Annotated in this window: 109 protein-coding genes, 4 tRNA genes and 1 other RNA gene; 41 read left to right on the top strand and 73 right to left on the bottom strand. The window is 50.6% G+C overall.

Features of this window, described 5'->3' with window-relative positions; translation table 11 throughout:
* Positions 1-615: 615 nt before the first annotated feature.
* Positions 616-3,483, top strand: coding sequence for an Rne/Rng family ribonuclease (locus KDM89_RS12905; RefSeq protein WP_212688330.1), 2,868 nt, complete (start codon positions 616-618; stop codon positions 3,481-3,483).
* Between the two features lie 132 nt (positions 3,484-3,615).
* On the opposite strand, the gene KDM89_RS12900 is transcribed toward KDM89_RS12905, so the two are convergent.
* Complete coding sequence (locus tag KDM89_RS12900) at positions 3,616-4,947, bottom strand: DUF3422 family protein (protein WP_212688329.1); 1,332 nt, start codon at positions 4,945-4,947, stop codon at positions 3,616-3,618.
* Positions 4,948-4,953: 6 nt separating this feature from the next.
* Positions 4,954-5,511 carry a transcription elongation factor GreB gene (gene greB / locus KDM89_RS12895; RefSeq protein WP_212688328.1) on the bottom strand — a complete coding sequence of 186 codons (558 nt, stop codon included), beginning with the start codon at positions 5,509-5,511 and terminating at the stop codon, positions 4,954-4,956.
* A 191-nt stretch (positions 5,512-5,702) separates the two neighbouring features.
* Here greB and KDM89_RS12890 point away from each other — a divergent pair, with 191 nt between their 5' ends.
* Both KDM89_RS12890 and KDM89_RS12885 read left to right on the top strand, forming a co-directional pair.
* Complete coding sequence (locus KDM89_RS12890) at positions 5,703-6,350, top strand: response regulator (RefSeq protein ID WP_212688327.1); 648 nt, start codon at positions 5,703-5,705, stop codon at positions 6,348-6,350.
* Positions 6,351-6,453: 103 nt separating this feature from the next.
* Positions 6,454-8,085 carry a GGDEF domain-containing protein gene (locus tag KDM89_RS12885; RefSeq protein WP_212688326.1) on the top strand — a complete coding sequence of 544 codons (1,632 nt, stop codon included), beginning with the start codon at positions 6,454-6,456 and terminating at the stop codon, positions 8,083-8,085.
* Positions 8,086-8,403: 318 nt separating this feature from the next.
* Here KDM89_RS12885 and KDM89_RS12880 read toward each other — a convergent pair whose 3' ends face one another.
* The 8 genes from KDM89_RS12880 to KDM89_RS12845 are packed head-to-tail and all read right to left on the bottom strand — an operon-like array spanning position 8,404 to position 16,420.
* Positions 8,404-9,117, bottom strand: coding sequence for a hypothetical protein (locus KDM89_RS12880; RefSeq protein WP_230427845.1), 714 nt, complete (start codon positions 9,115-9,117; stop codon positions 8,404-8,406).
* Positions 9,066-9,893: an NAD-dependent epimerase/dehydratase family protein gene (locus KDM89_RS12875; protein ID WP_212688325.1), complete on the bottom strand. Its 828-nt coding sequence runs from the start codon at positions 9,891-9,893 to the stop codon at positions 9,066-9,068. The genes KDM89_RS12880 and KDM89_RS12875 overlap by 52 nt, the downstream gene beginning before the upstream one ends.
* Positions 9,894-9,945: 52 nt before the next feature.
* Positions 9,946-10,434 carry an acyltransferase gene (locus KDM89_RS12870; protein WP_212688324.1) on the bottom strand — a complete coding sequence of 163 codons (489 nt, stop codon included), beginning with the start codon at positions 10,432-10,434 and terminating at the stop codon, positions 9,946-9,948.
* A 9-nt stretch (positions 10,435-10,443) separates the two neighbouring features.
* A complete protein-coding gene (locus KDM89_RS12865) occupies positions 10,444-11,670 on the bottom strand; it encodes a class I SAM-dependent methyltransferase (RefSeq protein ID WP_212688323.1) in 1,227 nt (408 codons plus the stop codon).
* A complete protein-coding gene (locus KDM89_RS12860) occupies positions 11,651-12,232 on the bottom strand; it encodes a dTDP-4-dehydrorhamnose 3,5-epimerase family protein (RefSeq protein ID WP_212688322.1) in 582 nt (193 codons plus the stop codon). The genes KDM89_RS12865 and KDM89_RS12860 overlap by 20 nt, the downstream gene beginning before the upstream one ends.
* 11 nt (positions 12,233-12,243) lie before the next feature.
* Positions 12,244-13,326 carry a CDP-glucose 4,6-dehydratase gene (gene rfbG / locus KDM89_RS12855; RefSeq protein ID WP_212688321.1) on the bottom strand — a complete coding sequence of 361 codons (1,083 nt, stop codon included), beginning with the start codon at positions 13,324-13,326 and terminating at the stop codon, positions 12,244-12,246.
* Positions 13,311-14,081: a glucose-1-phosphate cytidylyltransferase gene (rfbF, locus tag KDM89_RS12850; RefSeq protein ID WP_212688320.1), complete on the bottom strand. Its 771-nt coding sequence runs from the start codon at positions 14,079-14,081 to the stop codon at positions 13,311-13,313. The genes rfbG and rfbF overlap by 16 nt, the downstream gene beginning before the upstream one ends.
* The gene (locus KDM89_RS12845) at positions 14,078-16,420 is read right to left on the bottom strand and encodes a tetratricopeptide repeat protein (RefSeq protein WP_212688319.1); all 2,343 of its coding nucleotides are present in this window, start codon (positions 16,418-16,420) and stop codon (positions 14,078-14,080) included. Before KDM89_RS12845 ends, rfbF begins: the two co-directional genes overlap by 4 nt.
* Positions 16,421-16,629: 209 nt before the next feature.
* Between KDM89_RS12845 and KDM89_RS12840 the strand changes: the two genes are divergently transcribed.
* From KDM89_RS12840 to KDM89_RS12805, 8 genes are all read left to right on the top strand, one after another.
* Positions 16,630-18,438 (top strand): flagellin N-terminal helical domain-containing protein, encoded by a 1,809-nt coding sequence (locus KDM89_RS12840; RefSeq protein ID WP_212688318.1) that lies wholly within the window; start codon positions 16,630-16,632, stop codon positions 18,436-18,438.
* A 73-nt stretch (positions 18,439-18,511) separates the two neighbouring features.
* On the top strand, positions 18,512-18,883 hold the full coding sequence (locus tag KDM89_RS12835; RefSeq protein ID WP_212688317.1) for a flagellar protein FlaG: 372 nt from the start codon (positions 18,512-18,514) through the stop codon (positions 18,881-18,883).
* A 95-nt stretch (positions 18,884-18,978) separates the two neighbouring features.
* The gene (fliD, locus tag KDM89_RS12830; protein WP_212688316.1) at positions 18,979-21,006 is read left to right on the top strand and encodes a flagellar filament capping protein FliD; all 2,028 of its coding nucleotides are present in this window, start codon (positions 18,979-18,981) and stop codon (positions 21,004-21,006) included.
* A gap of 29 nt (positions 21,007-21,035) precedes the next feature.
* Complete coding sequence (gene fliS / locus KDM89_RS12825; RefSeq protein ID WP_212688315.1) at positions 21,036-21,476, top strand: flagellar export chaperone FliS; 441 nt, start codon at positions 21,036-21,038, stop codon at positions 21,474-21,476.
* 2 nt (positions 21,477-21,478) lie between these two features.
* Positions 21,479-21,805 carry a flagellar protein FliT gene (locus tag KDM89_RS12820; protein WP_230427844.1) on the top strand — a complete coding sequence of 109 codons (327 nt, stop codon included), beginning with the start codon at positions 21,479-21,481 and terminating at the stop codon, positions 21,803-21,805.
* A 1-nt stretch (position 21,806) separates the two neighbouring features.
* On the top strand, positions 21,807-22,835 hold the full coding sequence (gene fliK, locus KDM89_RS12815) for a flagellar hook-length control protein FliK (protein ID WP_212688314.1): 1,029 nt from the start codon (positions 21,807-21,809) through the stop codon (positions 22,833-22,835).
* Positions 22,832-23,155, top strand: coding sequence for an EscU/YscU/HrcU family type III secretion system export apparatus switch protein (locus KDM89_RS12810; protein ID WP_212688313.1), 324 nt, complete (start codon positions 22,832-22,834; stop codon positions 23,153-23,155). The genes fliK and KDM89_RS12810 overlap by 4 nt, the downstream gene beginning before the upstream one ends.
* 17 nt (positions 23,156-23,172) lie before the next feature.
* The gene (locus tag KDM89_RS12805; RefSeq protein WP_230427843.1) at positions 23,173-23,925 is read left to right on the top strand and encodes a flagellar brake protein; all 753 of its coding nucleotides are present in this window, start codon (positions 23,173-23,175) and stop codon (positions 23,923-23,925) included.
* 5 nt (positions 23,926-23,930) lie between these two features.
* Here KDM89_RS12805 and fliE read toward each other — a convergent pair whose 3' ends face one another.
* Positions 23,931-24,281 (bottom strand): flagellar hook-basal body complex protein FliE, encoded by a 351-nt coding sequence (fliE, locus tag KDM89_RS12800; RefSeq protein ID WP_212688311.1) that lies wholly within the window; start codon positions 24,279-24,281, stop codon positions 23,931-23,933.
* 257 nt (positions 24,282-24,538) lie between these two features.
* On the opposite strand from fliE, the gene fliF reads away from it, so the two are divergent.
* The 14 genes from fliF to KDM89_RS12730 all read left to right on the top strand — a co-directional run bounded on the left by fliF (position 24,539) and on the right by KDM89_RS12730 (position 37,571).
* A complete protein-coding gene (fliF, locus tag KDM89_RS12795; protein WP_438947521.1) occupies positions 24,539-26,323 on the top strand; it encodes a flagellar basal-body MS-ring/collar protein FliF in 1,785 nt (594 codons plus the stop codon).
* Positions 26,316-27,311 carry a flagellar motor switch protein FliG gene (fliG, locus tag KDM89_RS12790; protein WP_212688310.1) on the top strand — a complete coding sequence of 332 codons (996 nt, stop codon included), beginning with the start codon at positions 26,316-26,318 and terminating at the stop codon, positions 27,309-27,311. The genes fliF and fliG overlap by 8 nt, the downstream gene beginning before the upstream one ends.
* The gene (locus KDM89_RS12785; RefSeq protein ID WP_212688309.1) at positions 27,304-28,038 is read left to right on the top strand and encodes a FliH/SctL family protein; all 735 of its coding nucleotides are present in this window, start codon (positions 27,304-27,306) and stop codon (positions 28,036-28,038) included. Before fliG ends, KDM89_RS12785 begins: the two co-directional genes overlap by 8 nt.
* Positions 28,035-29,414 (top strand): flagellar protein export ATPase FliI, encoded by a 1,380-nt coding sequence (gene fliI, locus KDM89_RS12780; RefSeq protein WP_212688308.1) that lies wholly within the window; start codon positions 28,035-28,037, stop codon positions 29,412-29,414. The genes KDM89_RS12785 and fliI overlap by 4 nt, the downstream gene beginning before the upstream one ends.
* A 32-nt stretch (positions 29,415-29,446) precedes the next feature.
* On the top strand, positions 29,447-29,896 hold the full coding sequence (gene fliJ / locus KDM89_RS12775; protein WP_212688307.1) for a flagellar export protein FliJ: 450 nt from the start codon (positions 29,447-29,449) through the stop codon (positions 29,894-29,896).
* Between the two features lie 904 nt (positions 29,897-30,800).
* Positions 30,801-31,604 (top strand): flagellar hook-length control protein FliK, encoded by an 804-nt coding sequence (locus KDM89_RS12770; RefSeq protein ID WP_212688306.1) that lies wholly within the window; start codon positions 30,801-30,803, stop codon positions 31,602-31,604.
* A gap of 200 nt (positions 31,605-31,804) precedes the next feature.
* A complete protein-coding gene (gene fliL / locus KDM89_RS12765) occupies positions 31,805-32,314 on the top strand; it encodes a flagellar basal body-associated protein FliL (RefSeq protein WP_212688305.1) in 510 nt (169 codons plus the stop codon).
* Positions 32,315-32,317: 3 nt separating this feature from the next.
* Positions 32,318-33,319 carry a flagellar motor switch protein FliM gene (gene fliM / locus KDM89_RS12760; RefSeq protein WP_212688304.1) on the top strand — a complete coding sequence of 334 codons (1,002 nt, stop codon included), beginning with the start codon at positions 32,318-32,320 and terminating at the stop codon, positions 33,317-33,319.
* On the top strand, positions 33,312-33,743 hold the full coding sequence (gene fliN / locus KDM89_RS12755) for a flagellar motor switch protein FliN (RefSeq protein ID WP_212688303.1): 432 nt from the start codon (positions 33,312-33,314) through the stop codon (positions 33,741-33,743). The genes fliM and fliN overlap by 8 nt, the downstream gene beginning before the upstream one ends.
* The gene (gene fliO / locus KDM89_RS12750) at positions 33,740-34,177 is read left to right on the top strand and encodes a flagellar biosynthetic protein FliO (RefSeq protein ID WP_212688302.1); all 438 of its coding nucleotides are present in this window, start codon (positions 33,740-33,742) and stop codon (positions 34,175-34,177) included. The genes fliN and fliO overlap by 4 nt, the downstream gene beginning before the upstream one ends.
* Entirely contained in the window at positions 34,174-34,926 is a 753-nt protein-coding gene (gene fliP, locus KDM89_RS12745) for a flagellar type III secretion system pore protein FliP (RefSeq protein ID WP_438947520.1), read from the top strand. The genes fliO and fliP overlap by 4 nt, the downstream gene beginning before the upstream one ends.
* A gap of 8 nt (positions 34,927-34,934) precedes the next feature.
* Positions 34,935-35,204: a flagellar biosynthesis protein FliQ gene (fliQ, locus tag KDM89_RS12740; RefSeq protein ID WP_212688301.1), complete on the top strand. Its 270-nt coding sequence runs from the start codon at positions 34,935-34,937 to the stop codon at positions 35,202-35,204.
* Positions 35,205-35,210: 6 nt separating this feature from the next.
* Positions 35,211-36,020: a flagellar biosynthetic protein FliR gene (gene fliR / locus KDM89_RS12735; RefSeq protein WP_212688300.1), complete on the top strand. Its 810-nt coding sequence runs from the start codon at positions 35,211-35,213 to the stop codon at positions 36,018-36,020.
* 12 nt (positions 36,021-36,032) lie between these two features.
* Complete coding sequence (locus KDM89_RS12730; protein ID WP_212688299.1) at positions 36,033-37,571, top strand: NAD(P)H-hydrate dehydratase; 1,539 nt, start codon at positions 36,033-36,035, stop codon at positions 37,569-37,571.
* A 239-nt stretch (positions 37,572-37,810) separates the two neighbouring features.
* On the opposite strand, the gene cysE is transcribed toward KDM89_RS12730, so the two are convergent.
* The 3 genes from cysE to rnr form a co-directional block, all read right to left on the bottom strand.
* Positions 37,811-38,557: a serine O-acetyltransferase gene (cysE, locus tag KDM89_RS12725; RefSeq protein WP_212688405.1), complete on the bottom strand. Its 747-nt coding sequence runs from the start codon at positions 38,555-38,557 to the stop codon at positions 37,811-37,813.
* An 82-nt stretch (positions 38,558-38,639) separates the two neighbouring features.
* Positions 38,640-39,371 carry a 23S rRNA (guanosine(2251)-2'-O)-methyltransferase RlmB gene (rlmB, locus tag KDM89_RS12720; RefSeq protein WP_212688298.1) on the bottom strand — a complete coding sequence of 244 codons (732 nt, stop codon included), beginning with the start codon at positions 39,369-39,371 and terminating at the stop codon, positions 38,640-38,642.
* A 53-nt stretch (positions 39,372-39,424) separates the two neighbouring features.
* Positions 39,425-41,896: a ribonuclease R gene (gene rnr / locus KDM89_RS12715; RefSeq protein WP_212688297.1), complete on the bottom strand. Its 2,472-nt coding sequence runs from the start codon at positions 41,894-41,896 to the stop codon at positions 39,425-39,427.
* Positions 41,897-42,186: 290 nt separating this feature from the next.
* Between rnr and KDM89_RS12710 the strand changes: the two genes are divergently transcribed.
* From KDM89_RS12710 to KDM89_RS12690, 5 genes are all read left to right on the top strand, one after another.
* Positions 42,187-42,271 (top strand) — tRNA-Leu (locus KDM89_RS12710).
* 186 nt (positions 42,272-42,457) lie between these two features.
* A tRNA-Leu gene (locus tag KDM89_RS12705) sits at positions 42,458-42,542 on the top strand.
* Positions 42,543-42,728: 186 nt separating this feature from the next.
* Positions 42,729-42,813 (top strand) — tRNA-Leu (locus tag KDM89_RS12700).
* Between the two features lie 185 nt (positions 42,814-42,998).
* Positions 42,999-43,083, top strand: a tRNA-Leu gene (locus KDM89_RS12695).
* A gap of 123 nt (positions 43,084-43,206) precedes the next feature.
* Positions 43,207-43,458 carry a hypothetical protein gene (locus KDM89_RS12690; protein WP_212688296.1) on the top strand — a complete coding sequence of 84 codons (252 nt, stop codon included), beginning with the start codon at positions 43,207-43,209 and terminating at the stop codon, positions 43,456-43,458.
* 112 nt (positions 43,459-43,570) lie between these two features.
* Here KDM89_RS12690 and KDM89_RS12685 read toward each other — a convergent pair whose 3' ends face one another.
* The 37 genes from KDM89_RS12685 to KDM89_RS12505 all read right to left on the bottom strand — a co-directional run bounded on the left by KDM89_RS12685 (position 43,571) and on the right by KDM89_RS12505 (position 80,683).
* Positions 43,571-44,110, bottom strand: coding sequence for a phosphoribosyltransferase (locus tag KDM89_RS12685; RefSeq protein ID WP_189358042.1), 540 nt, complete (start codon positions 44,108-44,110; stop codon positions 43,571-43,573).
* Between the two features lie 27 nt (positions 44,111-44,137).
* Positions 44,138-45,451 carry an adenylosuccinate synthase gene (locus tag KDM89_RS12680; RefSeq protein WP_212688295.1) on the bottom strand — a complete coding sequence of 438 codons (1,314 nt, stop codon included), beginning with the start codon at positions 45,449-45,451 and terminating at the stop codon, positions 44,138-44,140.
* Between the two features lie 3 nt (positions 45,452-45,454).
* Complete coding sequence (locus tag KDM89_RS12675) at positions 45,455-46,606, bottom strand: ATP phosphoribosyltransferase regulatory subunit (protein ID WP_212688294.1); 1,152 nt, start codon at positions 46,604-46,606, stop codon at positions 45,455-45,457.
* A gap of 84 nt (positions 46,607-46,690) precedes the next feature.
* Positions 46,691-47,581, bottom strand: a complete 891-nt coding sequence (gene hflC, locus KDM89_RS12670) for a protease modulator HflC (protein ID WP_212688293.1) — start codon at positions 47,579-47,581, stop codon at positions 46,691-46,693.
* Positions 47,581-48,831, bottom strand: a complete 1,251-nt coding sequence (gene hflK, locus KDM89_RS12665; RefSeq protein ID WP_212688292.1) for an FtsH protease activity modulator HflK — start codon at positions 48,829-48,831, stop codon at positions 47,581-47,583. Before hflK ends, hflC begins: the two co-directional genes overlap by 1 nt.
* Before the next feature lie 23 nt (positions 48,832-48,854).
* Entirely contained in the window at positions 48,855-49,982 is a 1,128-nt protein-coding gene (gene hflX / locus KDM89_RS12660; protein ID WP_212688291.1) for a GTPase HflX, read from the bottom strand.
* 36 nt (positions 49,983-50,018) lie between these two features.
* A complete protein-coding gene (gene hfq, locus KDM89_RS12655; protein WP_212688290.1) occupies positions 50,019-50,255 on the bottom strand; it encodes an RNA chaperone Hfq in 237 nt (78 codons plus the stop codon).
* Positions 50,256-50,354: 99 nt separating this feature from the next.
* Positions 50,355-51,704 carry a ribosome biogenesis GTPase Der gene (gene der, locus KDM89_RS12650; protein WP_212688289.1) on the bottom strand — a complete coding sequence of 450 codons (1,350 nt, stop codon included), beginning with the start codon at positions 51,702-51,704 and terminating at the stop codon, positions 50,355-50,357.
* Between the two features lie 17 nt (positions 51,705-51,721).
* Positions 51,722-52,867: an outer membrane protein assembly factor BamB gene (gene bamB, locus KDM89_RS12645; protein ID WP_212688288.1), complete on the bottom strand. Its 1,146-nt coding sequence runs from the start codon at positions 52,865-52,867 to the stop codon at positions 51,722-51,724.
* Positions 52,868-52,880: 13 nt separating this feature from the next.
* Positions 52,881-53,525: a YfgM family protein gene (locus KDM89_RS12640; protein ID WP_212688287.1), complete on the bottom strand. Its 645-nt coding sequence runs from the start codon at positions 53,523-53,525 to the stop codon at positions 52,881-52,883.
* A gap of 11 nt (positions 53,526-53,536) precedes the next feature.
* The gene (gene hisS / locus KDM89_RS12635; protein ID WP_212688286.1) at positions 53,537-54,886 is read right to left on the bottom strand and encodes a histidine--tRNA ligase; all 1,350 of its coding nucleotides are present in this window, start codon (positions 54,884-54,886) and stop codon (positions 53,537-53,539) included.
* A gap of 15 nt (positions 54,887-54,901) precedes the next feature.
* Positions 54,902-56,161, bottom strand: a complete 1,260-nt coding sequence (ispG, locus tag KDM89_RS12630; protein ID WP_212688285.1) for a flavodoxin-dependent (E)-4-hydroxy-3-methylbut-2-enyl-diphosphate synthase — start codon at positions 56,159-56,161, stop codon at positions 54,902-54,904.
* A complete protein-coding gene (locus tag KDM89_RS12625) occupies positions 56,158-57,081 on the bottom strand; it encodes a helix-turn-helix domain-containing protein (protein WP_212688284.1) in 924 nt (307 codons plus the stop codon). The genes ispG and KDM89_RS12625 overlap by 4 nt, the downstream gene beginning before the upstream one ends.
* A complete protein-coding gene (pilW, locus tag KDM89_RS12620) occupies positions 57,074-57,880 on the bottom strand; it encodes a type IV pilus biogenesis/stability protein PilW (protein ID WP_212688283.1) in 807 nt (268 codons plus the stop codon). Before pilW ends, KDM89_RS12625 begins: the two co-directional genes overlap by 8 nt.
* Positions 57,877-59,034 carry a dual-specificity RNA methyltransferase RlmN gene (rlmN, locus tag KDM89_RS12615; protein WP_212688282.1) on the bottom strand — a complete coding sequence of 386 codons (1,158 nt, stop codon included), beginning with the start codon at positions 59,032-59,034 and terminating at the stop codon, positions 57,877-57,879. The genes pilW and rlmN overlap by 4 nt, the downstream gene beginning before the upstream one ends.
* 77 nt (positions 59,035-59,111) lie before the next feature.
* Entirely contained in the window at positions 59,112-59,537 is a 426-nt protein-coding gene (gene ndk, locus KDM89_RS12610) for a nucleoside-diphosphate kinase (protein ID WP_212688281.1), read from the bottom strand.
* A gap of 119 nt (positions 59,538-59,656) precedes the next feature.
* The gene (gene rlmD, locus KDM89_RS12605; protein WP_212688280.1) at positions 59,657-60,988 is read right to left on the bottom strand and encodes a 23S rRNA (uracil(1939)-C(5))-methyltransferase RlmD; all 1,332 of its coding nucleotides are present in this window, start codon (positions 60,986-60,988) and stop codon (positions 59,657-59,659) included.
* Positions 60,989-61,082: 94 nt separating this feature from the next.
* The gene (gene rpoS, locus KDM89_RS12600) at positions 61,083-62,114 is read right to left on the bottom strand and encodes an RNA polymerase sigma factor RpoS (protein WP_438947519.1); all 1,032 of its coding nucleotides are present in this window, start codon (positions 62,112-62,114) and stop codon (positions 61,083-61,085) included.
* 123 nt (positions 62,115-62,237) lie between these two features.
* The gene (locus KDM89_RS12595; RefSeq protein ID WP_230427842.1) at positions 62,238-63,233 is read right to left on the bottom strand and encodes a peptidoglycan DD-metalloendopeptidase family protein; all 996 of its coding nucleotides are present in this window, start codon (positions 63,231-63,233) and stop codon (positions 62,238-62,240) included.
* Between the two features lie 30 nt (positions 63,234-63,263).
* Positions 63,264-64,082, bottom strand: a complete 819-nt coding sequence (locus KDM89_RS12590) for a protein-L-isoaspartate(D-aspartate) O-methyltransferase (protein ID WP_212688279.1) — start codon at positions 64,080-64,082, stop codon at positions 63,264-63,266.
* The gene (gene surE / locus KDM89_RS12585) at positions 64,079-64,816 is read right to left on the bottom strand and encodes a 5'/3'-nucleotidase SurE (RefSeq protein ID WP_212688278.1); all 738 of its coding nucleotides are present in this window, start codon (positions 64,814-64,816) and stop codon (positions 64,079-64,081) included. Before surE ends, KDM89_RS12590 begins: the two co-directional genes overlap by 4 nt.
* 52 nt (positions 64,817-64,868) lie before the next feature.
* The gene (locus KDM89_RS12580) at positions 64,869-66,098 is read right to left on the bottom strand and encodes an HD-GYP domain-containing protein (protein WP_212688277.1); all 1,230 of its coding nucleotides are present in this window, start codon (positions 66,096-66,098) and stop codon (positions 64,869-64,871) included.
* 107 nt (positions 66,099-66,205) lie between these two features.
* Positions 66,206-66,994, bottom strand: a complete 789-nt coding sequence (locus KDM89_RS12575; protein ID WP_212688276.1) for a uracil-DNA glycosylase family protein — start codon at positions 66,992-66,994, stop codon at positions 66,206-66,208.
* Positions 66,995-67,582, bottom strand: a complete 588-nt coding sequence (locus tag KDM89_RS12570) for a type II secretion system protein N (RefSeq protein ID WP_212688275.1) — start codon at positions 67,580-67,582, stop codon at positions 66,995-66,997.
* 11 nt (positions 67,583-67,593) lie between these two features.
* Complete coding sequence (gene gspF / locus KDM89_RS12565) at positions 67,594-68,811, bottom strand: type II secretion system inner membrane protein GspF (protein ID WP_212688274.1); 1,218 nt, start codon at positions 68,809-68,811, stop codon at positions 67,594-67,596.
* A gap of 3 nt (positions 68,812-68,814) precedes the next feature.
* Positions 68,815-70,245 (bottom strand): type II secretion system ATPase GspE, encoded by a 1,431-nt coding sequence (gene gspE / locus KDM89_RS12560; protein ID WP_212688273.1) that lies wholly within the window; start codon positions 70,243-70,245, stop codon positions 68,815-68,817.
* On the bottom strand, positions 70,245-72,425 hold the full coding sequence (gene gspD, locus KDM89_RS12555; RefSeq protein WP_230427841.1) for a type II secretion system secretin GspD: 2,181 nt from the start codon (positions 72,423-72,425) through the stop codon (positions 70,245-70,247). The genes gspE and gspD overlap by 1 nt, the downstream gene beginning before the upstream one ends.
* Positions 72,426-72,430: 5 nt before the next feature.
* Positions 72,431-73,213 carry a type II secretion system protein N gene (gene gspN / locus KDM89_RS12550; protein WP_212688272.1) on the bottom strand — a complete coding sequence of 261 codons (783 nt, stop codon included), beginning with the start codon at positions 73,211-73,213 and terminating at the stop codon, positions 72,431-72,433.
* The gene (gspM, locus tag KDM89_RS12545; RefSeq protein ID WP_212688271.1) at positions 73,213-73,716 is read right to left on the bottom strand and encodes a type II secretion system protein GspM; all 504 of its coding nucleotides are present in this window, start codon (positions 73,714-73,716) and stop codon (positions 73,213-73,215) included. The genes gspN and gspM overlap by 1 nt, the downstream gene beginning before the upstream one ends.
* Complete coding sequence (gene gspL, locus KDM89_RS12540; protein WP_230427840.1) at positions 73,713-74,972, bottom strand: type II secretion system protein GspL; 1,260 nt, start codon at positions 74,970-74,972, stop codon at positions 73,713-73,715. The genes gspM and gspL overlap by 4 nt, the downstream gene beginning before the upstream one ends.
* Before the next feature lie 8 nt (positions 74,973-74,980).
* Positions 74,981-75,985 carry a type II secretion system minor pseudopilin GspK gene (gene gspK, locus KDM89_RS12535; protein WP_212688269.1) on the bottom strand — a complete coding sequence of 335 codons (1,005 nt, stop codon included), beginning with the start codon at positions 75,983-75,985 and terminating at the stop codon, positions 74,981-74,983.
* On the bottom strand, positions 75,982-76,656 hold the full coding sequence (locus KDM89_RS12530; protein ID WP_212688268.1) for a PulJ/GspJ family protein: 675 nt from the start codon (positions 76,654-76,656) through the stop codon (positions 75,982-75,984). The genes gspK and KDM89_RS12530 overlap by 4 nt, the downstream gene beginning before the upstream one ends.
* Positions 76,646-77,038 (bottom strand): type II secretion system minor pseudopilin GspI, encoded by a 393-nt coding sequence (gspI, locus tag KDM89_RS12525; protein WP_212688267.1) that lies wholly within the window; start codon positions 77,036-77,038, stop codon positions 76,646-76,648. The genes KDM89_RS12530 and gspI overlap by 11 nt, the downstream gene beginning before the upstream one ends.
* The gene (gene gspH / locus KDM89_RS12520) at positions 77,025-77,492 is read right to left on the bottom strand and encodes a type II secretion system minor pseudopilin GspH (protein ID WP_329604664.1); all 468 of its coding nucleotides are present in this window, start codon (positions 77,490-77,492) and stop codon (positions 77,025-77,027) included. Before gspH ends, gspI begins: the two co-directional genes overlap by 14 nt.
* A 28-nt stretch (positions 77,493-77,520) precedes the next feature.
* Positions 77,521-77,970, bottom strand: a complete 450-nt coding sequence (gspG, locus tag KDM89_RS12515; RefSeq protein WP_212688266.1) for a type II secretion system major pseudopilin GspG — start codon at positions 77,968-77,970, stop codon at positions 77,521-77,523.
* 178 nt (positions 77,971-78,148) lie between these two features.
* Positions 78,149-80,413, bottom strand: a complete 2,265-nt coding sequence (locus KDM89_RS12510; RefSeq protein WP_212688265.1) for a xanthine dehydrogenase family protein molybdopterin-binding subunit — start codon at positions 80,411-80,413, stop codon at positions 78,149-78,151.
* A 69-nt stretch (positions 80,414-80,482) separates the two neighbouring features.
* Complete coding sequence (locus KDM89_RS12505) at positions 80,483-80,683, bottom strand: DUF1289 domain-containing protein (protein WP_189358074.1); 201 nt, start codon at positions 80,681-80,683, stop codon at positions 80,483-80,485.
* 338 nt (positions 80,684-81,021) lie between these two features.
* On the opposite strand from KDM89_RS12505, the gene KDM89_RS12500 reads away from it, so the two are divergent.
* The gene (locus KDM89_RS12500) at positions 81,022-81,624 is read left to right on the top strand and encodes a MarC family protein (RefSeq protein ID WP_189358075.1); all 603 of its coding nucleotides are present in this window, start codon (positions 81,022-81,024) and stop codon (positions 81,622-81,624) included.
* A gap of 333 nt (positions 81,625-81,957) precedes the next feature.
* On the opposite strand, the gene KDM89_RS12495 is transcribed toward KDM89_RS12500, so the two are convergent.
* From KDM89_RS12495 to ubiD, 9 genes are all read right to left on the bottom strand, one after another.
* Positions 81,958-83,196: a CaiB/BaiF CoA transferase family protein gene (locus KDM89_RS12495; protein ID WP_212688264.1), complete on the bottom strand. Its 1,239-nt coding sequence runs from the start codon at positions 83,194-83,196 to the stop codon at positions 81,958-81,960.
* 6 nt (positions 83,197-83,202) lie between these two features.
* The gene (locus KDM89_RS12490; RefSeq protein ID WP_212688263.1) at positions 83,203-83,853 is read right to left on the bottom strand and encodes an HD domain-containing protein; all 651 of its coding nucleotides are present in this window, start codon (positions 83,851-83,853) and stop codon (positions 83,203-83,205) included.
* Positions 83,854-83,855: 2 nt separating this feature from the next.
* The gene (gene recR, locus KDM89_RS12485; protein WP_212688262.1) at positions 83,856-84,455 is read right to left on the bottom strand and encodes a recombination mediator RecR; all 600 of its coding nucleotides are present in this window, start codon (positions 84,453-84,455) and stop codon (positions 83,856-83,858) included.
* Positions 84,455-84,781: a YbaB/EbfC family nucleoid-associated protein gene (locus tag KDM89_RS12480; protein ID WP_189358079.1), complete on the bottom strand. Its 327-nt coding sequence runs from the start codon at positions 84,779-84,781 to the stop codon at positions 84,455-84,457. The genes recR and KDM89_RS12480 overlap by 1 nt, the downstream gene beginning before the upstream one ends.
* Positions 84,782-84,803: 22 nt before the next feature.
* A complete protein-coding gene (locus KDM89_RS12475; protein ID WP_212688261.1) occupies positions 84,804-87,074 on the bottom strand; it encodes a DNA polymerase III subunit gamma/tau in 2,271 nt (756 codons plus the stop codon).
* Positions 87,075-87,147: 73 nt separating this feature from the next.
* The gene (locus KDM89_RS22510; protein ID WP_230427839.1) at positions 87,148-87,993 is read right to left on the bottom strand and encodes a potassium channel family protein; all 846 of its coding nucleotides are present in this window, start codon (positions 87,991-87,993) and stop codon (positions 87,148-87,150) included.
* A gap of 255 nt (positions 87,994-88,248) precedes the next feature.
* Complete coding sequence (locus KDM89_RS12465; RefSeq protein WP_230427838.1) at positions 88,249-88,707, bottom strand: cache domain-containing protein; 459 nt, start codon at positions 88,705-88,707, stop codon at positions 88,249-88,251.
* A 190-nt stretch (positions 88,708-88,897) separates the two neighbouring features.
* An RNA gene (gene ffs, locus KDM89_RS12460) (signal recognition particle sRNA small type) lies at positions 88,898-88,996 on the bottom strand.
* A 52-nt stretch (positions 88,997-89,048) separates the two neighbouring features.
* A complete protein-coding gene (gene ubiD, locus KDM89_RS12455; protein ID WP_212688398.1) occupies positions 89,049-90,533 on the bottom strand; it encodes a 4-hydroxy-3-polyprenylbenzoate decarboxylase in 1,485 nt (494 codons plus the stop codon).
* 482 nt (positions 90,534-91,015) lie between these two features.
* Here ubiD and KDM89_RS12450 point away from each other — a divergent pair, with 482 nt between their 5' ends.
* Positions 91,016-91,951 carry a lytic transglycosylase domain-containing protein gene (locus KDM89_RS12450; RefSeq protein WP_329604663.1) on the top strand — a complete coding sequence of 312 codons (936 nt, stop codon included), beginning with the start codon at positions 91,016-91,018 and terminating at the stop codon, positions 91,949-91,951.
* Positions 91,952-92,103: 152 nt separating this feature from the next.
* Here the strand turns inward: KDM89_RS12450 and KDM89_RS12445 are convergent, their stop codons facing one another.
* The 5 genes from KDM89_RS12445 to KDM89_RS12425 all read right to left on the bottom strand — a co-directional run bounded on the left by KDM89_RS12445 (position 92,104) and on the right by KDM89_RS12425 (position 96,560).
* Positions 92,104-93,273 carry a pyridoxal phosphate-dependent aminotransferase gene (locus KDM89_RS12445; RefSeq protein ID WP_230427837.1) on the bottom strand — a complete coding sequence of 390 codons (1,170 nt, stop codon included), beginning with the start codon at positions 93,271-93,273 and terminating at the stop codon, positions 92,104-92,106.
* Between the two features lie 74 nt (positions 93,274-93,347).
* Entirely contained in the window at positions 93,348-93,815 is a 468-nt protein-coding gene (gene nusB / locus KDM89_RS12440; RefSeq protein WP_212688260.1) for a transcription antitermination factor NusB, read from the bottom strand.
* Between the two features lie 28 nt (positions 93,816-93,843).
* Positions 93,844-94,341 (bottom strand): 6,7-dimethyl-8-ribityllumazine synthase, encoded by a 498-nt coding sequence (ribH, locus tag KDM89_RS12435; RefSeq protein ID WP_212688259.1) that lies wholly within the window; start codon positions 94,339-94,341, stop codon positions 93,844-93,846.
* An 84-nt stretch (positions 94,342-94,425) separates the two neighbouring features.
* A complete protein-coding gene (gene ribBA, locus KDM89_RS12430) occupies positions 94,426-95,541 on the bottom strand; it encodes a bifunctional 3,4-dihydroxy-2-butanone-4-phosphate synthase/GTP cyclohydrolase II (RefSeq protein ID WP_212688258.1) in 1,116 nt (371 codons plus the stop codon).
* Positions 95,542-95,666: 125 nt separating this feature from the next.
* Positions 95,667-96,560, bottom strand: a complete 894-nt coding sequence (locus tag KDM89_RS12425; RefSeq protein WP_230427836.1) for a PhzF family phenazine biosynthesis protein — start codon at positions 96,558-96,560, stop codon at positions 95,667-95,669.
* Positions 96,561-96,753: 193 nt separating this feature from the next.
* Between KDM89_RS12425 and KDM89_RS12420 the strand changes: the two genes are divergently transcribed.
* On the top strand, positions 96,754-97,671 hold the full coding sequence (locus tag KDM89_RS12420) for an EamA family transporter (RefSeq protein WP_212688257.1): 918 nt from the start codon (positions 96,754-96,756) through the stop codon (positions 97,669-97,671).
* 212 nt (positions 97,672-97,883) lie between these two features.
* On the opposite strand, the gene KDM89_RS12415 is transcribed toward KDM89_RS12420, so the two are convergent.
* Complete coding sequence (locus KDM89_RS12415; protein ID WP_212688256.1) at positions 97,884-98,285, bottom strand: VOC family protein; 402 nt, start codon at positions 98,283-98,285, stop codon at positions 97,884-97,886.
* 770 nt (positions 98,286-99,055) lie between these two features.
* The gene (gene thrC, locus KDM89_RS12410) at positions 99,056-100,516 is read right to left on the bottom strand and encodes a threonine synthase (protein WP_212688255.1); all 1,461 of its coding nucleotides are present in this window, start codon (positions 100,514-100,516) and stop codon (positions 99,056-99,058) included.
* A gap of 515 nt (positions 100,517-101,031) precedes the next feature.
* Between thrC and KDM89_RS12405 the strand changes: the two genes are divergently transcribed.
* Positions 101,032-101,838: a type IV pili methyl-accepting chemotaxis transducer N-terminal domain-containing protein gene (locus tag KDM89_RS12405; protein ID WP_212688254.1), complete on the top strand. Its 807-nt coding sequence runs from the start codon at positions 101,032-101,034 to the stop codon at positions 101,836-101,838.
* Positions 101,839-102,297: 459 nt separating this feature from the next.
* Here KDM89_RS12405 and fdhD read toward each other — a convergent pair whose 3' ends face one another.
* From fdhD to KDM89_RS12385, 4 genes are read right to left on the bottom strand one after another with little or no spacing between them, the layout of a single operon-like run.
* The gene (fdhD, locus tag KDM89_RS12400; protein WP_329604662.1) at positions 102,298-103,155 is read right to left on the bottom strand and encodes a formate dehydrogenase accessory sulfurtransferase FdhD; all 858 of its coding nucleotides are present in this window, start codon (positions 103,153-103,155) and stop codon (positions 102,298-102,300) included.
* A complete protein-coding gene (locus KDM89_RS12395) occupies positions 103,152-103,418 on the bottom strand; it encodes a hypothetical protein (RefSeq protein WP_212688253.1) in 267 nt (88 codons plus the stop codon). Before KDM89_RS12395 ends, fdhD begins: the two co-directional genes overlap by 4 nt.
* Positions 103,419-103,434: 16 nt before the next feature.
* On the bottom strand, positions 103,435-105,741 hold the full coding sequence (locus KDM89_RS12390; protein WP_212688252.1) for an FdhF/YdeP family oxidoreductase: 2,307 nt from the start codon (positions 105,739-105,741) through the stop codon (positions 103,435-103,437).
* Between the two features lie 25 nt (positions 105,742-105,766).
* Entirely contained in the window at positions 105,767-106,339 is a 573-nt protein-coding gene (locus tag KDM89_RS12385; RefSeq protein WP_212688251.1) for a helix-turn-helix domain-containing protein, read from the bottom strand.
* 148 nt (positions 106,340-106,487) lie between these two features.
* On the opposite strand from KDM89_RS12385, the gene kbl reads away from it, so the two are divergent.
* The 3 genes from kbl to KDM89_RS12370 are packed head-to-tail and all read left to right on the top strand — an operon-like array spanning position 106,488 to position 110,132.
* Positions 106,488-107,693, top strand: a complete 1,206-nt coding sequence (kbl, locus tag KDM89_RS12380) for a glycine C-acetyltransferase (protein WP_212688250.1) — start codon at positions 106,488-106,490, stop codon at positions 107,691-107,693.
* 44 nt (positions 107,694-107,737) lie between these two features.
* Entirely contained in the window at positions 107,738-108,709 is a 972-nt protein-coding gene (locus KDM89_RS12375; RefSeq protein WP_212688249.1) for an NAD-dependent epimerase/dehydratase family protein, read from the top strand.
* A 43-nt stretch (positions 108,710-108,752) separates the two neighbouring features.
* Positions 108,753-110,132 carry an L-serine ammonia-lyase gene (locus tag KDM89_RS12370; protein ID WP_212688248.1) on the top strand — a complete coding sequence of 460 codons (1,380 nt, stop codon included), beginning with the start codon at positions 108,753-108,755 and terminating at the stop codon, positions 110,130-110,132.
* Positions 110,133-110,156: 24 nt separating this feature from the next.
* Here the strand turns inward: KDM89_RS12370 and KDM89_RS12365 are convergent, their stop codons facing one another.
* Positions 110,157-111,944 (bottom strand): hypothetical protein, encoded by a 1,788-nt coding sequence (locus KDM89_RS12365; RefSeq protein ID WP_212688247.1) that lies wholly within the window; start codon positions 111,942-111,944, stop codon positions 110,157-110,159.
* A 267-nt stretch (positions 111,945-112,211) separates the two neighbouring features.
* Between KDM89_RS12365 and KDM89_RS12360 the strand changes: the two genes are divergently transcribed.
* Together KDM89_RS12360 and KDM89_RS12355 are read left to right on the top strand one after the other, a co-directional pair.
* Positions 112,212-112,496, top strand: coding sequence for a hypothetical protein (locus tag KDM89_RS12360; RefSeq protein WP_212688246.1), 285 nt, complete (start codon positions 112,212-112,214; stop codon positions 112,494-112,496).
* A gap of 80 nt (positions 112,497-112,576) precedes the next feature.
* On the top strand, positions 112,577-112,897 hold the full coding sequence (locus tag KDM89_RS12355) for a hypothetical protein (protein ID WP_212688245.1): 321 nt from the start codon (positions 112,577-112,579) through the stop codon (positions 112,895-112,897).
* Positions 112,898-112,930: 33 nt separating this feature from the next.
* Here KDM89_RS12355 and KDM89_RS12350 read toward each other — a convergent pair whose 3' ends face one another.
* Positions 112,931-113,377 carry an Lrp/AsnC family transcriptional regulator gene (locus KDM89_RS12350; protein WP_189358103.1) on the bottom strand — a complete coding sequence of 149 codons (447 nt, stop codon included), beginning with the start codon at positions 113,375-113,377 and terminating at the stop codon, positions 112,931-112,933.
* Between the two features lie 138 nt (positions 113,378-113,515).
* Here KDM89_RS12350 and KDM89_RS12345 point away from each other — a divergent pair, with 138 nt between their 5' ends.
* Together KDM89_RS12345 and KDM89_RS12340 are read left to right on the top strand one after the other, a co-directional pair.
* Positions 113,516-114,607, top strand: coding sequence for a saccharopine dehydrogenase family protein (locus KDM89_RS12345; protein ID WP_212688244.1), 1,092 nt, complete (start codon positions 113,516-113,518; stop codon positions 114,605-114,607).
* Between the two features lie 78 nt (positions 114,608-114,685).
* Positions 114,686-115,343, top strand: a 658-nt coding sequence (locus KDM89_RS12340) for an aldehyde dehydrogenase family protein (RefSeq protein ID WP_212688243.1), incomplete at its 3' end; no start/stop codon positions are given.

The raw sequence follows: 115,343 nt of genomic DNA, 5'->3' as shown, positions 1-115,343 counted from the left end.
ATTTTCGCCTGAGATACTTCAGGCCGTGTAATAGAAATAAACAGCTATTTTACACAGGGGCGGGCCAGACAGCCTCGTCCGTTTGAAAATTAAGCGAAAAGTAAGTACGCAGCATGCCTGTGGCCGCCGTGGTCTTGACCGGTTGTCACTTCCGGGTGAAGTCCGGGCATGCGGGCGACGAGTAGCGTAGTGAGAGGATTTTTCGGATCAGCTATTGCCCTTTGCAGGCTGGTACGAATTGATTAGTTAGCTAGTACAGTAGGCGATTTAGCCAGAAACAATACAAGAAGATTGCCTGGCATCAAGTTGCTCATCGCCTGGCGCACCGTGCTCAGATAAAGTAGCAGCGTGTTGCGCGGGGGACGTGTGCACTCGACCTCGAAGATGTTACTAATAGGTTAATCATTTGCGCCCCGCGCAAAAGAAGACCGGTTGCAATGCCGCTGTTTCAGCTTTTGCTGACAGCGCATGTACCTTTCTTTTTGCGGGCAAGCTGCCCGACAGTCCCTCCGGTCTTTACTCTGATCCCCGTGTACTTTGATAGTTAATGTTATCCGCCTCGGAACCTGAGGCCATAACAATAAGAGATGACCACCAGGTCACGGAGTCAAATACATGAAAAGAATGTTGTTTAACGCAACCCAGCAAGAAGAGCTGCGCGTTGCGATTGTCAACGGGCAAAAACTCATTGACATCGATATCGAGACCGCCGGTCGCGAATTACGCAAATCCAACATCTACAAAGGGGTTATCACCCGCATCGAACCATCCCTTGAAGCCTGTTTCGTCAACTACGGCGAAGAACGTCACGGCTTCCTCCCGTTTAAAGAAGTTGCCCGTTCCTATTTCCGCGAAGGCGTGGATGTCCGCAATACCAATATCAAAGAGGCATTGCGCGAAGGTCAGGAAATCATGGTGCAGGTTGAAAAAGAAGAGCGCGGCAATAAAGGTGCCGCACTGACTTCTTTTATCTCACTGGCTGGCCGCTATCTGGTCCTGATGCCAAACAATCCGCGCGGTGGTGGTGTTTCCCGCCGTGTTGAAGGTGAAGATCGTCAGGAACTGCGTGAAACCATGGATAAACTGGACTTACCGTCCGGCATGTCTGTGATTGCACGTACTGCCGGCATCGGCCGTAACGTGGATGAACTGCAATGGGATCTGGACTATCTGCTGCAATTGTGGCGCGCGATTGAAGGTGCGGGCAAAGCTGCGCCGGGCGCATTCCTGATTTATCAGGAATCGTCTCTGGTCATCCGCGCTATCCGCGACTATTTCCAGCCGGATATCGGTGAAATTCTGATCGACACGGACGACATTTACGACCAGGCTCAGCAGTTTATGAGTCACGTAATGCCGGACATGGTGCACCGCGTGAAGCGTTACAGCGATGACGTGCCGCTGTTCTCCCGCTTCCAGATCGAACATCAGATCGAAACTGCCTACAGCCGCACCGTGCCGCTGCCAAGTGGCGGCGCGATCGTCATCGACCATACAGAAGCACTGGTTTCTGTGGACGTGAACTCGGCACGTGCAACCCGTGGCGGCGACATCGAAACCACCGCACTGAATACCAACCTGGAAGCTGCCGAAGAGGTAGCGCGTCAGCTCCGTCTGCGCGATCTGGGCGGTTTGATCGTGATCGACTTCATCGACATGGAAAACCCGAAAAATCAGCGCGAAGTGGAACAACGCCTGAAAGATGCACTGCGCTACGACCGCGCCCGTGTACAAATGGGTAAAATTTCCCGCTTTGGCCTGATGGAATTATCGCGTCAGCGCCTGCGCCCTTCTCTGTCTGAAGGCAGTCATGTGACCTGCCCGCGTTGTAATGGCACCGGCCATATCCGCGACACTGAATCTTCTGCATTGCAAGTCCTGCGCATTATTCAGGAAGAAGCAATGAAGGAAAATTCTGCAGCGATCCATGTTCAGGTACCGGTTGATGTTGCAGCCTTCCTGCTGAACGAAAAACGCGGCGAGATTCTGAAAATTGAAACACGCCATCGCGTGATTGTGATCCTGATCCCTAACAAGCATCTGGAAACACCACATTACAAACTCGATCGTCTGAAGCACGATGATCCTCGCCTGGAAGATCATCAGGCCAGCTACACAATGGCCGAGCAGGCTGACACCGATATCGGCTACGCAAAACGCCAGAAGGAAGAAGCAAAACCGCGTCAGGAAGCTGTGGTGAAAAGCATCACGCCTGAGACAGCACCGATTGTTGAGCGCAAAGAAACACCTGCGCCAGCACCGGCGGCAGCTGCACCTGCGCCTGCTCCGGTTGGTTTCTTTGGCAAACTGTTTGGCTTCCTGTTCGGCAAATCAGAATCTGCACCGGCCGCGAATGCACCGGAAGTAACTGAAGAGAAAATTGCCGAGCGTGACCGTAACCGCAACGCCCGCCAGTCTCAGCAACAGCGTAACCGTAATCGCCGTGGCCGAGACCGTGACGAGCGCGAAGAGCGCCCGGCAGGTCGTCCTGAAAAGGAAAAAGCGGAAAAAGCTGACAGTAACAAGCAGCAAGGTGCAGACAATGCACGTCAGCAACAAAAACCGCAAAAACCTGCACGCGAGGAACGGGAAAACCGCGAACCACGTGAGCAGCGTGAGCCGAAAGAAGCCCGCGAGCCACGCGAACAACGTGAACCTCGTGAGCAACAGGAAACCCGTCGCGAACGTGCACAACGCCTGCGTGAAGAGAAGAAAGAAGCACTGCTGACATCCGATATCAAAGCGGATGAAACTGCTCTGGCTCCTTTGCAAACGCACGAAGATCCTGTTCCGGTTGAGGTAATGCCTGCGACACCGGGTGCGCAAAATGAGCCTGGCGAAGAAGGTGGCGAAGAACGCCGCCGTCGCCGTCGCCGTGGCGGTCGTAACCGTAACCGTCGTGACCGCGAAAATGGCGACACAAGCGATCTGAGCGAAAGCAATGAAAGCGGTGATGACCTGTCCGTCGCTGAAACTGGCGCGCCAGTGGAAGTCAGTGCTCCGGTAACGATCACGGAACAGTTTGCCAGCCCGGTCACTCCGGTTGCAGTTGAAGCTCCGGCAGCAGAAATGATCTCTGCACCGGTGGTTGAAGCACCGGCTGTTACCGACGTACCTGCGGCGGCCGCACCGGCTGCAGAGGCAGCGATAACAGTCGTTGAAGTCAGCGCACCAATCGAAATCGTTGCGCCGGTTGCTGTTGAGACAACGGCTGCTGCAACGGAAGCAGCGCAGGCACCGGCTGTTGCAACTGAACCTGTTGCACCTGCTGAGCCGGTTCAGGCGTATCAAATGCCGCTGGCAGCACTGGAATCGATGCTGGCTGCGGTTGGCCTGGTCATGGTATCCACAGATCCGGAAAAATGGCGTGTTGCGCAGGAAGAAGCTGCTCGTCGTCCAGTACCGGTCCGCGTTCCGCGTGAACGTAAACCTGCTGTCGTACTGGATGTAGGCCCGCTGATTCAGGTCGAAACCCGTCGCTGATCTGTCCTGTTCAGGAGAGCATCAAATCTCACGCCCTCCTGACCTGAACTGTACTGCAGTACGTAATAAAAAATCCGGGTATCAACCCGGATTTTTTATTCCTGCCTGACTATCAGGTAGCGCAAATAGCATTCAGTGTAATTTCTGATGCAGTTTCTGAATTCCGCGCCATACCAGAAATCCAGTCACCGGTAAGGCAATGCCTGTCAGCAAATCCGTGTTCAATGGTAAGCCTGCAGCCTTAAGCCCCTTAGCAACATAGGAAATCAGACCCACCGCGTAATAAGTAATCGCGGCGACCGATAATCCTTCAACCGCCTGTTGCAAACGCAATTGCTGCGCTGCTCTCGCATTCATACTTTGCAGGATCTGACGATTTTGCTGTTCCTGCACGATACCGACCCGGGTACGTAACAGATCATTGGTTTGCGCAATCCTTGCCGCCAGCGCTTCCTGCCTGCGCACGATCGATTCACATGTTTGCATCGCAGGTGCCAGACGCCGCTCCATAAATTCTGCGATGGTCGGCAAACCGTCAATGCGCGACTCACGTAACTCCGCGATCCGCGCCTTTACCAATTGAAAATAGGCTCTGGAAGCTGCAAAGCGGTAACTGTTGTCCACTGCCAGCTTTTCCATTCTGGAAGCCAGTGCAGTCAGTTGATGCAGAATTTGCTGTTCGAGCTCAGTGTTTTGCACCTGACTCTGATCCAGTGCCGGCATCGACGCCACCAGACTGGTCAGCTCTGTTTCCATCTGATTCAGTACCGGGCCGGATTGCTGTGCCAGCGGCAATCCAAGCAACGCCATCATGCGGTAAGTATCGATTTCCAGTATGCGCTGCACCATGCGTCCGGCCTGCTGCGCAATGAAAGCGCGGTCCCGCAAAACAAATCGTGTAAAGCCATCCGGATGCACAGCAAAATCGGTCAGGAAGGTGCCACGCTCCAGCACAACGCTCCCTGCCAGCATCCTTCCGGCACCCAGCGTCGCAGCATCATGGCTGAATACAAAATCATCGGGCTGCGGAATCAGAATCAGATGCGACGCCGCGAGCACCTTTGACTGCAACTGATTCAGCCAGCTTTGCGGCAGGTGTTGCAGTACCGTCGCAAGAAATGCATTCTCACCTTCCGCATTTGCAGACTCGCCAACACCGGCTACAAAGGTATAGCTGGCAAATTCGGTATGGCATTCCCATTTCAGCCGGAACGCAGGAAAGGCATGATAAAAATATTTTGCTTCTGTGAGCGGTGGCGTGACACCGAAATAATGGCACAGCGTTTGCAGTAAATTGTGCTGGCGCTGCAGATTGGTAGCGACATCCGACACCGTACTACTGTCGCAAACGGCAATATGGGTCAGCACTTCCGGCGTTTTTAATTCAATAAAAGGTCGGGAGTGCAGCTCAGCTGCAAGTGGAATCCGTAACGGATGACTGAGCATAGTCGTGTCGGGCACCATAAATCCTCAGGAAACGGGTTGCGGGTAAGTAACATCCAGAATCGTCAGTTCTTCAATACCGGAAGGTGTGCGCAGTATCACGGTATCGCCAATGCGGGACTTCGTCAGTGCGCGCGCAACCGGCGCAATCCAGCTGATTTTTCCCTGCAAGGGATCAAACTCATCGATACCGACGATGGTAATCGTGTTCTCGTCACCATCCTGATTTTCATAAGTAACCATTGCGCCGAAGAACACCTGATCAGAGCCATGATGAATGCCGGGATCAACGACCTCCGCCTTATCCAGACGTTTTGTCAGAAAACGAATACGCCGGTCGATTTCTCGCAGGCGGCGCTTACCGTACAGATAATCACCATTTTCAGAACGGTCACCGTTAGAAGCGGCCCAGGAAACAATGCTGACAACTTCAGGACGCTCGACATCCATCAGATGCAAAAACTCCTCCCGCATCCGGCGATGTCCTTCCGGTGTCATGTAGTTTTTACTTCCGGCCGGAATCGCAGGTGCGCCGAAATCATCGTCGTCATCCTGATCACTTTCTTTCACAAATGCTTTGCTCATTTTTTTCAAACATCCGAACTAGATCAAATATCATCGCAATCGCTTACCAGAGCTTGCGCAAGCCTTATAAAATAAAGTACTGCTCGTCTGAGCGATTAAGTAACGCTGACGTTGGCGGCAATGCTTCTGCCGTGTATCTTACCGCCAACTGCAGCTTTGCTGTTATCTGACCGACAAAAATGGATTTCCGAATGACTGAAAACGCCCCCATCAAACTGATAATTGTTGATGATCACCCCATCGTCCGTGAAGGGATGAAGAGCCTGGTCGCCGGAACACAGGATATGACGATCGTTGCCGAAACAGCTTCTGGTATTGAGGCTATCCGCTTCGCGCGTCAAATGCCTTTCAGTGTCATGCTGCTGGATATCACACTGAATGATAAAAACGGGATTGAAGTCCTGAAGCAAATTAAAACTGAAAAACCCGATGCCAATATTCTGATTTTTTCGATGCATCGCGAAGATCAGTATGCAATCCGTGCGCTGAAAGCCGGAGCATCCGGTTATCTGAGCAAACAATGCAGCACTGCAGATTTATTGCAGGCGATCCGTCAGGTCGCAACCGGACTCAAATACATCACGCCGCAACTGGCGCAGGAGCTGGCGAATAATCTGAATCAGGAACATGAAGACGCGCCGCATAAATCCTTATCTGACCGCGAGTTTCAGACACTGACGATGATTGCCTCCGGGAAATCTGTCAGTGATATCGCCAAAGATTTATCACTGTCTGTAAAAACCATCAGTGAATACCGTTCGCGTATTTTGCTGAAAATGAAGCTGCGCCATAACGCAGAACTGACGCATTACGCGATCAAGAATCAACTTGTCGAGTAAGCGACAGCTCGGGCAAAATGGACTATCCTGAAACGGGCATGGTATGCAACAATCGCATACCATGCCGTTTTCTTTGATCCGGCTCCCGACCTGAAGTCACTCTATGTTCAAAAAATTCACGTCGTCCCAGAAAACTCCTGCTGACATCGCCAAAGAAACGATACGTCAACTTGCAGCACAACGCATTGCGCCAACGCCGGAAGCTTACTCCAAACTGTATAACGAAATTGCGGGTACGGATGCTGACAGCAGTACAGCACCTGCCGCGGGCGGTGCATCTGTTGCAGAAAACCTGCTGGCAGGTTTTGCCGACAGCATGCTACGCAGCAAAGGAGAATTGTCGACTTTTGGCAACCGTCTGGTGCGCGCCGCACAAGCCGGAAACTGGGAAGATTACCAAAAAACGCTGGACCGGCTCACCGAGCATTTAACCACTGCACCGGCCATCAGTGCATCTGCTGCGCCTTTAGTGCCAGCAGCAGCGTCCGCGCCGGTAGTGGCTGCCGCCCCTGTTAATGTTGCAGCGGATGATAACCGTCAGCGTCTATTGAAAGACTTGTTGTACCGCACGCTGACGCTGGCGCTGTGCGCATTGCTGCGCCCCCTGCCTGATCTGGCGAATGAATCAGAATCACTGGGCATGGCAGTACGAAATGCGGCCAGTGAACCTGAGCTGAACGATATCGGTAACCGTCTCAAGCAATTGTGTTTTCAGATTGAACTGCAAAGCGGTGACGTTGCTGAACAGCAGGAGTTACTGCTGCGCTTGTTTGATTTACTGCTGAGCAATATTCACGATTTGCTCGAAAGTGACAGCTGGATACGTGGTCAGATTGAAGTGGTAAAGGCACTGATTGCCGGACCGCTGGATCATCGTGCACTGCAGGAAGCCACGCGCAGTCTGAAGGATGTGATTTACAAACAAGGTACGCTGAAGTCCAGCATCGAAGAATCCAGAACCTCCGTCAAAAATATGATGAAGGCTTTTCTGGACCGGCTGGATGCCATGGCGAAAAGTACCGGACAATATCAGAACAAAATGGATGGCTATGCTGCGCAAATCACGCAGGTTCGCAATCCGGCTGAACTGCAGCACCTGATTGGCGATATCGTGCAGGAAACCCGCACCGTACACAATGAAACGCTGCGCTCACGCGACGTGATCGTTGCTGCGCAAAAGCAAGTTACCGAAGCGGAAGCCAAGATCAAAGATCTGGAGCAAAAGCTGGAGCAAATGAGTGAAATGGTGCGCGAAGATCAGCTGACCGGCAGCCTGAATCGTCGTGGCATGGATGACTTGTTTGAACGTGAAGCGGACCGCGCTGACCGTCGCCGCACGCCTTTATGCGTAGCGTTGCTGGATCTGGATAACTTCAAACGCCTCAACGATACACACGGCCATGCCGCTGGTGATGAAGCGCTGATTCACCTCGTCCGCATCGTAAAGCAAACCCTGCGCTCAATTGATGCCGTCGCCCGTTATGGCGGCGAAGAGTTTGTGATCATCATGCCTGATACCTCGCCGGAAGAAGCGGCGCAGGCCATGACCAGAGTACAGCGCGAGCTGACTACGCACTTCTTCACAGCCAACGATCAGCGTTTGTTCATCACTTTCAGTTGCGGCGTGGCATTGCGCAAACCTCATGAGACTCAGGAATCGCTGATCCAGCGTGCAGATCAGGCAATGTATGAAGCCAAGCGTACCGGGAAGAACAAGGTTGTACTGGCAGCATAGTCCGCTGACCAAGACAAAACACTGCGTCCATCCGCGCTGCGCAATTCGGGCCGCCAAATAGCAACTGAAAAAACCGGTGTTCAGCACCGGTTTTTTCTTTGTTATTCAACAATGAATTCATCCAGGGTCTTCAGACTGGCGCTGTTCACAGTCAGTCTTCTATCGCAATCCGGCGACCGGCATTGTGCAGATATCCGCATTTGTATTTTTCTGAGAGCCAGAGTTTCTGCTGACGACCGCCAGATCGCCATGCTGAAATCCGCATTTGGGGCATTTCAGGGCATTTTGGTGTCATGGCGAATGCTTTCGGACCCCAGGTTACAAGCGAAATATGTCCGCCAGTATCGGGCGCTCGTTATTGCGAAACACCAGTTCACCGCCGTGCCCCTGAAACACCAGACAATGACCCGGCGTATCCTGATTAACCACACTGACGCCCTGCCCGATCACACTGCCAGTGGCAACATGGCAACGGCCGATAACAGCCGTATTCGGATACATCACGACGCCCTCCTCCAGTACAGGTGCAACACCGTGATTCTTGCCCACTGTTGAGTTCTGATACAACACCAGATAATCAGAATAAGTCGCCTTCGCCAGGACGATGCCGACAGAGTGTCCGATAAAAAACACCGACGGCATCTCAACTTCATAAAACAGATCAATACCGTTCAACGTCTTGTTCAGATAAAACAACTTCGTACAAAGGACTTTATCGCCGCCATTACGCCAGATGGTATTGGCCAGAAAGTACAGAAATATCGTGTACTGACTGGAATGCAGGAAATCGAATTCATTCTCACGCCACATCCGTACCGCGTTGATGCAAACCTGTAACCGCCCGAGCGCCTCGTCCAGATCACGACTGATCTGACTCATAAGCAAATGCTCTTCGGTACCATCAGGAAAAAATTGCGCTAACTGGCGTATAACATAATTCGTCAGATGGTCGCGGTTTGAACGCACCAGAGTCAGCATATTCAGGCTTTCAGTAAAGTAGATAAACGTGTTCGCAAGGAGGCAGGCTGCCATCCGAATTCAGTCACAAAACACTGCATGTTAATGACTGGCGAACTCCCTGGCTGCGCTGCAGATGCAGGGATAACTTCAACGCCGGTCAGGTCATGGATCAGATCAAACAAATCAGCGTTGGAGATATTTTCACCGCTGGCGAGATTGTAAATTTTCTCGCGGCCATGCACGCAGATATCCACCAAACCCCGCACCACATCATCCAGACTGACGTAATCCCGTGCGAACGCTGCGGACGTTTCCATCGTCAGGCTTCCCTGCCCACGATGATCAATGACTGAGCGCAGCAATTGCGGCAAGAAACCATCAGCATCCTGTGCATCCTGATATACACAGGAAAGCCGCGCCACTTTTGCTTTACCCAGACTGGCACTGACACATAATGCCTCCCCCAGCGCCTTCGACAAATCATAAATGTGACGTGGGTTCGCAGGATTGACGGTCAGGTTATCGGATTCAGAAACACAATCTTTCTGTAAGCCGTCATATAAGCGCGTTGATGACAGATAAACCAGTGACGCAAACTCAGCTCTGTGCAATACCGCATTGAGCAAGCTGACATGTGCATCCACTGTATCAAAGCTGCGTCTGGCGTAATCCGCCGTCAGGCCGGCGCAATAAAAGACATAGCCCAGAGGACGCTCAAATAGTTCAGGGTCATTTTTTTGCGGAACCCAGCAATTCCAGCCTTGCTCAGTCAGATAATGAAAAAGACGCTGACCAACAAACCCCTGACCACCGATGATGGTTGCGTGAAGGACTTCTGAAGTATTCATATTAAGTGTGACCATAACCCGGACGCTAACTGCATGTTGACGTCAGCATGTATTAGTGACGCTCACCGATCTGGCGTACAGGATTACCCGCGACGATGGTATACGCAGCCACCTCACCACGCACAACGGAGCCCGCACCAACGACGCACCCCTGCCGTAACACCGCGCCATCCAGCACTACACAGTTGGCACCGATCCAGACATCGTCTTCAATCACAATACCGCCTTTGCCAGGTAAAAACCCCTGCTGATTGATCGGACGGCTTTTATCCTGATAGGCATGATTAACCGGTGCAAATGTGCAGTTAGCGGCGATGGCCACATCGTTCCCGATTCGCAACCCCTGACCGGTGTACAGCACGCAGCCGGAATTAATGACGGTTCGTTCACCGATGACTAAATCGCCGTTGCCACCCGCTGGCTTGATCTTGACAAAGCTGTCAATGACGGAGCGCGCACCGACTTCAATCCGCGTACCGCGAACAGAATCTTCAATATCGGCCAGCGCTGAAACACGTGCATCAGGATGTATGATGATCATGCTGTCTCCTCACCAGATTTTCCATTCGGGAATTGCGATTGCAAACCGCCCTCCCCATTCACGGATAAGCGCAAGATCACGGGTGATTTCCGTTTCCAGATTCCATGGCAGAATCAGGACAACATCCGGCTTTGCTGCCAGCATTTGCGCCGGTGTCACGATAGGAATCCTGCTACCCGGCAAATATTTGCCTTGCTTTCCGGGGCTCAGGTCGGCAACACAAGTAATCAGATCAGGGCGAACTCCGGCAAAATTCAGCAGCGTATTGCCTTTGGCTGCAGCTCCGTAAGCAGCAACCCGCAATCCCTGTTCCCGCAATGCGATCAGCGCCTTCAGTAAGCCGTTCTTTGCATTTTCTGCACGACGCTGCGCCGCTGAATAAAAATCGCTTGTCAGCATGCCGGCCTCTTTTTCGGTTGTCAGCGTCGCGTCCACGGCCTCACTCACTGCATGCACGCCGCTTTGCACATGTTGCGCCCACACCCGCAGACTGCCGCCATGGGTTGCTAAATGTTCCACGTTAAAAATCTGCAAGCCCTGTTGTTGCAGGATACGTTGCACAGCATGTAGTGACAGATAAGAAAAATGCTCGTGATAAGCCGTATCAAACTGATTCAGTTGCACCATATTCAGCAGATGCGGAAATTCGAAACTGACTGCACCTGTGGGTTTCAGCAGCGTTGCGAAGCCAGCAGCAAAATCGTTGATATCCGGTACATGAGCCAGCACATTGTTCGCCACCATCAGATCCGCTGCCCACCCTTCTTCTGCTAACTGGCGCGCAGTTTCACGTCCGAAGAAAACTTCACGAACAGGAATACCTTTTTCGCGGGCAGATGCGGCGGTACTGGCAGTAGGCTCCACACCCAGACAGCGTATGCCGGCTTGCTGCACAAATTGCAGCAGGTAGCCATCATTGGCAGCGATCTCAACAACACAATGCTGCGCCGTGAGGTTCAGCTTTCGTACGGCATCACTGACAAACTGCTTTGCATGTGCCAGCCAGCTGCTGGAGCACGAACTGAAATAAGCGTAGTCAGCATCGAACAGTAATTCGCGCCCTGCAAAATCTTCCGTCTGTACCAGCCAGCACTGATCGCACACCAGCATACGCAGCGGCAACCAGCTTTCCGGCCCGGATAACTGCTCGTGGCGAAGGTAGGCATTGCTCGGCGGCGCACTCCCTAAGTCCAGAAAAGAATGCGTCAGCGAAGCATCACAATGGCGGCATTTCATAATTGAATCCGGTAAATTCCTGAGGTAAATAAAGATAGGCACGGTCTTTGCGCGATGTTTCTGTCACTGGTAACGGCCATGGTATTTCAAGCCTGGGTTCACGGTAATGCACGCCGAACTCCGCTTCAGCGACATACGGATGGCTGTGGCAATACAACAACTCTGCGTCATCAGTCAGGGTTTGAAAACCATGCGCAAACCCCGGAGGTATCAGATACGAGCATGCATTCTCTGCGCTCAGTTGCACCGCCTGCCATTGCATAAACGTCGCCGAACCTGCTCGCAGATCAACCGCTACATCCCAGACTGCACCACGCAGACAGGTAACAAGCTTTGCTTCCGAATGCGGGGGTAATTGCATATGCAAGCCACGCACTGTCCCGCATTGTCGCGAATAGCTGTGATTTACCTGTGCAACCGGCCATTGCCAGCCGAACACTGCCAGATCATCCGGACAAAACAAGCGACTGAGCGAGCCGCGCTGATCACCCAGCACAGCGCGCTGAATCAGATGCAGTCCCGCCATAGGAGTTTCGATCAGTTCAAAACGCTCAGCACTCATGATCAGATTCCTTATACAGAGTCGGATACCACAGTCAGAAACGCGTTCAGATCACGCTCACATAACGCTGTGCCGGATTGGCCAGTTGCGAAGTCCCTGTACCATTGCATGGTACGCTGAACCGTTTCTTCCAGCGTCCAGCGGGGTACGATACCTAAGCCTGCAGCTATTTTGCCTGCATCCAGCATTAACAAACCTGCCTCATGCGGACCGCTTTCCACTTGATCAAACTGGACTTCACCGCTGCCATATGCGCTGTGTGCCAGCGAAATCACATCGCGGACGCTAAATGCTTTTCTGGGGCCAATATTCCATGCCTGTGCCAGACTGGCATTATTCGTCATCCGTTCTGCCAGAACCAGATAGGCATTCAGTGGTTCCAGCACATGCTGCCACGGGCGCACAGCATCCGGCCGCCGAATCTGCAGCACCGCATCTGACTGCCATGCTCTGACCGCGTCGGGAATCAGGCGATCTTCCGACCAGTCGCCACCGCCAATCACATTGCCAGCTCTTACCGATGCGACACCGACGCCTGCTGCTGCCAGAAAAGAATCCCGATAACTGCGAATCACCAGCTCACACGCGGCTTTACTGGCACTGTAAGGATCCATACCACCCAGCGCATCAGTTTCGCGGTAGTACACCGCTTGTTCGATGTTGTCGTAAACCTTGTCTGTGGTCACGCAAACGACTGATTTCACGCCCGGAGTCTGCCGTATCGCCTCCAGCAAATGCACGGTGCCGCTGACATTACTGGTAAAAGTTCTGACCGGGTCACGATACCCGGGTCTGACCAGGGCTTGCGCAGCTAAATGAAAAACAATTTCCGGCTGCACCGTCTGAACAAAGGTGCGGACACGTTCCGCATCCGCCAGATCAATTGTTGCAGCGTGGCAGCGCTGTTCAATATCAAGAACATCTGCCAGTGCCGGCGTTTGCTCAGCAGGGAGTGCAAATGCAGATATCTCCGCCCCCATTCTGTGCAACCACCAGACCAGCCATGCGCCCTTAAACCCGGTATGCCCGGTCACAAGCACGCGCCGGCCTCGCCAGAATTGCGGATCGGGAAAAGGCATCACCAGCTTTTCCACGGTGCGCTCCCGCTTTGCCACAAATCTTCGAGCAGATTTTTTTCACGCAGGGTATCCATCGGCTGCCAGAAACCGCTGTGTTCATATGCCATCAGCTGATCGGATTGCGCGAGCTGGTTAAGTGGCGCGGCCTCCCAACTGGTCTGATCATTGTCGATCAGGGAAATGACTTTGGGTGACAATACAAAGAATCCGCCGTTAATCCAGCCACCATCGCCGCGTGGTTTTTCCGTGAAGCCTGCAACCCGGTCGCCGTCACGATCCAGTGCACCGTAACGTCCGGGCGGCAATACGGCCGTCACTGTCGCCAGTTTTCCGTGCTGACGATGGAACTCAATAGCAGCGCCGATATTGAGGTCAGCCACACCATCACCATAGGTAAAGCAGAAGGCATCATCATCCTGCAGGTAGCGGGCAACTCGTTTCAGACGGCCGCCTGTCATCGTGTCTTCGCCCGTATCTACCAGTGTGACTTTCCAAGGCTCAGCATGCCGCTCATGCACCTCCATTTTGTTATTCTGCATATCGAAAGTGACATCCGACATATGCAAAAAGTAGTTTGCGAAGTACTCTTTGATGATGTAGCCCTTGTAGCCACAGCAAATAACAAAATCATTCACACCATGCGAGGAATACATTTTCATGATGTGCCAGAGAATCGGATGTCCACCGATTTCTATCATTGGCTTCGGACGTAAATGCGTCTCTTCAGAAATGCGGGTACCCAGCCCGCCTGCCAGTATCACCGCCTTCATATGTTCTCCTGCTCACAGTAGCGCTGCCACATCTGCCGCAATGCACGTTCAAACCCTCTGGCAAAACCAGCCTCGTCCATCAGTGGTGATTGCTGCATTACATGACGCAATTTTTTTCGATAATCGATTAACCCCTGATGATCATGCGCAAGCATCAGCACTTTTTGCGCGTACTCCATTTCAGTTTCAGCGATCCATTCGGGAAAACCAGCTGCATGCAACACACTGGAACCGATACGTCCTACACTGGGCCTGCCGGCCAGAGTAATAAACGGGATTCCCATATAAAGGCTCTCGATCAGCGTAGTTCCTGAATTATGGGGAAAGCAATCAAGTCCAATGTCCACACTTTGCAGAGGCACATGTGAAGGAGAGGAATATCCGATATTCAGCCGTTCACGAGCAACCCCCTCAGCAACAAACCTGGAAATCATTTGCTCGCGCATACCGGGATCACCAAAGTCACCGCTACTGATTAGAAGTCTGGAATCAGGCATCGCATTTAATATGGCTGACCAGACACGCACCACATGATGATTAATTCTGTTTGCTCGCGACAAACAACCGAAAGTAACGATGCCATCCTTCAGGAATGGTGACTCAGACGGTTCAGGCATCAGATTATCTGGTCGGTATACAAATGCCGGCACATCCAGCCGCCAGACTTTCTCGGCAAACAAATGATCACTGCCTTCGGGAGCACCGGGCATATCGGTCAGGTAGTAGTCAATTGCACGCAAGCCTGTCGTGTATCCGAAATCCAGCCAATGCAGTGAAACCGGAGCAGGTTTCCGTGCAAATATGCCAAGGCGGTTATCAGTTGAATGACCGCTAACATCAATCAATATATCAACTGCATCCTGCCTGATTCTGTCAGCGACTTCCTGATCTGACCAACCTGTAATTCTTTGCCAATGATCAGCACAGCGGGCATATTTCTCCGAGACATGATCTACAGTCGGCGAATCGTCATAGACGAATATCTCGAAAATGTTACGGTCAATATGCTCAAATAATGGGAGCATAAAATACCGGCAAACATGGTTAAAAAATGCCTGCGACAGGAAGCCAACTCTCAGTTTCTTATCTGCTACAGGTATACATGCTGACTTTTGCCACTCCGAATAGAACGGCGCCGCAAACTTCTGCTCATATTCCTGGTAAGCACCGAAAATTACTTCTGCAGGTAAATCAGGGTGGTTATTCAAAACAAACAATAGCGAACTGTAAATTTTTCGGCTGAAGTCGGAGCGCGGATCAGCCTCAAACTCAAGCGCTTTCATGTAAGCGTCAATTGCTTTATCAATCAATCCAGTCCGTTGAAGAATATTTCCGTATGCTCCCCAAAATTTTGAGTCAACTGGATTTACAGGTAAATATGACTCCGCAAATGTCATTGCTTCCTGAGCCCGCCCTGACAAATTCAAAACATCTATCAGGCCGCCAATTGCTTTGTAGTTACCAGGATGCAACTCCATCGACTTTCGGTAATATTCCTCTGCAGATGTGTACTGTCTGATTTGATGAAGCATGTCAGCAGCATTGAAATAAAAATAATAAACAGAGGGATTGATCGAAATTGCCCTCTTATAACACTGTAAAGCACGGTCATGCTCACCGAGGCCATTCAGTGCGTTACCGAGGTTGTTGTAGGCGTTTGCAAGTCCCGGATCAATTGCGACGGCAGTTTCAAGGTGCTTTAATGCTTCGGAAAATTCCCGTAATCCGTTAAGGCCCGCGCCAAGATTTGCATGAAAACGCGAACTGCCTGGTAAAAGTCTGACAGCAACCCGGCTCGCATTTACCGCCTCTTCATATTTAGCTTGTTCAATCAGGCTGATTGACAGGCAATCCCATGCAAGTGGCTCTGAGGGACGGAAAGAAACATACCACCGGCTGCAACGTTCCATCAGTTCTGCCTGACCACACTCATGCATAGTCACCAACAATTCCGGAAGCATTGAGATCCCGGCCTTATCTCCAATTTTTGTCACCCTTCCGACAAGAGTAAGCCAGGCATCTGACAGCTTCCCGGCTCCGGCATCTGCTCTTATAGCAATATCCAGCACCTCTATATGCATAGGGAATTTTTCAAGTATCTGTGTTGATACAGCTTTCGCAGATGCAAAATCGCCAGATTTAAGAAAATGTCTGGCATCGGTTAAAAGCTTTGCGATAGTTTGATTTTTCAAGCTGTTTTCCTCAAATTGGATTCCGCAAACGTTTTTTCGACAATAAGACCAAACATTGCCTAAAAGTTCTTTTTTTTGATTCTGACCTGATTTTACGAAACTTTTTTCAAAAGCATATCTGTAATCAAGGGCAATTCCACCCTCCAATTCACCCTAAAGTTTTTAAAAAAAGTGCCGTAAGACGACGCCCCCGAAAAATCTTGAGCAAAAAAAAACATATTTATTTCAGGAAACTCGCTAAAACTTTTCGAAAGACGTCCGTTACCCAAAACAACGGCGTCGAATCAGTCTCAGCAACAAGATCCTGCAACGAAGCCTGATACGTCGAGTTCTTAAACTTAGTAAGGAGAAACAAAATGGCTATGTATATCAACACCAACATTGCGTCGATTACAGCTCAAAAAAATCTGACATCTGCGCAAAGCTCCCTGCAAACATCGATGGAACGCCTTTCGTCTGGTATGCGTATTAATAGCGCGAAGGACGACGCTGCAGGCTTGGCAATTTCCCAGCGTATGAGTTCCCAGTTGACCGGTCAAAACCAGGCCGCACGTAATGCGAATGACGGTATTTCTCTGGCTCAAACCGCTGAGGGCGATTTACAACAAATCGGCTCAAACTTACAGCGTATTCGTGACCTTGCTGTTCAGTCTGCCAATGCATCCAACAGTGCATCTGACCGCGCTTCTCTGAATAACGAAGCGACTCAGCTGATTTCTGAGATCAACCGTATTGCAAGCACATCCAACTTCAACGGCGTTAATCTGCTGGACGGCAGCTTTTCCAACCAAACATTCCAGGTTGGTGCAAACGGTACATCTAATGACCGCATTACCATCGGTGCCATCGCCAGTGCAAAATCCAGCTCTCTGGGTGTAGGCTCCAGCTCCAGCTACTCCGCAACAATGGCAGGCGCATCGAATACAACCGACGCAATTGGCGCAGGTTCGATCGCAATCAATGGTGTTGCAGTTGGCGCATCTAACGCAGACGGCGTTTCATACAAAGATTCTAACGGTAGTGCAATTGCAAAAGCAGCCGCAATCAATGCTGTCTCTGGTCAGTCCGGCGTTACCGCAGTAGCCAATGCAACAACGGTAACAGGCACTGCACTGACTGTTGGTTCCGGTGGCTTGGCAGCAATCTCGACAGGCGACATCAAAATCAACGGCGTTGATATTGGCGCTGTTGCGTCCGCAAGTACTGCCGCAGAACGCGGTGCACAGATGACTGCAGCAATTAACTCGAAATCTGCTCAAACAGGCGTTACTGCATCTTACGATACAAACACCGGCGCGGTTGCATTGACAGCAGCAGATGGCCGTAACGTAACCATCGAACGTAAGCAAAGTGCAGGTACCGTTGACAGCGCAACTGGTTTGACTGCCTCTACAGCGAGTGGTGCCAGCACAACGACTGTTTCAGGCCAGGTTAGCCTGACATCTACAAGCTCGCAAGGTATTCAGGTTACAAACGGATCTCAAACATCCGTTACCGGCGGCGCCTCTGCAACCACTTCGGGCTTGGCAACAGGTGGCATGACTATTAACGGTGTCGATGTTGGCGCCGTTGCGAGTGGCGCTACAGCTGCAATCGCTGGACAGAATATTGCGGATGCAATTAACGCAATATCTACCAAAACTGGCGTGACAGCGACAGCAAATACTTCCGGCGCCCTTACACTGACATCTTTAACGAACAGTGATATCGTAGTCGGTGGTACTGCCGCAGGTGCAACCGCATCGGGTGTTACACGTGCGACAACTGCAGCAGGCTCTGCAACGGCAGCAGGTGCTACAAGTGTAGGTTTGAGTACAACGGCTGCGGCAGCATCCGTGACAGTAGGTGGAGGTTTGTCATCACTCGATCTGACATCAGCATCCGGAGCAAGCGCTGCACTGGCAACAATCGACTCCGCACTGCAGTCTGTGAACAGTTCCCGCGCATCTCTGGGTGCATTCCAGAACCGCTTCACTTCTGCTGTAACAAGTCTGCAGACTTCTCAGCAAAATCTGTCTGCTGCTCGTGGTCGTATCCAGGATGCTGACTTTGCTTCAGAAACAGCATCGATGACACGCTCGCAAGTTCTGCAACAAGCAGGTACTGCAATTCTGGCTCAAGCGAATCAGTTGCCTAACCAGGTTCTGTCCCTGTTACGTGGATAATCTGACTAGCGCAGTGTAAAATGAAATCCCCCGGCGCCGGAGTGTCGGGGGATGTCACTTTAAGGAAATGATCATGGACATCCGTTCAGTTGGCAATGCCATGCAGTCCGGGCAATTTCTTGCGCAACAAACCTCTGCTCCCCCCTCTCAGACTCTGAATGTCAACGGCTTAACAGCTACATCAGTGGAGAATAGTTCCACGCCGCAGAAGACATCACCGAGCGAAGAGGCCGTACACAAGGCGGTAAGCGACATCAACAAAGCAATCCAGAATTTCTCACAGGGATTGCAATTTTCGGTTGATAAAGATACTCAGAGAGTAGTTGTAAAAATCGTTGATCAGCAAACCAATCAGGTAATCAAGCAGATTCCGACAGAAGAAGCTCTGGAAATCTCAAAATCGCTCAGTAAGTTACAGGGCTTACTCGTTAAACACGAGGCCTGAGGCAATTCCGCAATTTGAAGCACTTTTGCCCCGCTGCTTTCAGGTTTGCATATGAACTTGGCAAGGTATAGTTCCCAGCGTCAAAGGAGAACATTGTGGCATCCATACAATCAACGGGCGTAGGATCAAATCTTAATGTCGACAGCATCATCAGCAAGCTGATGATTGCTGAAAGCACGCCCCTAGTACTTAACCAACAGCGTCAGGCTAGCTACCAGGCAGACCTCACTGCTTACGGGACATTGCAAGGAGCACTGGGTTCTCTTCAAAGCTCTCTGTCAACGCTTAATAACCTGAGCACATTCCGGAATTTGATAGCAAATGTTGCTGATGGCTCGGTTCTCAGTGCCAGCACTAACAGTACCGCATCAGCTGGAAATTACACCGTTAATGTGACTCAACTAGCGCAGGCACAATCAATTACTACTGCTGGTCAGCTAAGTTCATCCAGTGCCATTGGATCAGGAACTTCAACGACCATTACTTTTCAGTTTGGCACGATAACCGGTGGAACAAGTAATAGTGGCAAATACACAGGAGCAAGTTTTGCGCAAGATCCTGCGCAAAATACAGGAACCATCACAATTGATAGTTCAAACAACTCACTGCAAGGCATCAGAGATGCGATCAATAATGCGAAGTTAGGCGTTCAGGCTGCGATTGTAGGTGACGGTAGCGCTACTCCGTACCATCTTGTCCTGTCCAGCGCGAGCACTGGACAAACGTCAAGTATGAAAATATCTGTGAGCGGCGATGCAAGTTTGCAAAGCCTGCTTGGATATGATCCAGCGGGAACGCAGGCACTGACTGAGCTAACAACTGCTCAAAGTGCAAAAATGACCATTAATGGTCTTGCAGTTACAAGCAATAGCAATAGCGTTAGTAATGCCGTACAAGGCGTTACGTTTACAGCGGCAAAAACAGGCACAACATCAGTCGGTGTATCAGCTAACACTAAAGCGATTACTGACGCCGTCAATAACTTTGTTAAAGCGTACAACAGCGTAAGTTCTACAATTGGCTCACTCACATCGTACGATCCTAAAACCCAAAAAGCTGGTACTTTGTTGGGTGATGCAACTACTCAAACGATTCAGAATCAGCTCAAATCTGTTCTTTCCTCCTCAGTTAACGGTTTAGGCGGCGGCTTAACTTATATGGCACAAGCAGGAATAACTTTTCAACGGGATGGCACGCTTGCCGTTGACAACACTAAACTGCAAAATGCTCTGACAAATAATTTTTCTGACTTTGCAGGATTATTTACCTCCGCCGGGAAAGCATCTGACAGCCTCATTAGCTATGTAGGCTCTGGCACAAAATCAAAGCCAGGGAACTACGCAATAGACATCACTCAAAATGCTACGCATGGTGTTTTGACAGGCAATCTGAACCTGAATTCATCGGGTTCTTTGACGATTGCGGCAAATTCAAGCATCAAAGTCACAGTTGATGGAATCACAAGCAATGTAAACCTGAGTGAAGGCACTTACACTCCTTCCGGGTTTGCCAGTATGTTGCAATCAGCAATCAATGGTACTAGTGCGTTTAGTTCGGTCGGTGTTTCGCTGTCAACAGCCATCGATAGCAATGGCTTTCTGAATCTAACATCAAGTAGCTACGGAAGTGCATCGCTAATTACACTTGCCGACAACACCGGAACTGGATTGTCGCAAATTACTGGCTCCGTAACGGCTGGATCACCCGGATTAAATGTCGCAGGTACAATTAACGGCATTGGAGCAACGGGAACAGGTCAAATACTTACCGGCGCCAGCGGTAGCGCCGCCGAGGGGCTACAAATTCTCGTCTCAGGCGGAAGTACTGGCAGCCGTGGAACCCTTAATTTCTCGAATGGCGTTGCATATAAACTGAATCAGGCATTAACGGGTATTTTAGGTACAAATGGACTACTGGCTTCTGCAACAAATGGACTAAATAGTTCGATCAAAGATTTACAAAATCAAGCCAGTGTCATATCCAAAAGGTTAACAACAATTCAGGCGCAATATCAGGCACAGTTTCAAGCATTGGACAAAGCCGTTTCTAGCATGAGCTCACTGCAGGCATATTTAACTCAGCAAATTAGTGTGCTGAATGGCACGACAACTTCATCAAAATAGTTGTAATTTTTGATCGATAGGAATTCGAAATGTTTGGATCAAATCAATATGGCGTTAGTGCCTACTCACAAATTGGCGTCGAAACCGGCGTCTTAGCAGCATCACCTCACCAACTCATTGTGATGTTGTTTGAAGGTGCAATTGTCGCCTTGAATAATGCAACGCAACAAATGCGTTCAGGCGATATTCCTGCCAAAGGGAAGTCGATCTCAAAAGCGATTTCAATTATTGATAACGGTTTAAGAGCGTCCCTGGACAAAAAAGTGGGCGGTGAAATAGCTCTCAATCTGGATGCGCTGTACGAATATATGAGTCGTGAATTAATTTTCGCCAATCTCAATAATGACGAAGAGAAAATAAACAGTGTAGTGACGCTTTTGCGTGATTTAAAAGGTGCATGGGAAGCAATTGCTCCGGGCAAAATTCCATCACCAGCCAATACAAATAATCAACAAGCGCTTGAGGCCTGAAAATGATAGAAAGCAATGACGTAATCAGCCTGTACGAAAACGTAGCTTGCATTACCGATAAAATGCTCTGCGCAGCACAACTCCGTGACTGGGAAGCTCTGTCAGAACTTGAATCCGACTGCTCACGTGAAGTCGAAAAAATTCAGTCCAGCGATAGCATCAGCTTACTGACGCCAGAGTTGCGACAAAAGAAAATCCGTGTAATCCAGCATATCCTTGCCAACGATCGCCAGATAAGAGATATCACTGAACCTTGGATGGCTGAGTTGCAGCAATTAATGCGCAGCTCGTCAACCAGTATGAAGCTCAACAAAACTTACGCCGTGTAGTATGCCCCGCCTCGACAGTTTATATACCCAGATCAGTGCTGTCGGGGCTCTTTCCGCAACACCCAGAATTCAAGCGAATTTACACGACACCGCTCTACTTTTTTCACAGCTTCGTCAGGGGCAGGTTTTAAGTGGCGAGATTATTGGCAAAAACGGTAACTCAACCTATACCTTACGGATTGGTCAGCAGTTGATAGAACTGCCTCTGCAAGAAGAATTAAAACCAGGTGACACTCTGCAGCTCCGTTTGACGAGTCATACCCCGGAAATACAGATTTCCGTCCTTTCGTCTAAATCCACTCATACAGAACAACATCTGTTTCAGCTTGAGCACCTGAACGGAAAAGTCTATTTTCGTGAGATACATTCCCCAGCCGGATCAGCACTCCCCTCTTCAGCAAATTCAAGCATTGCAGACCTGAGCTCCACTGCACAGATACTGGATCAATTAACCACTGAAGCGCGGGAATCAAAAGGCGGCGAATTCACTCAATTACCGGCTGCACAGTTCAATCCACGGGAGGCCGATTCTATTCGGCAGCACTTAGAGCTAATTCTTAGGCAAAGCGGATTGTTTTTCTTTTCGCATATGAAAAAATATGCAGAGGGACAGCTCAAAGAAACCGAACTTTCGGGGGAAATATCTGCGAAAGTAACTTCAGAAGACTCCTCTGCATCATTACAATTACTAAAACAACAAGTTACAGCACTGGAAAACGATGCCATTCATTTACAGTTCTCAGCCCCGGGAAATGTAGAAATTCGATGGGCGACGAAACGGGAAGACGGTAAAAGGCAAAGCTCCGTCCCCACTGAAAGTATGGATTCCTGGCAATCAGAAATGCGGCTCTCTTTCCCTGAGTTGGGAACCGTCTTTGTTAGAATGATGCTTTTTGGCAACAATTTATCACTGCATTGCACTCTATCAAATGAATGCTCAGATGTATTACGCAAGGATGCATCTGCACTGCAATCCAGATTAAATAACGCTGGCCTGAATGCACAGATATCCTTCAGTGAACCACCATGAAAAATACTGAAGAACTGAAAAGTGCAGTGGCACTTGCATATCAGGAAGGAGAATTTGCACCGAAAGTAGCAGCTAAAGGCAAAGGTCTCATTGCTGAACAAATAATTGAGATTGCCCGGCAGCACGGTGTACATGTGCATGAGTCGAAGGAACTTGTTGGATTACTCATGCAAGTCGACCTCGACGACCACATCCCACCCGCCCTATATACGGTTGTTGCGGAACTGTTAGCTTGGCTTTACCATATAGAAGCAGAACAAGCTGCCGGCAAATCACCAATCCCTTCCCGCGAAGGCCCGGGAAATCCAGATAAAACATAACAATAGCGAATATGCCTTTGTCACCAACTTTTGGCACCGAGAACCTGAGCCCTTACCAGGTTGAATCACGGCGAGAAATTATTTCACTGCTCAAGGGGTTGCAAAATAGCAATCAGTTAATCAGTATGCTGATTAATGGTGGTGCCGAGGTATTTATTACTTCAATACTCGAAGTTGATGAACAGAATGATATTGTTATCATCGACAGTGCGCCAGATAACATGGCTAACGAACGTATCGCTCATTCCGATCGTGTTTCTTTCGAAGGCTTGCTCGACAAGATCGGAATTCAGTTTGCCGCAGGCAAAATTACCCGCATCAGCTTTGAAAACCGTCCTGCTTTACAGTTCAATATTCCTGGCAGCCTGATCAGATTGCAGCGCCGGGAATATTATCGTATCAACACCCCGCTCTCCACGCCGATTAAAGTCAGTATTCCGGCAGATATAGATGGCCGAATCGTTGTGCTGCACCTGACGCTGGTAGATATCAGTTGCGGTGGAATCGCCATTCTGGACGAGAAAAAAGTACTGGATTGCACGATAGGAAAGACTTACGAGCATTGTCATCTTGACCTGCCAAGCACTGGGCCAATCAATGTCACTTTACAAGTCAGAAATTCACAGGAACTCGTGCTGTTAAATGGAAAAACGAATCGCCGCATTGGCTGCCAGTTCATTAACCTTTCCAATTCGGTCCTGAGTGGCGTACAACGCTATATCATGAAACTTGAGCGCGAGCGAAACTCGCGCCTCAATGGCATTCGCTAATAATGTCAGATCTGCATATTCATGATGTCGTGATATGCAGATACCAGCTTGTTTCTCACCTGCACCGTCGTCTGAAACGAAATACTGGCTTTTTGCGCCGAAATCATCACATCTGACAAACTGACTCTATCATCGCCTAACGCAAATTGCTCACCCAGTTTTTTGGATGCACTCTGCGCATTGTTTACCTGATCAAGTGATGCTTTCAGCGCTTCAGCAAAATCAATCTTCGGTGTTTCAGCCGGTGAGACCGCACTCCTGACCGGTTGCTGCACACCCTCCATTTTTGCAGCAGCTGCACGGATTTGCGCCATCATCGCCGTGATCTGACTGCGATCTATACCATTTATCGACATAGTCACTCCTAATTATTGTAAGACTCCGTAATTCAGTGGGTTACGGTTTCATAGCCATTAAGTTATCAGGTCTTTTTTTTCTTATTCAGGGGAATAAACAGGTAATTACCTGCTTTATCGTGACATTCAAAAGCTGCAGGTAGTACACAATGTGAGTTATGGGTAAAAGTCGGCGCATAACGCAGATTGCTGCAACAGCGACGAATTTGATAAGCATGTAAAAATAATGACAAAACGCACTGTCAATGAGGTGAATAATGGCAACGGCTGATACAAGCATCTCTCCGGAGCAAATGCAGGAAACTCCCGACGAAACGCCAAAGATTTTTGGAATCCGGCAAACGCCTGGCATCAGGATGGCGATGCTGTCCGGAGGCGCAGCCCTGGTTGTGGCTCTGATGGCTGGAATATGGTTATGGAGTCAGCAACCCGACTACAAAGTCTTGTTTTCCAACTTCAATGACCGGGATGGCGGTGCCATTGTTGCCTCTTTGCAGCAAATGAACATCCCTTACAAGTATTCTGACTCAGGAAATGCCATTCTCGTTCCCGCTTCACAAGTGCATGATGCCCGCCTGAAACTGGCATCTCAAGGCTTACCCAAAGGCGGGAATGTCGGTTTTGAACTGATGGAAAACCAAAAACTGGGAATTTCGCAGTTTTTAGAACAAGTCAATTTTCAGCGCGCACTCGAAGGTGAACTAGCCCGCTCAATTCAGGCGCTGGCATCAGTACAGACTGCACGTGTTCACCTGGCGATACCCAAACAATCAGTTTTTATCCGCGATCAGCAAAAACCAACTGCATCTGTATTACTGAACCTTTATCCGGGCCGTAATCTCGATATTCCGCAAGTCAGTGCAATCGTACATCTGGTCGCCAGCAGCGTACCGGACTTACCAACTGCCAATGTATCAATTGTTGACCAGAACGGAAACTTACTATCAGACCCTGCACGCCTGGCAGCAAATCAGGAAAAAAACAAACTGGATCCGGCACAACTCAAATATATCAAAGACTATGAAGAAGGTGTTGTGAAACGGGTAGAGTCGATTATTGCTCCTATCGTAGGAGCAAACAATGTACATGCCCAGGCAACCGCTGATATCGATTTTTCCCGCTCGGAACAAGCTGCTGAAAGCTATCGACCTAACTCCCCGCCGGAAGCATCTGCGATACGTAGTCAACAATCCAGTGAGGTTTATAACAAAACGGATGGCCCATCGGGCGTCCCGGGTGCATTGACAAACCAACCGCCCGTACCAGCTACTGCACCACTGGTGACAGGAAATGCCGCTGCTGCTTCAGGCACCGCAGCCAATGGCGTTTTGCATAAAGATTCGACAGTGAATTATGAAGTCGATAAAACCGTGCGATACACGCAGCAAGCAATGGGCGGAGTCAAAAGACTGACCGTTGCGGTTGTCGTTAATTACAAGAACGAAGTCGATAAAAATGGAAAAAGTACGCCTCGCCCACTGACAGATCAGGAAAAAGAACAAATCACCGCGCTGGCCCGGGAGGCAATGGGATATAGCAAAGACCGGGGAGATTCCATCAGCGTTGCCAACAGCCTGTTTATTCCGGAAGAGAAAGAAACCGTCGACACACCACTGTGGAAGCAACCTGAAATGCTTTCCATGGCAAAAGAATTTGGTAAATATCTGCTGATGGCGCTGGTCTTTGCCTACCTGTTCTTCGGTTACCTGCGCCCTATACTTTATAAAATGATGGGACGTGATCTCGCGAAAGAAAAGGCAGAAAAAGAAGCGAAGGCAAAAGCTGAATCCGAAGCGAAAGTTGCCGCTGAAGCTGCCGCCAAAGCTGAGGAAGAAGAGCGTAAAGCAGCTGCTGAAGAAAATGGTAATGAAATCGATGACGATGGCTCTGTCGTTGAGTTATCCGGTGATGGCATGGATGCGCAGGAAGGACACAAGCCACAATCTATTTATGAGCAAAACCTTGCTCTGGCGAGAGAGCTGGCGATGAAGGATCCGAAAATTGTGGCGCAGGTTATTAAGAAATGGGTGAATAATGAGTGATGATGGCGTACAAAAAGCCGCAACATTTATGCTGGCTTTAGGCGAGGATGGCGCTGCGGAAGTCATGAAATTTCTTGGCCCGCGCGAAGTACAGAAAATCGGTGCCACGATGGCAACGATTGGCCCTATCCCGCACGAAAAAATTGCTAAGGTACTTGAAGAATTTAAGACAGAAGCAGACATGAGTTCGTCTGTCGGCTTAGATTCCGATGACTATATTCGCAACGTTCTGACAAAAGCACTCGGTGATGACAAAGCATCGTCACTGCTGAATCGCATTCTCGGCGGGAAAGATGCCAGCGGTATTGAAAGCCTGAAATGGATGGATGCACAATCCGTAGCAGATTTGATCAAGAACGAACATCCGCAGATTATCGCCACCATTCTGGTTCACTTAGAGAGCGATCAGGCTTGTGAAATTCTGAATCACTTCTCTGAGCGCCTGCGGAATGATGTTGTGCTGCGGATCGCAACACTGGATGGTATCCAACCAACAGCTTTGCGCGAACTGAACGATGTATTAACAAAACTGCTGACTGGTAATGAAAGCCTGAAGAAAAAATCCATCGGTGGTGTGCGTGCTGCTGCAGAAATTCTGAACTTCATGAGCGGAGAAAATGAAGCTTCGGTCATGGACAATCTGCGTAAATACGACAATGACATGGCCGAGAAGATCATGGACGAAATGTTCGTCTTCGATAACATTATGGATATCGATGACAAAGGCATCCAGTTGCTGCTGCGTGAAGTTCAGTCCGACTCACTGATTGTTGCACTGAAAGGCGCCAGCCAGGAAATGCGTGAAAAGATTTTCCGCAATATGTCTGCGCGTGCTGCTGAAATGATGCGTGAGGATCTGGAATCCAAAGGCCCTGTGAGGTTGTCAGAAGTAGAAGCACAGCAAAAACAAATTCTGATTGTCGTACGCCGTCTGGCAGATGAGGGCCAGATCATGCTGGGCTCTAAAGGCGATGACGCTTATGTCTAATATTATTCGCGACCCGTCTCCGGGTGTCTTTCGCAAATGGGAGTTCACAGGATTCGGACAGCCAGCTGTAGCTACAGCAACCCAGGCAGAAGTCCTCTCCCCTTCTGTTCATGCAGATGCCGAACATTATGCAGATCCGGAGCCCGAACCTGCTTTGCCCGCTATCACGGAAGAAGAATTGAATGCGATCCGTGAGCAAGCGCGCCAGACAGCCTATGAAGATGCCTATCGCAGTGCCTACGAGCAAGGTCTGATCGAAGGGCGGGACGCAGGCTACAAAGAATTACAGGAGACCGTTGCAGCAGAACAGCAAGCATTGCAAACACTGGCTGCAAATATGTCGGAGCAATTCTCAGCGTTTACTTTGCAGGCAGAAAAAGACATTCTGGCACTGAGTCTGGATATCGCAGAAATGATTCTTAAAACCAGTCTGCAATTGAACCCGGAGGCCATTCTGCCGGTTGTTCGGGATGCTGTTTCACAAATTCCGGTAACCCAAAAGAATATCGAAATTCAGGTCAATCCCGATGACGCAACACAGGTTAGCGAAGCACTTTTGCATGGCATTCAACAACTTGGCTGGCGCGTCGTCGCCGATCCGAATCTCAGCAGGGGCGGATGCGTTATTGAAACGCCGAGCAACGTCATTGACGCAAGCATAGAAACCCGCTGGCAACAGGTGCGGGCCGCGATCCATCACAGTATGAATACGGCGGGCTCAGAATGAATGCAATAAACGACCGCTGGAACAGTCTGATACAGTCAACCCGACAACAACTGAATGAAGTCGAGGGAGCGACAATCGCTGGACGTGTCACGAAAGTTACCGGGTTGGTAATGGAAGCGGTTGGTTTGCGTTTACCAGTAGGAAGTGCTTGCAGCGTTCATCTCGCTGCAGGTCAATCAATTGACGCGGAAGTTGTCGGTTTTGACGGCGATAAATTGTTTCTGATGCCCCACTCCGACCTGGGTGGCGTGACACCGGGAGCACCGGTATTTCCGGAACAACCGATCACAAAGACTGGTAGCACAGGCGCGCGTCAAATTGACCGTACGCGCAAATTGCCGGTCGGCTTCCAGTTATTGGGGCGTGTCGTCGATGGTAACGGCAGACCGCTTGATCAGCACGGACCGCTTGATCAGTCCGTCAGCGCACCACTGGGCGCACGTATCTACAACCCGCTGGAACGGGCACCAATTAAAGATACGCTGGATGTCGGGGTGCGTGCGATCAATGCAATGCTCACGGTTGGTCGCGGCCAGCGGCTCGGATTATTCGCGGGTTCAGGCGTTGGTAAAAGTGTGCTGCTGGGAATGATGGCGCGCTACACGGAAGCAGATGTTATTGTCGTTGGACTGATCGGCGAACGGGGGCGCGAGGTTAAAGAATTTATTGAACAAATTCTGGGCGAAGAAGGCCTCGCAAGATCTGCTGTCGTTGCCGCTCCGGCAGATGCGCCTCCGCTATTGCGACTACAGGGAGCGGCGTACGCAACCACCATCGCCGAATTTTTCCGTGACCAGGGACTGAATGTATTGCTGATCATGGATTCACTGACACGCTATGCTATGGCGCAAAGGGAAATTGCACTGGCAATAGGTGAGCCGCCTGCAACCAAGGGTTATCCACCATCCGTCTTTGCGAAATTGCCGGTTCTGGTGGAGCGTGCGGGCAATGGTAAAGAAGGCGGTGGATCGATCACAGCTTTTTACACGGTTTTGACCGAGGGCGATGATCAGCAGGATCCGATTGCAGATTCTGCACGTGCGATTCTGGACGGTCACTTTGTACTGAACCGCCGGCTCGCAGAAAGCGGACACTACCCGGCCATCGACATCGAACAATCGATCAGCCGTGCGATGCACAGCATCACCACCCCTGAACATCAACAGCTTTCACGCAAACTGAAACAACTTTACTCACGTTATGAGCGCAGTCGCGACCTGATCAGTGTGGGCGCCTATGTTCCCGGATCAGACCCGCAGGTAGATGAGTCCATTCGCCTCTATCCCCGTATTACTGCATTCTTGCAGCAGGGAATTCATGAGCGCTCAGGCATAACGCAGAGCTTAGGGGAACTTCAGGCTCTGTTCGAAGGATAGAAAAGAAGGCGCTTGCACTAGACTGAAAGAAAATGGCACAACAATCTGCAATTGAAACTCTGATTGAGCTGGCAGAAAAAGAAGCTGATGACGCAGCGAAAGCCCTCGGAAAAGCAATCAGTGCACATGAGGATACCGTGAATAAGCTGAATTTACTGCTGCAGTACCGCAGTGACTATGAAGCCAGGCTGCAAAATGTGGCTGCCAATGGTTTAACTATTTCGCAGTTTTCAAACTTTAATGCCTTTATCGCGAAATTAGATGAAGCAGTAAATGGACAGCAAATGGTAGTAAGAGATGCCGAACGGAAAGTGGAGCTGGCAAAAAGCAACTGGCAGGCTATCGAAAAACGGCGCTTGTCCTACCAGACCCTGAAAAACAGGGCAGATACAGTGCAGCAGCAAAAAGAAGCAAAACGTGACCAGAAACAGACAGACGATTTCGCTTCAAGATCTTATCTCAACAAATTAAGAAACGGTTAGCACCATGACACCGATCCTGAAAGTAGCAAATTTGACAGACGGAGTAAGTGCCGTTAGCAGCAAATTTCCGCAAAATAGTGAACTAAACAAAGGGTTCGGACTTGAATTTTCTAAAGCACTGGCGAATTCGAATACGCAAAATCAAAACAATTCAGGTGTCAGTAATAGCAATCCCTACTCCGCATCCAGACAGGTTCAGCCAGCGCGTTCGGATGCTGCTCGGCAGCCTGCTGTCAAAAATAATAGTGCTGCCCAAAACTCAGTGAAAGAAAGCAATCAGGCAAACGCTGCTGAGACCAACAAACTCCGGGATAAAGATGTGCAAATCAATCCGGCAAAACCAAACCCGGAGAAAAATGATGGTATCAGCGCAGAAAAACTTTCCGGAGACACAACCGATACCAGTTTACCTGTGAGGAAACAGAGGGACGACAAAGCAGTTTCTTCCGGGGATATCAGCGCGATGCTTTCAGCAATACAGTGGATGCATGCTGATCCGGTAAAACCATCTTCCGACGGAGAAACAAAGAATGGCCAAGATCCCGGAACTGAAATCACCGCAGATCCACTGCTGTCAGGCTCAAACACTGGCCTTAGCTTTGGTACAGATCCGGGGGTACAGGTAACAGCTGATCCGACACATACAGTTACCTCCCATGATGGTACCTATAGCAAAGATCCCGGTGTGCAGGTGACTGCTGATCCAGCGCGTTCTGAACTAACTTCTCAATTTACCAACGGCACAGATCCCGGCGTTCAGGTCACTGCAGATCCAAAGACAGACGCGCACCAGCGCTTGGATAGTACAACCGAACAACGGGCTTCAAATCTCTCTGATCAGGCTGCATCACCAAGCTCCGGAGCAACAACTGCCGTTCCGACAAACAACGTCTTACCGGCGGAGATGATCCGTACACTGGCTGACGCTGCCGGGAAAGAAATCGCATCGCTAAAAAAACCGGTTGATCAAAGTAACAGCCAGTCGGACGAAATCACACTGAAGCGCCGCACTGAAATCGAAAAATCGTCCGATACAGACTCGCGAACAATTGCCAAATCCGATGTTACCGCAACACGCCTGGATGGCAAATTCCGAGAGATGCTCGAAGAGTTCAGAATTTCCAAAACGGATGTCAGGCCCGGTGTCAATGACGCTTCCGAAGACCCGGCAAGTAATACCGTCCACAATTTCAGTGATGCATTCCGTACGTTTGAGAATACACAGGCCAGCAACCAGCAGGTCAGTCAGACCAGTCGTGTTCCGGTGAGAGTTGGTAATGAAGGCTGGAATACGGCAATTGGTCAGCACATGCTGCGCATGAGCACGGAGCAAATGAAATCGGCAGAACTGGAACTGAATCCGCCGGAACTGGGTCCGTTGAAAATCGTGCTGGATCTGCAAAGTGATCAGTTAAGTACCACATTTGTCACAGGTTCTGCGCAAGTACAGCAAGCGCTGGAAGCATCTGTACCGCGTTTACAGGAAATGATGAGTCAGGCTGGCTATCAGTTGAATCAGGTCAATGTGCAGACTTCCTTTCATGATGGTCAGCGGGAGGCACCACAGCAGCAGGCACAACTGAATGGGCGGGCAAACAACAGCACTTCCGGAACCGGTGAAAACTCTGCGCGCGACAACATAACAGAGACAGGAACTGTCAGGCGTCCGCAAAACATCAGACAAGGCGGCGTTGACATGTTTGTCTGACGCAGATGCTGGAAAAGCAGGAGTCGGTACAGGTAGAATAGGAAAGCATGAAAAACCGTGATCAATCGCGGCAAAATGCAGTGACAATGCGGGCTAAACGCCAATATGGCGTCCGTTTACTGCGTTTTTCCACGCACTGTTTCACCGGATGATCAACTACACTATCTGAACTGGCTCTGACGAGCAAAGAAAGGAATATCATGGCAAAGGCACCTGCCAAAGCTGCGAAAGGCGCTGAAGAAGCACCTGCGGGCGCGGGAAAATCGAAAAAGAAACTGATCATCATCATTGCCGCAGCACTGGTGGTGCTGGGTGCTGGTGGCGGTGGCGCGGCTTTTTTTCTGATGAAAAAAGGCGGTAAAAAAGAAGCTGAACACAAAGAAGAAGTTGCAAAGCCTAAGGTATTTGTCAATCTCGATCCGTTCACAGTTAACCTGCAATCTGGTGACGGTGATAAATATCTGCAAGTCACCATGAGTCTGGAAGTAGAAGGTGAAGATCAGGCTAGCGCCATTAAAAATAATATGCCGCAGGTAAAGAGCCGCATCATTCTTTTGCTGTCCAGCAAACAGGCTGACGATGTTTTATCGCAGGAAGGAAAAGATAAACTGGTTGAAGAAATTATTGAAAAAGTTTCTGATCCGTTTGTGCCGAAAGGTGATCACCAGAAAGTCACCGGTGTGTATTTCACCTCTTTTGTAGTTCAATAAGCCATGTCTGACAATTTTCTCTCGCAGGAAGAAGTCGATGCCCTTCTGAAAGGTGTTACCGGGGATACCGATGACGCAATGTCTCAGGAGGATAACTCCGGCGTTCGTCCGTATAACCTCGCCACGCAGGAGAGGATTGTCCGTGGCCGTATGCCAACGCTGGAAATCATCAACGAGCGTTTTGCCCGTTTGGTGCGCATTGGCTTATTCAACTTTTTACGTCGCAGTGCTGAAGTTTCCGTTGGCACCGTACGCGTTTCCAAATACAGCGAATTCATCCGGAATCTGGTCGTTCCGACCAATCTGAATCTGGTACACATGAAGCCGCTGCGCGGCACAGCCCTGATTGTCATGGATCCGGGGCTGGTGTTTTTGCTGGTCGATAATCTGTTCGGCGGTGACGGACGCTTTCACACCCGTGTGGAAGGCCGTGATTTCACCCAGACAGAACAGCGGATTATTCATCGTATTCTGGAAATCCTGTTTGAAACGTATTCAAAATCCTGGGAACCGGTATATCCGATCGAATTTGAATATATCCGTTCAGAAATGAATACGCAGTTTGCGAATATTGCGACACCAAACGAAGTCGTTGTATCCACCACTTTCACCATCGAACTCGGGCCAGTCAGTGGCGAAATGCATATCTGCATGCCCTACTCGATGATTGAACCAATCCGCGATTTGCTGACCAGCAGCCTGCAGGGTGAGACACTGGAAGTGGATAAACGCTGGGTGCGCCTGATGACGCAACAGATTCAGATTGCGGAAGTGGAAATGATTGCGGACTTCGGTACGGCGCGTGTCACACTGGGTGATTTGCTGAACATGAAGGTTGGCGACATCATTCCGGTACATGTGCCGGAAATTATTACCGCCAAGGTGGATGGCACGCCTGTGCTGGAATGCCAGTACGGTGTATCCAACGGACAGTATGCGCTGAAAGTCGATAAATTACTGAGTTCCAGCGTGCAGGAAGTTATACAAGGAGAGAATCATGGATGAAAGCGGAGATACAATCTCGGACGATGATTGGGGCGCCGCCATTGCGGAACAGGAACGTGCAGAGGCAGCTGCCGCTGCTGCCGCCGCTTCCTCACCAAAATCAGAACCAGCTGCCGCCCTGTTTCAGGATTTCAGCGCGAAGTCTGTGCATGCGGAAACGCAGAACGATATCGACTTCATTATGGATATTCCGGTTCAACTGACCGTTGAACTGGGCCGTACCAAAATTGCGATTAAAAATCTGCTGCAACTGGCACAGGGGTCGGTCGTTGAACTGGATGGTCTGGCCGGTGAACCGATGGACGTATTAGTCAACGGCTGTCTGATTGCACAGGGTGAGGTTGTTGTGGTGAATGACAAATTCGGTATACGTCTGACTGATATCATTACGCCGGCGGAACGGATACGTAAACTCAACCGATGAAATCGAATAAATTAATTATATTGAGCGGACTGGCATTCACCTGCCAGTCCGTTTTTGCTGCTGAAGCAGTCAGCACACCGGCCACTGGTTTTCTGCAAATCATGCTCGCATTATTGTTTGTGATTGCGCTGATGCTGGCACTGGCATGGGTCATGAAGCGGGTCGCGCCAATGCAGGGGCAACAGCAGTTAGGCATGAAAATTATAGGCAGCCTGCACCTTGGACAGCGCGAAAAAATCACGGTGGTGGAAGTTGGCGACCAGTGGCTGATTCTTGGCGTCACACCATCCGGCATTTCGCGTCTGGAAAGCATGCCCCGTCAGGAACATTTACTGCAAAACGGCACGCCGGTAGCCGGCACGGTATTTCAAAGCTGGCTGCAGTCCAAAATTGCCAAACGTGCAGAATCACAGAATACAGGGAGCAATGCATGAAGCCTGTACTGACCTCCTGCTTATTGGCATGCACTGCATTTGCTGCAATGCTGCTGCCGGAAACTGCATTTGCACAGGCACTGCCTGCGATCACATCCACCCCTGCCGGTGGTGGCGGACAAAATTATTCGCTCAGTATTCAAACGCTGCTGTTTCTGACAGCGCTGGGTTTTATTCCGGCAGCGGTGCTGATGATGACTGGCTTTACCCGCATCATCATCGTGCTGTCGTTGCTACGTCAGGCACTGGGTACACAGTCTGCGCCACCAAATCAGGTACTGGTTGGTTTGGCACTGTTTCTGACATTTTTTGTGATGGGGCCGGTATTCGACAAAATCTATACCGATGCGTATCAGCCATTTTCAGAAAATAAAATCACCATGACTGAGGCCATGGAAAAAGGGGCGATGCCGTTAAAAGAATTCATGATGCGGCAAACCCGGCAAAGTGATCTGGCGCTGTACGTCAAATTGTCCGGCACACCGGCATTACAAGGGCCGGAACAAGTACCGCTGCGAATTCTGGTACCGGCTTTTGTCACCAGCGAACTGAAAACCGCTTTTCAGATCAGCTTTGCGATTTTTATTCCGTTTCTGATTATTGATATGGTGGTCGCCAGTGTACTGATGTCGATGGGTATGATGATGGTTTCGCCTTCGATTGTGTCGCTGCCGTTTAAGCTGATGTTATTTGTACTGGTGGATGGCTGGCAGTTACTGATCGGCTCGCTGGCGCAAAGCTTTTACTGAGGTGTGACATGACTCCGGATACCGTCATGAACATGGGACGCCAGGCAATGGAAGTGATGCTGATGGTGTCTGCGCCGCTGCTGCTGGTGGCGCTGGCAGTCGGTCTGATCGTCAGTATTTTTCAGGCAGCAACCCAGATCAATGAAACCACCCTGTCCTTCATTCCAAAGCTGCTGGCAATTTTTCTGACGCTGATTATTGCCGGACCGTGGATGCTGACCATCCTGCTGGATTACATGCGCCAGATGTTCACCAACATCGCAACGATGGCTGGCTAAAGCGACATGATCAGCTTTTCCAGTCAGATGCTGATTGAACTGGTCACAGGTTTCCTGTGGCCTCTGACGCGTATTCTGGGCGTATTTGCTGTTGCACCGCCAATTGGCAACAGCACCATCCCGATGCAAGTCAAAATTTTACTTGGCGTTTCTATCGCCATGGTCGTCAGTCCAGTGCTACCAAAAATGCCTGCCGTCGATCCGGTTTCCCTGTCCGGTATGGTGATCACTGCGCAGCAACTGGTGATTGGTCTGGCGATGGGCTTTGTGATGCGCCTGGTCTTCGCCGGCATTGAGATGGCTGGTGAGGTGGCGGGTATGACGATGGGGCTGGGTTTCGCCACTTTTTTTGATCCTCAAACACACGGCCGCTCTTCGGCAATTTCCCAGTTCATGGTGCTGACAAGTACCCTGCTGTTTGTCGTTGCCGATGGCCACCTCGCGATTATTACGGCGATTGTTGAAAGCTTCCAGAAAATCCCCGTCACCACCGATGTGCATCAGGGCTTTGCGTTTTACCGGCTTGCCATCTGGGGCGAACAGATTTTCATCGCCGGTGTGAAATTATCATTACCGATTGTGGCGTCCCTTCTGATCACCAATATCGCACTCGGCATTCTGACGCGTGCCGCGCCGCAATTGAATATTTTCGGTATCGGTTTTCCGATTACGATCAGCGTCGGTTTTTTAGTTCTGACGCTGCTGATGCCGTATCTGACGACGCCGATCCAGCAACTGATCGGCAGCGGTCTCAGCCACATGAGCGATGGCGGCAACCCGCGCATTGCCAATCAGCCACCGCCTCCTAAACCCTGACGGAGTATATCCATGCCCTACCCTGTGATTCCGGCTGCCCATTTGCGTCTTTATCCGGTGTCGGCAATCCGGGCCATGGAAACAGCGAATCCGTCCGATTCCGCTGAACCCAGTCTGATGGAGCGTGCTGCCGCAGCAGCTACCCGTCTGGTTACCACGCTGATGCCGGAACCCGGTGCAGTGCTGATACTGGCAGGCCCGGGCAATAACGGCGGCGATGCAGCGCTGGTTGCCGCGCAACTGGCCAGCGCCGGATACAGCGTGGATATCTGCGCGCTGCTGTCAAACACCATGTCGGCAGACAGTCAGTCCAGCTGGCAACGTTGCGCACAAAGTCAGGCGAAGCGAATTCAGGCTGAGCAACTGACCGCCGTACCGGGATATTTTCCGTATCAGTTGATCATTGACGGCCTGTTCGGCATCGGACTCAGCCGCCCGGTCAGCGGCCTAGCCGCAGAACTGATCCGTGCCGTCAACCGCGCCAGCGCCCTGCAAAAAGTACCGGTGATTGCGCTCGATGTACCGAGCGGTCTGAACGCTGATACGGGCGCGGTGATTGGCGGTGAACAAGGCATCGCCATACGCGCCAGCCACACGCTCAGCTTCCTCGGCAACAAGCCCGGCCTGCATACCGCGGATGCCAAAGACTATGCAGGACACGTCATCATCGATTTTCTGGAAGCCAGTGTTTCTGCCGACGTCCGCGAAACCGGTGTGCTGAACTGCGCAAATACCCTGCCTGCGATGCCGGTACGGGCCAGCAACAGCCATAAAGGCAGTTTCGGTGACGTACTGATTGCCGGCGGCGCTGCCGGTATGAGCGGCGCAGTGCTGCTGGCCGCCCGCACCGCCCTGTTCAGCGGTGCAGGACGAGTGTACGCAGGCATGCTGGAAGCGATTGCAGTAGACTTTCTGCACCCCGAACTGATGTGCCGTCCGCTGATGAAGCACACACCGCACAAAGAAATCATTGTCGCCGGTCCCGGATTAGGCCAGTCAGAAACCGCCAGTCACGAACTGGCACGCCTCATCGCTGCCAACCGGCCAATGGTGCTGGATGCCGATGCATTGAATCTGCTGGCACAACAAGCGCAGCTGCAATCGGCGCTGCAACAACATAGCGCTGAAAAAATCCTGACCCCGCACCCGCTGGAAGCCGCACGGCTGCTGAACTGGACTGTCGCCGAAGTGCAGGCAGACCGTATCGCCGCCGCCAGCGAACTGGCGCACCGCTATCAATCCGTGATTATTCTGAAAGGTGCAGGTAGCGTCCTGTGTCAGCCCGGTAACGCCCAGTACCGCATCAACACCAGCGGCAATCCTGCGCTGGCCACCGGCGGGACCGGCGACGTATTAGCCGGCCTGTGCGGCGCATTGCTGGCGCAAGGCTTAGCAGCGTGGGATGCAGCTTGCCTCGCCTGCTGGCTGCACGGCACCGCCGCCGATGATTTATGCCTCAACGGTACCGGCCCCGTCGGGCTAACTGCCAGCGAACTGATCCCCGCCATCCGCCGCGCCCTGAACCAGCACATCGCACTGGGCCAGCTGTAAGCCAGCCCGTAGCACATCGTTGTGCAATGATCATCATCTGATCATTTGCAAGAGCCAGACTTTCTGCCGACGACCGCCGGATCGGTGTGCCGGAATCCGCATTTGGGGTGTTTTCGGGGTTTTCCGGGATATTACAGCAAAAGTCCGGACACCAACCACAAAACCGCCATAAAAAAACGCCGTTCTCCCAAAAGAGAACGGCGTTCATTTTGATGCTGATCGGTTCAGCTGACTGGTACTTAATCCACCAGACTGTTGATCTGATCAATATTCAGCTTTTCGCAGGCGGGCATTTCTTCGCAGCGGATACCGGCTTGCTCAATCAGCGCTGTCAGTTTTTCGATTTGCTCTTGCTGAGAAACCGCGTGATCGATCAGTTTATGCAGTACCTTGGCGACCGGATCGTCAATGCTTTGCGTTACACCGTAAGCAGCAAACAATTGCGCGCTGCCGGAGTCGGCGGAGGCGGTTTCTTTGCGGATGATATGCGCCGGATTACCGACGGCAGTGCAACCGGCAGGCACGGGTTTTAACACGACGGAATTCGAGCCGATTTTCGCGCCCTGCCCGACCGTAAAGCCACCCAGCACTTTGGCACCGGCACCGACAATAACGCCGGATTCCAGCGTCGGATGGCGTTTCGCGCCGCGTGTCAGCGAGGTACCGCCGAGCGTAACGCCCTGATAAATCGTGCAGTCATCGCCGACTTCCGCCGTTTCACCAATCACCACGCCGAAACCGTGATCGATAAATACGCGGCGGCCAATGGTTGCGCCCGGATGAATTTCGATACCGGTCAGCACACGCGCCACATGCGAGATGAAACGTGCCAGCCATTTCAGTCCACGCTTCCAGCACCAGTTCGCCCAGCGGTGCATCAGGATCGCCTGAAAGCCGGGGTAACACGTGACCACATCCCAGGCGTTGCGGGCGGCGGGGTCACGTTGAATGATGCTGGCGATATCTTCGCGCAATTGGCTGAACAACATAAACAGAGGGAATTCGATATTCGGAAAACGACAATAGTAATGCATTCCGGTTTTTGCTGCCGGAATGCATGGCAGGCGCTTACAGACGCTGGCGACGGGCTTCGTACAGGCAAACGCCGGAAGCCACGGAAACGTTCAGACTTTCTACCGAACCCATCATCGGAATATTGACCAGATAATCGCAGGTTTCGCGGGTCAGGCGGCGCATGCCCTCGCCTTCAGAGCCCATCACCAGCGCAGTACCGATTTTCATGTCAGCCTGGTAAATGGTTTTTTCTGCGTCATCGGATGTACCAACGACGTAGATATCGCGCTCTTTCAGTTCGCGCAGGGTACGTGCCAGATTGGTAACGGTGATGTAAGGCATGGTTTCTGCTGCACCGCTGGCGACTTTGGCGGCGGTTGCGTTCAGGCCGACTGCACGGTCTTTCGGTGCGATCACCGCATGTGCACCGGCGCCGTCTGCCACACGCAGACAGGCACCCAGATTGTGCGGATCGGTAATGCCATCCAGTACCAGCAGCAATGGCGGGCCTTCGACTGCGTCCAGCAATTCGTCCAGCGTGCGCGCCAGCGATACCGGCGCTGCTTTGATGACCACGCCCTGATGACGACGGGTACCGACCATGGCGGACAAACGCTGATCGTCAGCATGAATCACGCGCACACCGGCGGCTTTTGCCACCTGCAGCAAATCGCTCATGCGGCGGTCGTGACGTTCAGCATCAATGTATAACTCATCCACAGACGACGCTTCGAAGCGAATACGGGAGGTGACGGCGTGAAAGCCGAAGGTAAATTTACTTTTCATGACAATACTTTCTTAAGACTGGCGGTGGCATCCATGCCACCGCGCAAAGAGGATCAGCGGCGTTTGCGGCCACTTTTTGCAGAGGATGAACGTGCCACTGCTTTTTTCTTACTGACCGGTGAAGCCGGTGCTTTGCCCTTGGCAGGGCGGGATTTTTCTGCCGGTGCTGCGACTGCAGCTTTTTTCGGCGTCTGGGCTTTTTGTTTGTTCGGAACAAACCAGCCTTCATTTTCGTCCGCGCGTTTCTTTTCAGGACGGCGTTCGCCGCGACGACCAACGGCCGCTGCGCTGGCACCGGCCAGTGCCAGATCGATACGGCGCGAGTCCAGATCCACACGACTGATCTGAATCTGCACTTTATCCATCAGCTGATAACGCTTGCCTGTGCGTTCGCCGCGTAATTCATGGCGGGCTTCATCGAACTGGAAGTAATCCGCACCCAGCTCTGTGATATGCACCATGCCTTCGACAAAAATTTCATCCAGCTGCACAAAAATACCGAACTGGGTAACACCGGTAATCGTGCCCTGAAATTCTTCACCAAGGCGATTGCGCATGTAGTAGCACTTCAGCCAGTTTTCGACATCACGCGATGCTTCATCGGCACGACGCTCATTCGATGAGCAATGCAGACCCAGCAATTCCCACATTTCCAGATCATCCGGCGGGCCTTTTTTCGGCTTTTTCTCCGGCTTCACCGGCGCTTTGGCATTGCGCGAATTCTTGCCAACCGGCACTGTGGTATTCAGCAGGCTCAGATCAATCCCGGTCGGCCTATAGGTTTCACCAGCGATAATCGCTTTGATGGCGCGGTGTGTCAGCAAATCCGGATAACGGCGGATCGGCGATGTGAAGTGGGTATACGCCTCATACGCCAGACCAAAGTGACCCAGATTGTCGGGACTGTACATCGCTTGCTGCATAGAACGCAGCAACATGGTTTGCAGCAATTGCTCGTCCGGGCGGCCTTTGATCTTGTTGCGCAGCTCGGCGTAATCCGAAGCTTGCGGACTATCACCACCCGGCAACGACAAACCGACCTGACGCAGATAATTGCGCAAAGTGGTCAGTTTTTCTTTGGTCGGGCCGGAGTGAACGCGGTACACACCAAGATGCTTGTAGGTTTGCAGCAAATCAGCAGCGCAAACGTTCGCCGCCAGCATACATTCTTCAATCAGACGATGCGCATCGTTACGAACGCGCGGAATAATCTTCTCGATCTTGCCACCGCTGTTGCAGACGATATAGGTTTCGGTCGTATCAAAGTCAATCGCACCGCGTGCCTGACGCGATTTCAGCAGGACCTGGAATACTTCATACAAGTGCTGCAAATGCGGCACGATCGCAGAACGTTTGGCCGCTTCAGGGCCTTTAGTGTTACCCAGAATCGCCGCAACTTCGGTGTAGGTCAGACGTGCTGCGGAATGGATCACTGCCGGATAGAACTGATATCCGTGCATCTCACCGTCTTTGGTGATCACCATGTCACAGACCAGCGTTAAACGTTCCACATCCGGATTCAGCGAACACAGACCATTCGACAGTTTTTCCGGCAGCATAGGAATCACACGGCGCGGAAAATACACAGAAGTGCTGCGCAGCAAGGCATCGCGGTCCAGCGGCTGCCCCGGCTTCACATAATGGCTGACGTCGGCAATCGCTACCAGCAAACGGTAAGCCTTGTTACGACCCAGTTTCACCGGTTCGCAATAAACAGCATCGTCAAAGTCACGCGCATCTTCGCCATCAATCGTGACCAGCGGAATATCGCGCAGATCAACACGGTCTTTTAAATCTTTCTTTTGTACGGTGCCCGGCAGTTTTGCGGCGGCATCCAGCGCTGCATCGGAAAACACATGCGGCACGCCGAATTTGCGTACTGCAATTTCGATTTCCATACCGGGATCATCAATACCGCCCAGCACTTCAGCAATTTTGCCGACCGGTTGCGCGTAACGGCTTGGCTGTTCCAGCAATTCAACGCTGACAATTTGTCCGGCCAGATTTTTTGCCGGCGTTTCTGCCAGCAGAATATCGTGCTGGAAGCGCTTGTCTTCCGGCACCACCAGCCAGACACCGTTTTCCTGCAGCAGACGGCCAACCACGTGGGTATTGGCGCGTTCGGTCACTTCAACGATAGAACCTTCGAGACGCCCTTTTTTATCCGCACCTGCAACACGCGCCATCACGCGGTCGCCGTGCAATACCTTTTGCATTTCGCGTTCCGGCAGGAACAGATCGGCACTACCGTCATCCGGCGTCAAAAATCCGTAACCTTCGCGATGACTGCTGACCCGGCCGGAAATTAAGTGATCCTGAGAAGTCAGTTTGAACTGGCCACGGCGGTCTTGTCGCACCTGGCCATCACGTTCCATCGCGCTTAGTCGTTTTGACATGCCATCTAACTCCTCGGGTTTGACGTTCAGAGCAAGCCCCAGATCTGCAAGGCTTAATGCTTGCTGCGTTTGGCGAAATACGCCGAGAATCTCTTCACGGCTTGGTATTTGATATGCGTATATTTTCAATGAATACTTTTCTGTAATTAATCAGGTTGTTTTATCCGGCTTTCTTCAGAAAATCCGGCACTCGCGTATGCATTTCTGTTGCAAGGATGGCGACTGATCATCAGCCTGAGCAAATCTCCTGGCTGAGCAATTTATAAAACTTCGTTAGTTTAACGGAGCATGCTCTGAAGTGCTAACACATTCGTTCGCCAATACCTTGATTTAGCAAGGAAATTTATCATTCCAGGACACTTTGGACGTTTTTCACTTGCTTTTCCGTATAGCACCCGCTATTATGCATGCCTTCTGTCGCCCACGTGGCGGAATTGGTAGACGCGCATGGTTCAGGTCCATGTGCCGCGAGGTGTGGGGGTTCGAGTCCCTCCGTGGGCACCAAAATTCAAAACCCGGTTAATGCAAATTAACCGGGTTTCTCGTTTTCTGCTTCAGGCATTAGCAGCAATCCCCCCCCTGCTTCCGCACAAACGTCAGCCGAAAGCTCATTAACCCACCTCAACATCGGGCAAGCGCAGCGCTTCTTGCTTTTTACGCCAGCCTCCCATATAATCTAGGTCTTCTGTCGCCCACGTGGCGGAATTGGTAGACGCGCATGGTTCAGGTCCATGTGCCGCGAGGTGTGGGGGTTCGAGTCCCTCCGTGGGCACCAAAATTCAAAACCCGGTTAATGTAAATTAACCGGGTTTTTCGCTTTCCGAGCCAGATATTTCTCAACAATCACCGCTTTGCACCAACGCAAATGCTAGCCGTAATCTGATAAAGCACACCAAAGTCGCACAAGCCTGGCGCATCTTGCTTTTTACCACGACCTCCCCTATAATCCACGTCTTCTGTCGCCCACGTGGCGGAATTGGTAGACGCGCATGGTTCAGGTCCATGTGCCGCGAGGTGTGGGGGTTCGAGTCCCTCCGTGGGCACCAAAATTCAAAACCCGGTTAATACAAATTAACCGGGTTTTTCGCTTTCCGCATCAGGCATTACCGGCAATAACTTCCCGCCTCAACACAAACGTCAGCCACAAAATCATTAAACCACTTCACTACCGCGCAAGCTTAGTGCATCTTGCTTTTTACTTCAGCCTCCCCTATAATCTGTGTCTTCTGTCGCCCACGTGGCGGAATTGGTAGACGCGCATGGTTCAGGTCCATGTGCCGCGAGGTGTGGGGGTTCGAGTCCCTCCGTGGGCACCAAAATTCAAAACCCGGTTAATGCAAATTAACCGGGTTTTTCGCTTTCTGCGTCGGGCATTACCGGCAATCACTTCCTGCCTCCACGCAAATATCAACCGCGTTACATTCCACAATCCACGGCTGATGAGCAGTCTCACTGACGGCAACTTCCATCAAGCTCTGTCACTCAACTCGACAACGCATGCATCAAACAGATTCAAGTCATCAATTACAGATTATGCTGAAATCCGCTTCGGCCATTTTCTGAGAACCAGACTTTCTGCCGACGACCGCCAGATCGCTATGCAGAACGCCGTATTTGAGGTGTTTTCAGCCCTTTTTCAGTACCCCGAAGTCCTGCATCTCCCGCAACAAGCAGGCCCCGTCTGGTACTGACGCAAAACCATACATCCACAGCCCAATGCTTACGCCGATAAAAAAACACCATTGCACATCAGCGCAATGGTGTTTCAGTCTTTCAGCAACTACCGGGTAGCAACAAGGCAGATTATTGCTCGCCTTTTTTAATCCAGGCAGCCAGTTGATTCGGGCGAATACTGTCGTACTCTTCGAATGGCTGGTGAATCCACGGATTCGTCGGCAGGTAGTCCAGATAATACTCCGGCTCTACCGTAGAGCAGGCTTTGTACCAGATTACCGCAGACTTCACTTCTGTGACGCCCTGATAGTTTTCACGCAAATGCTTCAGTACACGCTCCAGCGTGACACCGGAGTCCACCAGATCATCCACGACCAGAATGCGACCCTGCAGGCTGCCTTTGCTCATGGAGATATGTTTACTGATGTCTAAATCGCCCTGCACGGTACCGGCTTCTGCGCGGTAAGAGCTGGTCGACAAAATTGCCAGAGGCACGTCAAAAATACGGGAGAACACATCACCCGGACGCAGGCCGCCGCGTGCCAGGCACAATACTTGATCAAACTGCCAGCCCGACTCGTGCACTTTGAGTGCAAGCTGCTCGATGGAGCGATTATACGACTCCCAGGATACCCATAAATGCTTGTCAGTCGAGTCTGGTAAGCTCATAACAATTTCATCTTTCCTTGTTTCTTATTAGTTAAACGGATGGCGGAGAACAATGGTTTCTTCGCGATCCGGGCCAGTGGATACCATATCAACAGGTACACCAACCAGTTCTTCAATACGCTTGATGTAGTTACGCGCATTCAGTGGCAGATCTTCCATGGATTTTGCGCCCACAGTTGTATCTGTCCAGCCAGGCATCTCTTCATACACCGCTACGCAGCGGGAAGCCTCTTCAGCACCGACCGGGAAAATATCTACCGACTGACCATCCACGGTGTAACCGGTACACAGTTTCAGTGTTTCCAGACCATCCAGGACGTCCAGTTTTGTCAGACACATGCCGGTAACACCATTAATCTGTACCGAACGACGCAGCAGCGCAGCATCAAACCAGCCACAGCGACGTGCACGACCGGTTACTGTACCGAATTCATGGCCAACACTGGCCAGATGATGACCAACACCCTGATCAGTTGGCAGCTCAGACGGGAAAGGACCGGAGCCAACACGTGTTGTGTAAGCTTTGGTGATACCCATAATGTAATGCAGCATGTTCGGGCCAACGCCGGCACCAGCTGCGGCATTACCTGCAACGCAGTTACTAGAAGTAACAAACGGGTATGTACCGTGATCAACGTCCAGCAAGCTACCTTGCGCGCCTTCAAACAGCAGGTTAGAGCCGTTTTTGTGCGCGCCATACAGCGCACTGGAAACGTCTGCCACCATAGGGCGCAGACGCGGAACCAGCGCCAGTGCGTCATCCAGTGTTTTCTGGAAATCAACCGCAGGGGCTTTCAGATAATTGGTCAGCACAAAGTTGTGATAATCCAGATTTTCTTTGAGCTTTTCAGCGAAACGCTCTGCATTGAGCAAGTCCGCAACACGGATCGCACGACGCGCTACCTTATCTTCATAGGCCGGGCCAATACCTTTACCGGTCGTGCCGATCTTTGCTGCACCACGCGCTGCTTCACGCGCCGCATCCAGTGCGGTGTGGTAAGGCAGAATGATAGGACAGGCTTCAGAAACCTTCAGACGGGAAGCAACTTCCACGCCATTCGCTTCCAGCTTATCGATTTCACGCATCAGATCAGGCACAGACAGCACAACACCGTTACCGATGTAGCAGGCCACGCCCGGACGCATAATACCGGAAGGGATCAGCTGCAGCGCAGTTTTCTGACCACCGATGACCAGAGTATGGCCCGCATTGTGACCACCCTGAAAACGAACCACGCCTTCTGCGTGATCGGTCAGCCAGTCAACAATCTTACCTTTACCTTCATCGCCCCACTGGGTACCAATGACGACGACGTTTTTTGCATTTTTCGAGTTTGACATTACTTAGTCCACATTTTGAAGAATCCATTGACCTTCGCTGCAAACAAGACTTTGTTTGCATTCGAATTCATCCTGCTCATTTTCGTGCCCTGGCATGACCTGAATGACAATCTCACCCTGATCGCGCAATTCGCGGATACGGGAGCGCAGTGCAGGATCGTTACCCCAGGGCGCACGAATAGCAGGTTTTCTTTCGGCAACCGGCATCAGGCGCGCAAGCTCACGCAAATCCAGTGAAAAACCGGTTGCAGGACGAGCGCGACCGAACGCCTCGCCAACCTGATCATAACGACCACCTCTGGCGACAGCATTCGGCAACCCGTCCACAAATACACTGAACATCACACCACTATGGTAATGATACCCTCTTAGGTCCGAGAGATCGACAGTTACATGCTCTTTTCCGGCAATTTCTCCCAGATATTGCAAGTCGTTCAACGCATTCTGAATGCCTGTCGTACGCGGCAGAATCTGCGCCGCTTTTTCTATCACACTCAGATCACCATACAAAGACGGCAGGGCCAGCAGTGCATCACGCACAACAGGCTCATAATTAGCTGAAATTGCCTGCAACTCCGGCACATCCTTCGATTCCAGCAATGCGAACAGAATATCTTCATCCCGCTTCGCTACCGGATCCAGCTGCAAAATTGCTTTGAGCACGCCGACGTGACAAAGATCGATTCTGACTGCCTTCATGCCTATCAGCTCAAGGCTGGATAAGACCAACTCCTGAATTTCAGCATCCGCTTCCAGTCCGGCATGGCCGTAAATTTCGGCACCAATCTGAAATGGCTCGCGAGTTGCATGCAAACCTGACGGCTCCGTCTGCAACACACTGCCTGCATAACAGAGTCTGGTAACGCTGGCACGATTGAGCAAATGAGCATCAATCCGGGCAACCTGTGTGGTCATATCAGCACGGATACCCATACTGCGGCCAGACACCTGATCAACCAGTTTGAACGTGCGCAGATCCATGTCTTTACCTGCACCGGTCAGCAGAGACTCCAGATACTCAAGCATTGGCGGCACAACCATTTCGTAGCCATAGACGCGGAATCTGTCGAGAAAACTACGGCGCAGCTCTTCGATTTTTCGCGCCTCAGACGGCAACACATCAGCAATTTTTTCAGGAAGCAGCCATGTAGGCATGACAAATACCCAATAATCAGAAAAACACAATCAAAAAGCGACCCATACAAAGTACGGGTCGCCACATCAAAAATTCAGGGAATATTACTTAGACTTCGCTGGCTGAGCAGGAGCGCCACTACCTTTGAAATAACGGAAGAAGTCGGAAGCCGGATCAACAACCAGCAAATCTGATTTGTTTTTAAAGCTCGCGCGGTAAGCCTCTAAGCTTTTGTAAAACTTATAGAATTCCGGATTTTGTCCGAAAGCCTGCGCGTAGATCTGCGATGCTTCAGCATCACCCGCACCGCGAATTTCTTCAGACTGGCGGTTAGCATCCGCAAGTATCACCATACGCTGACGATCAGCATCTGCACGAATTTGCTCAGACTCTGCGGCACCTGTTGAACGCAACTCATTAGCAACACGTGTACGCTCTGCGCGCATACGATCGTAAACCGAGTTATTGATTTGCTCAACGTAATCGACGCGTTTCAGTCGGACATCGATAATCGATACGCCAATCTGACGCGCATCTTCTGTGACGCGGGCTTTGATCGAATCCATGACTTTCGCCCGCTCACCCGAAATAACATCACGAATAGAGTGTTTGGTAATCACCTCATTCAGTGCAGCTTTTACAATCTGAGAAAGACGCTCCTCTGCCCGCTGATTTTTATCACCAAAGCTGACGAAATACACTTTCGGATCAGAAATACGCCATTTAACGTAAGAATCAACCAGAATATTTTTCTTCTCCGCCGTGATAAAGCGGTCGGCCTCAGAGGAATCAATAGTCAGAATACGTTTATCAAAAAACACCACATTCTGAATCAGCGGCAATTTAAAGTGCAAACCGGGTTCACTGACAACCGACTTCACCTCACCAAACGAAAAAACAATCGCATGTGACTTCTGATCAACGATAAACACAGACGAAGACAATGCAACCAGCGCAAGGAAAAAACCGGATAACACAACCATAATACGATTCATTATCGCCCCTCTCTTTCGCGAACATCACGTGCCCGTACATCTTTAGGTGCTTTGATTTCAACACCCTGCACAGCATCGTGCGAAGCCCCTGGAATAGCTGTAGCAGCAGATTTAGCGGAAGTTGCCGCATCCTGACCACTCAACATCTTGTCCAGCGGGATGTAAACCATGTTGTTGCCCGATTTACTATCCATCATGACTTTACTGGTGCTTGCGAAAATCTGTTGCATTGTTTCGAGATACATACGATCGCGTGTGACAGCAGGCGCTTTCTGGTACTCCGCCAGTACTTGCTTAAAGCGTGAAGCATTACCCTCAGCGTTCGCAACAACTTTTGCACGGTACCCCTCCGCTTCCTGAACAATGCGGGATGCCTCGCCTTTTGCTTTAGGAATCACCTCATTTGCGTATGCCTGCCCCTCATTCTTTTGACGCTCTTTATCCTGACCTGCTTTTACGGCATCATCGAACGCAGCCTGCACCTGCTCCGGAGGTTGTACGCCCTGCATAGTGACATTCGTTACCAGAATACCTGCCTGATAGCGCTCAAGAATTTGTTGCATCAGCGCTGCAACATCGAGTGAAACCTTGTCCCGCCCCTCGTACAGAACGAAGTCCATCTTATTCTTACCAACAACCTCACGAACAGCCGTTTCAGCAACCTGGCGGATCAGATCTTCATCCTGATCACGGTTATTAAATAAAAATTCCGAGGCACTTTTCAGCTTGTACTGAACAGCAAATTGCACATCAACGATGTTTTCGTCATCCGTCAGCATCAGCGCCTCTCGTGGCTGCTTCGTCTTGGAAGAAGAGCGATATCCAACCTCGATGGTGCGGACTTTGGATAAATTAACGATTTCATGCTGTTGCACAGGGTATGGAATACGCCAGTTCATGCCGGGACTTGCCGTTCCCGTGAATTTCCCAAAAGTGGTGATCACTGCAGTCTGACCTTCCTGCACAATGAATACACCACTGACCAGCCATAAACCTGCAATCAATGCCGCAATCAAACCAGCACCACGCATCCCTGAATCAGAACCGCCTGCGGGAGGAGTAGAACCATTCTTTCCTGACAATAGTGAATTCCAACGCTGCACTGCATCACGCCAGATCTGATCCAGATCGGGCGGAGCATCGCCGTTTTTATTTTCATTTTTCTTGTCACCGTTACGGGAGTCATTACCCCATTTAGGATCATTCAGTGACATGATCGCCCGGAGTTTATTGCGAATCGAAGGTAACATGCTGAATCTTTTTCAAAGTAAATTCAGTGAGATAAAAAACGAATATCAGCTTCGTCATCTGGGACATCCTCAGATTGAGCTGCATATTTTTCAACTGCAAAGCCAGCGATGGCGGAGCGTAATTCCGACAAACCATCACCAGTACGGGCACTCACCATGACGCGCGCGATTCTACCACACTCATCCAAAACGACTTCCGGCTCGCCGCCAGAGATATCTATCTTGTTATAAACGAGAAGCTGCGGCACGGACTCTGCACCAATTTCAGCCAACACATGGTTTACCTGAGTGATCTGATCTGAACGGGTGGGGCTTGCAGCATCAATCACATGCAAAAGCAAGTCCGCATGTATCGTCTCTTCCAGCGTTGTCCGGAAAGCAGCTACGAGCTGATGCGGCAGCTCCCTTACAAACCCGACGGTATCTGAGAGCACGACGTTACCGACATCCGGGAGATAAAGGCGGCGTGATGTCGTATCTAAAGTAGCAAATAATTGGTCAGCTGCGTAAGCACCAGCCTTCGTCAATGCATTAAACAGGGTCGACTTCCCTGCATTGGTATAACCAACGATAGAAACCGTGAATCCATTGCTTTTATTCCGGGCTCTGCGCTGCGTCTCACGTTGCTTCTGCAATTTCCCAAGGCGCGCCTTGAGCATTTTCACGCGTTCACCGAGCAACCGACGATCGGTTTCAAGCTGGGTTTCACCTGGCCCGCGCAAACCAATACCGCCTTTTTGACGTTCAAGATGAGTCCACCCACGAACAAGGCGCGTCGCAAGGTGCTGCAACTGCGCCAATTCGACCTGCAGCTTACCCTCATGACTTTTTGCTCTTTGCGCAAAAATATCCAGAATCAGGCTTATCCGGTCAACCACCCTAACCTTAAGTACTTTTTCAAGGTTTCTTTGCTGCGCAGGCGATAAGGCATGATTAAAAATGGCGATTTCAGCCTGATAAAGTACAATCAAATCAGACACTTCCTGCGCTTTACCTGAGCCTATATAAAGTGCTGCGTCAGGGCCTGATCGTTTGCAGGTAACCGCATCATAATCTTTGACACCTGCCGATTTTGCAAGAAGTACGAGCTCCTCAAAACTCGATGCAAAATCAACACCCCCAAAGTCGACACCGACTAAAACTGCGCGCATTTTTGGAAGTGTTCAAGAAAAACAATAGCCACAAATTTACTCAGCTTCAGCGTCGGAATTAATATTTACCGCACGAGCAGGAACGACGGTGGAAATTGCATGCTTATATACCATTTGCGTCACAGTGTTACGCAGCAATACGACATACTGATCGAACGATTCGATATGACCCTGTAATTTGATGCCATTCACCAGGTAAATCGAGACAGGAATATGCTCTTTACGCAGTGCATTCAGGAATGGGTCTTGTAACAGTTGCCCTTTGTTGCTCATATCAGCTCCATTTTTTAGTTGTGTTCAGGAGTTGGGGGTACTATTAAAAAATTCAAGTACCCGCGCATTGACTCTTATTATTAATTTTTACAAAAGAACTCAGTCTCGATCTTTGTCAAAAGGATTTTTACCGTTCCGCAATTCAATACGAAGCGGCGTACCAATTAATGAAAAGGTATCACGGAAATGCTTTTCAAGGTAGCGTTTATAGCTATCACTGATGGCTTCCAAGGAATTCCCGTGAATAACGATGACCGGCGGATTCTGACCACCTTGATGAGCATATCGCATTTTAGGACGAATTGAGCCTTTACGCTTTGGCTGCTGATGCTCAACAGCTTCCTGTAATGCACGCGTAAGTTTGGGCGTCGGCAATTTTGCCATTGCTGCCGCATAAGCAGAATCTACCGATTTCAAAAGCGGCCCAATACCGGTCGACTTTAAAGCTGAAATAAAATGAAATTTAGCAAAAGTCAGAAAATTGAGTTTTCTTTCAATATCAATTTTAATCTCATCCCTTTTATCACCATCAAGACCATCCCACTTATTGATAGCAACCACCAGAGCACGACCAGACTCAAGAACAAACCCGGCAATATGGGCATCCTGCTCAGAAATATCCTGCTGCGCATCAAGCATCAGCACAACGACGTTAGCCTCAGAAATAGATTGCAAAGTCTTAACGACGGAAAACTTTTCTATTGCTTCAAAAACCTTACCACGCCTGCGAATACCTGCTGTGTCAATCAAAGAATATGGCTTACCATCACGCTCGAAAGGAATCTCGATTGAATCACGCGTTGTCCCGGGCATATCGAACGCGATAACGCGCTCCTCACCTAGCAAGGTATTAACGAGGGTAGACTTACCAACATTCGGGCGTCCAACCAAAGCGATTCTTACACCTCGTTGATTTTCATCCTCTTCAGCATCATCTTCCAGTTCCGGTCCGTTCTTGAGGGCAAAGTCAATTGCCTCCCGAACCAGATCATTTACACCGTCGCCATGTGCAGCAGAAATAACATAGGGATCCCCCATGCCGAGCTCATAAAATTCTGCAGTAACCGATGTATATTTCATCCCTTCAGCTTTGTTTACCACAAGCATCACAGGACGATTACTTTTTCGCAAATAATCTGTGATTGTTTTATCATGCGGAGTCAGGCCCTGACGTCCATCCACAATGAATACGACAACATCCGCTTCAGCGACCGCCTGCTTGGTTTGCTTCGCCATCTCATGAACGATGCCTTCTTTTGCCACAGGCTCAAAACCACCAGTATCAATTACCAGAAACGGACGATCACCTACTCTGCCTTCACCGTAGTGCCTGTCACGGGTTAAGCCAGGTAAATCTGCAACAAGTGCATCACGTGAGCGGGTAAGCCGATTAAACAGCGTAGACTTTCCGACATTTGGTCGCCCAATAAGTGCAATAACCGGCTTCATATAATTCTTATAAATACTTATTCAATTCCGACAGATACAACTGATCCGCCTTTTGTTTGTACAATCAAACGCGACCCTGCAACAACTGGATTACCAAGAACCGCACTACCATCGGTCTGTAATCTTGCCGCAAATGAGCCATCTTCTCTTGATAAAAAATGGATATAACCCGCAAAATCACCGATAGCAACAACGTTGCCAAAGGAAACTGGCGAACTCAATCCACGGTATAGTAGTTTATCGTTCTTCCACGCACTCGCCCCACCCTCTTTGGCGTATGCAGTGACAACACCATTAACGTCAGCTGCAAAAACAAACCGCTCATCTGCGCTTGCTCCAACCTCACTGGAAACCGGCTTTACCCAGCGTTGAGTCCCAGACTGAATATCAAAGCAACCTACACGCCCTTGATAAGTAACCGCACAAACGGTCTTACCTACGACAGAAGGGATTCCCATCACATCTGCCACACGCTCCAGCTCCGTCGCCCCTTTTGGCTCACCAACGACAGCCTCCCATTTGATTGCTCCATTACCAAGAGAAACAGCAACAAGCTTACCACCAGGCAAAGCAGCGATGAGAGCATCTCCAACGACCGTCATTCCGGAAGCTGCACGGAGAGTTAGGCTCGGCAAAGGTCTTTCCACAATCCATTTCCTGGCGCCACTTGTCGCATCAAGTGCAATGATTTTATTCTCGTTGGTTCTGAGAATCACCGTACTGGAAGAAACAAGGGGGATCGCAAGAATCTCACTTGATTCCGAGACAGACCATTTTGCAGTACCGTCAACGGATGAAAATCCGAAAATCTTACCCTTCTCGCCAGCGACAACTAACAAACCATTGCCCGCAGCGATACCTGCCGTAAGGCGGGAACCTGCACTTACTTTCCAAAGCTGCCGACCGGTTGCAACATCGAACTTCAGAATACTGCCATCGGCAGCCGCCGCAAAACCCGACGTTCCATCAATAGCCGGTACAAAAAAATAATTTTCGCTGCGACCAACCGATAACGACCATTGCTGTTTCACAGCCATGCTTGACTTAACTTCAACCAGCTCAGCTGGTTTTTTTGACTCAGCCTTCGAAAACGGATTCCAGGAAGAACAGCCTGACAAAGCCAATACAACAACCAATGGGACAATTTGAACGAGCAAACGCATAGAAAGTTTCCAATTAAGATTTATCTGCAGAACCACCGATCGCATCCAGTTTAATCTGGACCAACGGTTTTCCGGCAGCTTTATCTTTCATTTTTTCGAGTGCTGTCTGATAAGCCTTGCGGGCCTCATCAATCTTACCCTGTGCTATCAGAATATCACCTCTACGATCAGCCTGATCAGCCAAAAATTCTTCGGGAAATTCCGAATCGATCAGTTTATTCGCCTCATCAATCAACTTTTCGTCAAGCAATAACCCAGAAAGCCGAATCTTTGCCAGCGCGCGATACTCTTCATTTTTTGAAGCAGTAACCACTGATGCCAGTAATTCTTTTGCATGCTTGATGTCACCGGAGTCATAGGCAGACTTCGCTGCAATCAAAGCAGCCATTTCAACATAATGGCTGGATGGAAATCGGTCCTTCAGATCGACTGCCACTCTCTGCACCTGCTTATCATCTTTGGCAGAAACTGCCTTATTCAGCTCCTCAAACAAAACAGACGCTTCGGAAGATTTCGACTGTTGAAAAGAATTCCAGTAACTCCAGCCAGCATATGAACCCAAACCAGCAATCAGTACCCAGGTAGCAATATTTCCGTATTGTTTCCAGACAGCTTTAAGATTAGCCAGTTGTTCCTGTTCTTCTAAATCGTATGCCATATCTTTTTCTATTAATGTAAGTGAATGTGGTCAGGATCATCACAGCAATCGTCTCCTGCTTCTGTGAGCTGTTCAATAAGATAATCCACGATAGTTTCTGCACTGACTGAAATCTGATTAGTTTCAGGATTCTCCGCCCTGAGTGCTTTAACAGTCAGATTCCCGGAAGCAAGCTCATCTTCACCGATAATTACAGCGTATGTCGCTCCACTGCTATCCGCCTTCTTCATCTGGGACTTAAAGCTTCCACGGCCATTAGCCGTTGAGCAATGCACAATAGCGTTAATGCCCGCATCACGCATGCGTTCCGCTGCAATAATTGCCTGCAACTGCGCTACGTCGGATTGGTGTACAAGGTAAACATCACACTCAGCACTTGCTGGCATGTCCGCAGAAATTTTCAACAATTCCAGTAAGCGCTCTATGCCCATCGCAAAGCCGCATGCGGGCGTAAATTTACCACCGAATGTCGAGAACAATGAGTCATAGCGACCTCCTCCACATACAGTACCCTGAGCGCCCAATTCATCAGTCACCCATTCAAACACTGTGCGGTTATAGTAATCCATACCGCGTACGAGACGAGCATTGATCTTAAATGGTACATTATTTGCGTTCAAAATAGCCTGCACGCCGTTGAAGTGCGTCATAGACTCTTCGCCGAGATATTCCATCAGTTTTGGCGCTGCATTTACCAACTCCTGCATAGAAGGATTTTTGGTATCTAAAATCCGCAATGGATTAGAGTACAGACGTCGCTTTGCATCCTCGTCAAGCTGCTCGGCGTGTTTTTCGAAATATTCAATCAACGCTGCGCGATGACGATTGCGCTCTTCGGCATCACCAATGGAGTTAATTTCAAGACGAATATTCTGAAGCCCCAGATCGTCCCACAAGCGCTGACACATTAAAATCATTTCGGCATCTATATCCGGGCCAGAGAAACCCAGAGCCTCTACCCCAAACTGATGAAACTGCCGATACCGACCACGCTGTGGTTTTTCATGTCGAAACATAGGACCGACGTACCATAAACGCTTTGGGCCGTCGTAAACGAGGTTATGCTCAATTGCAGCGCGAACCACGCCTGCGGTTCCTTCGGGACGCAATGTCAATTGATCTCCGTTCAGAGAGTCCTGAAACGAATACATTTCCTTTTCAACGATATCGGTGACTTCGCCTAAACCACGAGCAAATAAGCCCGTTGGCTCTACAATTGGCGTCCGGATTTGCTGAAATCCATAAGCTTTTAACACTGACTGAACCGTGTTTTCCAATATCTCCCAAAGTGGTGCATCACTTGGGAGCATATCGTTCATTCCTTTTACACCAACAATTTTTTCTATTTTTTTCTCTGACATATCACAACCCAATTTCTACGCCGACGACGGCGTGGAATAATTTTTAACCACGTATTCCTGAACGATCGCCTGAAATTCAGTTGCGATGTTTTCACCACGTAAGGTCTTAACTTTTACACCATCGACAAACACAGGTGCAGCGGGAGACTCCCCTGTACCAGGAAGGCTGATACCAATATTTGCATGCTTCGACTCACCTGGGCCGTTGACAATACAACCCATCACCGCAACATTCATACTCTCGACACCAGGATATTTCGTCTTCCACACAGGCATCTGATCGCGTAAAAAGGTCTGAATACTATCGGCAAGCTCTTGGAATACTGTCGAAGTAGTTCTGCCACACCCCGGACAAGCAATCACCATCGGTGAAAATTTTCTCAAACCCATGGTCTGCAGTATTTCCTGCGCAACATAAACTTCTTTGCACCGATCGCCGCCTGGCTCGGGTGTAAGGGAGATGCGAATAGTATCACCGATCCCTTGCTGCATTAACACTGCAAGCGCCGCAGTTGAAGCAACAATTCCTTTTGATCCCATCCCAGCCTCAGTTAAACCAAGATGCAATGGATACCGACATCTGCGGGCCAACTCACTGTAAACGGCAATAAGATCCTGAACTGCTGATACTTTACAAGAGAGAATTATGCGGTTTGATGCAAGTCCGATTTCCTCGGCTTTAGCCGCACTTTCAATTGCCGAGGTAATTAATGCTTCATACATGACACCCTGAGCTGTCCAAGGCTGATCACGCCGAGCATTTTCGTCCATAATACGAGCGAGCAAACTTTGATCAAGACTACCCCAATTAACACCGATTCGAATAGTTTTATCATATCGGCATGCAACTTCGATCATTTTTGCAAACTGCAGATCTTTTTTTACCCCCTGCCCGACATTACCAGGATTAATCCTGTATTTAGACAGTGCTTGCGCACAATCAGGATAATCATTCAGCAACAAATGACCGTTATAGTGAAAATCACCAACCAACGGAACATCTATACCCATTTTATCCAACTGCTCGCGTATCTCTGGCACAGCTTTTGCCGCCTCCGGAGTATTGACCGTCAATCTCACCATTTCCGAGCCTGCACGTGCAAGTTCTTTAATTTGTATTGCAGTACCAATAACATCTGTAGTATCAGTGTTCGTCATCGACTGAACGACGACCGGAGCACCACCACCGATAACTACCTCCCGTTTGCCATACACTACTGTTGCAGAAAAACGGAACAAACGCGGGAGCGGGCCCGAAAAAATCTCAGTACTCATTTATTAATAACCAAATTAGCGACGTTTGTTTCCTTGGAAACTGGAAAACTATATGGTAAGCCCTTCACAAATACATCAACACCTGCTGCATTACCAATTTTGACACTTAATCCGTCTGCAATATCAAATTTCTCTTCGCTCCCAGCTTTCAGTAATTTTGAAAACACCATCTGCCCATTGATGCCTTTAATTTGAATCCAGGAGTCTTCCCGTGCCTTAATAGTTAAGAAAGACTCAGAGTTTGACTTCAAATTGTCGATCACATTTGATGAAGATATCTCATTGACGTTAATAGCGACTCCAGATGCAGAGTCAACCTTCTGCGTTCTGCCAAAAGTATCTATAACTGTCTCAGCCACCTGACTTGTTTTTTCATTAGACGTGCCAGAAACTGGCAACTCTGCTGAGGCAGAAGGTGCAGAACTAACCTGATTCAAATGTTGAGAGAAATATCCATTTTTCTCAGCAAATTGGAACATTAAAAATGCACACGCAATTAATGCCAAAAATATAGCACCAAGTAAATACCGCCAATTTCCAGAACTGGATTTGTTTAAAAATTTTTTTCCTGAATCAGAAAATGGAGCTGACAATGAAGGTCTTTCATCACCAATCAAACTGACAGTTGTCAATGCTACAGGCAGTTTTTCAACTATCTCATTCCATTCAACACCCACAAACTTGGCGTAGGAACGAACGAATCCCCTTGCTATCGCGGGAGCTGGAAACTGAGACCATTCATCAGACTCTATATACACAATTTGTCGAACCGATATTTTTAAAGCATCCGCAACATCCTGCGTCGACTTATTTACAATTTCACGTCTGAATCGCAAAAAAGAACCAACGGTTCCCGCCTCACCCCCACCAACAGTCGCCAAATCATTGAACTTTTCATCAATCAAACCAGGCTCACTCATCAAATGCCCCTTTTTGCATTGATATCAGTTCTTTTGAAGATGGGTGCAACTTCCTTAACTGTGCTGCAAGTGCAGAAACAGCAGAATCATCACCAAGCTTACGCTCAATTTTAATTGCCAACCACAATACATCAGCTGCATATATCTCCTGCCTCAACACGCGTTGAATATAAAATTTAGCTTGAGAAAAGTCGCCTTTATCGAAATAGATTTTCGCAAGATTTGCATTAACTCCGGAATGAGAAGGATCCACTCGGAAACCTTGGGCAAAATACCGCTCTGCAAGAACATTATCTTTCAGCTTCAAGCTGCACAAACCGGCATTATTCAATGCTAAGCCAGGGGTAGGGTAAGTGGGGTCAGAAATCACACGATCCAACAACTGCAAGCCACGACGCTCACGACCAGACTGACAAAGAAACCATCCGTAGTTATTGAGAATTTCTGATTTACCTGGCTCTAGCTTCAGCGCATACTCAAAATTATCTTCTGCGAGCTTCTTCTCACCCATCTCCATAAAAACTAGTGCCCGAACAACATAAGCATCTGTGTTCTCAGGATAGACAATAAGAGCTTGACGTATCTCATCCAAAGCAACTTTATACTGCCCCTGCTGATAGTAGCTCACTGCCAGCTGCAGTCTAATCGCAGCTCTGCGATGCAACTCGACCTTATCGACGCTTTCTGACTGACCGTCCTTTTCAACATCAAGCCGTCCCTTTGTAGCACAGCCTGAAAAAGAAAATGTTATCGATGCAAAGGTCGCCAACATCAGCAATCGAGTAAATGTCAGTCTCAAGAGGATATCTCCACAATTTTCCCGAAATTAGCACCAAATTTCGCCTGGTACTCACCCATTTTTTGCATGCGCTCCTGAACACGAGTTCGATCACGAACATCTCCCGCTAACTGACCACAAGCAGCATCAATGTCATCACCCCGTGTTTTACGTATAGTTGTAACCAGACCGGCATCCAGAAGCACCTGTGAAAATGCCTTAATACGCATATTATTTGAGCGTTTGAGACCCGACTCAGGAAATGGATTAAATGGGATCAAATTAAATTTACATGGAACATCTTTTACGAGCGCAATTAACTCCCGAGCGTGCGTATCTGTATCATTTACACCATCCAACATACAATATTCAAAGGTTATGAAGTCTCTTGGCGCAAATTCAAGATAGCGCTGACAAGCGGCCATCAACTCCTTAAGCGGATATTTTTTATTCAATGGAACCAACACATCACGGAGTGCGTCATTTGATGCATGTAGCGAAACGGCGAGTGCCACAGGACACTCCTGGGCCAACCTATCGATCATAGGAACTACGCCACTGGTAGAAACTGTCACCCTACGACGAGATAAACCATAAGCGTTGTCATCCAGCATTAATTTGAGCGCAGCAACTGTCGGCTCAAAATTTAACAGCGGCTCTCCCATTCCCATCATTACAACGTTGGTGATTTGCCTGTCGCCCTTAGGGCCAGGTTGAACACCTTTTGAGCGCCGCAGCTCAAACTCTGCCATCCAAAGCTGCCCAATAATCTCTGATACCGAAAGATTGCGACTAAATCCTTGCTTACCTGTTGAACAGAATCGACAATTCACGGCACAGCCAGCCTGTGTGGAAACACAGAGGGTACCGCGGGTTTCTTCGGGGATATAGACCGTTTCTACCGCATTGCCAGCACCAACATCTACTAGCCATTTCCGGGTACCATCAGAAGAAATATGATCACTAATGGCGTTCGGTGCGCGAACTTCTGCACAGAGAGACATTTTTTCACGCAATGACTTTGCAAGATCTGTCATTCTTGAAAAGTCAGACTCACCAAATTGATGAATCCAGCGCTGCAACTGTTTAGCCCGAAATGCCTTCTCCCCGAGCTCGTCACAATACGCAACAAGTTTAGAAGGATCAAAATCAAGTAAATTAACAGGTGCAGTCATACAAAAAATCTCTCCGGCTCACCATCAACCAACTTCGATGGTGAGCCAATAAATTACAACGCTAAATCTATCTCAGATTAGCGAGAATATACGTTCAATGCTGGGAAGAAGTATGCGATCTCAACAGCAGCTGTTTCAGCCGCATCGGAGCCGTGAACAGCATTTGCATCGATACTGTCAGCGAAGTCAGCACGAATTGTACCTTTTTCTGCCTTCTTAGGATCAGTCGCACCCATCAGGTCACGATTTTTCAGAATCGCGCCTTCACCCTCCAGGACCTGAATCATCACAGGACCAGAAACCATGAAATCTACCAAATCTTTGAAGAAAGGACGCTCACGATGAACTGCGTAAAAACCTTCTGCTTCAGCACGAGACAATTGCGCCATACGAGCAGCGATGACTTTCAGGCCAGCACCTTCGAAACGGCTATAAATTTGACCAATAACATTTTTAGCAACAGCATCCGGTTTGATAATGGATAAAGTACGTTCAATAGCCATGAAAAACTCCAATAAAAAGAATAAGTTAAGATAAATTCAAAAGAAATCATCCAACCTTAGATTTTAGCATGAATAGCAGCTGAGATAATGAACCCTGGGAAATTAAGCGCAGAGTCATTTCATCGCTCAAAAATAGCCATAGACTCAACATGGGATGTATGGGGAAACATGTTCACAACTCCAGCTGCCGCCAGTTTATAACCCGCATCTCCAACGAGAATCCCTGCATCCCTTGCTAACGTAGATGGACTACAGGAAACATAAACTATGCGTTGAGGCAAGTGGCCAGGCGATTCACGCGAGATTTCTGCAAGAGCCTGACAAACTGCCATAGCCCCATCACGTGGAGGATCAACTAACATCCTGTCAAATTTACCCAGACCCAACAAATCCTTCGCACTCACCTCAAATAAGTTGCGAGTCTCAAACGAGACTTTTTCAGCCAACCCGTTAGCAATCGCATTCTCCATTGCTCGCTCAGTTAACGTCTGACTACCCTCAATCCCTACAACCTCTCGGGCGAGCGTTGCTATCGGCAACGTAAAATTCCCAATACCACAAAACAAATCTGCAACACGGTCACCAGGCTGCACATCAAGCATCCTTAATGCCCTGGCAACAAGCACACGATTTATCTGGTGATTTACCTGTGTAAAATCAGTGGGCTTAAACGGCATTTTTACTCCAAATTCCGGCAGCAAATAATGCAGATCAGTTTCTTTGGGGTAGTAAGGCTCTGCAGAATCCGGCCCCTTCGTTTGCAACCACCAATATATTTTATGATTATCCGCAAACTGCTTCAGGAGAATTTCATCTTCCGCAGACAATGGCGCCATGATCCTCAAAACCATGACCGTTTTTCCCTCACCGATCGCAAGCTCGATTTGCGGCAACTGCTCAATAATAGTCAATGATGAAATTAACTCCCTAAGCGGCATCAACAAATCAGATACGTGCTTGGGCAAAATCTGGCACGTTTCCATATTTGCTACGTACCGGGATTTCTTCTCATGAAATCCAACCAGCACCACACCCTTTTTATGCACATTGCGAACCGAAAGCCTTGCTCTGAAGCGATAACCCCAGGTTGGTCCTTGTATTGGCCGCAAAATAGTATCAGGGCGGACTTTTCCTATATGCTTGAGATTATCCTCAAGTACCCTCTGTTTTACAGAGACCTGCGCCGATGGCTCAAGATGCTGCATCGAGCATCCGCCACAAACACCAAAAAATTCACATTTTGGCTTTACGCGCTGCGACGACGCAAAATGCACCTCTGTTAATTCTGCAACCTCGAAACTACTTTTTTTCTTGAACGTGCTAAACGAAACGCACTCACCCGGCAATGCACCTTCAACAAATACAACCTTACCCTGCGTACCGTCTTCGTTGACGAGATGACCCACACCACGAGCATCCATGTCGAGCGAGGAGATATTAATTGTGTTCATAAAAACCAAAAGCGGACGACATACCGTCCGCTACCTTTTGTAAAGTAAAACCAGAATTATAGAGAATTACGCTTAGCAAACCAACCAAGCATAATCAAATGAAAGCATCCCTACCAACCCCGCGGGATAAAAAAGATCGCTTGAGCTTGATTAGTGCTTCCTGCTGAATCTGACGTACCCGCTCCCTTGTGATCCCCATTTCATCAGCAAGGGTTTCGAGCGTTGCAGGATCATCATTATCCAAGCCAAAACGACGGATAACCACGATACGCTGCTTATCAGGCAACTTTGATAACCAGTCGCGAACCAGAAGTGCCATCTCATGATGTTCCGCACGTGAATCAGGGCCATCGTCTGCATCACCCGGCAACATATCCATAAGACTTGATTGCGGATCGTTATCTAATGGAGTATCGAGAGAAGCTGCATGCTCTGATAAAGCCAGAATATCCTGAACCTCATCAACAGGCCTATCAACTAGCAAAGCAATATCTTCCAAATTTGCTTCACGCCCATCACTTCTTTGAGATTCAAGATGATATTTAGCCCGAAGAATCTGATTCAGCTCCCGAACCATATGCACGGGAAGCCGTATTGTCCGAGCCTGATTCATAATTGCACGCTCGATACTTTGTCGAATCCACCATGTTGCATAGGTAGAAAACCGAAAGCCTCGCTCTGGCTCAAATTTGTCGATGGCATGCATTAACCCGAGGTTCCCCTCTTCAATCATATCAAGCAGGGCTACGCCTCGGTTAATGTAGTGCTTTGCAATTGAAACAACAAGGCGCAGATTGTGCTCAATCATTTTTTGCCTCGCCTGAAAATTTCCCCGCTTGGCGAGAGTCGCGAAATGCAATTCCTCTGCAGCATCAAATAAAGGTCTAGTCCCAATTTGATTCAAATAAAACTGCGTGGTATCTGTCGAGAGCTCTGCCGCCAAAACACTCTTCAACTCATCAATGGGAGCAACGACCGTTGTTGCTGGATCGGAGGCTTCATCTGAAGGATCATCCTCATTATCAGCTTGCTCACTAGCCTGACTCAACAACACTGGATCATCTAACATAGAACTCTCGGCAGAAAACTCTCCTGATTCTGAATCATGGCTTGCACTTTTTTGCATAATTATCACCACAGCAGTTCATCGGTTGGTCAATGGAAATACTATCCCAGCTTTGTGATGCTTACTTGCAGATGAATCATTACTTCGCGATCAGGAAAAGTAACCTGACAAAACCATACTCCGTCAACGTGGCGGCAAATATCTCGCAGGATCGATCGATTTTCCGTTCAGCCGAATTTCAAAATGTAATTTTATAGTATCACTATCGGAGTTACCCATTTCAGCAATCTTTTGCCCTTTGGTGACGTTTTGACCTTCTTTCACAACTATTGTCTTATTGTGCGCATACGCGGAAAGCAGATTATTACTGTGCCGCAGAATAACCAAATTTCCATACCCACGAATACCACTACCAACATACATTACCCTGCCAGAGCCAGCCGCATGAATATCCTGCCCAAGCTTCCCCGAGAAATCCAGTCCTTTATTTTTTCCCTCATCAAATAAAGCGGAGGGCTTGGAATCAACAGGCCACATCCAGTCGATATTATCAGTGTCGTTAACCGAGGCATTTTCAATTGATTTTTCAGGCAATTTAGAGAGCGCAGCAGTGGTTATGGGTTGTGCGATTCCGGACGTTGCAAGTTGCCCCGGATCCGACTTCTGAAGCTCCGCATACACACTTTCAGAATAAGCTCGTTTATCACCTCTAGGAATAGATTTATTGGAAGCTCCCCCCATAGTAACAACAGTATTTGTCGTTGCCTGCAAAGGTTTTGCCTCGGACAGAACAGGACTCGCAACGGGCGTCGTCTGAGCTGCATTTAGTGATGCAACTGTCTCAGGAGGTGCAATCTTTAAAATCTGATCTACTTTAATATCGTTTGGGTTCTTTAATCCGTTCCACAAAACAAGGTCCGTATAGTTACGACCGTGATCGAGTGCAATTTTATATAAAGTATCTCCACGTTTCACAACATAAGTACCACGGACCGACTCAACAGGCTTAGGCGGAATAATCTTAGCATTCGGCACAACAGGAATAGCGGCAACCTCTTGTGGCACAACGGCGCTTCGCCTGTCTTCAACCGGAGCTTGATGCATACCCGTAGAACATGCAGACAAAAAAAAGACGGTCATAGCCGTCAATACGGGAGGAAACGAATTAAATTTCAGCATCCTGAACTTTATGTAAAATAATCAACAATTTCAGGTAACACCTGATCTCAGAGGCACAAAATGACATTGTTCAATTTCTGATGAGTGCCATTCCGCCTCAGATATTCTCTCAACGAGTTGCAAAATTTGCTTCTTTCCGCCGACAGGCGCAATTAAACGCCCACCAACTTTCAATTGTTGCAACAATTCATTAGGAATTTCAATCCCCGCAGCAGCCAAAATAATGCCATCGAATGGAGCAACCAGTTTCAATCCCTTGCAACCGTCACCGTAATGCAATCTGATGTTTGCAATTCTCAAAGGTCTGAGATTAATTTTAGCAAGCTCGTGCAAAGCGCGAATTCGCTCAATTGAAAAAACCTCTTTTGCAGCAAGCGACAACACTGCTGCCTGATAACCACAACCCGTCCCGACCTCAAGTACCCGATCAAGATCTCTTCCGCCCCTCATCAATTCGATCATTCTAGCAACAATATAAGGCTGAGAAATCGTTTGATGATGGCCGATCGGAAGTGAGGCATCCACGTAAGCTTGCCCCACCATTCCTGGTTCAAGGAAAGCATGACGAGGGATTGATAGCATTGCATCTAGAACAACTTTATCTTTTACACCTAGCTGGGCCACTCTTTGAACCATCGCTTTACGCAGACCCTCTGGTACAGGCTCTCGATCCAACAGCATTGCAAGTGGAACAGGTTCCATGCTTTTTTGATGCAAATCCCGGATCTGACGAGAATTTTGCATCGCAGTTTGCCCGGAATATAAAGTGTTTGCTGTATTTGAAGATTTTCCCGCTGACTGAACAACTGAAGAAAGCGTTAACGGAAAGCGTTTTTCCGGAGACGTCATAAGCTTTCCAGCTCCAGATCCTTTAGCTGCCCAAAATGAGTTAGGTCAATTTGCAATGGCGTTACTGAGACGTATCGACCTGATACTGCTTCAAAATCTGTACCCATTCCACCATCATCAGCCCCACCAGGCGGGCCAATCCAGTACATAGATTTACCTTTTGGATCAGTCATCTGAATAACAGGCTCGGAAACATGGCGCTTTCCCAACCTAGTTTTGCGTATCCCCGCAATCTGATTAAGGGGCAGGTTCGGTATATTTACATTTAACAGATAACGCTGACCTAGCTCAGCAAATCCGCGCTTTACCAAGTTGGCGGCAACCTGCGCTGAAGCATCAAGATGACTCCAGCCTTTATCAACCTGAGAAAAAGCAATCGCCGGCACCCCGAACAAATACCCTTCAGTCGCAGCTGCAACGGTGCCTGAATAAAGTGTGTCATCCGCCAGATTTTGCCCCTGATTAATTCCCGAAACGACCAAATCCGGTTTAACAGTCATTAGACTTGTCAAGGCAATATGAACGCAGTCAGCAGGAGTACCATTAACATAGTAAAAACCGCTAGAAGCCTGCTCAACAAAAAGTGGCCTATCCAACGTCAGTGCATTCGAAGCACCAGAACGGTTTGAATCCGGTGCAACGACAGTTATATTCGCAAAATCCGACAGGGCCTCGAACAGCGCATGCAAGCCCGGTGCAAGATACCCATCGTCATTACTGATCAAAATATTCATGATTCTAATTTTACATGACGAGAAGGTTTATATTCTACCGATTGATCTAAATTTACGTCGGTTGATGATCACCCAGCCAGTAGCGATTTATATCTTTCAGTCCCCACTTAGCAGCATCCTCACGATTTGCAATTTTATCCTGTACACCCGGCCCTGAAAGATCAATTAATTCCGGCTGGAGGTAACTCATCGATTTAATTGAGTAAAAAACTCTTACTTTTGGCGTCAACAATGATTTACCCGCCAACTGTTCAACGACAACACCTAATCGACCAGACTCCAGCCTAACCAGCGTGCCGACCGGGTATATACCGATACTTTTGACAAAGGCCTGAAATATTTTTTCATCAAAATGCCCTTTGCTCCACTCAGCCATTTTGCGTAAAGACTCAGCAGGGCACCAACCCTGCTTGTAAGGACGATTGGACGTAATCGCATCGTACACATCACAAACAGCACCCATTCTTGCAAAAAGACTGATTTCATCCCCTTTTAAACCTTCCGGATACCCTGTTCCGTCAATTTTCTCATGGTGATGCAAACAAACATCCAAAGAGATATCGCTTACACCTTCAGAATCACGCAGCATTTTATATCCGGCCGCAGGATGTTCTTTTACTGAAATAAACTCTTCGTCTGTCAGTTTGCCAGGCTTATTTAAAATATCACCCGGCACCATCATCTTGCCGATGTCATGCAACAATCCAGCAACTCCGGCTTCACGCGTCTGATGCTCATCCAATCCAAGCTGTTTCGCCAACGCAACCATTAAAGCGCAAACAGCGACCGAATGCATATAAGTGTAATCATCCTTCGTTTTCAGTCTCGCAAGGCCAATCAGCGCTCCGGGATTACGCATAACCGAGCTGGAAATCTCTTCAACCAACTCCTTTGCATTATCAACATTAACCGCCTTTCCCATGCGCGCCTCAGAGAACATGGAATATACAGCTTCCTTCGACTTATCGACAATTCGGGAAGCCCTGCCAAGCTCCTCTTCCATACTTGCAGGCACAATGATTTTTGGCAGTGGCACTGCTGCAACCTGAACAACCGGCACAGTATCTGATACTGCTTCAGGTTGCTTTGGCTCTTCTATGTCTCGCCCTTTTTCCGTGTCAATCCAGGCTTCTCTGATGCCAGACTTCAGGATTTGCCTTACTTCATCAAGATCGGAAATTAAAAAAGATTTTTTCCAAAAGGGTGTGCTAATCCATGAACCGCAAAGCTCATGAACATGCATCCCGACACGCAACTTGGCAACCTCGATCTTTTTCAACATACTTCAATCACGATGATACTGACCGACGGCCAGATATTTCACAAAAGAATCATTTTACAACGTCATTCCCACAACTGCCTCAAGGACAAAATATTTAATGTTTTTAGTCAAATACGTTGTCGCAACAACCCAAACTGCTTAAAGAAATCCTGCATCAGGTCGTTTTGAATAAAACTCAGATTATAAGGATGCTCCGATATCAGCTGAGACATAGAAGCAGCCTCAGGAATTTTATTTATCTCAGAAGCGACTTTCCCCCATAGTACCAGCGCTGGAGGTGTTGACGAAGCATTCTGAAGATACAAAAGAATTTCGCGCAAAAATGGCATCCAGGATTTACCGTCTTTTACCGGCGCAACATCTTTTCTGAATACCAAAGAAGCATTTAACAGTAAGAATCCATTTTCAACCAAATTGCACTGCAGCTCAGGCAAAGTCCTGATCAGATTGGCTCCTGCCAGCCTTGCTTTCGGCAGTATCTCCGCCATCGCTCCACCAGAGGTCTGGTCAGCCATCAGAAAACCCTCTGTAACACAAAGCATTTTAAGGAAATTTCTCAGTGACGTTGCTTTATTAGCACGCTTAGAAAATCCTGACTCATCATCTAACCAGATTGCCTGAACTGCCCCATCCATAAACGCGTACCCGGTCGCACTTTCCGGTCGCGGATATGGACCTTCACCAACCAGTACATAACGAATTTCTGAAGGCGCGCGCGAAAAAGCGGCAAAAATCCTGTTTTCAGTCGGTAAAAAGTCAGATTTGGCAAGACTCTGTAAATACCCGGGAAAAGATCGCTCGATCGCATATAAACCACACTTAACGGGCGCAAGCCATTCGGGATGCACTCTTTCCAGTGCATCCCGAAATTCAGATTGAATATCGAATCCTGTCAATTAATTTGCTCCCATCACTGCTGGCATTGAAGCAACTGGAACACCCGGTACGACCATCGGTATATTCTGTGGCGGAGGTGGAGGCGGCTGCATCGGAACACCACCAGAAACATTCCGGATCGGATAATTTGAACTATTCACACCTGCATTTTCAGCCACAGGTGCAGCGAAGCCCGCGACCGCACCGACGTTACTTTGAGGCATTTCGATTCTTCGCAAAATTCCACCCTCAGCAAGCTGAACCGATCTCGCTGAAATTTCCCGCACTTGCACCCCGGGCACAACTTCCTCACCCACCCTGACAGGCTTCGCGGGCTTGCCATCGGCTACGACCAGGGCCACACTAGGAAGACCTGCCCGCGAAAGTATTACCCCTTTTAACTGATAATTTGACGGAGCGGCCTGTGATGACTGACTTTCTCCAAAAACACCTCCCCACATTCCCGCAGCAGGTTCAAAACTTTGGGACGCAACTGAAGAAGAAACTCCACGTGGCTGCCCTTTAAACATTCGCATCGCCCAAAATGCGACACTTGCACAAAGCAATAAAAAACAACAAAAACTTAACAAAACCGGAAGACGCTTCATCACTATTCCTATCAGCGTACGAGGGAATTAATTTCAATAATTGGCATAAGAACTGCCAAAACAATAACCAGCACTACTACGCCCATCACAAGAATCAACAATGGTTCGAGCATACCTGCCATCGCCAGCGCCCTGCGCTCCAGATCCTGCTCCTGGGTATTTGAAGCACGCTGAAGCATCGTAGGCAACTCACCTGTTACTTCACCAGCGCGTATCATGTGAATTAACACCGGTGGAAAATGTTTAGACGAAGACAACGCGCGAGCAAGACTGACACCCTCTCTTACACTATTTGTCGCCTCCTCCACCTGCGCCTTCATTGCAACATTGGATACCGTCTCGCTGCTTGTTTGAAGTGCCTTTAAGATAGGAACTCCCGAACCCGTGGTAATCGCGAGTGTGGAAGCAAATCTTGCCGTATTAAGGCTACGTTCAAAACGCCCGTAAACCGGCGCATTCAGTAACCATTTATGCCAGCGCAATTTTACTGCGGGATCACGTAAGGCCATTTTCCAGCCGAAACCAGCAAGTGCCAACACAATTGCTACAATCCAACCACTACTTCGAACAAAATCTGAAATTGCCAACATAGCAACCGTGAGTGCTGGCAACTTTTGCTTCGTATTTGCAAAAACAGACACGATTTGTGGAACAACATAGGTCAGAAGAAAAATAACAATAGCAAACGCTACCACGGTAACAATTGCGGGGTATGTAAACGCCAGTTTTACCTTCTGTGCAAGCGCATTTCGCCGCTCAATATAGTCTGCCAAGCGCGACAAAACGTTAGCAAGCTGCCCAATATGCTCTCCGGACGCAACAAGAGCCCGGTAAATATCAGGAAAATCTTGCGGGTGCTGTTTAAGCGCATCAGATAACGGTGAGCCCGCCATCACTTCTGAACGAACTGATGCAATTAAATCACGAATAAATGAGCGCTCAGCCTGTTCAACCAAGGCCGTCAACGATTGCTCCAGCGGAAGGCCTGACTCCAACAGACTCGCCAACTGGCGGGTAAACATGGCTAGTTCAACTGTCGACAATTTCTCGGAGAAGACGCTGATTCCAGACTTTCCCGATCTGCCATTTTGCTGAATTTGCTCTACAGCAACGGGCACCAGCCCCTGAGAACGTAAATCACTTCGTGCAGCACGGGAGCTGTCGGCATTCAACACGCCTTTAGAGACCTGCCCCTGCGAATCTACTGCTTCATATCGGAACGCTGGCACGGTTTAGTCCTTTGTCACACGCAACAATTCTTCCAGCGTAGTCACACCAGCGGCGAGCCAGCGATCACCATCCTCACGCATGGTTTTCATCCCATCACGCTGAGCTGCCTGCCGGATATCAGCCTCCGACGCCTGATGATGAATTTGCGAGCGAATTTCATCTGTCGTTTGCAACAACTCGTAGACACCGACACGACCAGAATATCCTGTATGTCCGCAATGCTCACAACCATTGGCATGCCAGCGACCACCTTCTTCATATTTGCAGTGACCGCAAAGTTTTCTGACCAATCGCTGAGCAACAACACCGAGTAAAGAGGACGATAGCAGAAATGGTTCAATACCCATATCCATCAGCCGGGTCACCGCTGATGCCGAATCGTTTGTGTGCAAGGTAGCCAGAACCAAATGCCCTGTAAGGGAGGCCTGTACTGCAATCTGCGCCGTCTCCAAATCACGGATTTCACCAATCATGATGACATCCGGATCCTGACGAAGAATGGCACGGAGCGCTTTCGCGAACGTCATATCGATTTTCGCATTAACCTGAGTCTGCCCCACGCCTGCAAGTTCGTACTCAATCGGATCTTCAACCGTAAGAATGTTAGTGGTTCCTGCGTTCACTCTGGACAGCGCTGCATACAGGGTCGTTGTCTTACCAGACCCTGTTGGTCCAGTGACCAATACAATGCCATGTGGCTGGGCGATCAGTTTATCGAATTGTCCCAGTACATCTGCACTCATTCCCAGATGAGATAAATCAAGTCGACCTGCTTCTTTGTCAAGCAAGCGCAGCACAGCACGCTCACCATGTCCGGTCGGCAAGGTAGAAACACGCACATCCACAGGCTTACCGCCTATACGTAGAGTAATGCGTCCATCCTGAGGTAAACGTTTCTCTGCGATATCAAGCTGCGCCATAATTTTGATACGGGAAATCAGTGACGCGTGAATTGCCTTCCTTGGACGAACCACATCTCTTAATGTGCCGTCGACGCGAAAACGTACTACCGAAATCTGTTCAAATGGTTCGATATGAATATCAGATGCGCCGTCCCGCAATGCCTGCGTCAGGAGTGCATTAATCATGCGAATAATCGGAGCGTCGTCAGACGATTCCAGCAAGTCTTCCACTGCTGGCATATCCGACATCAACTTTGCAAGGTCCAGATCAGACTCAACCTCGCCGACAACATCAGCGGCATCACCACCTGAACCGGCATAAGTACGTGCCATCAGAGCAGCAAGCTCGTCATCCGATAACAGCTCATAACGAACTTTTCCAAACCTTCTCCCAACCTCAGAAATCGCAGCAGGCGAAGTAGTTCGCGCAATACTAAGGATAACCGGGAGTTCTGGCTGACTGCTATCCCGACCGGCGACAATGGCATGATCGCGAGCGAAGGCGAACGGCAGCAAGCGATATTCCATCATTACTGTTTTTCCTTTACAGAATTCTGGGCAGGTTTAGCTACGGGAGAAAGCATGAGCTTACCCTTATCCATTCGCAATCCCTGGTTAACAAATTCTGGACTCAGTGAAGGCGAAATCTGCGTGCGCATGTAATCATAGCGGTCAAGCGAAAGTGCGGCGCCTTGTTCTGCAGTACGAATAACTACAGGACGCAGGAACACCATCAGATTCGTCTTGCCACGCTTATTTGTCTGATAGCGGAAGAGATTCCCCACTACTGGCAAATCGCCAAGCAGTGGGACTTTTTCCGCTGCTTCATTTGCGCTATCTTCAATCAAACCACCCAATGCCAGCACTTCCCCATCCTCGATAAGGACATTCGTTGCAATCGTCCGTAACTTCGTAATCAGGCCAGTGGTTCCGGTTGATACCGACGTATCGATACTGGAATTTTCCTGATAAATCGCCAGTTTCACAGTACCGCCTTCGGAAATCTGTGGTTTTACTGTCAGTTTCAAACCGATCTCTTTGCGCTCGATCGTCTGAAACGGATTCACACCTGACGAGCCTGTTGATGCAGAGGTAGTGAACTGACCGGTAACAAACGGCACATTCTGACCCACTGTAATTCTCGCTTCTTCATTATCCAGCGTCAGAAGATTCGGCATCGACAGAATATTGGCATTACCTTTACTTTGCAGCGCATGTGCAACTGCGCCCAGGCCGAGCTTGCCATTAATATTTTTAAATATACCCAGTGTAAGGCCACTTGTCGGTGTCGGCGATTTGCTTGTCGCAAGACTTAACAGATTGTTTCCTGAGTCAGTAAAGCTGGTCACACCACCGACGCGAATATTGCTTGAATCGTCGCCTGTCAGTGCGGCCCACTGAACACCCAGCTCATCCACTTTGTCTGCTGAAATTTCAACAATCAGTGCTTCCACATAAACTTGTGCACGACGGGCATCCAGTTGATCGATCACTGCTCGCAGATTACGGTAAACCGGCTCGCTTGCTGTAATGATCAGCGTGTTAGTAGCTGCATCTGCCTGAATAAAACCTGCACCGCTACCACCGGATGATGAGGACTGGGCGGATGTTGAGGATTGCGGTAAACCGCCACCAGTTACGCCGGTATTGGAATTTGCCAGCCCCGAACCTGTTTGTGCAGCACCCGTGCCGGACTGTGTATTACCGCCGCCAAGTGATGATCCAAGATTCTGCAATCCACTACTCAAATTGGGCTGAGCGCTGGTGTCTCCAGTCACAATCGAGCGCAGTGTTGCAGCCAACTTTACTGCCTCGGCATTTTTCAAATATACAACATGTACATTGCCAGGCATTTTTGTTGGCTGATCCAGCTTCTCTACCAGCGACTTCACCAGATTTGCACGTGCAGCGGATGGCGCACGCACCAGAATCGCATTCGTACGCGGATCTGCCATGACAACGGTACGACCAGCTTCCGCGCTACCGTTGTTTTCAATCAGCTTCGCTACCATCGCTGCCATATCGCTGGCGATTGCATGGCGGAGCGGAAGAATTTCAAGATCTGAACTCGGTGGCACATCCAGTGCAGCAATAATTTTTGCGATACGTTTCAGATTATCCGCATAATCTGTAATCACCAGCGTGTTATTACCAGGATTTGCAGCCACAGAATTATTCGGAGAAATCAGAGGCCTGATGACAGTAACAATATTGTTTGCAGCCTCATAGTTCATTCTGAAAACCTGAGTGACTATCTGGTCGCCTTTATTTCCTTCAGCTTTTTCCGTTGTATTGGCAGGACCAGACTGAAGTTTCGCATCGGTTTCCGGCACAACTTTATAATATCCATCTGAATAAACAACTGAATAGGTTTGCAGTCGCAAAGTCGATGTCAGTAATTTAAACGCCTGATCTCTGGTTAAAGGTTTTTCCGATTGCAGCGTAATTTGTCCCTTTACTCGGGGATCAATAATAAACGTCATGCCGGTGAAGTGCCCGACTGCCTTAATTACCGACTCAATATCTGCGTTAACAAAATTCAGATCAACGGTATTCGGCGCTGCCTGTGCAGGCGTTTGCGCCTGAGCAAAAGACGATGTCGTGACCATGCAACCAGCGGCCAGTGCCACTGCTGCCGCGATGGCCGATAATTTCAGCTGGTTTGAGCGAGCTTGCTGAGATTTCATAGTTGCCTTACTTGTCGATTTCATAATTTTCATTTGAATTCTAATGCGATTACGTCTTTTGCACCTTCTTTACGGCGCTGCCCAAGCAAATTCAGCAAATTTGCCAATTTCGCTTCTGCACCATCCTGTGCCCAGGCTTTACCCGAAAATTGCAGCCTGCCTCCCTGAATACCGCCAGTTCCGGATAACATCATCGGGCCCTGTTGAGTCTGCAGTTGCAGATTCATCTTCGTACCTTGCAAATCCAGCCGAACCTCATAACTACCGAGAGGTCTGACCGGCGACAATCGTGAAGACATGTCGCTCAGGGTGAACAACAGTTGTCCCTGACCATTAAACTGCGTGCCTTCACGCACAAAACTGAGATTCTTCCAGTGCATATCCAGTTTTCCGGAAGGACCAATCGTATTCAACGGCGCCCCAAATCCTTGCAATCTCTCGGTAGGCAATAACAATACTGCTTCACTGACAAACAATGTCGATACATTACCCGTCATCAAGACTGGCTTCGAAAGCGCTTCGGGATTACTCAGATTAACCTCAATCTGACCCAGCAATAACAAGGGGGATATTTTCCAGCTAAAACGCCCGGGAAACACCGGCGTCACAGGTCCGTTATTATCTGCAGCGACACCAACAAAAGCAGAGCCTGACCAGAACGACCCCTGCACATCCCCTAGACTCAGACGACCACCAGTCTGTTTTTCCAGTAACGCAGATAACCATGCGGCAGGCAAAAACACAACTATAGTCAGAAAAAAGGTGATAAGTGCAGCTGACATCCATATCAGCTTGCGTTGCCATGACGCCATCAGCGTGCTCCTGAGCGAATCTGACGCATGGTAAAACTGGCATTGACCTGACCCGCTTCCGTTTGTGCAGTCAGCTTTGCATCCTCTACAACCAAACGGAACGACTTCTGCATCTCAGCAACCCATTCCATCAGGTTACCGTAACCAGCCGACTGAATCTGCAACTTCACAGTATCATCTGTCACCGACAAGGTCTGTGCTTTCATGCCGCGGGTGCTTAACGCACTTTCTATCATTTCCCGTGTAACCGGCTCTATACCCTGGCTGAGCTGGGGTGCGAGCTGGTTATACTGAACACTAAGAGCATTCATTTCTGCCAACTGTTGCCTCTGCACCGGAATACTTTTTTCCAACGCAATCCGTCCCGTGTATGCGGGGTCGATCGCTGTCAGATAAAATAAGGCGGCAACGACAACGGCTGCACCTATCGTCAGCGTTTTGCGCTCGCGTGGCTCACGCTCAGACCAGTACTGCTCAAACTGCGCCCTCCAGACTGAAATCATTTTTTCTTACCTCCGGCACTCACCTGCCACACGCCTTCGCTTTTCTTCTCCACCGTCAATGACTGCTCCGCAAGTGCGGTAGCAAGTGCATCTACTGGCACTGTGACACCACTTTTCACCTTAATGATTAAAGCGTGCTCTTTATATTCCATCGTTTCAATTGCCATTGTTTGCCCCGCCATGACTTTGTCCCAGGACTGAGCAAAACGAAATGCCACAGAAGCAAAATCGGAGCCAGAGAACTGACCAGCCTGCTGCTGTGCAGCTGACAACTTCCTTTGCATTTGCTCCAGAGGAAACTGAACTGGTTCATTCGGAAAGGATGAACGGAAAGTTTCAACGATCGCCGTCTTTAATGCTTTCTCTTCCCTTTTCAGACTCAGCCACTCGAGATTCAGCGCAAACACATTCACTACCAAAGCTGCGCCACCGAGGATAAGCGGCCATTTCCAGCGTTTCCAGTCAAATGCTGGCTGCGCTGCGAAATCAATATCTCTGAAAAGATCAGGCACGCTGGTATGAATACCCGCCACACGCTGCGACCAGCTGCAAGCCTGCACTTCCCATGCGCTCAGTTCGGGCGATACTGCTGCAATTTCTTTCCAGCGTTCCAGCTCATTTCCCGGCACAAACAGCTTTACCGGCAAGCTGCTGTCTGGAGGTAACATAATCTGCGCCAGTTGCAGAACAACTGATGTATCCGCATGGTCCAGTAAATTCGCAGATATCCTGCCGGGACCGCCATTGATTGCCAGCTCAGTAACGTCCTGTCCTTGCTCAACCCATACTATTGCTGCATCTGACTCTGAACGCGATGCAAGATGCGACGCATATGCAGACAGTTTATGAACACCCCATGCACGGAGCAAACTCACAACCTGCTGAACCCAGTTACGATCTGCCACTGACACGACCGCTTTACCGTCTTTCACCGGCCCCGCAGCCAGGACCAGTTCGGCCGGATCCTGACTCAAATATTCTTCCATCAGATTTGGAAGCGCAGCCTTAAAGCGTACTGCGTTCATCGGTGGAACAGCGATTTCAAAAACGGATATATCACTTGCCGCGAACAGTACACGAATTTCATTCGCGCCATGCGCAAGCAAGCGAATCTGCTCCAGCGTTTGATGACCTTGCTGCATCAGTTGCCCGTTACCGGACATCAGCGCGAATCCCATTTGAATTGATCCAGTCCAATCCGGATCTTTAAGTGCCACGCTGCGCGGAGGCAAAGAAATATAAAGTAAGTTCGCCATATAGGTTTTTAGTTTTCCCGCAACCAGATCACCGTTGTCGATGCATCATCTGCCCGCTCGATCAATGCACTGATATCCAATGCAGAACGACTCATTTTCACTTTGCCGTTCACTATAAAAAAGCTGGTCCAGACCTGCAGATCTTTTTCAGTGATTGCTTTTGCTTTATCCGGAAAACGGTTTTGAAAGTCAGCAAGCTGATTGAAATACGAGCGCTCACGACTGGCGACGATAACGGCTGCGTCGCTCATGCTGACACCTTCAATGCGTGCGGACAAGACTTCCGCCGGTGCAGTATTCAGATTGACCGCGGTAATACCACCTCTGCGTGGTAAAACAGTCACAAATGTCCTTAATTTGTAGACCATTTCAGGGGTATAGCCCGGCACTGAAAGTAAATCATCAACCTGCGTGAAACCGACAAATTCAATCTCGTTTTTATCGCGCTGCACTGACTTAGCAGTCTGACTGGCCGAACTGTCCGGCGCACCTTTGGGTACGACTGGCACAATTTGTGTCTGCGCAATCATATTGGCTGTTCGTTTCGCGAGTTCTGAGGGTAATCGCAAATTAGTCAGCAACTTCGTATAGACCGCAATTTCACGGGCATCCGGAATACCATCGGTCGCCAGGTTATTCAGGTTGTACATTGCCTGGGCATCGACAATCTGTCCTGACAAGCTGGCTTCGCTGGCCTCAGTGTCCTGCTTTCCGTTTTCAACATACTGATCGAGACGCGTATCTTCGAGCTTCACAGCCCACGGCTCCCCCAGATAATCCACTTTCCCTGACTGACGCGCATCTTCCCGCAAAATCAGTCTGGCCCAGTCAATCGCACCACGGAAAATCCATTTTTTCTGTAACTGCAATCGCTGATTTTCAATGGAGCGCACCTGAACCTGCTGCTGCCAGAACAAGCTGGCGACAATCGTAATTGCCAGCGTGGTCAGCAACAATGCTGTTACCACTGCGACACCGCGCTGATACTTTAACTGTGTCAGTATTTTTGTCATGCAGCCCCCAGCAAAAACACTTTCACCATAGGCACTGGACGACTGGCAAGTTGTAAAGTCAATTCCAGACCTGTCAGTTTGGCTGACTTAGGGCCATTCGCAACAGGGAACGCCGGATTGGTAATCTGCTGGGACGGATTCTGAATATCATCACCACCATTACGCCAGCCTGTTTCACCGGTTTTCCACGTACGCATCTGAATTGACTGCACATCCTTTTGCAAGACGATAGGTGTCGCCCCGTCGCCGTCGCCCATCGCAAGTTCCCAGTCCGCACGAAGGCGTTTCAATTCACGTGTCAGCGGCAATTCCCGACGGCTCAACTGGGCATCCACGACGCTGTACACCACAACCTGATAGCGTGTCGGCTGCGCATCGTCACTGACAGAACGGATCAGCATCAGCTTATTGCCGCCCGCACTCAGCACACTTTGCCCGGGCATCAGGCTGGCATCCATCAAATGTGCGCAATCATTTTCAATTTGCGCAAAAGCCAGCTGGATACCACGGCTTTTTTCCATTTCCTGATTCAAAGCTTCCCGGGACCGAATAATGCCATCCAGCCCGCGCCAGCCTAATACGGCAATCATCGCCAGAATCGAAATAGCAATCAGCAATTCAATCAGGGTAAAACCTGATGAAGTACGACGCAGGCGGTACTCAGAGCGCATTCGGCACCACCTGATTCAGTTTAATAATGCGCCGGTCAGGACGGTCTGCCAGAAAAACTGACACTTCAACCCGACGGAAAGAAGGATTCGGTGTTGGAATCACACGTTCGTGACACATTAACTGCAAATCGGCCTGCGGACACTCAAAGTCGCGCTCACCAAGCGACGGCCATTCACGTGCCAGGCGGATGCTGGCCAGACGGTTTTCTGCCGACCAGGTTGCCATCATAGAAGTACGCAGATCCGTACTGTTTTGCGTGAGGCTGCCGACGGCACGCAGACTGGCACCGAGCGCCGTGCCGACAATAAATAAAGCCACCAGCACTTCAAGTAAAGTGAAGCCGGTTTGTGAACGTGGGAAGATATGTTTACTGATCGACATAAAAATGCCCTATGCCATCAGCACGAATACTGATTTTCTCTGCATCTGACTGCAGTGTCAGTACGAAAGGTTTATCAACCGGCTCACGCCCGAACACAATACGGAACTGACCCGGCTGAACCGGTGCCGGCTCCAGTGTCAGAGTGAGCGGAGAAATATCGTATTGCCGCTCACGCAGCAAATCATCTTTGAGAGGAATCCAACGCTGCTCTGAACGAATTAAAAAGCGATAAGCAAACTGATCAAGCTCAATTGCGACCGGCAAATTCCGCAGAATGGCCTCATCCCGCGCAACCTCCAGTAAGGAGGAAATTCGTTTTGCCTCACGTTCGAGATGCTGTTTTTTGCCTGGCACAGCGGTGACACTGATCATGCCAAGGATAATGCCGGCAATCACCATGACTACCATCAGCTCAAGCAGCGTGAAGCCGCGCTGCTTTGCATTGCGCATCATTTGAGAACCGTCGCAGCCGGATTAGCGATTACAAATCCCAGTTGCCGATGTCGGTGTTATAGCCATCACCGCCCGGCTGGCCATCAGCGCCGTAGGAAAACACGTCGAATTCGCCCTTCAGACCCGGATTCAGATACTGGTAAGGATTACCCCAAGGATCTTTCGGCAGTTTTTCAATATAACCTTTCCAGCCTGCTGCTGCAGGACCCGAAGTCGGCCGGGTTACCAGTGCCTGCAAACCTTGTTCTGTCGTCGGATAACGCTGGTTATCCAGTTTATAAAGCTTCAGCGCCTGAGAAATGGCAGCAATATCCTGTTTGGCGGCGGTTACTTTAGCATCATCTGCGCGCCCCAGTACCTTAGGCGCAACCAGCGCGGCCAGAATACCGAGAATCACCACCACCACCATAATTTCCATCAGGGTAAAACCTGCGGCACGACGACGCTGACGAACTGCTGCTAAACCAGAATTCAACATATTTTCAACCTCTAAAATTCAAAGAACCTGCCACATGCAAATCACATACAGCAAAGCGCCCGCAAGTATAAAACGACAATTCCCGTGCAGTGCATAAATTCGCCGTAAATCATGAAAAAATTTTATCGCTCTGCCACGGGTGTCTGAATTTGCCACAAAACTGCAGCGCAGCGCAATATCAGTCAACCGAGTGGAGCCTCAGTGGCAATTTACGCAAACGCCGCCCGGTCAGCGCGGCAACGGCGTTTGCCACTGCCGGCGCTACCGGTGGCACGGAGATTTCACCAACACCCTGCGGCACATCTCCACCCTGCATCAGTACCGTTTCAATCCGTGGTATTTCATTCATTCTCAGTACAGGATAATCATGAAAATTCGATTGCTGCACCCGTCCGCCCTGAATGCTGATTTCACCGGATAAGGCGGCACTCAGTCCGAATATCACACCGGACTCCAGTTGCTGCTCTACCAGATTCGGATTAACAACCAGTCCGCAATCTGCCACAACCCGTATGCGATGCACCCGGATCTGTCCATCCTGAACTGAAACCAGCGCTGCCATCGCAACAACAGCACCGAAGCAGGCATGCAATGCAATGCCCCATGCCTGAGATACCGGTGCCTTATCCAATCCATCGCCCAGACGCTTCAGCACTGCCTCATGACGGCTACCAGCTTTCAGATGGCGCAGCCGGAATACGACCGGATCAACGCCCGCTGTATGTGCCAGCTCATCCATAAAACACTCTTTAAAGAATGCGTTATGTGAATGTCCGACTGAGCGCCAGTAACCGACAGGCACGTCCGAATGCACGATGGCATGCGCAATTTGCTGATTCCTGATCTGGTAACACAAATCATACTCACCTTCCGCAGTGGACTTATCCGGTCCCATTCCGGGCAAGCCGAGTAAGCGTTGCGTGAACTGATGTGCGATCGATGCGGATGCTGACAGGTTTTCCCATGCGGCGATAGTGCCATCTTCATTCAGCGCGGCATGAAAACGTGCTATCGCAGCAGGTCGGTACATGTCGTGCTGCATATCATCGCTGCGACTCCAGATTAACTGCACAGGCAGGCCTTTAACTGTCTTCGCAATTGCGATGACCTGCCGCACCATATCTGCCTCAAGTCTGCGGCCGAATGCGCCACCGGCCGGCAACTCGTGCAGCACGATATTCTGCACCGGTAAACCGGTCAGATGCTGCGCCAGCTGATATACCACGGTTGGCACCTGCGTCGCTCCCCAAAGCTCCAGCCTGTCGCCATGCAGATGTGCGGTAAAACTCACCGGCTCCATCGCTGCATGTGCCAGAAACGGCGCGCTGTATTCGGCTTTCAGGATGCGCCGCCCCTCAGGATTCACCAGCACACCGCGTGCATCGCCCTGGTAGTGATACACATGTGCAGCCGCCGGCGTCAGCGCCTGCTCCAGTTGCGTACGGATTTTTTCTGAACTGAGATTCGCATCCCCACCGCGCCAGACAACAGGCAATGCATCCGCAGCCTGCCGTGCCTGCCAGTAACTTTCAGCAACCACCGCAACACCCGGATAACCGCCGTGCCCGACATCTGCGGATACATCCACCACTGCCCGGATGCCGGGACGCTGACGGATTGCCTCGGCATCCATACTGGCCAGTTGCTGACCAAACCGCTCCGGCATTCGAATCGCCGCGAACAACATGCCCGGCAAACGCACATCGATGCCAAATGTGGTTTGCGCATGACTTTTGGCAAATGCATCCAGCCTTTGTTGCGGTTTACCAATCAGACGAAATGCGCTGGCTGGTTTCAGTTGCACAGTGCTGACCTGCTGCTTTGCAGCGTCCTGCGCCAGCTCTGCATAAGAAAATGATTGCTGCTGATACCAGACCCGCCCGTCCCTGGCGGAACAGACATCCGCTGCGACTTTCCAGCGTTCTGATGCAGCCTGCACCAGCACACTGCGCGCCAGCGCACCTGCTTCACGCAAACCCTGCCAGGCATCGCGGATACCGGATGATCCGCCGGTCAGTTGCAAACCGATTTCACGCGCTGTTTTCAGCATCAGCCAGTCTGTAAGACGACGCGACAGGCTGTCGTCGTCCGGATGAAACGGCAGCATATCCACGACTGCGGTCAGATTGGCGTAGATCGGGTCCGGTGGTGCATGTTGTACGCGCACTTGCGACAGGCTGACTTCCAGTTCCTCGGCGACCAGCATCGCCAGACCGGTATGAATGCCCTGCCCCATTTCGGTTCTGTGTACCATCACAATGATTTGTCCGTCGGGCGCAATCTGCACCCAGCCATTCAGGGCAACCGATTGCGCGGAAGGATCAGAAAAAGCAGCGTGTAAGCGCTGACGAGGTGGTAATGCGGCCCAGCCACAAGCGAGTGCGCCACCGGCTCCCAGCAAACCAAGCAACAGGCGGCGGCGCGGACTAAAACCTTGTTTCATCTGTGGTCTCCGTTATTATTGTTTTGCACTGCTGTTATACGTCCGGCGGATCTGATGCCGGAACATTTTTTATGACTGACGACGCGGATAACCTTCGGCCAGTATGCGGGTCCATACCGCATCTTTTTCAGCCTGATTCATAAACACCCACTGCGCCACCTCGCCGACAGTACGGCCGCAACCGCGGCAAATATCATCAAACAAAGTGGAGCACACCGCGACACAGGGTGTATCGGGGCGTTGCTGCGGGTCATTCCAGGGGTGCGACATACTTTTTCCTTAACTACTGCCAGCCGGTGACGAAGTTTCCGGGTGGTATTTGTGATTCCGAACGAATATAGTACTTGAAGTTACTGAGAAGTGCGGCAAGGCATATTCGCTTTAGAGCGTTCCGGCAACAGTCATACCGTATTGGCTAAAGCCGGAAAACCGGTACGCTGATTGACACAGCATAGCCAGTCTTGGGACAATTCTGTCTTGATGGAAACGCATTCTATGGTTGACACCCACTGTCACACCGCCGTATTCAGCATACTTTTCTGTCGGCACCCTGCCAGACAGCCCTCCGGTTTCACCCCTTGCAGTACAAAAAATTCAAAGGTTTTACCATGGCAAAAGACTTTATCCAGACCCTGATCCTGCTGATCCTGGTCACTGATCCGTTCGGCAACGTGCCGATTTTTGTTTCCGCGCTGGCCCATGTGCCGCCGCAACGCCGCTGGCGTGTGATCGTGCGTGAATGCGCGATTGCATTTGGCCTGCTGCTGTTATTCATGTTCTTCGGCAAGGCTTTCCTGAATCTGATGCAGTTGTCCGAAGTGTCGATTCGTATCGGTGGCGGTGTGATTCTGTTCCTGATTGCGCTGCGCATGGTATTCCCGCAGGAAGGCGGTGTGTTTGGTGATGCGGAAAACAATTCCGAACCCTTCATCGTACCGCTCGCCATTCCGGCGCTGGCGGGCCCGTCTTCACTGGCAACTGTGATGCTGTTCTCTTCTGACAGCACACAGGAAATGACCATCCATCTGGCAGCACTGATTGCGGTAGCGATTGTCTGGCTGGTGGTATTGCTGGGCGCAGAGCGTATGCAGCGTATTCTAGGCGCAAAAGTAATGACTGCGTTCGAACGTCTGATGGGTTTGATTCTGGCAGCGATGTCGATCGAAATGCTGCTGGCCGGTATCCGCGAATACCTGAAAACACTGAGCTGATCAGCACTTACGACAGCACAGCAATTCAGCATAAAACAACGCCACCTTCGGGTGGCGTTGTTGTTACTGCAGACCTTAGCCGGTTGCAGCTAGTGGCTGGTGATCGTTGTCTGGCGCCACGTTGCACATGCTTGTTCCTTCATGCGATCAGATCCAGCCATTATGCAGAACACCGCATTTGATGATTTTCAGACCTACCCGCTCGCCCAGTGTTTCTGCGGACGTCCGTCAAAAATGCCCTTTTTTCTGTGCAGGACTCCGCATTTGGGCTATTTTCGGGCTGCACCAGCCGCATTCAATCGCATTCAGTCGCATTCAGTCGTTTCAGCCGCTTTAGCCTGTAATGCCCTGTTCACGCAATGCCTGAATCTCAGCGTCGCTGTAACCAAGCGATTGCAGAATCGCTTGGTTGTGTTCGCCAAGCTGTGGCCCCATCCAGCGCGTACCGCCGGGCGTTGCCGACATTTTTGGTGTTACTGCCGGTAATTTGACCGGCGTGCCGTCGCTGAACTGATGCTGCTCGAACATATTCCGCGCCAGGAACTGCGGGTCCTGCAGCATATCGCGCACCGAAAAAATTTTACTGACCGGCACATCGGCAGCCCGCAGAGTGGCCAGCGCAGCATCCACGGTCTGCGTACTGCACCACTCCTGAATCGCCTGATCAATCTCTGCCGTGCGCGGCACGCGACCATCGTTGCGCGCCAGTTGAGTATCATGCGCCAGATCAACGCGACCGATTGCCAGCATCAGTCGATGAAAAATCGCATCGCCATTACCGGCAATGACCAGATTGCCACCCTCCTGTGTCGTGTAAGTGTTCGACGGTACGATGCCCGGCAAAGCGCCGCCGGTACGCTCACGCACCACACCTGCCACATCGTATTCCGGCACCAGCGATTCCATCAGATTGAACACGGATTCGTACAAGGCCACATCCACCATTTGCCCTTGTCCGGCCTGCATCTCAGCACCAGTCTTGCCATTCCAGCGGCCGCCGGTCACATCACGGTGGCGCAACGCCATCATCGCGCCAATCACCCCGTGCAGTGCGGCAACGGAATCGCCGATCGAAATACCAACCCGCACCGGCGGGCGGTCTGCATGACCGGATACATAGCGCAAGCCGCCCATCGATTCGCCAACCGCCCCGAAGCCCGGCATATCACGCATCGGACCGTTCTGACCGTAACCGGACAGACGCACCATGATCAGCGCCGGATTCAGTGCGCGCAATTCTTCATAACCCAGCCCCCATTTTTCCAGCACACCGGGGCGGTAGTTTTCGATGATGATATCGGCCTGCAGCGCCAGTTCACGGGCAATCTGACGCCCCTGCTCCGTTTTCATGTTCAGCGTCAGGCTTTGCTTATTGCGCGCCTGCACACTCCACCACAGCGAAGTGCCATCTTTCAGCACACGCCACTGGCGCAAGGGGTCACCACCTTCCGGCGATTCGATTTTGATCACGTCGGCACCGAATTCCGCCAGCATGCGGGAGCAGAAAGGTCCGGCGATCAGCGTGCCAAGTTCCAGCACACGGATGCCTGCCAAAGGTCCTGTTGTCGTCATGGTTCTTCAGAAAAAATAGAGTAAGCGCCGGCGTTCGCGTTGCAGATTGTGTCTGGCCTGCGCTTCCAGCTTCTGGCGGAAATACGGGGTAAAGTAGAGTTCGCTGCGTGCCAGAAATTTTTTTAAAACAGCGGCACGGCCTAAACGATAGGGAATGGCGGCAACCCATGCATATTCTTTGCGGATTGCCGCTGCGTAATGACGGTACTGCGTGGGCGGCAAGCCCAGCACCGATAAATCAAGATCGAGAAACAAAGCCGCATCCGGCACATGTGCTGCAAGCTGCAACTGGTGGCTGGCGGTCGCCAGAATACAGGCGCGCACAGCATCGCAGCGTTCCGCACTGAATCCGGCCTGTTGCATCCACTGCACTGCAAGTTCTGCACTGCGTGCTTCGTTATCTTTTGCTTTCGGATCGTAAATCAGATCATGAAACCAGATTGCCAGCTTCAGCACGGCTTCGTCATGCACAGCAAGCGGCGTTTGTGTGAGGTGCCGCAGCATCGCGGCGATGTGCGAAAAATTGTGATAAGCGCGGTGCGGTTCGGTATAACACTGATGCAATTGTTGCCAGCCTGCCTGCGCAGTATCAGATGGCACAGCCAGTTGCTGCATCAGCGCAAACCAGGCTTCTGATAAGGCGCTGTGCTCGTGCATAATCAGGCAGGACGACGGTCCAGTAAGGCGCGGGCGATAGTGCCCGGATCGACGTATTCCAGCTCACCACCGGCAGGTACACCACGTGCAATACGGGTGACTGCGATGTTGCGGGCTTTCAGGGTTTCGCTGATGTAATGCGCGGTCGCTTCACCTTCGCTGGTGAAATTGGTCGCCAGCACCACTTCGCGCACTTTGCCGTCACTGGCGCGCTGCATCAGCTTATCGAAAAAAATATCACGCGGCCCGATACCATCAAGTGGCGATAAGCGCCCCATCAGCACGAAGTACAAACCTTTGTACATCAGGGTTTGCTCTATCATCATCTGATCTGCCGGGGTTTCCACCACGCACAGCAGGGATGCGTCGCGCTCAGGATCAGAGCAGGTTTCGCACAAGCCGGTTTCGGTATAGGTATTACAGGAAGAACAGTGATGGATTTGTTGCAGGGCATGCAGAATCGCATGCCCCAGGGTATCCGCCCCTTCCCGGTCATGCTGCAGCAAATGATAGGCCATACGCTGCGCTGACTTCGGCCCGACACCGGGCAGACAGCGCAACGCATCCGTCAGAGCTTCCAGACTGCCCGGACGTTTCTTCATCAGAATGGCATTTTGAAGCCGGGTGGCAGTGGCAGACCAGCGGTCAGCGATGCCATTTTTTCCTGAGAAGTGGCTTCGGCTTTGCGCACTGCATCGTTGAATGCTGCCGCAACCAGATCTTCCAGCATATCTTTGTCATCTGCCAGCAGGGACGGGTCGATGGAAACACGTTTCACATCGTTTTTGCAGGTCATGACCACTTTCACCAGACCGGCACCGGACTGGCCTTCGACTTCGACCAGCGCCAGCTGATCCTGCGCTTTTTTCATGTTGTCCTGCATTGCCTGCGCTTGTTTCATCAAACCGGCCAGTTGATTTTTCATCATGTTGAATACTCCTGCTAAAAAATTAGTGTGTGCGGTCGACTGGCTTCACGCTGCCAACCACCAGTGTTGCGCCAAATTCGCGCATCAGACGCTGTACAAAAGCGTCATCCCGAATCGCTTGTTCTGCCTGTTGCTGACGCGCTTCCCGTGCTGCAATCGCCGCTGCATTCGCAGTCAGCGCCACCGCGCCGGTTTCATGTTCGACTCTGACCGGACGCTGGAAACGCTCACTGAGCGCCGCTGCCAGTTTTTCATCGCTGCCGGCAGACAACAAAGTGGCGACCGGCACACGGATTTTAAAGACAAACATTTGCCCGTCAGCACGACAATGTACCAGCTCACTCTGATGTGCCAGCTGCTGCGCAATACCGCGAACCGGCAAGGCCGCTGCCAGCGCAGGCCAGTTACCATCCCAGTCCAGCTCAGGCACCGGGGCGCGCCATAATACACGATCCGCCGCTGCGCTCTCAACCGGCGTCCGTGCGACCGGCGTTGCGGCTACAGGCTGGCTGATCTCATCTTCCGGAAATGCCGGCGGCATGTCGCTCGTATCCGGCATTTCCGCGTAATCTTCCCACGGCGGCGGCAAATCATCCATGCCGACCGGCATTCCCTGCCCTGCTGCCGGTGGCGGCACAGGACGGGCTGGCTGAACTGTTGGAACCGGCGCTGACGCCTCTGTTTGTGGTGGCGATTCAGTCGCTGGCGCTGGCACAGGTGCGCGAACCGGTTCAGGAACCGCAGGCGCAGGTACAACTACAGCAGGTGGCTGAACCACGGGCGCAGCAGCGACCGGAACACTTGCCGAACTTTCCGATACTGGCGTTGGATCAGGAGCAGGCGCTTTCGGCGGCATAGCCGGCATCTCTGGCACCGGTTTTCCTTCAGCTTTCGCTTTGCTGGCCGCCTGCGCAGCACGCAAAGCCGCCATCGCCGGACTCAGGGGCTTGCCATCCGCTTTCACTGCTGGCGCAGCTACAACCGGTGAGGCAACTGCAGGTGCTGCAGCCGGAGAAGCTGCTGCTACCGGCACGGCCGCTTGCGCCGCCTGCCGGACTGGTGATACAGCAGCAGGTGATTCGTTGCGGGGTGCCCGTATCGCTGCCTGATCCGGACTACCCGCGGGCTTTCCCGGCGGTAGCGGTCCTGCGTCACGCACGGGGCCGGAATTAGGGGCAGATGCGGCATTCTGCATATAGATCTGGCTGTCGACCGGACGGAAAGCGAGCATCCGCAACAGCGTCATGCTGAAACCTGCATACTCATCCGGTGCCAGCCCCAGTTCGTTGCGACCATGGACTGCGATCTGATAAAACAATTGCACATCTTCACGACTGAACATGCCCGCCAGTCGCAGCAAATCTTCACGCTCAGGCAAATCTTCCGCCACAGCTGCCGGCACCACCTGCGCAATCGCGATCTGGTTCAGCATGCTGCCGAGATCCTGCAAGGCATTTTTGTACGACAGACTGCGCACCGCCATTTCATCGGCCACTGCCAGTAAAGCCTGTCCATCCTGTGCTGCCAGCGCATCCAGCAAACGGATCAGATAAGACTGATCCAATGCACCGAGCATACCCTGGACTGACTCCAGACTGACTTTTCCGGCGGAATACGCAATCGCCTGATCGGTCAGCGATAACGCATCGCGCATCGAACCATGCGCACCCTGCGCCAGCAAACGCAAAGCAGGCGGATCGAATTCGATGTTTTCCTGACCAAGAATATTTTCAAGGTGACCAACGATGTGGCCGGGTGGCATCTGTTTCAGATTGAACTGCAGGCAGCGCGACAATACTGTGACCGGAATTTTCTGCGGATCTGTTGTCGCGAGAATGAACTTCACATGCTCCGGCGGTTCTTCCAGCGTTTTCAGCATCGCATTAAACGCATGGTTGGTCAGCATGTGCACCTCGTCGATCATATAGACCTTGAAGCGCGCATTGGACGGCGCGTAAATCGCCTGCTCCAGCAGTGCCGCCATTTCATCGACGCCACGGTTAGAGGCCGCATCCATTTCGATGTAATCGACAAAGCGGCCGGCATCGATCGCAACGCAGGCTTCGCATTGCCCGCACGGACTGGCGGTGACGCCTTTTTCACAGTTGAGCGATTTAGCCAGAATCCTCGACAGCGTGGTTTTTCCCACACCCCGGGTTCCGGTAAACAGATAAGCGTGGTGCAGACGCTGCTGTTCTAAAGCATGCGTCAAGGCACGTACGACGTGTTCCTGTCCGACCAGCGTTTCAAAACTTTTCGGACGGTATTTTCGGGCGAGTACTTGATATGACATCCTGCGATTTTAACCTATTCAACCCGCATCAAAGTGAATAATGATGCATCAGCCACAGGACAAAAATAAGTGCTTACGCCACATTACGTTCTTTTGACACACGGATCGCATCTTCATTTTCCGCAGAAACGACCGGCACCTGCTCAAGATAGATTTCCAGACGCGCCAGCAATTCATCCCTCTGACGCAATTCCTGACGCAGCGCATGCAATTCACGGCTCAGCGCACGAATATCTGCATGCAATTCCTGCTCCAGCTCTTCCTCTTCCTCTTCAACAAACAAAGCGGCAATATTCGCGGTCACAATCGAGAACATGGCGTAACCGAGCAGTACGATAAAGACCGCAAAAATTTTAGAAGCAGCGGTCGAAGGCACGATATCGCCGTAACCTACGGTCGCGATAGTGGTGAACGCCAGCCAGACACCATTGGCATAACTATGCACATTCGGCTCCAGCCAGTAAAAACCAGCGCCAGCCGAACACAGCATCACGATCGCCAGCCCGATGACCTGCACCAGATGACTGGGGCGCATATGCTGCAGAATCAGCATCGCAAAGCGAAGAACAATGGCAGCACACAGACCAAGCCGCATGATCCATTCTGCGGTACTCCAGCTTTGCGCCGGTGCCAGCAGACTGATGACACACCCAGCAGCGATACCCAGATCCAGCATCAGCTTTCCGTGCCGGCGGGATGACCATCGGTTACGCCGCCATTGCAGCATCGCATCGGTCACAATCAGTACCGCAGCAATGCCGTAACAAGCTCTCCCTGCAGCACGGAATAAATCAGTGTCACCTGCAAGTTCCAGATAAAAACCCGGAATCGTGATCATTAAACCCAGCAACAATAAGGGACGGCTGAGCCAGGCCACGAAACGCTGAGTCACCGGCAGCATATTCTGCTTGTCATTCATTCGGGATTTTCGTTTTTTTGCGACCACGCTTTACCTGCCAGAAGAAAATTCTCAGAAAACACAGCAAGCCATCAGCCTGCCTTAAAGCATCATAGCAAGCCGCTTTCACCTTCATCAAAAAACACGCTGCTTTGTTATTTCACCGCAACAAAGCAGTGCCATAAAACAAGACAGCGCAGCCGTTCCGGTCTGCGCTGTCTTGTTTTATGGCTTCAGATTTCAGTTATCAGCGATACATCATCAAAAGTCCTGTGATTATTTATAGGCCCCGCAACCAACCAGGTAATTTTCATGTTTTTCAACATACGATGATTTTGGCTCCAGCGCTTTCGTCACCGGATTCGGCCACGGATAATCCACCCAGCCACTGCCTTTTTTATTGACGGTATCGATCATTTCACGAATAATAAATTTGTCACCGGCTTTCATATCCAGTAAGACCTTGCCCTGCATCTTTGGATTCGCACCATGAGCCAGATTCACGCCATTCAGGTCATACACGAACAAATATAAATCTTTGTCGTGAAAATCTTTATTAGACGCATTCGCAAATTCAGCAAACGCTTTTTCTTTACCAACCTGTTTAATATAGGCGATACCCTTTTTCACCATAGCCTGCGCTTGCTCTGTCGTACCGCGCTCCTGTGCCGATGCGGAACCGGTTGCCATCACAGCCAGCGCTGCCATCACAAACATTCTGCGGAATAACTTCATCGTCTCCTCCTGTCAGTTGTTTTAACAATGAGACTAAGCATATCCAGCTGGCAACATCGCAGCAAGGAAAAAACATGTGCAAACGCACAAGCAAAAACATTGCTTGAGAAATATCAGAAACCCTGATGGAGACTGAGCAGTTGGGAAATTACAGGGAAAGTTGCGAAGAAAATCGCTGAGAAAATGAAGAGGTGGCGAGCCTGATCTGCGGCACTTGCGGGATGCGGCTATGGCTGCTTCGTTCCCGACCTGACCAGGTTAACCACGCCACAATGCGCAGGGGCCCGCCAGTCGTCCATTATAGCGGATAACGGCACCGGCGGGAAGTCAGTTACGGCAAATTACAAACCCAGCTCCTGCCAGATCTGATCGACACGTTTTTTTACTGCATCATCCATAGTGATCGTCGTACCCCATTCACGGCTGGTTTCGCCCGGCCATTTATTGGTGGCGTCAATCCCCATCTTGCTGCCCAGCCCGCTGACCGGCGATGCGAAATCCAGATAGTCAATCGGTGTGTTATCAACCATGGTGGTATCACGCACCGGATCAACCCGCGTCGTGATTGCCCAGATCACTTCTTTCCAGTCACGGATATTGACGTCTTCATCCACCACCACAATAAACTTGGTGTACATGAACTGACGTAAAAAACTCCAGACTCCGAACATGACACGTTTTGCATGACCTGCGTAAGACTTCTTCATTTGCACGATCGCCATCCGGTAACTGCAACCTTCGGGCGGCAAATAGAAATCGGTGATTTCCGTGAACTGCTTTTGCAGCAAAGGAATGAACACTTCATTCAGTGCCACGCCCAGCACCGCAGGTTCATCCGGCGGTTTGCCTGTATAGGTGGAGTGGTACACAGGATCGCGGCGCATGGTGATGCGGTCAATTGTGAACACAGGGAACCAGTCCTGCTCATTGTAATAACCGGTGTGATCACCATAAGGTCCTTCAAGCGCATGCTCAAAGCCAGTCGGATGATTTTCATCCGGATAAATATGGCCTTCCAGTACGATTTCCGCAGAAGCCGGAACACGTAACTCACTGCCAATCGCTTTGGTTAATTCCGTGCGACTACCGCGCAGCAAACCGGCAAACTGATATTCAGACAAGGTATCCGGTACGGGCGTTACCGCCCCGAGTATCGTCGCAGGATCAGCGCCCAGCGCTACCGCAATCGGATAAGGCTTTCCCGGATTCTGCAAACAATGCTCACGAAAATCCAGCGCGCCACCGCGATGCGCCAGCCAGCGCATAATGACTTTATTCCGCGCAATCACCTGCTGGCGATAAATACCAAGATTCTGACGCTTTTTATTGGGGCCTTTAGTAATCACCAGACCCCAGGTGATCAGCGGTGCTGCATCTCCCGGCCAGCAATGCTGAATCGGCAAACGCGCCAGATCAACATCATTACCTTCCCAGACAATTTCATGACAGGAAGCGCCACGCACTTCTTTCGGCGCCATATCCCATACCGCCTTTACCAGCTTCCCCATACCCAGAACATCTTTCAGTCCTTTTGGCGGTTCCGGCTCTTTCAGCGCTGACAGTACATGTCCGATCTGACGTAAATCACTGAGGTCTTCCGCGCCCATACCCAGCGCCACACGGCGCGGCGTACCGAATAAATTAGCAAGTACAGGAATGCTATGCCCTGCCGGACGCTCAAACAAAATGGCAGGACCTTCCGCTCTTAAAGTACGGTCACAAATTTCTGTCATTTCGAGGTGCGTCGAAACCTCTGTTCTGACTCTTTTCAGCTCGCCCAGTGTTTCCAGCTGGGCCATAAAATCTCTCAGATCCGCGTATTTCATCATTTTTTAACGTTCTTTTTTGGTTTTCGTCCGACTTACCAGCAAATTTTCATAAGTGATTGATTTTATTGCTTTTTGCTGTTTTCATGAAGTTTTCATTATACCTAAAAGTTATAGAAAATATTTTTGATAGTATTGACGATGCATAAAACCGCTCCTACAATGCGCCCAACTTGATGAAGAAATGAGCAGTTCCGGCAAAGCTATCTCTGGGCGACGCCGCCATAACGGTAACATCAAACATGGGAATTCGGGTCCCGCCTCACATTGTAAGGAGAGTTTCAAAAGGCGTCTGCCTTCACCCGAAACAGTAAAAGATCACTGGTAGCGACCAGTGTGCAACCTGACAAGTTGACGAGATCTTTTGCTCCGGCGTCTTGCTGTTGCGCCCGCAACCATGACGGTGTTTCTGATACGCGAATTTTGCATTACTGCAGTTCTGCCTTTGCCGGTAGCTGCCTCGCGGATTTTCAGGAGGTAATATGATTCAACGTTTGATCGCTGCACGACAGACCAGTGGACAGACTGAAGCGAATGCTTCCGGTCAGGGCTCTGTGTTTTCCGTCAGCAACCTGATGATGTTTGCACGCAATTGCGTGACTGTCATTGGTGTATTTGCACTCACCACTCTGGCAATGATGTTTTTCCGTCCGGAGCTGGCTGATAAGTTTAAAACCATGTCGCCGTTTACTGAGCCTGAAGTGGCTGAAGTAGACGACGCACCCGCACCGCCAAGTCTGGCAATGCTGATGGCAGTACCTGCCAAAAGCAGAGAAGAAGCCCACGCACAACCTGCTAGCTTCTCTGAAGAAGACGCCAAAATGCTGGGCAGCACCAAGCAACAGCAATGGGTCACAAGCTGGCTGGCAAAACGCTACCGCGTCGCCAGTGATGCAACCAATATGCTGGTTTCTGCGGCTTATCTGACCGCGAAAGAAATCAAAATCGATCCGCTGCTGATTTTATCGGTCATGGCAATCGAATCCGGCCTGAACCCGTTTGCGGAAAGTCCGGTCGGCGCACAAGGTCTGATGCAAGTCATGTCTAAAGTGCATCATGCCAAATTTGAAGAAATGGGCGGCGTGAAAGCGGCACTGAATCCGGTAGCCAACATCAAAGTCGGCGCCATGATTCTGAAAGACTACGTCACGCGCGCTGGCTCCGTTGAGGGCGGCCTGAAGCTATATGTAGGCGCAGGGGCTGCAGAAACGGATTCCGGTTACGGTTCCCGCGTTCTGACGGAATACCGCAAGCTGAAAGAAGTTTCCAGCGGCAAATCGGTTCCGACCAATTTCAGCGCACCGGCTCCGGCAGTTGTTCCTGTGATTCGCAACACAGATTCCGGTACGGTCAATAAACCGGAAGCCACCGAAGCCAAGTCCAAACCGGACAACAAAGAACAAGTCGCTGCACTGTAACGACTGTTCGGACTCTCCTTACAGAAAAGCCGCTGCAAATGCAGCGGCTTTTTTCATTGAGATTCAATGCCAGACGAAAAAGTATCGCGAGAGTTGCCCGGAATAAAAACCTGAATGCATCCTCACATACTCTCCGCCGGATTTTGCGACACTCAGCTTCCTTGCTTCAGATATTCAGCCAGGCGTCGCACCGCTTCCTTCAGATTATCAAGACTGTTCGCATACGAAAAACGGACATGGTCTTTTGCAGTAAAGGGGCCGAAATCCTGCCCTGGAGTAATCACTACACCGGCTTTCTGTAATACATCTTTGGCAAAATGATCTGCATCATCCGTCAGTGCAGAACAATTGGCGTAGACGTAAAACGCGCCATCCGGTGTAACCGGAATCGAAAATCCCAGTTCACGTAAGGCGGGGACCAGATAATCGCGGCGCGTCTGCATTTCTGCTTTGCGTGCTTCAAAGATCGCAATTTGCTGCGGCTCAAAGCAGGCCACTGCTGCATATTGCGCAATCGACGAAGGGCAGATAAACCAGTTTTGCGCCAGCTTTTCCACTGCAGCAACCATGTGCTCAGGCACCACCATCCAGCCCAGCCGCCAGCCTGTCATGCTGAAGTATTTACTGAAACTGTTAATCACGATCGCATCCTGATCGATCGTCAGAACAGTTGACGGTGCATGGTCGTAGGTTAAGCCCTGATAAATTTCATCCACAATCGCAAAACCGTCACGCGCACGGACTTCCTGCAGAATCGCTTTCAGCTCATCCGGCTGTATGGTCGTGCCAGTCGGATTTGACGGCGTTGCCAGTAACACACCGGCCGTTTGCGCCGTCCAGTGTTCCCGCACCGCCGCAGCTGATAACTGATAGCGTTGCTCAGCACCACTATTCACCAGCTTTGCCTTTCCTTCAAACGCCGCCACAAAATGCCGGTTGCACGGATAACTCGGATCCGGCATCAGCACTTCCGCCCCCGGCTGCACCAGTGCGCCGCAAGCCAGCAACAATGCAGCGCTGGCACCAGCCGTCACAATAATGCGGTGCTCCGGCACTTCCACATTGAACGCATCGCGATAATGTTTTGCGATGGCACTGCGTAACTCCGGAATACCCAGCGCAGTGGTGTATTGCAAACGACCGTCGCGCATGGCGCTGGCAGCGGCATCGACGACGGCAGGCGGCGCAGTGAAATCTGGTTCACCGATACCCATATGAATTAAGTGACGGCCTTGTTGTTCCAGCGCCTTGGCCATTTTCAGGATTTCCATCACATGAAACGGGGCGATCTGGTCTAAACGGGAAGCGAGCGGGTGCGACATGATTCAAAACTCCGGCGAAAAAAAACCGCCTGTTCCTTGCGGACAACAGGCGGCTGATCTGATTCAGAACGACATCATTGTTTGCTGGCCGCGAACTCTTCAGGACGCAGACGGGCTGCGAGTTTATCGAGTACACCGTTCACATAGCGGTGACCATCAACGCCACCAAAGGATTTGGCCAGCTCAACGGCTTCATTAATGACCACGCGGTAAGGGATTTCAACGTGGTTTTTCAGTTCATACGCGCCGATCAGCAATACGGCATGCTCGATTGGCGACAGCTCACTGATACCGCGGTCGGTCAGACCGGATAAATCTTCACGCAATTGCACAGACTGATTGATCGTACCGTGCAGTACAGCATTGAAATGCTCACGATCCGATTTTTCAAAGCCATGCGCTTCACGGATATGCGCATCAATCACACCGGCGGCTTCATTGTTTAACAGCCACTCATAAACGCCCTGCAATGCGAATTCACGCGCACGGTGACGTGGTGTGCGGTTTTTATTCGGATTGGCGTGCTGGATAGTATTACTCATTATGTTTTACCTTCTGTCTGTTGCCGGATTACGCGTCGTAATCCATTCCTTCGCCGGCTTCGGCGAGTTCTTCCAGCGCCAGCGCGAGATTTGCCATCTCAATCGCTACACGCGCTGCATCCGCACCCTTTTCAGCCATGCGGACTTCGGCCTGTTCATCATTTTCTGTGGTCAGGATCGCGTTGGCAATAGGAATGCCTGCATCCAGACCAACACGGGTGATACCTGCACCGGATTCGTTCGATACCAGTTCGAAGTGGTAAGTCTCACCGCGAATCACTGCACCCAGTGCGATCAGAGCATCAAACTGATTGGTGTCTGCCATTTTTTTCAGCGCCAGCGGTACTTCCAGCGCACCCGGCACAGTCACGTGCAGGATATCTTCATCTTCGACACCGAGGCGACGCAATTCAGCGACGCAGGCGTCCAGCAAACCCTGGCATACTTTTTCATTGAAACGGGCTTGCACGATACCAACGCGCACACCTGCGCCGTCCAGATCTGATTCGTAATGTCCGATAGTCATATGATTCCTTCATTGCGCTGTCGCGCTTTATGTCCGGCACCCGGTGGTGCCGTGTTTATCCATTGTATTGCAGCGAACTGCTGATCAGGCTTGCGCCGGTTTATCGAGATAACCGGTCACTTCCAGATCGAAACCAGCCATCGACGGCATTTTGCGCGGATTCGCCAGCAGCTTCATTTTGCGTACACCAACGTCACGCAGAATTTGCGCGCCGATACCGTAGTTACGCAGATCCATGCGTGCTGCACGTGCCTGCGGACGGCTTTCCGGTGCGTTCAGTGCTTTGAACTGGTCAAACATTTGCTCCGCTGTTTCTTCGCAATTGAGCAGAACGATCACGCCGGATGGTGCCGCCTGCACGGCCTGCATTGCCGCTGCCACATTCCAGGAATGCGTGGTGGAATGCGCATCCAGCAAATCCAGAATCGAAACCGGCTGATGCACGCGCACCAGTGTTTCTGTTTCCGGTGTGACGTTGCCGTGGATCAGTGCCAGATGGGCAGAGCCGCTTGGTTTATCGCGATACAGTACCGCATCGAATTCACCGAACGCGGTATGCATGCGGCGCTGACCAACGCGGTCCACGATACATTCGTTCTGACTGCGGTAATGAATCAGATCCGCAATCGTACCGATTTTCAGATTGTGTTCTTTCGCGAATTCCATCAGATCCGGCAGACGTGCCATGGTGCCGTCGTCTTTCATGATTTCGCAAATCACGGAAGCCGGTGTCAGGCCAGCCAGATCCGCCAGATCGCAACCGGCTTCGGTATGACCAGCGCGCATCAGTACGCCACCCTTCTGGGCGCGCAGCGGGAAAATGTGACCCGGCTGCACAATATCCGCAACCGTGGAACGCTTATCCACGGCAACGCGTACTGTGTGAGCACGGTCAGCCGCAGAAATACCGGTCGTTACACCTTCTGCTGCTTCAATTGATACTGTGAAATTGGTACCGAACGATGTGCCGTTACGGCTGGTCATCATCGGCAATTGCAATTGCTCGCAGCGCTCTTCCGTCAGGGTCAGGCAGATCAGACCACGGCCGAATTTCGCCATGAAGTTGATCGCTTCCGGCGTGACAAATTCCGCTGCCATCACCAGATCACCTTCATTTTCACGGTCTTCTTCATCAACCAGAATGACCATGCGACCCGCACGGATTTCAGCGATGATTTCCTGGATACTCGAGATACTCATAGGGGGAAAATTCCTGAACCGGCCGCCTGAGTCTGACCGGCAACCGTCTGTTTTGAACGAATCCCGCTATTTTAATGGATTTCGGGGCTTCCTTCCCGTGATTTCTGCATGCACTGAAGAAAGCTTCACAGCGTGAAACTGCCGCTGGCGAAGAAGACCACTTTGCCACCAACGCGAATCTGCCCTTGCGGCGAAACTTGCAGATACAAACAGGACGGACGACCTGCCTGCGCGCCCTGCCAGACTTTCCACTGACGCTTGCCGTCTGCGGGCCGGAAATGATGCAGCCACGCACCCAGATTGGCGCAAGCGGAACCGGTGGCCGGATCTTCGCCGGTGCCGCCGTTCGGCCTTTCAAAAAAATAGCGTGCAGTGATCTCAGCTTCATCCGGCACAAATAAAAACACGGTGCGGCGACCAACGCTGCTGCGCGGCCAGCAAGCCAGCTTCGCCGCATCCAGCCACGCACGCTGCAAGGCGTCTGTCGATTTCAGCGCAACCAGCACCTGATCCGAACCGGTATTTACCCAGACCGGCGCAGTGGCCAGATCGTCTTCCTGCAAGCCCAGCGCGGCCGCCATTTCTGCGGCAGGCACACTGACCGGCGTGATCTCTGCAGCTTTCGGCGGCGAGAAATACCAGATACCGTCCTGCTGATCCAGCGGCACCAGTCCGGCGCGGCACGCCAGCGTCAGTTGTTGCAAATCGCCCTGCAGACGACTGACTGCCGCCGCACTGCCTATGCTCGGATGTCCGGCAAATGCCATTTCCGCACCCGGCGTAAAAATCCGCATGTGCGCATTGGCCTGTTCCGACCTCAGCAGAAACACGGTTTCAGACAAATTAAACTGCAGCGCCAGCGCCTGCATTTGCGTATCGGACAAACCTTCGGCCTGCTCTACGACGCACAAAGGATTGCCGCCGAGCGGACTTTCGGCAAACACATTCAGCAATTGATAATTCCAGATGCCCACGGCAACGCTCCTTAAACGGTAAGAATATTCAGACTTTGCTGCCATGCAACAGTTCCCGTCTGTGCTAACGGCAATATCCTAAAAGCATGTTATCGTTCTTGCCATGCACAGGCGCGGGGCGATCTGCCCTTGCTCTGTATCTGTCGGCTACCCGCTGACACAGGCAAGATGCACAAAGCAAATCTCCCTTGATTCGTTCATACCGGTTGCCTGCTGGCGACCCTGTTCCGGAGTCCGCATGACCACTGCCCTGCCCCGTTTTACCCTGAAACACGCACTGACAGCCTTACTGGTTGTGACTTTGTGGGGTTTGAATTTTGTCGTAATCAAATTCGGCCTGCGCGGTGTGCCGCCCTTACTGATGGGCGCGCTGCGCTTTTGTCTGGTCGCATTTCCGGCGATTTTATTTTTGCCGCGCCCGAAAATTCCGCTGAAGCTGCTGCTCGGTTACGCCGCCACCATCAGCCTCGGTCAGTTCGCGTTTTTATTTACTGCGATGGCCGTCGGCATGCCGGCCGGACTGGCTTCGCTGGTGCTGCAATCTCAAGCTTTCTTTACCGTGATGCTGTCTGCGCTGACTCTGAAAGATAAACTGTATATTCAGAATTTACTCGGTATGGCGATAGCAGGCATCGGCCTTGTTGTGTTGGGCAGCGCCAGTCTGCATGCATCAGCGCATCCGGTACCGATGGCTGGTCTGGCACTGACGTTGTGCGCAGCCTTATCGTGGGCCAGCGGCAATGTATTCAACAAAAAAATCGGCCCGACCAATGTGCTGAGTCTGGTGGCATGGAGTGCGCTGGTACCGATTCTGCCTTTCTTTGCGCTGTCTTATCTGTTTGAAGGCGGTGATGCGATTGTGTACAGCCTACAGCATTTCAATCTGACATCAGCGCTGGCGATTGTGTATCTGGCGGTGGCGGCCACGCTGATCGGCTACACGCTGTGGGGCAAATTGCTCGGCAGTTTGCCAACGCATATGGTGGCGCCGCTGACGCTGATGGTGCCGATTGTGGGCCTCAGCAGCGCATGGCTGATTCTGGGGGAAGCGCTGTCGCAGCAGCAAATGACCGGCGCGGTGATTGTGATGTCCGGCCTGCTGATCAATGTCTTCGGCGGACGCATTCTGGGCGCAATGCTGCCGGGTCTGCGCTGATACTTTTTTGCCACTTTTTTGCTGTTTTTTGCGATTTACCGATTCAGGTGCTGTGGCAAATGTTCGGCAGCACCTGAAAACGGCTCAAAACAGCTCCAAAACTGCCAAAATGCGGAGTCCGGCACAGCGATCCCGCTGTCGTCGGCAGAACGTCCGGCTCTCCGTAAATTACAAATGCGGACTTCTGCACAATGCGCTGACTTCAGCCGGCATCAGCAGTCTGCCGGCGTGCTCCATGCGCAGCAATTCCAACCGTGACCATCAGGGTCATAAAACCCTTGCGCATACATAAAACCATGATCCTCTGCCTCATCCGGCACCACGGCACCGGCGGCTCTGGCTTTGGCGATCAGCGCATCCACATGCTCACGGCTGTCAAACGATAAAGCATGCAGCACTTCCAGCGCCTGACTGGTATCGCACACCACTTTATGGCTGAAATGCATGAAGGTTTCTTCGTTCGCCAGCATCAGCCGGATATGCTCACCAAGGATCACACTGACCGCGTTATCGCCAGAGAATTTCGGGTCCAGTCCGTAACCCAGCGCCTGCCAGAACGCTTTGGTACGCGCCAGATCTTTCGCTGGCAAGGTAATAAAAATCTGCTGATGCATGCTGCGTCCTTTCAGTAGGGTTCACATCACACCGGCTGAATCCGCACGCCGGAACAGCACTCATACTGCCACGGCTGCCGCCTTTTGGCTCCCTTATTCGTACACCGATTTTGGTACGAAGGTCAGATACCCATTTGGCTGGACAAATGAAATGCCTTCTGGCGAATATCGAACTTCACATTTCTTCACGTAACTCTCGATATTTTCATTGTTATTAAACAATTCAATAGCTAAGAAAACCCCGCGAGCCCCCCCGCTATCAGTACGAATACCGATAAATAAAGCATATTTATCTTCAGAATCAAACAAGCCGAATCGTTGTTGCTCCTCCCTGAATACGCTAACAACTGGAAGCAGTCTTCTGTATTGATTTTGAAACGAATAGATTTCTTCGAGTCCTGATGAAAATTTGATAAAAAATATACATGCAATAAAAATATAACGAGGATTATCCCGATTAGTGAGCTTAGTGAAATCAGTATTTTACGCAACATCGTTTTTTACTCTCTGGATTGAATAATTTAATTTTTTAACAATTCCATGATCCCATCAATTAATATATGAATTCCTAAAAAACGACACAAATGCGGTGTGCAGCACAGCAATCCCGCTGTCGTCGGCAGAAAGTCTGGCGCTCCGGAAAACGGAAATGACGATTTCTGCAGAATCCCCTGATCGTAGCGGGTAAAAAAACGGCCCGCCGTATCAGGGCGGGCCATGCTTGCTGACTGCTGGCGCAGACCTTGCTGCGCAGGCGGTGCATACTGCGATTACAAGCCGGTATGCTGACGGATGTAATCCTTCATCGCCTGCACATCGGCTGGCATCACCACAAAACGTTGCGGCAAGGCTTCGATGTTTTCAAAACCGGACGGACGCTCTGCATCGTGGCCCAGCGCTTCGCGGATGGTTTCATTGAATTTTGCTGGCAACGCGGTTTCCAGCACGATCATCGGCACGCCGGATTTTGCATGTTCCAGCGCGACTTTGATGCCGTCGGCGGTATGGGTATCGACCGTAATGCCGTAATTCGCCTGCACCTGACGGATGGTGTTGATACGGTCGGCATGCACCGATTTACCGGATACAAAACCAAACGCCGCCACTTTACGGAATTCATCGCCATCGCTGCCTTCGCCGCCGGACAAATCAAAGCCGCCACGGCTTTCCACTTGGGCAAACAGCTTACGCACACGCTCTGCATCGCGGTCTAACAAATCAAAAATGAAACGTTCGAAATTCGAGGCTTTGGAAATATCCATCGACGGGCTGGTGGTATGCCAGGTTTCGGCCGATGCGCGCACACGGTAAATGCCGGTACGGAAAAACTCATCCAGCACATCATTTTCATTGGTCGCCACCACCAGCTGATCAACCGGCAAGCCCATCATACGGGCGATATGGCCGGCGCAGATATTGCCGAAATTACCGGATGGCACAGTGAACGACACTTTCTGCGCATTGTCCGTCGTAGCGCTCAGATAACCACGGAAGTAATACACAACCTGCGCCACCACCCGCGCCCAGTTGATCGAATTGACGGTGCCGATTTTCTGCTGCTGCTTGAATGCCAGATCGTTGGACACGGCTTTCACCAGATCCTGACAATCATCGAATACGCCCTGTACCGCAATATTCAGGATATTCGGATCTTGCAGGCTGAACATTTGTGCAGTCTGGAAGGCACTCATTTTCTGGTGCGGCGACAGCATGAACACACGGATACCGCGTTTGCCGCGCATCGCGTATTCCGCAGCGCTGCCGGTATCACCGGAGGTTGCGCCGAAAATATTCAGCTCTGCCAGCTCTTTCGCCAGCGCATATTCAAACAGATTGCCGAGCAATTGCATCGCCATATCCTTGAATGCCAGCGTCGGGCCGTTCGACAAGGCCTGCAATACCAGATGGCGCTCCGCATTGTTTTCCAGCGTGCGCAGCGGTGTGATCTGCGCCGCATCTTCACCGGCACGTGCATTTTTGTAGACGTCGGCGGTATAGGTTTTGCGCGTAATCTCACGCAAATCAGCTTCCGGAATATCGGTCGCAAATTTCTTCAGAATTTCAAACGCCAGATCGGCATACGACAAGCCGCGCCAGGCATTCAGTTCTTCACCGCTGACTTGCGGATAAATAGTTGGCAAAAATAAGCCGCCATCCGATGCGAGGCCGCCTAACAGGATCTGAGAGAAAGTTTGCTGCGGGGCATGCCCGCGTGTGGAAGCGTATTGCATAAGTGAGCAGAAACAGGAGGTTAGCGAGAGGAATTGCGCCTCATTATATCGCCCAAACCCGCCTTGCCAAGCCACTTATTCACGCAATGTCAGATATATCCACGATTCATTCAAAGCATCAATTAATCGCGAATGTGTGGTGTATGGAAGGGAGCAATCCAGCTGGCGCAAATTCGCCGAAATGGCGGTTTAGTGCACACTGCCAGTCTCAACCTCCGGTACAAACTTGATTGACGTTTTATGAGCTTTTGTTACCGAAGGCATCAAAATTAATCTCCGGAAAGTCATCATCAGAAATGCCGAACGTTAAACCACAAAACTCAGGTTGTGCATCTTCCGTCTTTTCAGCCTGATCCATCTCCTGAGACCGATGCTTTGTTATCTATGCCGGGCAACTCACTTAACCATAAGAACTAGTTCTTCAATTTTCCTGCTCTAGTTCGAAATCACAATTTATGATTGTGAGCTACGACTGCATGATATCGGCTTATCCTCATTGTTACGGGTGACTGCATATGGACCGGCGTACGCTTTTATTGACAAGTGTCTCTTTTTGCGGGGCTTTTTTGTTTTCCACACCTTGCTTTTCTGAAATTCAGAGTCAAAGTGATGCCATCAATAAGTCTGGTCGCCTGCGTATGCTATCGCAACGAATTGCTAAGGCTTACTTGCAATTGGGGCTGAAGGTTGATGTCGAGCATTCTCGTAAAATTTTCGATAGTTCGATCGCCAGTTTTGATAAACAACTGATTGAACTTAAATCGTACGCGCCAACCACCGAGATTAAGACCCAGCTTCTACAGATTGAGAAGCAGTGGCTGGCCTATAAAGACTTATTGATCGGTCGTGCGCCCAATACCGGGGATGCGCAGGAAATTTTAAAGTTGAGTGATCAACTTTTGCTCGCTACCGAAGATGTAACGAAACGATTTGAGCTTCAGGCCAATAGCAAGAGCGCACAACTTGTGAACATTGCAGGCCGACAACGCATGCTATCCCAACGCATGGCAAAACTCTATCAGGCGCAACAGTGGAAGTTGAACAATCCGGAGATTGCCAAGGAATTGGCTTCCTTGCGTAAAGAATTTTTGTTGAATATGGATGCGTTAGAAAAGAGTAGCCTCTCTCAGCGCCGCCTGAATGACGAAATTAAGTTAGCCCAGCAACAATGGGTGTATTTCGATTATGCGATTCAACAGCAAGGCGAAAAAAACAGCCAATTACTTGCAACGACCGTTGCCACTACGAGTGAACGCATTCTCGATCAAATGGACATTGTGACCAGCTTGTTTCAAAGCTTGAATTTGGATGCATCCAAATAACATAAGATTTATCAAAGCAAGAATCAACCCGGCACTGTGTTTGATCCGTTCCGAATTTTCGAGAAACTTGTTGTATGCGTCAGTCCAGCATGGTTTAACCAGAAAGTTATTAACAATACTTAGCCGTCACTCCAACAGGGATGATGTGAACGATCGCCTCCGTTTTGGCGGTAGTGATTGAACCACATCACCCACTTCAGCGTTACCAGTTCCGCAGTTTGCCACATCATCGACGCACGCTAACTTAATCAGCGTGGTCTTATATAAGCTCTTAGCCATCTCGACAGTACATTGTCGTAACTATCTCAGCAGTTCCTGACCGAAGGATCGATACATATCGCGGCCCGCAAAAAGTCAATTCTGTTACCAGCGATGCGATCACAGATCGCCCCAAAACCTTGCTTTAAGTTACATTTTTACCGCTCAGTTTGTATTGATACGATCTGCTTAAAGCATCCATTAATCACAAAAGCGCTCTGCATTCGCATAAACAACACAAGCCTGACCACGGGCAAATCCGACCAGACAAAGTCCGCTTTGCTGTGCCAGTTGCACGGCCAGCGTGGTTGGTGCGGAAACACAAGCCAGTGTCGGGATACCGGCGCGGCAGGTTTTGACGATCAGTTCGTAACTGGCACGTGAAGTCATCAGCACCATGCCCTGACTGCGTATGTCCGCAGGCAGGCTTTGCAGTGCGCCGATCAGTTTATCGAGTGCGTTGTGGCGGCCGACGTCTTCGCGCACCAGCAGCAGGTTTCCGGCGGCATCGGCAAATGCGGCGGCGTGTAAGCCGCCGGTCAGCTGATTGATGGATTGTTGTTCAGGCAAGGCTTGCAACGCCTGCAGCAATGCTTGCAGTGAGACATCTGCACCCTGCACTGGCGGCGGCACTTGCTGCGCCAGCATCGCCAGACTTTCCGTCCCGCACACGCCGCAACCGGTGCGTCCGGTCAGACTGCGGCGCTTTTGTTTCAGCCGGTCAAAAGCTGCGCTGGCAATCGTTATATGCAGCGCAATGCCTTCTTCAGTGTGTTTTATGTCCAGATCATAGATTTGTCCGGCATGATCGACAATGCCTTCCGCCAGCGAAAAGCCGCGCCCGAAATCGTCCAGATCGGTGGGGCTCGCCATCATCACTGCATGTGAAATGCCGTTGTACACCATCGCAACCGGTACTTCCTGCGCCAGCCAGTCCTGCACGCTGTTGGCTGGTTGGCCTGCGCGGTAGCGAGTGACGGTTTGTTGTTGTGCTGCGGACTGCTCCGCTGGCTGCAATGCAGTATCAGGCACTGCTTGCGGTGCCAGATCCTTACTCACGCCAGTTGCTCCAGCGCTGCCAGTCCCGCCGGAGTCAGGCTCAGCATCAGCCTTTCGCCGTCCTGCACTTGCGCAACCCAGCCCAGCGCATCCGTTGCAGCGAACGGCGGTTCACCAATCAGATTCAGGCAACGCAGCAGACTGCTCTGCCCTGTTCCCAGACGCTTGGCTAAACGAATGGCAGATACCGGCTCTGCGGCTTCTGCCAGTGCGCTTAAGATTTGTCCGGCCAGTTCCCACTGACCCTGGTCTGTGTTATTCACGGCGCTATCCACACGTTCAGCCTGCCTTCATGGCAAGGTGTTTGCGCAGACGCACCGGAATCGCTTTGGATGTCGGTGTACGCGCACGATCGGCGAAACTGCCGAGCGGCACCAGTCCGTTGGTTTCCGGAAAATACGCTGCCAGACAACCGCGCGGAATCGCATATTCCACCAGCAAAAAGCGCTGTGCTTCACGGGTCACATTATCTTCGCCGACGCTTTGAATATCGACCCATTCACCAGCCTGCATATTCAGCATTTTCAGATCGTCTGCACAAATGAACAGCACGCGGCGTTCACCAAACACACCACGGTAACGGTCATTCATGCCGTAGATGGTGGTGTTGTACTGATCGTGCGAACGCACCGTTGCCAGCGTGAACAGGTTTTCTGCGTACTGCTCCGATAACTTCTGCGTCATTGACTGCGGAATCGCAAACGGCATGAAACGCGCTTTGCCGGTTGCGGTACGCCATTCACGCAAACGTGCGCTGTTGCGCAAATGGAAGCCACCCGGCAACCGCACCCGCTGATTAAAGTCAGCGAAGTCTTCAAACACGTTTGCAATCGCGTCGCGGATACGATCGTAATCCGCCACCATATGCAGCCAGTTGATTTTGCTGCGCTCGCCCAGAGTCGCCACCGCTAAACGCGCAATGATCATGGGTTCGGACAATAACTGCTCCGAAGCCGGTGCATTCATACCAGTCGATAAATGCACCATACTCATAGAATCTTCCACGGTGACTGCCTGCGGGCCACTTTCCTGCACATCAATCTCGGTACGTCCGAGACAAGGCAGAATGTAAGCAGATTTTCCGTGAATCAAATGGCTGCGGTTCAGCTTGGTGGTCACATGCACGGTCAGGGCGCAGTTTTTCAGGGCGCGGTAAGTTTCTGCGGTATCCGGCGTCGCAGCGGCAAAATTGCCACCCATCGCAAAAAATACTTTACCGGGCTGATCACGCATCGCTTCAATCGCACCGACAGTGTCATAACCGTTGTGGCGCGGTACGGCAAAACCAAATACCTGCTCAATTTTTTTCAGCAATGCAGGTGCCGGTTTTTCATGGATACCCATGGTGCGGTCGCCCTGCACATTGCTATGCCCGCGCACCGGACATAATCCGGCACCGGGACGGCCGATATGGCCGCGCAGCAACAGCAGATTCGTGATCATTTGTATCGTCGCCACTGAATACTGGTGCTGAGTAATGCCCATGCCCCAGCAAGCAATAACGCGCTCTGCTTTCAGATAACTGGCAGCGGCAGCACGGATCTGCGCTTCCGACAAACCCGATTGCGCGCTTAGTGTTTCCCAGGATTCCTGCGCCACATCCTGCTGCAAGGCTTCAAAACCGCTGGTGTGTTCCGCAATAAATGCGTGATCCAGCAGACTGGCCTGTCCCTGTGCTACCGCCAGCGCATCCTGCTCCAGCACATGCTTGATCATGCCTTTTACTGCAGCCAGATCACCGCCGATGGTCAGCTGATAATACGAGGTGGAAATATCCGTTGCTTCACCCGCCAGCATTTCGCGGATGTCCTGCGGATTCTGGAATTTTTCCAGACCGCGCTCACGCAGCGGATTGAAACTGATAATCACGGCACCACGCTTGGCAGCGGCACGTAACTCACCCAGCATGCGCGGATGATTAGTGCCCGGATTTTGTCCGAAGATAAAAATCGCATCTGTCTGTTCAAAATCCTGCAAGGTCACGGTGCCCTTGCCGATGCCGACGGATTCGCGCATCGCGGTACCGGAAGGCTCATGACACATATTTGAGCAATCCGGAAAATTATTCGTACCGAATTCACGGACAAATAACTGATACAGAAAAGCGGCTTCGTTGCTGGTGCGGCCTGATGTATAAAAAATTGCATCATCCGGCGATGGCAAAGCGCGTAACTGCGCACCGATGTCGTCAAATGCAGCATCCCAGCTGACCGGAACGTAGCGGTCGCTGTCCGCGTCGTAACGCATAGGCTCAGTCAGCCTGCCCTGATCTTCTAACCAGTAATCGGTTTGCGCATTCAGTTCCGTCACAGTAAAACGTTCAAACAGATTATTGGTGACGCGGCGCGATGTGGATTCAGCCGCAACTGCTTTAGCGCCGTTTTCACAAAACTCAAACGTGGAGCGGTGATTCGCATCCGGCCAGGCACAGCCCGGACAGTCAAAACCATCCGGCTGATTGGCAGACAATAAAGTCATAACACCTTTTGCCGGATTGCCCTGCCCCATAATTTGCGAAGCCACACTTTTCAGCGCACCCCAGCCACCGGCAGGACGTTTATATACTTTGACCACAGATTTGCTCATCACAACTTCCCGTTCTTTAAACAACTCAGCGATGGATCACAACCAGCAAGGCTTTTGCCTCGCTCTTACCAATATTGCGGATCGCATGGTTTTTATCCGCGTCATAACGCGCGGTGGCACCGACTTTGACTTTCTTTTTCACGCCGTCCACTTCCACTTCCACGCTGCCGTTCAGCACAGTCAGATGTTCATGCGCACCCGGATCGTGAGAATTTGACACCAGTGCGCCGCCAGGTGCCAGCGTCAGCTCATACCATTCATAAGATCCTGCAAGTTCCATCGGACCGAGTATCCTGAGTACATAGCCTGCATGCTCACCCGGCAGCGTCGGTGTCTCATGGGATTCCAGCAAGCGGATCGGGTCCGGTGCCGGGCCTTCTGATGACAGGAGTTCCGCCATACTGACGCCAAGCGCATTGGCCAGCCGCCATGCAACAGCAATCGTCGGATTGGCTTTTTCACGCTCGATCTGAGACAGCATGGATTTGGACACACCGGCGGTACGGGATAAGTCTTCCAGTGTCAGCCCGCGCTCCAGCCGCATTTTCTGCAGCGTGGCGCCGACTTCCGGCGGCGTGTTAGGCAGAATTTTTTTCATAAGGATATTGCACCACTAAAAAAGGCGGTTTAATATTCGATATATCGAACTTTTGTTCCACATATCGAATTTTTCTGAATTTTGAACAATTGCTAAACCCACAGTTTAGCAGCACAACCCGCAAACAGCAGACCCGACGGAGACAAACATGAGCACACAAGCATCCAGACAACAATTTTTCAGCAAACTGAATGTAAATCTCGACCAGTTGCGCGAACAAGGCTTGTTTAAGCCGGAACGTGTGATTGCTTCCCGTCAGGGTGCAGTTGTGCGCGCTCCTGATGGTCGTGAGCTGATCAATATGTGTGCGAACAATTATCTGGGCTTGTCCGGCGAAGAAGAAACAGTACAAGCTGCCATTAAAGCAACTGAGGAATTCGGCTACGGCTTATCTTCTGTGCGTTTCATCTGCGGCACGCAAACTGTGCATAAAGAACTGGAAAAAGCGATTGCTGAATTTCTGGGCGTGGAAGACTGTATTCTGTATGCAGCTGCTTTCGATGCCAACGGCGGCGTGTTTGAACCTCTGTTCGACGAAAACGATGCGATTATTTCTGATGCACTGAACCACGCTTCCATCATTGACGGTATCCGTCTGTGCAAAGCAGCCCGCTTCCGTTACACCCACAACGATATGGCTGATCTGGAAACGCAATTGCAGGCAGCACAAGACAAACGTCACCGCATCATCGTGACTGACGGTTGCTTCTCCATGGATGGCACGATTGCCCAACTGGATAAAATCGTTGAACTGGCTGATAAATATGACGCACTGATCATGATCGATGAATGCCATGCTTCCGGCTTCATGGGTAAAACCGGTCGTGGTACACACGAACACCATAATGTGATGGGCGGTATCGACATCATCACAGGCACACTGGGTAAAGCTCTGGGCGGCGCGATGGGTGGTTTCACCGCAGGCCGTAAAGAAGTAATTGAAACGCTGCGTCAGAAATCCCGTCCTTACCTGTTCTCCAACAGTCTGGCGCCTTCTATCGCTGGCGCATCCCTGGCCGTACTGAAGCGTCTGTCCGGCTCGACTGAACTGCGTGATCGTCTGCAGGAAAATACTGATTACTTCCGCCGCGAAATCGAAGCGCTGGGCTTCACCATCAAACCAGGCACACATCCGGTTGTTCCGGTCATGCTGTTTGATGCGCCTCTGGCACAACGTTTTGCTGCCCGTCTGAATGAACTGGGCGTACTGGTGACTGGTTTCTTCTATCCGGTTGTCCCTATGGGTCAGGCACGTGTGCGCACCCAATTGTCCGCTGCACATACCAAAGAACAACTCGACAAAGTACTGGCAGCCTTCGCTCAGGCTGGTCGTGAACTGGGTCTGATCAAATAAATTAAATATTTAAAAAAATATACTATTCAGGTGAAAGGTTTCTCATGGAAAAAATTCTGGTAATTGGCGCAAATGGCCAGATCGGCAGTGAACTGGTGGAAACACTGGCTACCCGCCACGGCGCGGAAAATGTTATCGCTGCTGACATCAGTGCAAACAATGTATATGGTGCGAAAATCTACGAAGTCGTTGACGTACTGAATGCAGAACGTCTGAATGCAGTGATCGATCAGTATCAGGTCACACAGGTGTACCAACTGGCAGCACTGCTGTCCGCGACCGGCGAAAAAGCCCCGCTCAAAGCGTGGGAACTGAACATGGACGGTTTGCTGAATATTCTGGAAATCGCACGCGTACGCAAAGAAGCCGGCAAACCACTGAAAGTATTCTGGCCTTCTTCGATTGCTGCGTTCGGCCCGAACACACCACAAGTGAATACACCGCAATACACCGTGATGGATCCGAACACGATGTACGGTATCAGCAAACTGGCCGGTGAACGTCTGTGCGAATACTACTTTGAGAAATACGGCGTTGATGTGCGCTCTATCCGCTATCCGGGCATCATCAGTTTCAAATCGCCTCCGGGTGGTGGCACAACGGATTACGCGATTGCGATTTTCCATTCTGCCCTGCGCGGTGAAGCCTACAGCTGCTTCCTTGAAGCAGAAACCACGTTGCCGATGATTTATATGCCAGATGCCATTCGTGCGACCGTTAATCTGATGGATGCTCCGGCAGAACAACTGACCGTACGTTCTTCGTACAATGTTGCCGGTTTGAGCTTTAATCCACGTGAACTGGCTGCAGCAATCAAACAAAATTTACCGGAATTTCAAATACACTACGCTCCCGACAGCCGTCAGGCAATCGCCGCATCCTGGCCTCAGAGTCTGGATGACAGTCAGGCAGGTAAAGACTGGGGCTGGAAAGCGGAAATCGGTCTGGATGCACTGGTAACAAGCATGTTGCAAAACATTCGTGTTACACCGGAGGATCAGACCAAAGCTGCATAAGCAGCGTAAATAACCAAACCATAACAACAGAGAGGTGACAACGATGGACATGCGTGTGTTTGATTTATTTAAGATAGGCGTGGGTCCATCCAGTTCCCATACTGTCGGTCCTATGGTGGCGGCGCGCCGGTTTCTGGTGGAAGCCGGTAATTTGCAGAATGTCACCAAAGTACAGGCAGCGTTGTATGGTTCGCTCGCGCTGACCGGTTCCGGTCACGCGACCGACAAAGCAGTATTGCTCGGCCTGATGGGCGAAACGCCACAGGACGTAGCACCTGATACCATTGAAGACAAACTCGCCCGTTTGTCCGAAACTCACCAGATGCGCCTGCTCGGCGAGTACGCAATCAGTTTCAACCCTGCAACCGATATTATCTGGCACATGCAGGAAGTGCTCCCGGGCCATCCGAACGGCATGAAACTGATGCTGACCCGTCAGGATGGCTCAGTGCATGAACAAGTGTTTTACTCTACTGGTGGTGGTTTCATTTACACCGAAGCAGAACTGTCCAGCAACGACAAAGTCAGCACCGACAGCAAACCGGTTCCTTATCCGTTCGCGACCATGGCGGATTTGCTGGCCCACGGCAAACGTACAGGCTTGTCACTGACAGCCATGCTGCGTGCAAATGAGCTGGTGCATTGCTCTGAAGAAGAGCTCGATGCAGGTCTCGACAGAATCTGGGCTGTGATGAAGGGTTGTATCGCACGCGGTTTGCAAATGACAGGCGAACTGCCAGGCGGTTTAAAAGTACAACGCCGCGCAGCGAAACTCTGGCAGGCAGCGAATGAATCCACCGACGTTTTACCACATGACGGCATGCATCGCGTGAGCCTGTATGCAATGGCGGTTAACGAAGAAAATGCCGCTGGTGGCCGTGTTGTTACTGCGCCGACTAACGGTGCTGCCGGCATTATTCCTGCAGTGCTGCGCTACTACGCGGAAGACTGCAAACCAAGCAACCCGCAACAAGGTGTCCGCAATTTCCTGCTGGCAGCATCCGCAATCGGTATGTTGTGCAAAAAGAATGCTTCTATTTCCGGCGCAGAAATCGGTTGCCAGGGTGAAGTCGGCGTAGCGTGCGCCATGGCAGCTGCCGGACTGGCAGCCGCGCTGGGCGGCACAAATGATCAGATTGAAGCCGCTGCGGAAATTGGCATCGAACATCATCTGGGAATGACATGTGACCCGATTGGTGGTCTGGTTCAAATTCCATGCATCGAACGTAACGGCATGGGCGCTGTGAAAGCGATCACTGCTGCTTCTCTGGCCTTACGTGGCGATGGCAATCACAAAGTCTCGCTGGATGAAGTCATCGAAACCATGCGCCAGACTGGCGCTGATATGCAGGCGAAGTACAAAGAAACTTCGCTGGGTGGTTTGGCAGTACACGTTGTGACTGTCAACTACGCAGCTTGCTGATCGGGAATATTTATTCCCTCAGATTCACTTGCCGGCGGGTGGCGCTGACTTCAGGTTCAGGCCACCCGTTTGCCACAATAAGAACGCCAGAATTTTCGTTTGCGCTTCTTCAGACGATGGGTCTTTCATTACTCCCTGCGTAAGGAATTGCGGCCTGTCACCCCGGGTAAGTAATTGCATCGCCCCAACCAGTTTCAAATGTTCGACCGCATCATCTGTACCGGAACTATTCAGCCATAAACCGGGATATGTTTTATCGCGACGCAGCAGACTATATAAATCACCATTAGCACTCTCAGCGCCCCGATCAACTTTTGGCCTGGTGTCGCCAGACAGTTGCAAGTCGGGTAGTCCACTGACAAAAGCGGCAGAAATTTTTTCTGGTGCACGCAACAAATATTCCATTACCTGCTTCTGATCACTAACTGCATAAAAAGCAACACCTGAAGTACCTAATCCTTCGCGCATCAGCCAATTGACAGCCTCATCTATGACAGAGGCCACAGCACCGCTGCTGACTTTTCTGATATCCAGTTGAGCAATCACGCCACCACGTTTCAGCCAGCCGCGCCATGCTAGTGGCATTTCAGCATCTGCAACCAGTTGCGTTGTCACCAATACCGGTTGTTTTCCATCTAATTCCTGACCAGCAACGGTTACGATGCGTAATCCGGCAGTTTTATGCTTTGGCCAGACCTGACGACCGCGCCACTCCCCCACAAATGGAAGATCAGAGACGGAAGGAAGTTGCAACCACTCAGGTTGCCTGCCATCTTGCAGAATCGCCCACCCTTCGCCGCCTTTGCTGGTACGCATAAAAACGGCAATCCGGTCTTGCACCGGCAATATGACATCTGCCTTGTACGACTCGGGCAATGCCACTCCTTGCATTTGCTTTCCCTCGGAATTAATGCGAATCAAATTGCCGTTCTGGTCGTTTACCCAGGCACTTTTACCCCCAACCGCACAAATCAGAGGCGCTTTACCCTGATCATCCTGCCAGATTTTTCGCGGCGTACCGGACAACTCCCAGATCTGACGCTGACCATTGTCCATCACAAGAAAAGTACTTTGGTCTGCCAGCAATCGCTTCATTTTTCCGGCAACTGTCTTTTGCTTATTCCAGACTGGGGCATTTTTTTCAAAAGTCGCTGCATTTGCCGACTGAATATTCACAAGCCGGCCTTCAGCATCTGTTTCAACCCAGGTCAGAACGCCTTTTGTATCCCGCTGCGCCACTACGGTTACCGTCAAATCCTGGTGATATTCCCAGCGCTTGATCACTTTTGCTGGCAGGCTGTTTTTTCCAAGCTGGATGTAATGCAGCTCCTGCGTTATTCTCGGATCGCGGCGTGGCTGATACACAAATGACGAACCGCCATCCATCCACAACATCGCACTGCCGGAATCTGCGTCTTTCAGCAAAACTGGCTCAGCCTCTTCATCAGAAACAGGAGTCAGCAATATGTCAGAACTAGTACCGGATAGCAAAATTGCCATGCGCTTTTTATCGGGAGACAGATGCATTTTCAGGGGCCAGCGCTGGTCGCTGGCTACCCAGACAACAGACTCCTTACCACTTTCGAATTCGCGCCGCACTATCCGTACTCGGCTGTCAGACCCACGCTCGGAAAAATAAACAGCATCAGTACTCATAGTAACTACCGACTGAAACACCGGTTCAGCCTTTTTGCTGCGGATTGCATCTGACACCTCCTCTGTTGGTAACTGCCCCAGCGTCGCCAAGCCGTAAGCCTGTTGTTCACGCCAGTATCGGGCAACATCCGGCAGATTTGTTTCCCGGATTCTCATAAATGGATCGCTTCCCGCTGGTAAACCAGCTAAGGATAACGGCGTCGGAACGGGTTTCCTCGTCATCGTTTGCGCCCTCACAGGCAAAAAAACGACAACTATTAAAGCAATAAAAAAGCAGTGCTTCAGTTTTTTTATGTTCTGTTTCATCTTAGAAATTTGCACTTCGTGCATCTGTTCCCGCGTTTTATCGCAAGTCCGTCGCTTCCCGCATATGAGATCGCTAATATTTCCGCTCCATTTTTACTGCGGACAGAGGTGATACCTATGCAAACTGTACCGAAATCTGCGAATGCAGTGTTAACCAATGCACTAATTACTGCTACTATTGCGTTTGGTGTTGCCTTTCGGCCCGGGATAAGTCCACTTTCAGTGACCTACCCTGAATTTGCAGAAATTGCAAATAATGAAGCCATTAAGCGTGCAGGGAAATCCGGGGTTCCGGCGAATAGCAGGAAAAAGTCCAGACCCGATACAGTGAATCGCAGTCCCTCACCTCTGCCCACCAAACCGGATGCTGTCCGCACTTTGCGCAAAGGCATTCTTGTTTAGCAGTATTCATTTGGCACAATCGTTTCGTGCAGTGTCAGTTGTAGTCTAACCAGTTTGTCTCTTTTTGTTTGCAGGCAATCATGTTTATACCATCCAAAATAATCTGTTTAAGTGGCGTACTGACATTCGGTGTTATTTGCAGCACTAATGCTTTTGCCATTACTTCTGCATCTATGCAACAAGGTCAGCCTGATAAAGTTTTGAGCGACACAACCCAGGACAACGCCAGTGCGAGCGCTACAGCGCAGACTCAGTCCACACTGGATCGCTCAGGGTTGGACCGCGCATCAGTTCACCTGCAGATCCTCCAGCAATCTAACGTCCATTTCGGCGATAGCGGGTCAAAAAAATCGCTGCCTTTTGACAAAAAAGCCCAGATCAAAAGTACTCCGAATTCCTGAACAAAAGCCGGCAAATTTGCCGGCTTTTTTGCATCACAATGACCCACGGTCGATTCTTTTACTCAAAATGATCGACGTTGAAGTCTGTCGTACACCATCCATCGCACCAATCTGATCAAGCAGCCGGTCCAGTGTTTCTGTAGTGTCACAACGCAGGGTCAGCATGTAATCAATCGCACCACTGACCGCACAAAGTGTCTCTGCTTCCGGGAGTTGCTGCAAAAACCGGATTAACGATGCGGCATATCTCGCTTCCACTGACAGCCCCACGTAAGCACGAACCGCTGGCTGCACCATTTTCTGATTCAGCCTGACCCCGTAGCCAGCAATAATGCCGCGTTTTTCCAGCGCAGCAATGCGTGCAATTACTGTCGTACGCGCAATACCTACTTGTCGCGCAATACTCGTTACAGGAAGGCGCGCATTATCCATCAGCAGCGCCATCACTTTATTATCGATCTCATCAAGTTCGGGCTTCATTTTGACATTATGTATTATTGAATGATCATTCTGTCTTACCATCTACCAATCTGACGATAATATGCTCTCTATTATCTGACAATACTTCGCCATAGACTGTCATCTGAGCAGCAAAAACAACAATCAAGGAGACAAATCATGGCAACAAAACTGATACTGCTGGGCGCAGGCAAAATTGGCGATGCAATCCTGAATCTGCTGTCGCATACCGGCGATTATGAAATTACCGTTGCTGACCGCGACGAAGAGCGTCTGAGCTATGTGCAAAAAGCCGGCTTTCCGAATGTCCGTACAGTGAAAGCTGACCTCGGCGACCAGGAAGCGGTTACAGAATTAATCAAAGGCCACAAGGTTACCTTATCTGCATGCCCGTACTTCCTGACACCTGTTATCGCGGGAGCAGCGAAACGTGCCAACTCCCATTATTTTGATCTGACCGAAGACGTCGAGAGCACACGTGTTGTAAAACAACTGGCGGACGACGCTGACTGCGCATTTGTTCCTCAATGCGGTCTGGCACCTGGTTTTATCTCTATCGTGGCAAACGATGTTGCAAAACGCTTCGATACGCTGCGTGATGTCAGCATGCGCGTCGGTGCGTTACCGACCTTCCCTAACAATGCACTCAAATACAATCTGACCTGGAGTACCGACGGTCTGATCAACGAGTACTGCAATCCATGTGAAGCTATTGTTGACGGCGAATTACGTGAGACCGCAGCACTGGAAGAAATCGAACATTTTTCGCTTGATGGTATTGATTACGAGGCATTCAATACATCTGGCGGTCTCGGCACTTTGTGCGAAAGTCTTGAGGGCAAAGTTCAGAATCTGAATTACAAAACTGTTCGTTACCCTGGTCATCGCGATATCGTGAAAATGCTGATTCGCGATCTGCAACTTGGTAAACTCGAGCGCCGTCCAATCCTTAAAGAAGTGATGGAAACAGCAATTCCAATGACAAAACAGGACGTTGTTCTGGTATTTGTCAGCGTAGTCGGCATGCGTGATGGTCGACTGGAACAGGAATCTTATGCGAAGAAAATCTACGCGCAGGAAGTCAATGGCCAGTTGCTGTCTGCAATTCAGCTGACCACTGCTTCCGGTATCTGCGCAATGGTTGATCTGGTGGTGACCGGCAAACTGCCGCAGCACGGACTGGTACGTCAGGAGCAAACTGATCTGAAAGATTTCCTGTCCAACCGCTTCGGTCAGTACTACGCAAATTAATCTTCAGATAATGCTATTCTGAATGCCTGCCGGCGGGAGAACTTCCCGCCGTTTTTTGATTCAGCGGAATAAAACATCATGGATAAATCCACGCTTTCAAACGTTACTGAACGACTCGGGATTGACCTCAGCAAATATCTCGGCACCGACATCCACAGTATTTCCCCGATTTCCGGCGCGACCATGGCCAGTCTGCGCGCCGATACACCAGCGCAAGTGACCGAACGTATCAGCCGTGCGCAGCAGGCTTTCCTGCAATGGCGCACCGTACCGGCACCGCGCCGTGGCGAACTGATCCGTTTGTTCGGCGAAGAGCTGCGTCAGCATAAACAGGCACTCGGTGAACTGGTCACCCTTGAAGCCGGCAAAATTCTGCAGGAAGGCCTGGGCGAAGTGCAGGAAATGATTGATATCTGCGATTTCGCGGTCGGTCTGTCCCGCCAGTTATATGGCCTGACAATTGCCTCGGAACGTCCTGGTCACCGCATGATGGAACAATGGCATCCGGTAGGTGTGGTCGGCGTGATTTCTGCGTTTAACTTCCCGGTAGCAGTCTGGGCCTGGAATGCTGCACTGGCCTTTGTCTGCGGCGACAGCGTGGTCTGGAAGCCATCTGAAAAAACACCGCTGACCGCGATTGCAACCCACGCTTTATTTATGCGTGCGGTACAGCGTTTCGGCAGCGATGCACCGGAAGGTCTGGCAGAACTGATCATCGGTGGCCGCGATACCGGCG

Source organism: Cognatundibacterium luofuense, assembly GCF_018139685.1.
GTDB classification, from domain to species: Bacteria; Pseudomonadota; Gammaproteobacteria; order Burkholderiales; family Burkholderiaceae_D; genus Undibacterium; species Undibacterium luofuense.
This window is presented reverse-complemented; position numbering and strand designations above follow the sequence as displayed.

Coding starts and splice junctions, on each gene's coding strand:
- fliI (WP_212688308.1), top strand. CDS start 28,035: ATGAATGCAATAAACGACCGCTGGAACAGTCTGATACAGTCAACCCGA.
- nusB (WP_212688260.1), bottom strand. CDS start 93,815: ATGAGTAATACTATCCAGCACGCCAATCCGAATAAAAACCGCACACCA.
- KDM89_RS12490 (WP_212688263.1), bottom strand. CDS start 83,853: ATGCACGAGCACAGCGCCTTATCAGAAGCCTGGTTTGCGCTGATGCAG.
- KDM89_RS12580 (WP_212688277.1), bottom strand. CDS start 66,098: ATGTTGAAAAAGATCGAGGTTGCCAAGTTGCGTGTCGGGATGCATGTT.
- hflK (WP_212688292.1), bottom strand. CDS start 48,831: ATGTTACCTTCGATTCGCAATAAACTCCGGGCGATCATGTCACTGAAT.
- KDM89_RS12355 (WP_212688245.1), top strand. CDS start 112,577: ATGTTTATACCATCCAAAATAATCTGTTTAAGTGGCGTACTGACATTC.
- KDM89_RS12880 (WP_230427845.1), bottom strand. CDS start 9,117: ATGGCAGCCTGCCTCCTTGCGAACACGTTTATCTACTTTACTGAAAGC.
- rpoS (WP_438947519.1), bottom strand. CDS start 62,114: ATGCAAAAAAGTGCAAGCCATGATTCAGAATCAGGAGAGTTTTCTGCC.
- surE (WP_212688278.1), bottom strand. CDS start 64,816: ATGAATATTTTGATCAGTAATGACGATGGGTATCTTGCACCGGGCTTG.
- KDM89_RS12480 (WP_189358079.1), bottom strand. CDS start 84,781: ATGATGAAAAATCAACTGGCCGGTTTGATGAAACAAGCGCAGGCAATG.
- rfbF (WP_212688320.1), bottom strand. CDS start 14,081: ATGAAGGCGGTGATACTGGCAGGCGGGCTGGGTACCCGCATTTCTGAA.
- ispG (WP_212688285.1), bottom strand. CDS start 56,161: ATGAGTACTGAGATTTTTTCGGGCCCGCTCCCGCGTTTGTTCCGTTTT.
- KDM89_RS12680 (WP_212688295.1), bottom strand. CDS start 45,451: ATGTCAAACTCGAAAAATGCAAAAAACGTCGTCGTCATTGGTACCCAG.
- gspD (WP_230427841.1), bottom strand. CDS start 72,425: ATGAAATCGACAAGTAAGGCAACTATGAAATCTCAGCAAGCTCGCTCA.
- KDM89_RS12685 (WP_189358042.1), bottom strand. CDS start 44,110: ATGAGCTTACCAGACTCGACTGACAAGCATTTATGGGTATCCTGGGAG.
- KDM89_RS12625 (WP_212688284.1), bottom strand. CDS start 57,081: ATGAGTGAGCCTGGTTTGATTGATGAAAAGTTCAATGATTTGGCGACT.
- KDM89_RS12890 (WP_212688327.1), top strand. CDS start 5,703: ATGACTGAAAACGCCCCCATCAAACTGATAATTGTTGATGATCACCCC.
- KDM89_RS12405 (WP_212688254.1), top strand. CDS start 101,032: ATGGACCGGCGTACGCTTTTATTGACAAGTGTCTCTTTTTGCGGGGCT.
- kbl (WP_212688250.1), top strand. CDS start 106,488: ATGAGCACACAAGCATCCAGACAACAATTTTTCAGCAAACTGAATGTA.
- KDM89_RS12590 (WP_212688279.1), bottom strand. CDS start 64,082: ATGACGTCTCCGGAAAAACGCTTTCCGTTAACGCTTTCTTCAGTTGTT.
- fliJ (WP_212688307.1), top strand. CDS start 29,447: ATGGCACAACAATCTGCAATTGAAACTCTGATTGAGCTGGCAGAAAAA.
- KDM89_RS12900 (WP_212688329.1), bottom strand. CDS start 4,947: ATGGTGCCCGACACGACTATGCTCAGTCATCCGTTACGGATTCCACTT.
- gspI (WP_212688267.1), bottom strand. CDS start 77,038: ATGTCGATCAGTAAACATATCTTCCCACGTTCACAAACCGGCTTCACT.
- KDM89_RS12390 (WP_212688252.1), bottom strand. CDS start 105,741: ATGAGCAAATCTGTGGTCAAAGTATATAAACGTCCTGCCGGTGGCTGG.
- gspH (WP_329604664.1), bottom strand. CDS start 77,492: ATGATGCGCAATGCAAAGCAGCGCGGCTTCACGCTGCTTGAGCTGATG.
- der (WP_212688289.1), bottom strand. CDS start 51,704: ATGAAGCCGGTTATTGCACTTATTGGGCGACCAAATGTCGGAAAGTCT.
- KDM89_RS12840 (WP_212688318.1), top strand. CDS start 16,630: ATGGCTATGTATATCAACACCAACATTGCGTCGATTACAGCTCAAAAA.
- KDM89_RS12365 (WP_212688247.1), bottom strand. CDS start 111,944: ATGAGAATCCGGGAAACAAATCTGCCGGATGTTGCCCGATACTGGCGT.
- hisS (WP_212688286.1), bottom strand. CDS start 54,886: ATGTCAGAGAAAAAAATAGAAAAAATTGTTGGTGTAAAAGGAATGAAC.
- gspM (WP_212688271.1), bottom strand. CDS start 73,716: ATGATTTCAGTCTGGAGGGCGCAGTTTGAGCAGTACTGGTCTGAGCGT.
- KDM89_RS12875 (WP_212688325.1), bottom strand. CDS start 9,893: ATGAATACTTCAGAAGTCCTTCACGCAACCATCATCGGTGGTCAGGGG.
- hflX (WP_212688291.1), bottom strand. CDS start 49,982: ATGCGCGCAGTTTTAGTCGGTGTCGACTTTGGGGGTGTTGATTTTGCA.
- KDM89_RS12820 (WP_230427844.1), top strand. CDS start 21,479: ATGATAGAAAGCAATGACGTAATCAGCCTGTACGAAAACGTAGCTTGC.
- rlmN (WP_212688282.1), bottom strand. CDS start 59,034: ATGACTGCACCTGTTAATTTACTTGATTTTGATCCTTCTAAACTTGTT.
- KDM89_RS12835 (WP_212688317.1), top strand. CDS start 18,512: ATGGACATCCGTTCAGTTGGCAATGCCATGCAGTCCGGGCAATTTCTT.
- hflC (WP_212688293.1), bottom strand. CDS start 47,581: ATGAATCGTATTATGGTTGTGTTATCCGGTTTTTTCCTTGCGCTGGTT.
- fliN (WP_212688303.1), top strand. CDS start 33,312: ATGGATGAAAGCGGAGATACAATCTCGGACGATGATTGGGGCGCCGCC.
- gspG (WP_212688266.1), bottom strand. CDS start 77,970: ATGTTGAATTCTGGTTTAGCAGCAGTTCGTCAGCGTCGTCGTGCCGCA.
- KDM89_RS12445 (WP_230427837.1), bottom strand. CDS start 93,273: ATGTCGCACCCGCTCGCTTCCCGTTTAGACCAGATCGCCCCGTTTCAT.
- KDM89_RS22510 (WP_230427839.1), bottom strand. CDS start 87,993: ATGAATGACAAGCAGAATATGCTGCCGGTGACTCAGCGTTTCGTGGCC.
- ribH (WP_212688259.1), bottom strand. CDS start 94,341: ATGACTATCGGACATTACGAATCAGATCTGGACGGCGCAGGTGTGCGC.
- KDM89_RS12675 (WP_212688294.1), bottom strand. CDS start 46,606: ATGCCTACATGGCTGCTTCCTGAAAAAATTGCTGATGTGTTGCCGTCT.
- KDM89_RS12810 (WP_212688313.1), top strand. CDS start 22,832: ATGAAAAATACTGAAGAACTGAAAAGTGCAGTGGCACTTGCATATCAG.
- ndk (WP_212688281.1), bottom strand. CDS start 59,537: ATGGCTATTGAACGTACTTTATCCATTATCAAACCGGATGCTGTTGCT.
- KDM89_RS12905 (WP_212688330.1), top strand. CDS start 616: ATGAAAAGAATGTTGTTTAACGCAACCCAGCAAGAAGAGCTGCGCGTT.
- fliK (WP_212688314.1), top strand. CDS start 21,807: ATGCCCCGCCTCGACAGTTTATATACCCAGATCAGTGCTGTCGGGGCT.
- thrC (WP_212688255.1), bottom strand. CDS start 100,516: ATGCAATACGCTTCCACACGCGGGCATGCCCCGCAGCAAACTTTCTCT.
- ribBA (WP_212688258.1), bottom strand. CDS start 95,541: ATGAGTATCTCGAGTATCCAGGAAATCATCGCTGAAATCCGTGCGGGT.
- KDM89_RS12570 (WP_212688275.1), bottom strand. CDS start 67,582: ATGAAGCGTCTTCCGGTTTTGTTAAGTTTTTGTTGTTTTTTATTGCTT.
- fliF (WP_438947521.1), top strand. CDS start 24,539: ATGGCAACGGCTGATACAAGCATCTCTCCGGAGCAAATGCAGGAAACT.
- KDM89_RS12345 (WP_212688244.1), top strand. CDS start 113,516: ATGGCAACAAAACTGATACTGCTGGGCGCAGGCAAAATTGGCGATGCA.
- KDM89_RS12770 (WP_212688306.1), top strand. CDS start 30,801: ATGATCCGTACACTGGCTGACGCTGCCGGGAAAGAAATCGCATCGCTA.
- KDM89_RS12370 (WP_212688248.1), top strand. CDS start 108,753: ATGGACATGCGTGTGTTTGATTTATTTAAGATAGGCGTGGGTCCATCC.
- KDM89_RS12690 (WP_212688296.1), top strand. CDS start 43,207: ATGAGCAGTCTCACTGACGGCAACTTCCATCAAGCTCTGTCACTCAAC.
- KDM89_RS12505 (WP_189358074.1), bottom strand. CDS start 80,683: ATGTCGCACCCCTGGAATGACCCGCAGCAACGCCCCGATACACCCTGT.
- KDM89_RS12500 (WP_189358075.1), top strand. CDS start 81,022: ATGGCAAAAGACTTTATCCAGACCCTGATCCTGCTGATCCTGGTCACT.
- gspL (WP_230427840.1), bottom strand. CDS start 74,972: ATGGCGAACTTACTTTATATTTCTTTGCCTCCGCGCAGCGTGGCACTT.
- ubiD (WP_212688398.1), bottom strand. CDS start 90,533: ATGAAATACGCGGATCTGAGAGATTTTATGGCCCAGCTGGAAACACTG.
- fliE (WP_212688311.1), bottom strand. CDS start 24,281: ATGTCGATAAATGGTATAGATCGCAGTCAGATCACGGCGATGATGGCG.
- KDM89_RS12495 (WP_212688264.1), bottom strand. CDS start 83,196: ATGACGACAACAGGACCTTTGGCAGGCATCCGTGTGCTGGAACTTGGC.
- KDM89_RS12465 (WP_230427838.1), bottom strand. CDS start 88,707: ATGAAGTTATTCCGCAGAATGTTTGTGATGGCAGCGCTGGCTGTGATG.
- gspE (WP_212688273.1), bottom strand. CDS start 70,245: ATGATGGAATATCGCTTGCTGCCGTTCGCCTTCGCTCGCGATCATGCC.
- KDM89_RS12860 (WP_212688322.1), bottom strand. CDS start 12,232: ATGAGTGCTGAGCGTTTTGAACTGATCGAAACTCCTATGGCGGGACTG.
- fliS (WP_212688315.1), top strand. CDS start 21,036: ATGTTTGGATCAAATCAATATGGCGTTAGTGCCTACTCACAAATTGGC.
- fliO (WP_212688302.1), top strand. CDS start 33,740: ATGAAATCGAATAAATTAATTATATTGAGCGGACTGGCATTCACCTGC.
- fliL (WP_212688305.1), top strand. CDS start 31,805: ATGGCAAAGGCACCTGCCAAAGCTGCGAAAGGCGCTGAAGAAGCACCT.
- KDM89_RS12375 (WP_212688249.1), top strand. CDS start 107,738: ATGGAAAAAATTCTGGTAATTGGCGCAAATGGCCAGATCGGCAGTGAA.
- KDM89_RS12420 (WP_212688257.1), top strand. CDS start 96,754: ATGACCACTGCCCTGCCCCGTTTTACCCTGAAACACGCACTGACAGCC.
- hfq (WP_212688290.1), bottom strand. CDS start 50,255: ATGAGCAACAAAGGGCAACTGTTACAAGACCCATTCCTGAATGCACTG.
- bamB (WP_212688288.1), bottom strand. CDS start 52,867: ATGCGTTTGCTCGTTCAAATTGTCCCATTGGTTGTTGTATTGGCTTTG.
- KDM89_RS12530 (WP_212688268.1), bottom strand. CDS start 76,656: ATGCGCTCTGAGTACCGCCTGCGTCGTACTTCATCAGGTTTTACCCTG.
- KDM89_RS12885 (WP_212688326.1), top strand. CDS start 6,454: ATGTTCAAAAAATTCACGTCGTCCCAGAAAACTCCTGCTGACATCGCC.
- gspN (WP_212688272.1), bottom strand. CDS start 73,213: ATGGCGTCATGGCAACGCAAGCTGATATGGATGTCAGCTGCACTTATC.
- fliP (WP_438947520.1), top strand. CDS start 34,174: ATGAAGCCTGTACTGACCTCCTGCTTATTGGCATGCACTGCATTTGCT.
- rlmB (WP_212688298.1), bottom strand. CDS start 39,371: ATGAAAAGTAAATTTACCTTCGGCTTTCACGCCGTCACCTCCCGTATT.
- KDM89_RS12510 (WP_212688265.1), bottom strand. CDS start 80,413: ATGAAACAAGGTTTTAGTCCGCGCCGCCGCCTGTTGCTTGGTTTGCTG.
- KDM89_RS12450 (WP_329604663.1), top strand. CDS start 91,016: ATGATTCAACGTTTGATCGCTGCACGACAGACCAGTGGACAGACTGAA.
- KDM89_RS12385 (WP_212688251.1), bottom strand. CDS start 106,339: ATGAAAAAAATTCTGCCTAACACGCCGCCGGAAGTCGGCGCCACGCTG.
- rlmD (WP_212688280.1), bottom strand. CDS start 60,988: ATGAACACAATTAATATCTCCTCGCTCGACATGGATGCTCGTGGTGTG.
- KDM89_RS12425 (WP_230427836.1), bottom strand. CDS start 96,560: ATGGCAGCAAAGTCTGAATATTCTTACCGTTTAAGGAGCGTTGCCGTG.
- KDM89_RS12415 (WP_212688256.1), bottom strand. CDS start 98,285: ATGCATCAGCAGATTTTTATTACCTTGCCAGCGAAAGATCTGGCGCGT.
- KDM89_RS12730 (WP_212688299.1), top strand. CDS start 36,033: ATGCCCTACCCTGTGATTCCGGCTGCCCATTTGCGTCTTTATCCGGTG.
- KDM89_RS12865 (WP_212688323.1), bottom strand. CDS start 11,670: ATGAAATGCCGCCATTGTGATGCTTCGCTGACGCATTCTTTTCTGGAC.
- KDM89_RS12350 (WP_189358103.1), bottom strand. CDS start 113,377: ATGAAGCCCGAACTTGATGAGATCGATAATAAAGTGATGGCGCTGCTG.
- KDM89_RS12785 (WP_212688309.1), top strand. CDS start 27,304: ATGTCTAATATTATTCGCGACCCGTCTCCGGGTGTCTTTCGCAAATGG.
- recR (WP_212688262.1), bottom strand. CDS start 84,455: ATGAAGAAACGTCCGGGCAGTCTGGAAGCTCTGACGGATGCGTTGCGC.
- greB (WP_212688328.1), bottom strand. CDS start 5,511: ATGAGCAAAGCATTTGTGAAAGAAAGTGATCAGGATGACGACGATGAT.
- KDM89_RS12360 (WP_212688246.1), top strand. CDS start 112,212: ATGCAAACTGTACCGAAATCTGCGAATGCAGTGTTAACCAATGCACTA.
- fliR (WP_212688300.1), top strand. CDS start 35,211: ATGATCAGCTTTTCCAGTCAGATGCTGATTGAACTGGTCACAGGTTTC.
- KDM89_RS12640 (WP_212688287.1), bottom strand. CDS start 53,525: ATGGCATACGATTTAGAAGAACAGGAACAACTGGCTAATCTTAAAGCT.
- KDM89_RS12870 (WP_212688324.1), bottom strand. CDS start 10,434: ATGATCATCATACATCCTGATGCACGTGTTTCAGCGCTGGCCGATATT.
- fliG (WP_212688310.1), top strand. CDS start 26,316: ATGAGTGATGATGGCGTACAAAAAGCCGCAACATTTATGCTGGCTTTA.
- fliQ (WP_212688301.1), top strand. CDS start 34,935: ATGACTCCGGATACCGTCATGAACATGGGACGCCAGGCAATGGAAGTG.
- gspK (WP_212688269.1), bottom strand. CDS start 75,985: ATGACAAAAATACTGACACAGTTAAAGTATCAGCGCGGTGTCGCAGTG.
- KDM89_RS12595 (WP_230427842.1), bottom strand. CDS start 63,233: ATGCTGAAATTTAATTCGTTTCCTCCCGTATTGACGGCTATGACCGTC.
- KDM89_RS12475 (WP_212688261.1), bottom strand. CDS start 87,074: ATGTCATATCAAGTACTCGCCCGAAAATACCGTCCGAAAAGTTTTGAA.
- fliM (WP_212688304.1), top strand. CDS start 32,318: ATGTCTGACAATTTTCTCTCGCAGGAAGAAGTCGATGCCCTTCTGAAA.